At 66.0% G+C, this 115343-nt stretch carries 92 protein-coding genes and 6 pseudogenes (1 of these 98 cut by a window edge); 48 read left to right on the forward strand and 50 right to left on the reverse strand.

Annotated elements, in window-relative coordinates:
- Positions 1–96: 96 nt before the first annotated feature.
- Complete coding sequence (locus tag MVF96_RS22830; RefSeq protein ID WP_247450604.1) at positions 97–3540, reverse strand: serine/threonine-protein kinase; 3444 nt, start codon at positions 3538–3540, stop codon at positions 97–99.
- Positions 3541–3757: 217 nt separating this feature from the next.
- Between MVF96_RS22830 and MVF96_RS22835 the strand changes: the two genes are divergently transcribed.
- From MVF96_RS22835 to MVF96_RS22880, 10 genes and pseudogenes are all read left to right on the forward strand, one after another.
- A complete protein-coding gene (locus MVF96_RS22835) occupies positions 3758–3961 on the forward strand; it encodes a cold-shock protein (protein ID WP_058252822.1) in 204 nt (67 codons plus the stop codon).
- A 136-nt stretch (positions 3962–4097) separates the two neighbouring features.
- Positions 4098–6443, forward strand: a complete 2346-nt coding sequence (locus tag MVF96_RS22840; RefSeq protein WP_137810259.1) for a glycerol-3-phosphate 1-O-acyltransferase — start codon at positions 4098–4100, stop codon at positions 6441–6443.
- Positions 6440–7921, forward strand: a pseudogene (locus tag MVF96_RS22845) (HAD-IB family hydrolase); the annotation flags it as partial. The gene MVF96_RS22840 and the pseudogene MVF96_RS22845, both read left to right, overlap by 4 nt.
- 6 nt (positions 7922–7927) lie before the next feature.
- Entirely contained in the window at positions 7928–9382 is a 1455-nt protein-coding gene (locus MVF96_RS22850; protein ID WP_065629467.1) for a wax ester/triacylglycerol synthase domain-containing protein, read from the forward strand.
- A gap of 69 nt (positions 9383–9451) precedes the next feature.
- Complete coding sequence (locus tag MVF96_RS22855) at positions 9452–9685, forward strand: type II toxin-antitoxin system Phd/YefM family antitoxin (protein WP_065629468.1); 234 nt, start codon at positions 9452–9454, stop codon at positions 9683–9685.
- Positions 9682–10080 (forward strand): type II toxin-antitoxin system VapC family toxin, encoded by a 399-nt coding sequence (locus MVF96_RS22860; protein ID WP_065629469.1) that lies wholly within the window; start codon positions 9682–9684, stop codon positions 10078–10080. The genes MVF96_RS22855 and MVF96_RS22860 overlap by 4 nt, the downstream gene beginning before the upstream one ends.
- A 37-nt stretch (positions 10081–10117) precedes the next feature.
- On the forward strand, positions 10118–11560 hold the full coding sequence (locus MVF96_RS22865) for a DUF3375 domain-containing protein (RefSeq protein WP_247452162.1): 1443 nt from the start codon (positions 10118–10120) through the stop codon (positions 11558–11560).
- Positions 11557–12135 (forward strand): DUF4194 domain-containing protein, encoded by a 579-nt coding sequence (locus MVF96_RS22870; RefSeq protein ID WP_065629471.1) that lies wholly within the window; start codon positions 11557–11559, stop codon positions 12133–12135. Before MVF96_RS22865 ends, MVF96_RS22870 begins: the two co-directional genes overlap by 4 nt.
- Positions 12128–15524, forward strand: a pseudogene (locus MVF96_RS22875) (ATP-binding protein). Before MVF96_RS22870 ends, MVF96_RS22875 begins: the two are co-directional and overlap by 8 nt.
- Positions 15521–16666 carry a Wadjet anti-phage system protein JetD domain-containing protein gene (locus MVF96_RS22880; protein ID WP_247450606.1) on the forward strand — a complete coding sequence of 382 codons (1146 nt, stop codon included), beginning with the start codon at positions 15521–15523 and terminating at the stop codon, positions 16664–16666. Before MVF96_RS22875 ends, MVF96_RS22880 begins: the two are co-directional and overlap by 4 nt.
- A 14-nt stretch (positions 16667–16680) precedes the next feature.
- Here MVF96_RS22880 and MVF96_RS22885 read toward each other — a convergent pair whose 3' ends face one another.
- Entirely contained in the window at positions 16681–17430 is a 750-nt protein-coding gene (locus MVF96_RS22885; RefSeq protein WP_226511876.1) for a FadR/GntR family transcriptional regulator, read from the reverse strand.
- 236 nt (positions 17431–17666) lie between these two features.
- On the opposite strand from MVF96_RS22885, the gene MVF96_RS22890 reads away from it, so the two are divergent.
- On the forward strand, positions 17667–18440 hold the full coding sequence (locus MVF96_RS22890; RefSeq protein WP_154885525.1) for an enoyl-CoA hydratase-related protein: 774 nt from the start codon (positions 17667–17669) through the stop codon (positions 18438–18440).
- A 45-nt stretch (positions 18441–18485) separates the two neighbouring features.
- Here the strand turns inward: MVF96_RS22890 and MVF96_RS24735 are convergent, their stop codons facing one another.
- Both MVF96_RS24735 and MVF96_RS22895 read right to left on the reverse strand, forming a co-directional pair.
- On the reverse strand, positions 18486–18809 hold the full coding sequence (locus MVF96_RS24735; protein ID WP_418930452.1) for a biotin/lipoyl-containing protein: 324 nt from the start codon (positions 18807–18809) through the stop codon (positions 18486–18488).
- Positions 18804–21136 (reverse strand): annotated as a pseudogene (locus MVF96_RS22895) (ATP-binding protein); the annotation flags it as partial. The pseudogene MVF96_RS22895 and the gene MVF96_RS24735, both read right to left, overlap by 6 nt.
- A gap of 250 nt (positions 21137–21386) precedes the next feature.
- Here MVF96_RS22895 and MVF96_RS22900 point away from each other — a divergent pair.
- The 5 genes from MVF96_RS22900 to MVF96_RS22920 all read left to right on the forward strand — a co-directional run bounded on the left by MVF96_RS22900 (position 21387) and on the right by MVF96_RS22920 (position 27752).
- Entirely contained in the window at positions 21387–23141 is a 1755-nt protein-coding gene (locus MVF96_RS22900; protein WP_247450607.1) for a PEP-utilizing enzyme, read from the forward strand.
- Positions 23141–24139, forward strand: a complete 999-nt coding sequence (locus tag MVF96_RS22905; RefSeq protein WP_247450608.1) for a TIGR03619 family F420-dependent LLM class oxidoreductase — start codon at positions 23141–23143, stop codon at positions 24137–24139. The genes MVF96_RS22900 and MVF96_RS22905 overlap by 1 nt, the downstream gene beginning before the upstream one ends.
- A gap of 47 nt (positions 24140–24186) precedes the next feature.
- On the forward strand, positions 24187–25239 hold the full coding sequence (locus MVF96_RS22910) for a zinc-binding dehydrogenase (protein ID WP_247452163.1): 1053 nt from the start codon (positions 24187–24189) through the stop codon (positions 25237–25239).
- Entirely contained in the window at positions 25236–25982 is a 747-nt protein-coding gene (locus MVF96_RS22915) for an SDR family NAD(P)-dependent oxidoreductase (RefSeq protein WP_068972147.1), read from the forward strand. Before MVF96_RS22910 ends, MVF96_RS22915 begins: the two co-directional genes overlap by 4 nt.
- Before the next feature lie 165 nt (positions 25983–26147).
- Positions 26148–27752 carry an IS1182 family transposase gene (locus tag MVF96_RS22920; protein ID WP_247452164.1) on the forward strand — a complete coding sequence of 535 codons (1605 nt, stop codon included), beginning with the start codon at positions 26148–26150 and terminating at the stop codon, positions 27750–27752.
- Positions 27753–27989: 237 nt separating this feature from the next.
- On the opposite strand, the gene MVF96_RS22925 is transcribed toward MVF96_RS22920, so the two are convergent.
- From MVF96_RS22925 to MVF96_RS22945, 5 genes and pseudogenes are all read right to left on the reverse strand, one after another.
- Complete coding sequence (locus MVF96_RS22925; protein WP_247450610.1) at positions 27990–28793, reverse strand: ThuA domain-containing protein; 804 nt, start codon at positions 28791–28793, stop codon at positions 27990–27992.
- Between the two features lie 16 nt (positions 28794–28809).
- Positions 28810–30206: pseudogene (gene lpdA, locus MVF96_RS22930) on the reverse strand (dihydrolipoyl dehydrogenase).
- Between the two features lies 1 nt (position 30207).
- Positions 30208–30969 carry an SDR family NAD(P)-dependent oxidoreductase gene (locus MVF96_RS22935; RefSeq protein ID WP_247450612.1) on the reverse strand — a complete coding sequence of 254 codons (762 nt, stop codon included), beginning with the start codon at positions 30967–30969 and terminating at the stop codon, positions 30208–30210.
- Between the two features lie 63 nt (positions 30970–31032).
- Positions 31033–31740 (reverse strand): histidine phosphatase family protein, encoded by a 708-nt coding sequence (locus MVF96_RS22940; RefSeq protein WP_247450614.1) that lies wholly within the window; start codon positions 31738–31740, stop codon positions 31033–31035.
- 104 nt (positions 31741–31844) lie between these two features.
- On the reverse strand, positions 31845–32552 hold the full coding sequence (locus MVF96_RS22945; RefSeq protein WP_247450616.1) for a TetR/AcrR family transcriptional regulator: 708 nt from the start codon (positions 32550–32552) through the stop codon (positions 31845–31847).
- Positions 32553–32642: 90 nt separating this feature from the next.
- Between MVF96_RS22945 and MVF96_RS22950 the strand changes: the two genes are divergently transcribed.
- From MVF96_RS22950 to MVF96_RS22975, 6 genes are all read left to right on the forward strand, one after another.
- Complete coding sequence (locus tag MVF96_RS22950; RefSeq protein WP_083229472.1) at positions 32643–33512, forward strand: TetR/AcrR family transcriptional regulator; 870 nt, start codon at positions 32643–32645, stop codon at positions 33510–33512.
- 67 nt (positions 33513–33579) lie between these two features.
- Positions 33580–34386 carry a ThuA domain-containing protein gene (locus MVF96_RS22955; RefSeq protein ID WP_247450617.1) on the forward strand — a complete coding sequence of 269 codons (807 nt, stop codon included), beginning with the start codon at positions 33580–33582 and terminating at the stop codon, positions 34384–34386.
- Between the two features lie 50 nt (positions 34387–34436).
- Positions 34437–34742 carry a hypothetical protein gene (locus tag MVF96_RS22960; RefSeq protein WP_058252858.1) on the forward strand — a complete coding sequence of 102 codons (306 nt, stop codon included), beginning with the start codon at positions 34437–34439 and terminating at the stop codon, positions 34740–34742.
- Entirely contained in the window at positions 34739–36133 is a 1395-nt protein-coding gene (locus tag MVF96_RS22965; protein ID WP_247450619.1) for an aromatic ring-hydroxylating oxygenase subunit alpha, read from the forward strand. The genes MVF96_RS22960 and MVF96_RS22965 overlap by 4 nt, the downstream gene beginning before the upstream one ends.
- Before the next feature lie 225 nt (positions 36134–36358).
- On the forward strand, positions 36359–36565 hold the full coding sequence (locus tag MVF96_RS22970) for a hypothetical protein (RefSeq protein WP_247450620.1): 207 nt from the start codon (positions 36359–36361) through the stop codon (positions 36563–36565).
- Between the two features lie 127 nt (positions 36566–36692).
- A complete protein-coding gene (locus tag MVF96_RS22975; protein WP_247452165.1) occupies positions 36693–37553 on the forward strand; it encodes an LLM class F420-dependent oxidoreductase in 861 nt (286 codons plus the stop codon).
- Between the two features lie 11 nt (positions 37554–37564).
- Here MVF96_RS22975 and MVF96_RS22980 read toward each other — a convergent pair whose 3' ends face one another.
- A complete protein-coding gene (locus MVF96_RS22980; RefSeq protein ID WP_247450622.1) occupies positions 37565–38845 on the reverse strand; it encodes an MFS transporter in 1281 nt (426 codons plus the stop codon).
- 104 nt (positions 38846–38949) lie between these two features.
- Positions 38950–40266, reverse strand: coding sequence for a helicase-associated domain-containing protein (locus MVF96_RS22985; protein WP_247450623.1), 1317 nt, complete (start codon positions 40264–40266; stop codon positions 38950–38952).
- Positions 40267–40581: 315 nt separating this feature from the next.
- Here MVF96_RS22985 and MVF96_RS22990 point away from each other — a divergent pair, with 315 nt between their 5' ends.
- Positions 40582–41688 (forward strand): HNH endonuclease signature motif containing protein, encoded by a 1107-nt coding sequence (locus tag MVF96_RS22990; RefSeq protein ID WP_247450625.1) that lies wholly within the window; start codon positions 40582–40584, stop codon positions 41686–41688.
- Between the two features lie 178 nt (positions 41689–41866).
- On the opposite strand, the gene MVF96_RS22995 is transcribed toward MVF96_RS22990, so the two are convergent.
- From MVF96_RS22995 to MVF96_RS23010, 4 genes are all read right to left on the reverse strand, one after another.
- Positions 41867–44959, reverse strand: a complete 3093-nt coding sequence (locus MVF96_RS22995; protein ID WP_247450627.1) for a hypothetical protein — start codon at positions 44957–44959, stop codon at positions 41867–41869.
- A 4-nt stretch (positions 44960–44963) separates the two neighbouring features.
- A complete protein-coding gene (locus MVF96_RS23000; protein WP_247450629.1) occupies positions 44964–48311 on the reverse strand; it encodes a DUF499 domain-containing protein in 3348 nt (1115 codons plus the stop codon).
- Between the two features lies 1 nt (position 48312).
- On the reverse strand, positions 48313–51078 hold the full coding sequence (locus MVF96_RS23005; protein WP_247450630.1) for a DUF1156 domain-containing protein: 2766 nt from the start codon (positions 51076–51078) through the stop codon (positions 48313–48315).
- 238 nt (positions 51079–51316) lie between these two features.
- On the reverse strand, positions 51317–54727 hold the full coding sequence (locus MVF96_RS23010) for a helicase-related protein (RefSeq protein WP_247450632.1): 3411 nt from the start codon (positions 54725–54727) through the stop codon (positions 51317–51319).
- Between the two features lie 196 nt (positions 54728–54923).
- Between MVF96_RS23010 and MVF96_RS23015 the strand changes: the two genes are divergently transcribed.
- From MVF96_RS23015 to MVF96_RS23030, 4 genes are all read left to right on the forward strand, one after another.
- Positions 54924–56255, forward strand: a complete 1332-nt coding sequence (locus MVF96_RS23015) for a hypothetical protein (RefSeq protein WP_247450633.1) — start codon at positions 54924–54926, stop codon at positions 56253–56255.
- A gap of 113 nt (positions 56256–56368) precedes the next feature.
- On the forward strand, positions 56369–57385 hold the full coding sequence (locus MVF96_RS23020; protein WP_247450635.1) for an ATP synthase subunit B family protein: 1017 nt from the start codon (positions 56369–56371) through the stop codon (positions 57383–57385).
- Positions 57382–59148: an Hsp70 family protein gene (locus MVF96_RS23025; protein ID WP_272498656.1), complete on the forward strand. Its 1767-nt coding sequence runs from the start codon at positions 57382–57384 to the stop codon at positions 59146–59148. The genes MVF96_RS23020 and MVF96_RS23025 overlap by 4 nt, the downstream gene beginning before the upstream one ends.
- A gap of 2 nt (positions 59149–59150) precedes the next feature.
- Positions 59151–60506: a hypothetical protein gene (locus MVF96_RS23030; RefSeq protein ID WP_247450638.1), complete on the forward strand. Its 1356-nt coding sequence runs from the start codon at positions 59151–59153 to the stop codon at positions 60504–60506.
- 103 nt (positions 60507–60609) lie between these two features.
- Here the strand turns inward: MVF96_RS23030 and dnaB are convergent, their stop codons facing one another.
- Complete coding sequence (gene dnaB, locus MVF96_RS23035; RefSeq protein ID WP_065629486.1) at positions 60610–62838, reverse strand: replicative DNA helicase; 2229 nt, start codon at positions 62836–62838, stop codon at positions 60610–60612.
- Between the two features lie 570 nt (positions 62839–63408).
- Here dnaB and MVF96_RS23040 point away from each other — a divergent pair.
- On the forward strand, positions 63409–64071 hold the full coding sequence (locus MVF96_RS23040) for a hypothetical protein (RefSeq protein ID WP_247450640.1): 663 nt from the start codon (positions 63409–63411) through the stop codon (positions 64069–64071).
- 82 nt (positions 64072–64153) lie between these two features.
- Here the strand turns inward: MVF96_RS23040 and rplI are convergent, their stop codons facing one another.
- From rplI to rpsF, 4 genes are all read right to left on the reverse strand, one after another.
- Entirely contained in the window at positions 64154–64609 is a 456-nt protein-coding gene (gene rplI, locus MVF96_RS23045; protein WP_058252880.1) for a 50S ribosomal protein L9, read from the reverse strand.
- A gap of 19 nt (positions 64610–64628) precedes the next feature.
- Positions 64629–64886, reverse strand: coding sequence for a 30S ribosomal protein S18 (gene rpsR / locus MVF96_RS23050; RefSeq protein ID WP_004020662.1), 258 nt, complete (start codon positions 64884–64886; stop codon positions 64629–64631).
- 86 nt (positions 64887–64972) lie between these two features.
- Positions 64973–65494, reverse strand: a complete 522-nt coding sequence (locus tag MVF96_RS23055; protein ID WP_058252881.1) for a single-stranded DNA-binding protein — start codon at positions 65492–65494, stop codon at positions 64973–64975.
- Between the two features lie 114 nt (positions 65495–65608).
- Entirely contained in the window at positions 65609–65890 is a 282-nt protein-coding gene (gene rpsF, locus MVF96_RS23060) for a 30S ribosomal protein S6 (RefSeq protein WP_058252882.1), read from the reverse strand.
- A 167-nt stretch (positions 65891–66057) separates the two neighbouring features.
- Between rpsF and MVF96_RS23065 the strand changes: the two genes are divergently transcribed.
- Together MVF96_RS23065 and MVF96_RS23070 are read left to right on the forward strand one after the other, a co-directional pair.
- Positions 66058–67542: a hypothetical protein gene (locus MVF96_RS23065; protein ID WP_247450641.1), complete on the forward strand. Its 1485-nt coding sequence runs from the start codon at positions 66058–66060 to the stop codon at positions 67540–67542.
- On the forward strand, positions 67539–68111 hold the full coding sequence (locus MVF96_RS23070; RefSeq protein ID WP_226511917.1) for a GNAT family N-acetyltransferase: 573 nt from the start codon (positions 67539–67541) through the stop codon (positions 68109–68111). The genes MVF96_RS23065 and MVF96_RS23070 overlap by 4 nt, the downstream gene beginning before the upstream one ends.
- 4 nt (positions 68112–68115) lie before the next feature.
- Here MVF96_RS23070 and MVF96_RS23075 read toward each other — a convergent pair whose 3' ends face one another.
- The 5 genes from MVF96_RS23075 to MVF96_RS23095 all read right to left on the reverse strand — a co-directional run bounded on the left by MVF96_RS23075 (position 68116) and on the right by MVF96_RS23095 (position 74013).
- Positions 68116–68523, reverse strand: a complete 408-nt coding sequence (locus MVF96_RS23075) for a hypothetical protein (RefSeq protein WP_058252885.1) — start codon at positions 68521–68523, stop codon at positions 68116–68118.
- A 36-nt stretch (positions 68524–68559) separates the two neighbouring features.
- Complete coding sequence (locus MVF96_RS23080; RefSeq protein ID WP_247450642.1) at positions 68560–69498, reverse strand: 8-oxoguanine DNA glycosylase OGG fold protein; 939 nt, start codon at positions 69496–69498, stop codon at positions 68560–68562.
- A gap of 52 nt (positions 69499–69550) precedes the next feature.
- The gene (locus MVF96_RS23085; RefSeq protein ID WP_374193956.1) at positions 69551–71227 is read right to left on the reverse strand and encodes a glycosyltransferase family 87 protein; all 1677 of its coding nucleotides are present in this window, start codon (positions 71225–71227) and stop codon (positions 69551–69553) included.
- The gene (locus MVF96_RS23090; RefSeq protein WP_247450644.1) at positions 71154–73493 is read right to left on the reverse strand and encodes a transglycosylase domain-containing protein; all 2340 of its coding nucleotides are present in this window, start codon (positions 73491–73493) and stop codon (positions 71154–71156) included. Before MVF96_RS23090 ends, MVF96_RS23085 begins: the two co-directional genes overlap by 74 nt.
- A 127-nt stretch (positions 73494–73620) precedes the next feature.
- Positions 73621–74013 (reverse strand): DUF5318 family protein, encoded by a 393-nt coding sequence (locus MVF96_RS23095; RefSeq protein WP_065629491.1) that lies wholly within the window; start codon positions 74011–74013, stop codon positions 73621–73623.
- Between the two features lie 273 nt (positions 74014–74286).
- On the opposite strand from MVF96_RS23095, the gene MVF96_RS23100 reads away from it, so the two are divergent.
- The 4 genes from MVF96_RS23100 (at position 74287) to MVF96_RS23115 (ending at position 78301) form a co-directional block, all read left to right on the forward strand.
- On the forward strand, positions 74287–75048 hold the full coding sequence (locus MVF96_RS23100) for a PadR family transcriptional regulator (RefSeq protein WP_226511919.1): 762 nt from the start codon (positions 74287–74289) through the stop codon (positions 75046–75048).
- Positions 75041–76132: an inositol-3-phosphate synthase gene (locus MVF96_RS23105; RefSeq protein ID WP_247450646.1), complete on the forward strand. Its 1092-nt coding sequence runs from the start codon at positions 75041–75043 to the stop codon at positions 76130–76132. The genes MVF96_RS23100 and MVF96_RS23105 overlap by 8 nt, the downstream gene beginning before the upstream one ends.
- A gap of 293 nt (positions 76133–76425) precedes the next feature.
- Positions 76426–77001: a TerD family protein gene (locus MVF96_RS23110; protein ID WP_058252891.1), complete on the forward strand. Its 576-nt coding sequence runs from the start codon at positions 76426–76428 to the stop codon at positions 76999–77001.
- A 145-nt stretch (positions 77002–77146) separates the two neighbouring features.
- Positions 77147–78301: a DUF475 domain-containing protein gene (locus MVF96_RS23115; protein WP_078112510.1), complete on the forward strand. Its 1155-nt coding sequence runs from the start codon at positions 77147–77149 to the stop codon at positions 78299–78301.
- Between the two features lie 140 nt (positions 78302–78441).
- On the opposite strand, the gene MVF96_RS23120 is transcribed toward MVF96_RS23115, so the two are convergent.
- Genes MVF96_RS23120 through MVF96_RS23130 form a run of 3 tightly spaced genes read right to left on the reverse strand, consistent with a single transcriptional unit; the run spans position 78442 to position 80556 of the window.
- The gene (locus MVF96_RS23120; RefSeq protein WP_058252893.1) at positions 78442–79206 is read right to left on the reverse strand and encodes an AIM24 family protein; all 765 of its coding nucleotides are present in this window, start codon (positions 79204–79206) and stop codon (positions 78442–78444) included.
- Entirely contained in the window at positions 79203–79919 is a 717-nt protein-coding gene (locus tag MVF96_RS23125; RefSeq protein ID WP_058252894.1) for an AIM24 family protein, read from the reverse strand. The genes MVF96_RS23120 and MVF96_RS23125 overlap by 4 nt, the downstream gene beginning before the upstream one ends.
- Positions 79920–79935: 16 nt before the next feature.
- Complete coding sequence (locus MVF96_RS23130; protein ID WP_137810167.1) at positions 79936–80556, reverse strand: AIM24 family protein; 621 nt, start codon at positions 80554–80556, stop codon at positions 79936–79938.
- Positions 80557–80804: 248 nt separating this feature from the next.
- Between MVF96_RS23130 and MVF96_RS23135 the strand changes: the two genes are divergently transcribed.
- From MVF96_RS23135 to MVF96_RS23155, 5 genes are read left to right on the forward strand one after another with little or no spacing between them, the layout of a single operon-like run.
- Positions 80805–81917, forward strand: a complete 1113-nt coding sequence (locus MVF96_RS23135; protein ID WP_137810168.1) for a hypothetical protein — start codon at positions 80805–80807, stop codon at positions 81915–81917.
- The gene (locus tag MVF96_RS23140) at positions 81914–83131 is read left to right on the forward strand and encodes an HpcH/HpaI aldolase/citrate lyase family protein (RefSeq protein WP_137810169.1); all 1218 of its coding nucleotides are present in this window, start codon (positions 81914–81916) and stop codon (positions 83129–83131) included. Before MVF96_RS23135 ends, MVF96_RS23140 begins: the two co-directional genes overlap by 4 nt.
- Positions 83128–84423, forward strand: a complete 1296-nt coding sequence (locus MVF96_RS23145; RefSeq protein ID WP_137810170.1) for a phosphoribosyltransferase family protein — start codon at positions 83128–83130, stop codon at positions 84421–84423. The genes MVF96_RS23140 and MVF96_RS23145 overlap by 4 nt, the downstream gene beginning before the upstream one ends.
- A complete protein-coding gene (locus MVF96_RS23150) occupies positions 84423–85547 on the forward strand; it encodes a cysteine protease StiP family protein (RefSeq protein WP_058252898.1) in 1125 nt (374 codons plus the stop codon). Before MVF96_RS23145 ends, MVF96_RS23150 begins: the two co-directional genes overlap by 1 nt.
- On the forward strand, positions 85544–86425 hold the full coding sequence (locus tag MVF96_RS23155) for an HAD family hydrolase (RefSeq protein ID WP_247450648.1): 882 nt from the start codon (positions 85544–85546) through the stop codon (positions 86423–86425). The genes MVF96_RS23150 and MVF96_RS23155 overlap by 4 nt, the downstream gene beginning before the upstream one ends.
- Positions 86426–86438: 13 nt before the next feature.
- On the opposite strand, the gene MVF96_RS23160 is transcribed toward MVF96_RS23155, so the two are convergent.
- Complete coding sequence (locus MVF96_RS23160) at positions 86439–87179, reverse strand: MSMEG_1198 family transcriptional regulator (RefSeq protein WP_137810171.1); 741 nt, start codon at positions 87177–87179, stop codon at positions 86439–86441.
- Between the two features lie 260 nt (positions 87180–87439).
- Between MVF96_RS23160 and MVF96_RS23165 the strand changes: the two genes are divergently transcribed.
- Both MVF96_RS23165 and MVF96_RS23170 read left to right on the forward strand, forming a co-directional pair.
- A complete protein-coding gene (locus MVF96_RS23165) occupies positions 87440–88072 on the forward strand; it encodes a helix-turn-helix transcriptional regulator (protein ID WP_242697025.1) in 633 nt (210 codons plus the stop codon).
- An 83-nt stretch (positions 88073–88155) separates the two neighbouring features.
- A complete protein-coding gene (locus MVF96_RS23170) occupies positions 88156–88623 on the forward strand; it encodes a hypothetical protein (protein ID WP_137810172.1) in 468 nt (155 codons plus the stop codon).
- On the opposite strand, the gene MVF96_RS23175 is transcribed toward MVF96_RS23170, so the two are convergent.
- From MVF96_RS23175 to MVF96_RS23195, 5 genes are all read right to left on the reverse strand, one after another.
- Positions 88620–88871 carry a DUF6480 family protein gene (locus MVF96_RS23175; RefSeq protein ID WP_058252901.1) on the reverse strand — a complete coding sequence of 84 codons (252 nt, stop codon included), beginning with the start codon at positions 88869–88871 and terminating at the stop codon, positions 88620–88622. The two genes, MVF96_RS23170 and MVF96_RS23175, sit on opposite strands and share 4 nt — an antisense overlap.
- Positions 88872–88914: 43 nt before the next feature.
- Positions 88915–89904, reverse strand: coding sequence for an alpha/beta hydrolase (locus tag MVF96_RS23180; RefSeq protein ID WP_165629367.1), 990 nt, complete (start codon positions 89902–89904; stop codon positions 88915–88917).
- Complete coding sequence (locus tag MVF96_RS23185; RefSeq protein WP_137810173.1) at positions 89901–90311, reverse strand: ester cyclase; 411 nt, start codon at positions 90309–90311, stop codon at positions 89901–89903. Before MVF96_RS23185 ends, MVF96_RS23180 begins: the two co-directional genes overlap by 4 nt.
- Before the next feature lie 78 nt (positions 90312–90389).
- Positions 90390–90923, reverse strand: coding sequence for a glycosyltransferase (locus MVF96_RS23190; RefSeq protein WP_247450650.1), 534 nt, complete (start codon positions 90921–90923; stop codon positions 90390–90392).
- Entirely contained in the window at positions 90851–91678 is an 828-nt protein-coding gene (locus MVF96_RS23195; RefSeq protein ID WP_247450651.1) for a glycosyltransferase family protein, read from the reverse strand. Before MVF96_RS23195 ends, MVF96_RS23190 begins: the two co-directional genes overlap by 73 nt.
- 189 nt (positions 91679–91867) lie before the next feature.
- Here MVF96_RS23195 and MVF96_RS23200 point away from each other — a divergent pair, with 189 nt between their 5' ends.
- A complete protein-coding gene (locus MVF96_RS23200; protein WP_068972316.1) occupies positions 91868–92491 on the forward strand; it encodes a TetR/AcrR family transcriptional regulator in 624 nt (207 codons plus the stop codon).
- On the opposite strand, the gene MVF96_RS23205 is transcribed toward MVF96_RS23200, so the two are convergent.
- Positions 92492–93661: a low temperature requirement protein A gene (locus tag MVF96_RS23205; RefSeq protein ID WP_137810175.1), complete on the reverse strand. Its 1170-nt coding sequence runs from the start codon at positions 93659–93661 to the stop codon at positions 92492–92494.
- Between the two features lie 186 nt (positions 93662–93847).
- Between MVF96_RS23205 and MVF96_RS23210 the strand changes: the two are divergent.
- From MVF96_RS23210 to MVF96_RS23220, 3 genes and pseudogenes are all read left to right on the forward strand, one after another.
- Positions 93848–95239 (forward strand): annotated as a pseudogene (locus MVF96_RS23210) (acyl-CoA synthetase).
- A 151-nt stretch (positions 95240–95390) separates the two neighbouring features.
- Complete coding sequence (locus MVF96_RS23215; protein ID WP_247450652.1) at positions 95391–95702, forward strand: hypothetical protein; 312 nt, start codon at positions 95391–95393, stop codon at positions 95700–95702.
- On the forward strand, positions 95690–96244 hold the full coding sequence (locus MVF96_RS23220) for an endonuclease domain-containing protein (protein ID WP_247450654.1): 555 nt from the start codon (positions 95690–95692) through the stop codon (positions 96242–96244). The genes MVF96_RS23215 and MVF96_RS23220 overlap by 13 nt, the downstream gene beginning before the upstream one ends.
- An 80-nt stretch (positions 96245–96324) precedes the next feature.
- Here MVF96_RS23220 and MVF96_RS23225 read toward each other — a convergent pair whose 3' ends face one another.
- Both MVF96_RS23225 and MVF96_RS23230 read right to left on the reverse strand, forming a co-directional pair.
- Complete coding sequence (locus MVF96_RS23225) at positions 96325–97512, reverse strand: alpha/beta fold hydrolase (protein WP_247450655.1); 1188 nt, start codon at positions 97510–97512, stop codon at positions 96325–96327.
- Positions 97509–98627 (reverse strand): homogentisate 1,2-dioxygenase, encoded by a 1119-nt coding sequence (locus tag MVF96_RS23230; protein WP_137810177.1) that lies wholly within the window; start codon positions 98625–98627, stop codon positions 97509–97511. The genes MVF96_RS23225 and MVF96_RS23230 overlap by 4 nt, the downstream gene beginning before the upstream one ends.
- 141 nt (positions 98628–98768) lie before the next feature.
- Here MVF96_RS23230 and MVF96_RS23235 point away from each other — a divergent pair, with 141 nt between their 5' ends.
- Positions 98769–99386 carry a TetR/AcrR family transcriptional regulator gene (locus MVF96_RS23235; RefSeq protein ID WP_211540118.1) on the forward strand — a complete coding sequence of 206 codons (618 nt, stop codon included), beginning with the start codon at positions 98769–98771 and terminating at the stop codon, positions 99384–99386.
- 151 nt (positions 99387–99537) lie between these two features.
- Entirely contained in the window at positions 99538–100113 is a 576-nt protein-coding gene (locus MVF96_RS23240; RefSeq protein WP_205333610.1) for a GNAT family N-acetyltransferase, read from the forward strand.
- A 13-nt stretch (positions 100114–100126) separates the two neighbouring features.
- On the opposite strand, the gene MVF96_RS23245 is transcribed toward MVF96_RS23240, so the two are convergent.
- The 7 genes and pseudogenes from MVF96_RS23245 to MVF96_RS23275 form a co-directional block, all read right to left on the reverse strand.
- The gene (locus MVF96_RS23245; RefSeq protein WP_247452167.1) at positions 100127–100855 is read right to left on the reverse strand and encodes a DUF429 domain-containing protein; all 729 of its coding nucleotides are present in this window, start codon (positions 100853–100855) and stop codon (positions 100127–100129) included.
- A 26-nt stretch (positions 100856–100881) separates the two neighbouring features.
- Positions 100882–102183 (reverse strand): TrpB-like pyridoxal phosphate-dependent enzyme, encoded by a 1302-nt coding sequence (locus MVF96_RS23250; protein WP_068971355.1) that lies wholly within the window; start codon positions 102181–102183, stop codon positions 100882–100884.
- Between the two features lie 58 nt (positions 102184–102241).
- Positions 102242–102907 (reverse strand): response regulator, encoded by a 666-nt coding sequence (locus tag MVF96_RS23255; RefSeq protein WP_226511936.1) that lies wholly within the window; start codon positions 102905–102907, stop codon positions 102242–102244.
- Positions 102904–104595: a sensor histidine kinase gene (locus MVF96_RS23260; RefSeq protein ID WP_247450656.1), complete on the reverse strand. Its 1692-nt coding sequence runs from the start codon at positions 104593–104595 to the stop codon at positions 102904–102906. Before MVF96_RS23260 ends, MVF96_RS23255 begins: the two co-directional genes overlap by 4 nt.
- A gap of 105 nt (positions 104596–104700) precedes the next feature.
- Positions 104701–106212 carry a CitMHS family transporter gene (locus tag MVF96_RS23265; RefSeq protein WP_264186651.1) on the reverse strand — a complete coding sequence of 504 codons (1512 nt, stop codon included), beginning with the start codon at positions 106210–106212 and terminating at the stop codon, positions 104701–104703.
- 85 nt (positions 106213–106297) lie between these two features.
- The gene (dinB, locus tag MVF96_RS23270) at positions 106298–107506 is read right to left on the reverse strand and encodes a DNA polymerase IV (RefSeq protein WP_247450658.1); all 1209 of its coding nucleotides are present in this window, start codon (positions 107504–107506) and stop codon (positions 106298–106300) included.
- Between the two features lie 95 nt (positions 107507–107601).
- Positions 107602–107919: pseudogene (locus tag MVF96_RS23275) on the reverse strand (YkvA family protein); the annotation flags it as partial.
- 83 nt (positions 107920–108002) lie between these two features.
- On the opposite strand from MVF96_RS23275, the gene MVF96_RS23280 reads away from it, so the two are divergent.
- Positions 108003–108839: a class I SAM-dependent methyltransferase gene (locus MVF96_RS23280; RefSeq protein WP_247450660.1), complete on the forward strand. Its 837-nt coding sequence runs from the start codon at positions 108003–108005 to the stop codon at positions 108837–108839.
- 113 nt (positions 108840–108952) lie between these two features.
- Here MVF96_RS23280 and MVF96_RS23285 read toward each other — a convergent pair whose 3' ends face one another.
- The 6 genes from MVF96_RS23285 to MVF96_RS23310 all read right to left on the reverse strand — a co-directional run.
- Positions 108953–110293, reverse strand: a complete 1341-nt coding sequence (locus MVF96_RS23285; protein WP_226511941.1) for a carboxylesterase family protein — start codon at positions 110291–110293, stop codon at positions 108953–108955.
- Positions 110290–112431 carry a heavy metal translocating P-type ATPase gene (locus MVF96_RS23290; RefSeq protein WP_247452168.1) on the reverse strand — a complete coding sequence of 714 codons (2142 nt, stop codon included), beginning with the start codon at positions 112429–112431 and terminating at the stop codon, positions 110290–110292. Before MVF96_RS23290 ends, MVF96_RS23285 begins: the two co-directional genes overlap by 4 nt.
- An 87-nt stretch (positions 112432–112518) precedes the next feature.
- A complete protein-coding gene (locus tag MVF96_RS23295) occupies positions 112519–112806 on the reverse strand; it encodes a DUF1490 family protein (protein ID WP_058252919.1) in 288 nt (95 codons plus the stop codon).
- A gap of 115 nt (positions 112807–112921) precedes the next feature.
- Positions 112922–113950, reverse strand: a complete 1029-nt coding sequence (locus MVF96_RS23300) for an alpha/beta hydrolase (protein ID WP_247450661.1) — start codon at positions 113948–113950, stop codon at positions 112922–112924.
- Positions 113951–113984: 34 nt separating this feature from the next.
- Positions 113985–114821 carry an alpha/beta fold hydrolase gene (locus MVF96_RS23305; RefSeq protein ID WP_247450662.1) on the reverse strand — a complete coding sequence of 279 codons (837 nt, stop codon included), beginning with the start codon at positions 114819–114821 and terminating at the stop codon, positions 113985–113987.
- A gap of 155 nt (positions 114822–114976) precedes the next feature.
- Positions 114977–115343, reverse strand: the 3' portion of a protein-coding gene (locus MVF96_RS23310; protein WP_247450663.1) for a fumarate reductase/succinate dehydrogenase flavoprotein subunit. 2351 nt of this gene lie beyond the right edge of the window; the window shows 367 of its 2718 coding nt (coding positions 2352–2718); the start codon falls outside the window, past its right edge; it ends in the stop codon at positions 114977–114979.

Here is a 115343-nt window from a genome sequence, read left to right on the forward strand (position 1 = left end):
AGGGGTCGTCTATCTCTGCCCCGCACCCGCGCGGCGGGCGGTCTGGGGCCACGTTGTGGTTCAAGGCCACCGGCCCATCCGGGTATTCCCGGCCGGTCACGAACGGGTGCCGCCGGCGCCGAGCAACCGCTCGAGGAAATCCGGCGACAACGCTGCCGGCGCGGGACGGTCACCGGCACGAACACCGCGGGCGACGTCGTCGACGAGCCGGGTGAAGTCGTCGCCGCCATCCAGCGGGAACCGAACCATGCCCGACGCTGCGCACTGCGCCAGGACAGCCAGGGTCTGTGCACGTGCCTCGTCCGGCCGCCCGGCCGCGTCGAGACACATCGCCAGGAGTCGTCGCGCCCGCAGAATCGCTCGGTGGCGGCCGCTGCCGACCAACCTGTTCACCCACTCCTGCGCCCATCGACAGGCGACGTCAGGGGCTTCGGCGGACTCGCCGGCGTCGAGCATCAACCGGATCGCGGTCTCGGCATGGAGTTGCGCGACGATCGCCGCGATGCCGCGTGTCGGCACCTCGGCGTCGGCGTCGACACGCGCAGACACCCCTCGACGAGCCGGCAGGTGCCTCACCACCTGCTCGTTCTCGGCGACGGCACGCAGCCGCGGGGTGTCGAGCCGCTCGGCGATGTCCACGGCTTCGTCGAGGTAGGACCCCGCGACCGCCCGGTCACCGTGGCACAACGCCACGCGCGCCCCGACGAGATGCCGAGCCTCGATCATGTCGACGACGCCTTCGGCGGCCCCGATGAAGAAGCTCTCGTCGAGCAGCCGTTCGGCTTCGTACAGATCACCGCGCTCGTACCGGACCGCCGCGAGAAGGGCGCTGGCGAGTTGCGCACCCTGCGACTGGGTCGACGAACCCTGTTCGCGCGACAACCGCAGTCCCGTACGGAAGCATGCTTCGGCACGATCGAGGTCGAGCTGTTCGACGTAGGCGAGCCCGTCGAGTCCGTAGCCGTACATGACCGCGTACGGACCGGTGTTGCGTCGGTGTGCCGGGATCGCGCGTTGTTGCCAGCGGTGAGCCTCGTCGAAGTCGAATCGCAAGGTGGCGCCGAGGGTCCCGACATTGTGGATGGCCGACACGAGGAACGGCGGCAACCCGTCGAGGTCGTCGTCCAGGCGCGCCACCAGTTCGTCGAGCCCGTCGAGCCGGTCGGAGATGGCGCGCACGCACGCCTCGGCGATGTCGGCCTCACGGCGAATTCCCAGGGCAGCATCTGACCTCGCCAGTCGCTCGAGTGCGACCCGCGCCCGTTCGAGGGAGGCTTCGGCGAGCGCGGCGCGGTGCAGGAGGAGGTTCGCCCACGCGAGTTGCATCTGCAGGATCGGGTTGGCCGCCACCGTCACAGGCGGCAACTTCTCCATCAATGTGATCAGGGTGGTCATTCGCGAGTGTTCGATGAGTGACCGGCCGTAGGTCTCGACGAGTTCGATGGCACGGTCCGCATCACCGGCGGCGAGCGCATGGTCGACCGCCTCGGTCAGCATTCCGTGCCCCGCGAACCACTCCGACGCCCTGCGGTGCAGTTGCGGAATGAGTTGCGGTTCATCGCGTTCCAGCCTGCGCTGGAGAAACTCGGCGAACAGGGAGTGGAATCGGAACCACTGTCCGGCCTGATCGACCCGGGTGAGGAACAGGTCACGGAGCTCGATCTCCTCGAGCATGGCCTGTCCTCGCTCCTCGCCGCTCAGCGTGGTCGCGAGATCGGCGCAGATCCGTTCCGGCAGCGAGACGGTGAGCAGGAAGTGCAGGACCTCCGGTTCCAGCACGCCCAGGACGTTCTCGGCGAGGAAGTCACCGATGGCATGGTGCCGGCCGGAGATGTCACCGATCAGCTCGCCGGGACGCCCGGATCGGCGCAGCGACACACACGCCAGTTGCAGCGCCGCGACCCAACCGTCGGTCGATGACCACAGATCGGCGACCTCGTCGCCCCGCAGGTCCAGACCGGCGACATCAAGGAGGAACCGCCCGGCTTCCGCCTCGTCGAAACACAGTGCTTCCATGTCGATCTCGATGATCTCGTCGTGGACGTGCAGGCGACTGACCGGGAGGCCCCTCCGGGTGCGGCTGGTCACGATCACCTGCAGGTGATGACAACCGTGTTCGAGTAGATAGTCCATCACTCCGATGACCGCCGGGTCCGTCACCCGGTGCCAGTCGTCGACGATGAGCGCGATGCGCCGGCCGTGCTCGTGAACCTCGTTGATCAGCGATGTCAGCACGTACTCCTCGGCACGATCGCCGTGTTCCTCGACCGCCGCCGCGAGGTCGCCGACGGCGTCCGGGGCCGCCCGGCGCAGTGCCTCGACGAGGTCGGCGAGAAACCGTGCGACGTCGTTGTCGGTGTCGTCGACCGTTAGCCACGCCACCGGCACGCCGTCGACGGCGAGTTCCTCGGCCCACTGCGCCGCGACCGTGGTCTTTCCGTAGCCGGTGGGTGCGTGGATGAGCGTGAGACGGCGCAGCTTCCCGTCGCGCAGTGTCTTCAGGAGTCGGGCCCTGGTGACCTGTGCCCGAGGCCGGACGGGTGGGCGGAATTTCGTCGACGGCATGGGCAGCGTCATCGTCGTCCGCCGCCGCGGCGTCGTCGTCGTCGTCGTCGTCGAGGTAGCAGGTACCGTGGCCCCGTCTGGCAGCGCCATCCCGTCGAGTGGCACCCCGAGCCGCCGCTGCGCGTTCCGCAGTTCCTCGCCCAGCTCTGCCGCCGACCCGGGGCGGTCGGCGGGTTCGCGCGCCATCGCATGTTCGATGCAGCCGGACACCTCCGCGGGGAATCCGGCCGACGTGAGATCGGGGACTCCTTCGCTCGCGACGCGGAGGAAGTGCGCGACCACTTGCTCCCCGCTGCGCCTCTCGAACGCCGCGTGGCCGGTCAGCGCACAGAACAGGGTCGCGCCCAGCCCATAGACGTCGGAGGTCACTGATGGCGTCGCACCGGCGAGGAGTTCGGGCGCGGTGGAGGCGGGCGAACCGGTGACCAGATCGGCGTCGGTCTCGAAGCCGCCGGAGATACGGGCGATGCCGAAGTCGGTCAACTGGGGTTCGCCGTATTCGGTGAGCAGGATGTTCCCCGGCTTGATGTCGCGGTGCAGGGTGCCCGCCCGGTGGGCCGTCTCGAGCGCACCGGCCACCTTGATGCCGAGCCGGAGCACGTCGCGCCAGTCGAGCGGACCGTCCCTGCGGATGCGCAGATCCAACGATGCGTGGGGGTGGTATTGCATCACGATGAACGGAAAGCCCTCGGGCGTGGACCCGACCTCGAGGATGTTGACGATGTTCGGGTGCCCGGAGAGTCGTCCCATCGCACGCTGCTCACGCACGAACCGCTCGAGGTTCTGCGCGTCGAGGTGGTCGGTCAGCACCTTGACCGCGACATCGCGGTCCAATGCGGGCTGGCGGCAGCGATATACGGCACCGTAGCCACCACGACCGATCTCGACCGGATCGGCGAAACCTGCTTCCACCAGTTCACCGGCGACGTCGCGGACGGCATCGCGTTGTGTGGTCAGCGGATCGTTCTCGGCCATGACGTGCCTCGATCGCAGGTCGATCGCGTGGTGCCCTGTCCAGCCTACTCACGCAGACCCCGAACACCCGGGTTTCTTTCTCGAACGGGGTACCCGCGCAGCGGACCGCCCACAACGATTGCGCCCTGCGTTTCCCAACGGTCCTCATCTGTGACAGAGTTGACGGGCGGCCATCGGTCTTGGTGGTTGCGCACACTGAAGAAAGAAGTACAGCAGTATGGCACAGGGAACCGTCAAGTGGTTCAACGGCGAAAAGGGCTTCGGCTTCATCGCTCCCGACGACCAGGGCGCAGATGTCTTCGTCCACTACTCCTCGATCCAAGGTAGCGGCTTCCGCAACCTCGAAGAGAACCAGCGCGTCGAATTCGACGTCGAGCAGGGTGCCAAGGGCCCCCAGGCTACCAACGTCAGCGCGCTCTGAGCTCCTGACTTGCGCGAAACGCCCCGGACGGCCACTCGGTCGGATGGGGCGTTTCGTCATCCTGACGAAAACCACCCCCCTCGGCGTAGTCCACGTCACAATTAGGCGGGGCCGGACCCCAGGAGACGTGAGGGTGATGCAGGTGACCGATCCGGTGGTGGTGCTGACCAAAGCCCGTACGTCGTGCGAGATGCGGGCGGTACGCGAGTGGACGGCGGCGAACTATCCGGACGCGACGATCTCCCGATCGGCGGAGATCGACTTCGACGGCATGGCGCCGGAGACGTTGCTCGTGCCTGTCCGGGCGGTCTGGCTCCCGGCGGTCCGGCAGGGTGAGCGGCGGGTCACGCTGGGCGACGTCCTGGTGCTGTCCAATCCCCGGCGGCCGCTCGGAGCGGTCCAGCCGCTGATCCGGAAGAGACGTCCGGACAGTCTCCGCGTCGTTGCCGGTGCACCCGCCACGATCGAGGAACTACGCACCCGGTATGCCCATCACCAGGCGCAGGGTGAGCCGTTCGCCCAGTTCGTCCTGTTCCAGGCGTCGGTGTCGGCCGAGCGAGCCGAACGCCAGATCGTCGGTGATCGCTACAAGGTCCCCCGGCTGGTCGCCGAGCAGATCAGCAGTTCGTCGCGATTCCAGACGTCCGCGGCCAAACTCGCAGCCGAGCTGGGTCGGCCCACCGATGCGGTGGTCGCCGAGGCCACCGACAAACTCTCGACCTTCGTCGCCACCCAGAGCCGGCTCATGGACGACGTGTTCTCGGCGACCTTCAACCGACTGCACGAGCGGGCCTGGAACGTCACCGTCGACGTCGAGAACCTCAACACCCTGCGCACCCTCAACAAGTCCACCGGCCTGATCTTCCTGCCCTCCCACCGGTCCTATGTCGATCCGCTGGTCCTGGCGAAAGTGCTGCGCAACAACGACTTCCCACCCAACCTCGTGCTCGGCGGGAACAATCTCTCGTTCTGGCCGGTGGGCCCGGTGGCCCGCCGCGCCGGCATGATCTTCATCCGGCGCAAGTTCGGCGCGGACCCGGTCTACAAGTTCGCGATGCGCTCCTACCTCGCCTACATCGTCGAGAAGCGCTTCAACCTGGAGTGGTACATCGAGGGCGGTCGCAGCCGGACCGGCAAGCTCCGGAAGCCCAAACTGGGACTGCTCACCTACGTCGTCGACGCGGTGGGGCAGCTCGACGAGGCCGACGTGACGATCGTGCCGACCTCGATCGTGTACGACCAGCTCCAGGAGATCGGCGCGATGGCGGCCGAGGACGCCGGTGGCACGAAGAAGCCCGAGGGCGTCGGGTGGTTGTTGCGCTATGCGAAGGCGCAGCGCGCGTACCTGGGCGAGGCCCGGGTGCGATTCGGGACCCCCATCTCGCTGCGGACCGCTCTCGCCGACGCCGGCGAGGGCCGCGCGCGACTGGAGAAGGTCGCGTTCCGGGTGATGGACGAGATCAATTCCGCCACCCCGATCTCGGCGACCTCGCTGGCCGGTTTCGCCCTCCTCGGCGCGCACGACAGGGCGTACACGCTCGCGGAGATCGAGGCCATCCTGGCTCCCCTGCTCGACTACATCCGCCGGCGCGAGCTACCCGGCCCGGACCCGGCCCTGTGCCGCGGGGTCGGGCTGACCCAGACCCTCCGGGTCCTCGCCGGCAACGGCGTGGTGAGCTGCTTCGACGGCGGTTCCGAACCGGTGTGGTCCATCGTGCCGGACAATCACGCGGTCGCGGCCTACTACCGCAACGGGGCGCTCCATCACTTCGTCGACCGCGCGATCGTCGAGGTCGCCATGATCGCCGTGGCCGACGGTGACGTCCGGGCCGACGACATCCCGCCGGACGAACACCCCGTCGGATACGACGAGACGGCCGACGGTCCGCTCGCCGACGAGGGGCTGCTCGCGGCGTCGCAACGGGAGGCCCTGCGAATCCGCGATCTGCTCAAGTTCGAGTTCTTCTTCCCGGCCAAGACCGAGTTCCTGCACCGACTCGGTCTCGAACTCGATCTGCTGGCCCCGGGCTGGCGTGCCGTGACGCCGACGCAGGAGTGGACCTACGAGGTACTGCACGGCCACACCGGCGGACTCCTCGCCCGACGCACCCTGCAGCCGTTCTTCGACGCCCAACTGGTCTTCGCGACCAAACTCGTGGAACTCGGCACCGCATCGCGCGACAAGGAGGACCTGATCGTCGAATGCCTCGGTCTGGGACGCCAGCTGTCCCTGCAAGGTGTTGTGCGCAGCAAGGATTCGGTTTCCAAGGACCTCTACGACGGCTGTTATCAGCTCGCCGACAACCGCCACCTGATCCACGGCGAGGAGGTCGCGGACCTCGCGACCGCCCGCCGGGACTGGCTCGACGAGGTCGAATCGATGCGCGAGCGGCTGGCCCGGATCGCGTCGATCGAGGATCTCCAGCGTGCCGTGGGCGGAGCCGACACCATGGACACGGTCTGGTCGGAGGGGACACCGTGAGTGCCTTCACCGACCGGATGCGGGCCATCCGGTCGGCACCCACCGGTAAGAAGGTCGCCGCGCTGTTCGACTACGACGGCACCCTGATCGAGGGCTTCTCCGCCGCCGCCATCATGCGAGCACGCTTGCGCAGCATGGAATTCGGTTTCGGCGAACTCGCCGACTTCCTGCTCATCGGATTGCGCGGCGTCGTGTCCGAACAGGACTACGCAGAAGTGCTCGACGCCACGCGTCCCACGTTCGCCGGCAAGACCTACGCCGAGCTGATCGAGTTCGGCGAACACCTCTTCAAATACGAGACGGCGGCCAAGCTGCGGCCGCAGATGTGGCAGATCCTGCGCGCGCATCGGGAGATGGGACACACCATCGTCATCGCGTCGTCGGCGACCCGATTCCAGATCGAACCCATCGCGCGGGAGATCGAGGCCGACTTCGCACTCGCCACCGATGTCGAGGTCGTCGACGGGGTGGTCACCGGCAACATCCGGGGACGCCCGCTCTGGGGTCCGGGAAAAGCCGCTGCGGTACGCACCCTCGCCCGTGAGCACGGCATCGACCTCGACGCCTCCTTCGCCTACAGCGACGGCAACGAGGACATCCCGTACCTGGAGTCGGTGGGCAACCCGGCGGCGGTCTCCCCGCGCCGAATACTGCGGGCGGAGGCCGAATCCCGCGGCTGGCCGATCATCGACCTGAAGAACCCCACGTACAACCGGCTCGGGATGCTGGCCCGAACCGGCGCCTTCTACGGTTCGTTTCTCGCCTCCGCCGCGGTGGGCGTCACCACCGGGCTCGTTCGACGCGATCCCGCCGCACTCGTCGAGGCCCTGCCGACCGGTACCGACGTCGGGCTGTCACTCGCCGGGATCCACGTGCAGGTCCTCGACGGAGGCGAGTACCTCACGTCGGCGCGGCCGTGCGTGTTCCTGTTCAACCACCAGTCGAAACTCGACCTGCCGGTGATGATCAACCTCGTGCGGTCCGAGGCCACGGGGGTGGCCAAGAAGGAGGTGCAACGGGTTCCGGTGGTCGGGCCGATCCTGCAGCAGGCCGGGTTGGTGTTCATCGATCGCGCCGACCCGGGCCGCGCGATCGAACAGCTGGCGCCGGCCGTCACAGCTCTGCGGGACGAGGGAATGTCGCTCGTGGTCGCGCCCGAGGGCACCCGGTCGCCCACACCACGTGTGGGCAGGTTCAAGAAGGGTCCGTTCCACATCGCGATGCAGGCGGGTGTCCCCGTCGTACCGGTGGTCCTGCGTAACACCGGCGAGTTGATGTGGCGCGGTGCGCAACTCATCCGACCGGGGACCGTCGAGGTGATGGTGCTGCCGCCGGTGGACACCAGCGACTGGTCGCCCGACGAGATCGGCGACCGCGCCGAGGAGGTCCGGCAGATGTACATCAGCGCCCTGGCCGACTGGCCGCTGGACTTCTTCGCCGACGACGACGCCCGGCCACCCGTCGAGGTACCGGAAGAGGCAAGTGTGAGCGAGGAACCGGACCTGACCGACGGGGTGGACCGACCGCTCGACTGGGCCAACGAGCCCCACATGAGCTCGGTGGACACCATCATGTGGCGAGGCGACACCGATCGCCGGATGCGCGGGACCATCTGCATGCTCGAGGTGTACGACTGCGCCCCGGACTGGGACCGGCTCGTGGCTGCCCACGAATGGGGAAGCCGAATGGCCCCGCGATTCCGGCAGCGCGTCGTCGACTCCCCGTTCGGCATGGGAACGCCCAGCTGGGCAGTCGACCCGGACTTCGACCTGCACTACCATCTGCGCCGAATCCGTCTGGGCGGCAACGGCAGCATGCGTGAGCTGCTCGTCACGTGCGAGCAGCTCGCGATGACCGCGCTCGATGCCGCACGGCCGCCGTGGGAGGGCACGCTGATCGAAGGGCTGCCGGACGGCAAGGCCGCATACTTCCTCAAAGCCCACCATGCGCTCACCGACGGCCTGGGCGCGATCATCGGACTCGCCCAGCTGCATTCGCCCACACGCGAACACAATCCGGGCAAACCCCAGCCGCCGAGTCCCGACCCGGTGAACATCACGCCCGTCGACCTGCTCCGCCGGCAGGTGGGCGAGGAGATCCGGCGGATCCCGCATCGTGTCGACACGACCTTCCGCGGCGTCCGCGCCCTGGCACATCCCCGCCAGGCACTGAGTTCCGTTCTCCGCTATGGTCGCTCGGTTCCACGCGTGGCGGGACTGGTCAGTCCCCCGGGTTCCCCGTTGCTCGCGCACCGGAGCCTGTCGTGGCGTTTCAGTGCGTTCGAGGTCCCGTTCACCGACCTCAAGGCGACCGCGACGGCGACTCGTGCGTCGATCAACGACGTCTACCTCGCCGGGCTCATCGGCGGCTTCCGCCTCTATCACGAGAAGATGGGCACCCCGATCGAGACGATGCCGGTCGCGATCCCGATCTCGGTGCGGCGTCCGGAGGATCCGGCGGGTGGCAACCGGATCGCGGTGGGACGGCTCGCCGGACCGGTCGGGATCGCCGACCCCTTCGAGCGGGTCCTCACCATCCGCGAACAGGTCCGCGTCGCCCGGCACGAACCGGCCGTCGACATCTTCAACACGCTGGGCTCGGTGATGGCCTGGTTGCCCGGATCGGTGCTCATGCAGTTCAGCGGCACGACCAGCCAGAACGATCTGCAGGCCAGCAACGTGCCGGGCATCCCGTGGGACACCTACGTGGCCGGCGCCAAGGTCGAGCGGATGTTCCCGTTCGGCCCGCTGCCCGGTTGCGCGATGATGGCGACGATGATCACCCACAACGGAACGGCCTGTCTCGGAATCAATTCCGACGGCGCCGCGGTCACCGACCTCGAGTTGTTCGCCGACTGCCTCGTCGCCGGTTTCGGTGAGGTGCTGGCTCTCGCCGCCGATGACGACGTCGTGCCGGGGGTTCTGCGACGGGTGGTGTGAGGGAACTCGTGGCCCACGTTCTGTGCATTCGAACCAGTCCGAATGGTCAGAACCGAGTAGAATCGGCTCATGAGAACCCTGAGCAGCACAGAAGCCAAGGCGCGCCTCAACGCCGTGCTGGCTGAGATCGAGAGAACCGGGGAAGAGATCACTATCACCACGCATGGCCGACCCGTCGCAGTACTCAGGCCCGTGGCACCACCTCCGCGTCGATTCGGGCAGTTCCCGGCCATGGTTGTTCCCGACGACTTCGACGCACCGCTGTCCGCCGACGACCTCGAGCGCTGGGAGTCGGGTTCGTGACCGATGTCCTGCTGGACACCAACGCGGTCCTGTGGCTGGTCAGCGAACCGGACCGGCTGTCACCCACCACCTTGGACATCCTCGCGAATCCCGGCAACGCTCTCTACGTGTCGGCTGCGTCGGCCTGGGAAATCGCCATCAAGACGCGGCTGGGCAGACTCGACGGAGCGCCGCTCCTCGCCGCGTGGGAAGAAACCCTCTCGTCCATGTCAGCGACCGACCTCGCCATCGATTCCAGCGACGCGGTGACAGCAGGACAGCTCGCCTGGGAACATCGCGATCCCTTCGATCGCATGATCGTCGCTCAGGCCACCCGCCGAGGTCTGACCATCGCGACGAGCGATCAGGTCATCCAGACCGGCACGCTGACACCTGTCATCGACACTCGCCGGTGAGTCCTCGGTGTCAGTCCCCTCCCCTAGAGAGGAACTCATGGACTTTGATGCGTTCACCACTCTGTGGGAACGCCATCCCGCGTGGCGGCTCCTGCGCGCCCACCACTCCCCGCTCATCCTGACGTTTCTCGGGACATTCTTCGTCGAGGGCAACCGTGGTGCGAGTTCAGCTGGAGAACTGGCCACCGCTCTGGATGATCTGCTCTACGACCTGAACACCTCGCTACCCACCAACGACGGTTCGGTTCGATTTCCCAAAGAACCCCGCGCCTACCTCGAGGATTGGGCCGGCACCGAGGCTGGGTTCCTACGACGCTTCTGCCCCTCCGGCGACGACGAGATCTATTACGAGGTGACGCCGGCTTTCGAGAAGGCGTACGCCTGGATCGTCTCTCTACAGGGCAGAGCGTTCGTCGGTACCGAGTCGCGACTGCACACCGTCGTCGAGCTTCTTCGGCAGATCGTGGACGGCACCGAGGTAGACCCCGAGGTTCGACTGGCAGAGCTGCGGCGGCGTCGCGCCGAGATCGATGCAGAAATCGCCGCGGCCGAGTGCGGCGAACTGACGTATCTGGATCAGACCGGGGTTCGAGACCGCTATCAGCAGGTGGCGTCGACCGCACGTGAACTGCTCGCCGACTTCCGAGAGGTAGAAGACAACTTCCGCCTTCTTGATCGCTCGGCCCGCGAGAAGATCGCGTCCTGGACCGGGCCCAAGGGCGAACTCCTCGCCGACCTGGTGGGCAGCCGATCCGAGATCGCCTCGTCCGATCAAGGTCGTAGCTTCGGGTCGTTCTACGAATTCTTGCTGTCCGATTCGCGCCAGACGGAACTGGCAGACTTGCTTGCGAAGGTGTCGTCGCTGGAGATGATCGACGTCGACGAGCGCATCCGCAGCATCCATCACGACTGGTCCGAGGCTGCCGACCGAACCCAGCGCATGGTCCGACAGATCTCTGAACAGCTACGCCGATTCCTCGACGATCAGGTCTGGCTGGAGAATCGCCGCGTACTCGACCTGGTCCGGTCCGTAGAGGCTAGCGCCCTCGAGATTCGTGGCAGGACACCAGATTTCGGGCTCACTGTGGATCAGACCGGTATCGAGATCGCGCTGCCGTTCGACAGGCCACTCTATCAACAACCCGCCTCTGCGACCGTCGAGAGTCGGGTCGAGGACGCGACCGAGAACCTGGACGCAGACCTGTTGTTCGCCCAGACGTTCGTCGACCAAGCCCGCCTGGCAGCCAACATCCGCAGCATCCTCCCGGAGAGATCGTCGGCACTGCTATCCGATGTGGTCACCATGTATCCGATAGAACAGGGTGCGGCCGAGATCGTCGGTTACCTCGCCCTCGACGATGACGATGTCAGCGTCGACATCGACGACACCGACGAGACCCTGCTCGAGTACGCCGACCCGAGTGACCCGAGCACGGTCAAACGTGCCCGGCTGCCGAGTGTCACTGTGAGGCGACGATGACCGACGACCACGCAATTTCGAGTGCCATAATCCGATTGATGCGGGGCGTGGTGTACCGCGAATCGGACGAGGACATCTGGGCCACACTCGAACGCTCGGGAGCCGGCGTACGCGATCACTTCACCACGATCGGCGTCGATGTCATAGTCGACGAGTCCGAGGGCTACGCCTATCTGCGCTCACACCCGGAAGAGGAAGGCGAAGAGCCACTTCCGCGGTTGGTCCGCAGGCGGGCGCTGACCTACAACGTGAGCCTGCTGCTCGTGCTGCTACGCAAACGCCTGCTGGAGTTCGAGATCACCGGCGGTGAAGGACGACTCGTCCTGTCAACGGATCAGATCGTGGAGATGCTACAACTCTTCCAAGCCGAATCGACGAATGAGGCGCGCCTGGTCGAACAGGCCGATAACACCATCAAGAAGGCCGTCGAACTGGGCTTCCTGCGCCAGTTACGTGGGCAGACCGACCAGTGGGAGGTGCGTCGCATCATCAAGGCGTACGTGGATGCGCAAACACTGTCGGATTTCGCGGGCAAACTGCGCCAATACGCAGGAACCGCGGGCCCCGATGACTGACGGTCTGTTCTCAGCGGTCGAACTCGGGGGTGCCGGAGGCGCCGGGTTCCGATTGCAGCACGTCGAGGTGTTGAACTGGGGCACCTTCCACCGACAGGTGTGGCGGCTCACCCCCGACACAGACACCGCACTACTCACCGGCGACATCGGGTCGGGCAAGTCGACGCTGGTGGATGCGGTGACCACACTGCTGATGCCCGCACACAAGATCGCTTACAACAGGGCCGCGGGAGCTGAGGCCAAGGAACGCACGCTTCGCTCCTACGTCGAAGGCCACTACAAGTCCGAACGACAGGAAGCAACCGGCCGCTCTCGCGCCAAAGGCCTTCGGCAGGAGCGCAATACATACTCGGTCATCCTGGGCGTCTTCAGCAATCGGGGATATGACGAGACGGTCACCCTGGCGCAGGTTTTCCAGCAGCGCGACACCGCCGGACAGCCCTACCGGTTCTACGTCACCGCAACCAAACAACTCGCCATCACGACGGACTTCGCCGATTTCGGTTCAGATTTGCGCGACCTTCGTAAACGCCTACGGTCCGGCGGGGCCGAGGTGGTCGACGAGTTCCCGAAGTACTCCACTTCGCTGCGCCGATTGCTAGGCATCCGATCAGAGCAGGCGTTGGAGCTACTACATCAGACCGTGTCGATGAAGTCCGTGGGCAATCTGAACGATTTCGTGCGCAACCACATGCTCGAGCCGAGCGACGCCGGCGAACGTGTCCGCGACATCATCGACCATTTCGACAATCTCACGAAGTCGTACGACGCGGTCAAACGCGCCCGCGAACTGCTCGAGGCGCTGGATCCCATCGTGGTCGCCACAGAGAAGTACGATGCCGCACTTGCCGAGCGCGAGGCTCTCGACGTACAGCGTGCGGCCATACGCCTGTTCATAGCCGAGAATCGCTCGCGCCTGCTGGCAGACGACATCGCCACCTATACGAGCCAGGGCGAGCAGCTCCTCCGCAACCAGGATGCGGCCAGAGGACGGCTACGCGAGTTGGCCCGCGAACGCGAGTCTCTGATCGAGGAGCGGGCAAGAGCCGGCGGCGATCGAGTCGGCGAACTCGAGCGACTCGCCGCCGTTGCCCGTGACGACGTGGAGAAGCGCCGTCACGGACGATCCCTCTTCGACGCCACCGTCACGGCTGCAGGCTTCGCCCCCGTCACAACGGTTGAGCAGTTCACTGATCTTCACGGCTTCATCACCCGCGAGACCACTACTCGTCGAGGCGAAGAGATCGCTCGATGCTGCGAGCGCCGACGCCATCGGCCGAGAGAAAGAAGCGGCCCGACGTCAGGAGACCATCCGGACCGAGCTCGACGATCTGCAGAAACGCACCAGCAACCTGCCACCCGACCAGGTCCAGATACGCGAACAGCTGGCCACCGACACCGGCCTGACACCTGCCGACCTGCCCTACGCGGGTGAACTGATCGACGTCGTCGAAGAACACAGCGAGTGGCGTGGCGCTGCCGAACGTGTCTTGCGTGGCTTCGCACTGTCGCTACTGGTACCGCAGCAGCACTACGATGCCGTGACGAACTGGGTCAACTCCCGCCGACTCACGTTCCACAATCACGGCGGCCGGACTGTCGGTGCCCGGCTCGTGTACGAACGAGTGCCGATCCGTCGAGTTCCCCTGCAGAGAAATGGCTCTGATCTACCGATTCTCGCTGACTGCCTCGAGATCAAGAGCGGGCCGTTCGAGGGCTATCTGCGCGACGAACTCCTCCGGCGCGCCGAACATCAGCGGGCCGCCACCATCGAGGAGTTCCGCGCTGCCAAGCGCGCCGTCACCCGCGAAGGTCAGGTGCGGTCCGGTGGCCGTCACGAGAAGGACGACCGACACCGGGTCGACGACCCACGCCGATGGGTGCTCGGATGGGCCAATGAGCGCAAGATCGCGGTCCTACGAGAGGATCTCGACGAGTCCGACCGCGAGCGCGTGGCTGCTTCGGCGGAGGTGGTGGCGCTGTCGGAGGAACGCGACGCCACCCAGAATCGCAGCGAGTCCCTGGCGCGGCTGGAAGGATTCCATTCCTGGGCCGAGCTCGACATCGAGGAAGCACAACGACGCGTCGCCACCCACGAGGCCGAGCGCGCCCGGCTCGAATCGGGGTCCTCACGCCTTCGCGAGATCACCACGGCGCTGGAGCAGAACGCCGCGCTCGCGGATTCCACGGCTGCCGCGATCGACGACCTCACCGGCAAGCTCGCAACCACCGCCGCCGCGAGTCATCGGGCCGAGCAGGACAAGAAGAGCGACGACGAGTTCGTCGCGGACCACCCGGAGGCTGAACTCGACGCCGCACGAGCATGCTACGACGCTCTGGAACGTCGGCTGGACGGCGGTGTTCCGGCAAGGGCAGCAGACTGCACCACAGCTCAAACGACACTGACCGCGACGCTTCATCAACGGATCGAGCGCCTCACCCGCGAGCTCGGCGGCTTCGGACAGCGCCTAACGCAGCACATGACCGAGGTTCTCCGCCGGTGGCCGGACCTGCGATCGGACATGGATGCCGACGTCGATGCCAGGGCGGATTTCGTCGCCCTCCGCGAACGGGTCGCGACCGACGATCTGCCGCGCTTCGAGTTCGAGTTCAAAGAACAGCTGAACAAGAACGCCATTCAAGAACTCGCCGGCTTCAACAACTGGCTCAACCGGCAGGCCGCATCCATCGACGAACGCGTGCGGCGGATCAACGAAGCGCTGGGCGCCGTGCCCTACAACCCCGGTCGGTATATCCGGTTGGAGCGCGAGTCAACCACGAATCAGGATGTGGCACAGTTCCGCTCCGACCTGCGGAATCTGACGAGCGACAGTCTCGCAGTAGACGGCGATCAGTATTCGGAGCAGCGTTTCCTCGACGTCAAACGCATCATCGAGCGTTTCCGCGGACGGGACAATCACGCCGACCTCGACAAGAATTGGACGCGGCGTGTCACCGATGTGCGCAACTGGTTCGTGTTCTCCGCATCCGAACGCGATGTCGAGACGGACGTGGAGTGGGAACACTACAGCGATTCCGACGGCAAGTCAGGTGGGCAAAAAGAAAAGCTCGCCTATACGATCCTGGCCGCGTCCCTTGCCTACCAGTTCGGACTCGAGTGGGGTGTGAAGAAGTCGCGCGACTTCCGGTTCGCCGTCATCGATGAGGCATTCGGGCGCGGCTCTGACCTGTCGACCCGTTATGCGCTGGACCTGTTCGCCAAATTGGGTCTGCAGCTCCTGATCGTCACCCCTTTGCAGAAGGTGCACGTCATCGAGCCCTACGTGAAGGCGATCGGATTCGTCGACAATCCGACGGGCACTTTTTCACGCCTGCAGACGATGACGATCGAGGAATACCGGTCACGCCGTGACGGGCGTCTGCGGTGACCGATCGTTGGACCACCCCGGCCGACATCGCCATCAAAGCCAGACGCCGCTGGGACGACGGGACGCTGCTCCGGACGTTTGCGAACCGAGAACCATTCGAGCCCATCGAGATTCCGCTGCGCGGGCCCACCGCGTCGCAGATAGGAGCAGATCTCGGCGCCGCTCGCGACTGGGTCACGGCGTTGGACGGCGGACGTCGTGGCGACACCAGGTACTCCCTGGTCTGGCAAACAATCGGCGGCCGGCACGTCGGGCGTAACACGCTTCCACGACGGGCGATCATCTCCACCTATGAGCAGGCGTGGGCACTTCTGAACGTGAAGGCAGCGGTACAGCCGTTCGAGAGGTTGCTCGAGCTCGCCGCCGACGATCCCGCGGTCCACGCGTGGCTGTTCCAGAACCCGTTTCGCGCAATAGATCTGGCATCGGAGTTTCCTCGACTGATCGACGCGCACCGATGGCTCGACACGCATCGGGACTCCCGACGCTTCCTGCGTCAGATCAGCGCACCTGGGGTCGACACCAAGTTCACCGAAAGGCACCGGGGAGTCTTGGCGTCGATACTCGGAGTGTCGTCGACGGCGTCCGGTTTCGTGACCGGGCTGGGTTTGCAGACGAAACCAGAGTTCGTGAGACTGCGACCGTCACCGTCGCTGGGACTTCTCGAGCACGTTTCGGAGGTGAGCCTCCGAGCTGACGAGCTCACCCGGATCGACTTGCGTCCCTCGCGCGTCCTGGTCATCGAGAACGAGATCACCTATCTCAGCGTCGATGTTCCAGCCCACGGAGCCGTGTTCTGGGGCAAGGGATTCGAGATCGACAGAATCGGGCGCCTTCCCTGGCTGACCGACGTGCCTGTTCGGTACTGGGGTGACCTCGACACACACGGCTTCGCGATTCTCGACCGGCTACGTGCCTGGCTTCCGCAGACCGAATCGATCTTGATGGATCGCGAAACATTGTTCGCGCATCGCGATCGATGGGTTACCGAGCCGAGCCCCACCACAGCCGCACTCCGCCACCTCTCACCCGCAGAACACGACCTGTACGCCGACCTCGCGGACGACTCGCTCGGTGAGCGGGTTCGGCTCGAGCAAGAACGCATCGACTGGGCGTGGGCTCTGGAGCACCTCGAAAGGTAGACGTGTGCCGACGATCAGATCTGCCACTGCACCGGCTGGGAGATGATGTCGCGGAGCCGTCGGCGGTAGTACCGGGCGGACTCCTGGTTGAAGACGTCCATCGCGGCCGCGGTGGCCTCGACATCGCGAGCGCGCATGGCGTCGAGGATGTCCTGCTGGAGTTCGAAGGCCGCGAGCCGCGTCGCGATGGGATGCTCGACGGGTTCGGCGTCGCGAACGAGCAGCCACAGCGTCTCCATGACCACCCGCAGTGCGGGATTGCCCGCCGCCTCGTACACCCCGCGCTGGAATGCGGCGTTGTTCTCCTGGAAGTTGGCGTGGTCCTCGGGATGGTCGCGCATCCGGTCCAGTGCCCGCTGCATCGACTCGATCTGCTCGTCGGTGACGTTCTGCGCCGCGGCCCGCGCGACCATCGGTTCGAGCATCAACCGGACGTCGATGACATCACTGATGTTCGCGCCGTTGATCTGGAGGAACAGCTTCATGATGTTGCCGAGCGAATCGAGTTCGGGCCGTTTGGCTATGGGCCCGCCGCCGATTCCCGCCTTGATCGTCACGAGGTCTCGGCTCTCGAGGAGCCGCAGTGCCTCACGCACCGTCGTGCGTGCCACGCCGAACTCGCTGACCATCTCCTTCTCGGTCGGCAGGCGCTGACCCTCGACGATGCCACCGCTGAGGATCTGATCGGCCACCATGTTGGCCACCCGCGCGGACATCTTCTGCCCGCGCGGCTGCCGGGTGGCGGGCTCGTCGGCGACGGTCATGCGGCTCCCGTGTCTCGGCTGATCGGTCGGTGCCGACACCTTACCCGCCCGCACCTGCTCTCTAGTTCGGATCGGGGCGGCAATGGTCGCCCTCGAACGATCGGTGCGGTGGCGAGACGACCCGTCGTCGTAACTGTGTACATATTTTGCTCGCTCGATTACCGTGAGTCCCGTTCCGTTCGTTCGCGCCGGGGCCCCGACCGCCCGTCGGCGCAGTCCACGACAGATAGGCACCCATGCAGACCACCTCCCCGGCCTCCGGGAACCTCTCCGTCACCGTGCACCAGCCCGGTATCGCACTCGTCGAGCTCTCGCGGGGCAAGGTCAACGCCATCGACGGGCAGATGTACGAGGACATCGCGGCGACGTTCGACGCGCTGTCCGACGACCAGGACGTGCGCGTGATCGTGCTGACCGGTCAGGGCCGCATCTTCAGCGCGGGCAACGACATCAACGAGTTCCGGACGATGTCCACTGTCAGCGGCGACATCGCGATGCGGCGGGCCCGGCGGGCGCTGTTCAGCGTGCGCGAGTGTCACCTCCCCGTGGTGTCCGCGGTGAACGGCCCGGCCCTGGGAAGCGGGTTCGGACTCGTCGCGCTCTCCGACCTCGTGGTCGCGTCCGAACGCGCCACCTTCGGACTGCCCGAGATGAACGTCGGGGTCCTCGGCGGTGGTCGCTTCACCGCCCGCATGTTGCCCCAGCAGGCGATGCGCCGCATGTTCCTCACCGCCGAACCGGTCGACGCGTCGACCCTGGAGCGGTGGGGAGCACCGCTCGAGGTCGTCGCCCACGACGATCTCCTGGAGATCGCGACCGCCCGCGCGCGCTCCATCGCGGAGAAGAGCAGGCACGCCATCGTGCTCGCCAAACAATCCCTGAACGGCTGCGAAGATCTCGACATCCGTCGCGGTTACGAGCTCGAGCAGTCCTTCACCGTGCGACTGTCCGAACACCCCGACTCCAAGACCGCGGTGGAGGCCCAGGTCGCCGACCTCGCACGCAAGTGACGACGTCGGGTCCGCGCCATCGGGACGCGGACCCGACGCACCGCGTCAGTCCGTCGCGATGGTCAGCAGGAGATCCCCGCCGTCGACCTCGGTCGATCCCGACACCGTGACACGCTGCACGATCCCGGTGACCGGCGCGGAGATCGAGGCCTCCATCTTCATCGCCTCGATCGTGCCGATCGGTTCACCCCGGCGGAGTTCGTCGCCCTCCTTCACCGACAGCGTCACCACACCGGCGAAGGGTGCGGCGAGTTGCCCCGGGAGGGCGGGGTCGGCCTCCTCCGCGGTGCGTGTCGTCGACTCGACCGAGCGGTCGCGCACCCGAACCGGCCGCAGTTGCCCGTTGAGGATGCAGAGCACGTTGCGCATCCCGGACTCGTCCGGGTCGGAGATCGCCTCGAGCCCGATGAGCAGTTCGACGCCCTTCTCCAGCTCCACGCGATGTTCCTCGTCCTGGCGCAGGCCGTAGAAGAACTGGTTGGTGGACAGCCGAGACGTGCCGCCATAGGTCTCGCGGTGCTCGCGGAACTCACGATTCGGTCCGGGGAACAGCAACCGGTTGAGCGCATCACAACGCTCCGCCGACGTACCGGCGAGCGCCGCGAGGTCGCTCTCGGTCAGGGCGGTCACCGGGCGAGGGTCGGTGCGGCCCTCGAGGGCGCGCGTGCGGAGCGGCTCCGGCCACCCGCCCGCGGGCTCGCCCAGATCGCCCCGCAGGAAATCCACCACCGAGTCCGGGATGTCGTAGGCCGTCGGATCGTCCGCGAACTCGGCGGCGCTCGCGCCGGCGCCGACGAGTGCCAGCGCGAGATCGCCGACGACCTTCGACGACGGTGTCACCTTGATCAGTCGCCCGAGCACGGTGTCGGCGCCCGCGTAGGCCGCCTCGATGTCCTCGAACCGGTCCGCCAGCCCCAATGCCAGGGCCTGCTGCCGCAGGTTGGACAGCTGGCCGCCGGGGATCTCGTGGGCATAGACCCGGCCGGTGGGTGCCGGCAAGCCCGTGTCGAACGGCGAGTACGCCGCCCGGACCGCCTCCCAATATGGCTCGAGAGCGCAGCAGGCCGCGAGGTCGATCCCGGTGTCGCGGTCGGTGTTCGCCGTCGCGACGACGATCGCCGACAACGGTGGCTGACTCGTCGTGCCGGCCAGCGGTGCGCTCGCCCCATCCACCGCGTCCACCCCGGCCTCCCAGGCGGCGAGGTAGGTCGCCAGCTGCCCGCCGGCGGTGTCGTGGCTGTGCAGATGGACGGGCAGGTCGAACCGCCGTGCGGTCGGTTCACGGTGACGTCGGCGAGATACCGCAGAATCCGGGTACCGCGGTCGGCGGAGGCGTGCTGCTCGAGCAGGTCCGGTCGGGATTCGATGAACGAGGTGGTGACCCGCCACGCGCCGAAGTCGTCGTCGGCGAGAACCGCCTGCAGGAACGGGATGTTGGTGGCGACGCCCCGGACCCGGAACTCGGCGATCGCACGACGTGCGCGCGCCCGCGCGGTCTCCAGGTCCCGGCCGCGACAGGTCAGTTTCACGAGCATCGAGTCGAAGTGGGAGCCGATCTCGGACCCCAGGCCGACGCTCCCGTCCAGACGGACACCCGAGCCACCGGGCGTGCGGTAGGCGGTGATCCGCCCGGTGTCGGGCCGGAAGCCGTCGGTCACGTCCTCGGTCGTGATGCGGCATTGCACTGCCGCGCCGCGGATCTCGATCGAATCCTGGGTCAGTCCCAGCTCCCGCAGCGTCGCACCGGATGCGATCTGCATCTGGGTGGCGACGAGGTCGACGTCGGTGATCTCCTCGGTGATCGTGTGTTCCACCTGAATGCGCGGGTTCATCTCGATGAACACGTGCCGACCGTCGGAACCGAGCAGGAACTCTACGGTCCCGGCGCAGGTGTACCCGATGTGCCTGGCGAAAGCCACTGCATCCGAACAGATCCGATCACGGACAGCCGGGTCGAGCGCGGGTGCGGGGGCCACCTCGACGACCTTCTGGTGGCGGCGCTGGAGCGAACAGTCGCGTTCGTAGAGATGGATGACCTCGCCGGTGGCGTCCCCGAGGATCTGCACCTCGATGTGCCGGGCGTCGACCACCGCCCGCTCCAGGAAGACCGTGCCGTCACCGAAGGCCGTCGTGGCCTCGCGCGAGGCCGCCTCGATCGCCCCGCGAAGCCGCGACGGCTCATCGACGCGACGCATGCCGCGCCCGCCACCACCGGCGACCGCCTTGACGAACAAGGGCAAACCGACCGCATCAGCCGCGGCCACGAGCTCGTCCACATCACTCGACGGGGTCGACGAGGTCAGCACCGGGAGACCGGCCTCGGCGGCGGCCGCCACGGCCCGGGACTTGTCGCCGGCGAGTTCGAGCACCTCGGCGGACGGGCCGATGAAGGTGATCTGCCGGGTCGCACACGCACGGGCCAACTCGGCGTTCTCGGAGAGGAAGCCGTACCCGGGGTACACCGCATCGGCTCCGGACGTCGCCGCGACGCGGACCATCTCGTCGACCGAGAGGTACGCGCGGACCGGATGCCCGCGTTCGCCGATCTCGTAGGCTTCGAACGCCTTGGCCCGATGAACGGAGTTGCGGTCCTCGTGGGGGTACACGGCCACCGTGCTCGCGCCGAGCTCGACCGCGGCACGAAAAGCCCGTACCGCGATCTCGCCTCTGTTCGCGACCAGCACCTTCTCGAACATGGGTTTCCTTTCGTCACCGGATGCGCCGGAAGTAGCCACGCGAGAAGCGGGCGGCGCGGGAAGGATGTGACCCACATCCCTGGGCCTAAACGTCAGGTTACTCTACTCTAAGTAAAGTTACTTAGCGCCGCGACTGGCGGAGTCTTTACCCTCAAACTGCTGAGAAATATCTATGTACATGTTTCCATCTGTCGCAGGTTTCTATAGTGTGACTTGACATACAGCCTGTCACCTCGATGAGGAGGAACACATGAGTGACGAGCAGTCCGCGGGGGCGGTCGACATCGATCGCTGGATCACCGACTGGGAGTTCAGCAGCCGATACCCGGTGTACACACGCGCCAACGCCGGCGAAGTGCTGCCCGACCCGTCGAGTCCGCTGAACGTCACGATGGTCTGGAACAAGGGCCTCAACATCGGCTGGCGCCAGGGCTACGTCGACAACCTCGGCACTCACCTTGCCGAGGAGATCGACGAGGTGATGCCCGAGATCATCGGCAACTTCGGCGGCTACCACTACACGAACTTCTCGATGACCGAGCTCAACGGCGCCCGGCTCCCGGGGCTGACCGTGCCGGTGTGGAACAGCCTGTGGGTGGGCGACCATCCCGACATCCCCGAGTACGTACCCAAGCCGGGCGACGAGAACGCCGAACTGACGGCCGGTCTCGCCGAGAAGACCGCCTGGGCTCTCACGACCGATGAGTTCCCCGAAGCCGAGGAGGCCAAGCGCCGCGCCGACCGGGCACGCGACCAGCGTCCCGATCTCGCCGCGATGAGCGATGCCGAACTCGTCGAGCACGCTCGTTCGCTGCTCCCCGACCTCATCTACTGCTACGCCTATCACCCGGTCACCACGACGCTGTCGACGATGGGTCCGGCCGTGGCCGGTCAACTCCTCGAAACCATCGGCGAGGCAGACAAACTCGGCGATCTGCTCAGCGGACTGGGCGGCGTGGACTCGGCCGCCCCGTCGTATGCGATGTGGAAGCTCGGGCGCCTCGTCGCCGGTTCGTCCGAACTGACCGGGATATTCGACGACGGGCTCGCCTCCGCCCTCGACGCGATCACCGCGAGTGACTCCGCCGACGCCGCGAGGTTCCGGGAGGAGTTCGACGACTTCCTCTACCGCTACGGCTCGCGCGCACCGAACGAATGGGACATCCGATCGGACAGCTGGGAGACCAAACCCGTGCTGGCGCTGATGGCCATCAACGGGATGCGCAGCAGCCCGGCGGAGGCCGATCCCGAAGCGATCCTGCGCCGCAATCAGGACAAGCGTCTCGCACTCACCGAAGAGCTCGCCGCCAAGATGCCCGACGCGGAGTCGGCCACCGCGTTCCGCAACGCGGCGAAGTCGATCACCAAGTTCATGCCGTGGCGGGAGCGCACGAAGACCGCATGCGTGAAGATCATGGGTGAGATGCGGGCCGCCCTCTACGAACTCGGACACCGGATGGTCGGACGCGGGATCATGGACGACCATCACGACATCACGATGCTCGTCGACGACGAGCTCGATCGTTTTGTCGCCGAACCCGAGTCGTTCGCGGACACCATCAAGGAGCGACGCGAGCAGTATCTCGCCCTGTTCGATCTGCAACCGCCGTTCTTCCTGTTCGAACCGCTCCCCCTCTCGCAGTGGCCCCGGCGCACCGGGCAGCGGGTGGACCCCGCGGTGCCCGGTGACGTCCTCTCCGGAGTCGGCGGCGCCCCGGGCGTCGCCCGGGGACGTGCGCGAATCCTGCACGACCCGTACGAGGCCGAGCAGCTGGAGGAAGGCGACATCCTCGTCGCGCCGCAGACCGATCCCGCCTGGACGCCGTTGTTCGTCTTCGCGGGCGGTGTCGTCGTGAATGTCGGCGCGACGATCACCCACTCGTCCATCGTGTGTCGTGAGCTCGGAATCCCCTGCGCCGTATCGGTTCAGGACGCGACGGCCCGCATCCCGGACGGCGCGATGATCGAGGTCGACGGCAATACCGGGTCGGTGACGATCCTCTGATGGCGATGACTGACGGCGCCCGCGGCACGACGATCGGGCTCGCCCTCCCCCAGCTCGGCGAGCACGTCGATGCCGCGGCCGTCCGCGACTTCGCGGTGGCCGCCGAGCAACTCGGATTCACCGGACTGTGGGCGCAGGAACACCTCTTCTACTCCGAGCAGAACGCGTCGGTCTACGGTGGCCGGCACACCACGGCGGTGCACCCCGCCTACCGTTCGGTGCTCGGGGCCACCGAGCTCATGGCATTCGTCGCGTCGTGCACCCGGCGGGCGCTGATCGGGAGCAGCATCCTGGTTGCCGGGTACCACCGCCCGGTAGAGCTCGCTCAGCGTCTGGCCACTCTCGACGTGCTCTCCGGCGGACGTCTCGTCGCCGGGCTGGGCGTCGGCTGGTCCGACGAAGAACATCGACTCATGGACGTCGACCCCCGGACGCGCGGGCGCCGGATGGACGAACTCGTCCGCGCCGTCCAGGCGTGCTGGGGACCGGATCCCGTCGAGTTCGACGGGGAGTTCTTCACCATCCCGACCTCCACCGTGCGGCCGAAGCCGGTCCAGACACCACATCCGCCGCTGCTGTCCGGGCTGCGGTCGGAACGCGGTCTCGCCCGCACCGCGGCACTGTTCGACATCTGGAATCCCAGCAGCGGCACAGCCGAGGCCCTGCAAGCCCAGCTCGACGGGATGGCCGCGCAGCGTCCCGCCGGACGGGCCCCGGTCCGGCTGTTCCTGCGGTCCTACCTCCAGCGCCCCACCGACCCGGTGGGATCCGGCGGACAGGGCATCGACGGTGTGGCCGCCGATATCGCCACCGCGAAGGCGGTCGGTGCGGAACACTTCATCATCGAATGCAATTTCTCCGACGACATCCGGTCGCCGGAGGACTGGGCCACCATGCCCGAGCGGCTGGCGCCGCTGATCCAACTCGTGCGCGACGACAGCTCCGCGGTGCCCGACTCGTCGGGCGCCGCCCGGCCCCAGAAGGAGAACGCATCATGAAAGCTGCTGTCTGAGAGGGCAGTACACCGACACTCACCGTCGAGGAGATCCCGCGCCCGACGCCCCGTCGTGGCGAGATCCTGCTCAAGGTCACCGCGTGCGGGGTCTGTCACACCGACCTGCACGTACTGAAGTCCGAGGTGAACTTCCCCGCTCCCGCGGTCCTCGGCCACGAGGTCTCCGGCGTGGTCGAGGAACTCGGCGACGGCGTCGACACCCTCGCGGTGGGCGATCGGGTCGTGTGCAGCTTCATCATGCCGTGCGGCGAGTGTCGCCACTGCGCGCGCGGACTGGACGACCTGTGCGAGAAGTTCTTCGCCCACAACCGGCTCAAGGGCACGCTCTACGACGGCGAGACCCGGTTGGCCCGCGCCGACGGCACCCCGCTGGCGATGTACTCGATGGGCGGACTCGCCGAGTACTGCGTCGTCCCCGCGTCGGACGCCTTCGTCGTCCCCGACGGGGTCGGACTGGGTGAGGTCTCCATCCTCGGCTGCAGTTCGTTCACCGCGCTCGGTGCCGTGACCAACGCCGAGCTGCGGCTGGCCGACCGCATCGCCGTCGTGGCGGCCGGCGGCGTGGGATCGTCGATCGTCCAGTTCGCGGCGGCGGCCGGAGTCGCCCAGATCATCGCGATCGACGTCAACGACGACAAGCTCAAGGCGGTGGCCGAGCTCGGTGCGACCCACACCGTGAACTCGCGCGACACCGACGTCGTCGCCGAGGTACGGGCACTGACCGACGGCCACGGCGTCGACGTCGCCTTCGAGGCCCTCGGGCACCCGAGCACCTTCGCGACCGCGCTGGACATCCTCGACGACGGGGGCCGCGCCGTGGTCGTCGGGATCGCGCCGGCCGGGACGCCCGGTGAGCTCGATCTGGCTCGTCTCGTGCGCCGCAGCCTGCAGATCCGCGGTTCCTATGGCGCGAAGGCACGACGTGACATGCCGGCGCTGCTGCGCATGGTCGCCGGCGGGATCGTGGAGCCGGAACGTGTGATCACCCGCCGCTACCGCCTCGACGAGGTCGACGAGGCCTACCAGGCCCTCGCCCGCGGCGAGATCGTCGGCCGGGCGATCATCGAGATGGACTCCGAATGACCGACACCGTGTCCGGCACCGTCGCCATCGTGACCGGTGCCGGCTCGGGCATCGGCCGTGCGGTGACCGAGCTCTTGGTCGGTCGCGGGAGTTCGGTTGTCGCGGTCGACAACTCGCCTGCGGTTCTGGACGAGCTCGCGGACCGGCCGCGGATCGTCCCGCTCGTGGGGGATGTGACGTCGGCCGACGACAACCGGCGCGCGGTCGAGACGGCGGAACAGCGCTTCGGCCGGCTCGACGCGTTGATCCTCAATGCCGGGGTGCCCGCTTCCGGGTCCATCGAGACCCTGGACCTCGACGTCTTCGACCGATCCCTCGATGTCAACCTCCGGTCGGTGGTTCTCGGTGTGCGCGAGGCGATCCCCGCCTTCCGGCGATCCGGGGGCGGTGCGGTGGTGGTGACGGCGTCGGCGACGGCCCTGGGCGGCGAACCCAACCGCTGGCCGTACGCCGCGGCGAAGGCCGGCGCGGTCAACCTCGCCCGGTCACTGGCCCTCGACCTCGCCGTCGACGGCATCCGGGTCAACTCAGTCTGTCCCGGCCCCATCGAGACCGGGATGACTCGACGCATCGCGGTCAACACCCCCGAACGCTACGAGTCCCTGCGTCGGATGGTTCCACTGCAACGCTGGGGCACGGCCGACGAGGTCGCCGAGGTGATCGCGTTCCTCGCCTCGCCGCTGGCCTCGTTCGTCATCACCGGTGCCATCCTCAGCGTCGACGGTGGGACCGCGTCCTACTGAGTTACGCCCCTCTGCAACCTGGCGACAGCCCGTCTGCCACCGCTCCTCGCACCTCAGGGAGCAAGGGTTGTGGCGTTCTCTCGGATTAGGAGACTGCTGAAATAGTCGGTGTCGTTTCGGTGTGGGGTGAGCGGGTTTGCCTGGTGGGCTGGGATCCTGGTGGGTATGCAGGGTGAGCCGGATCGTCAGGGTGAGTTTCTGGATGTGAACTCGGTCGTCGGGCATTTGCTGGCCGAGGGCAGTGTGTTCGCGTTTTTGGCTGCTCATCGCGAGCAGTTGTTTCCTGCGGAGATGTTCGCGGACCTGTTTCCCAGCGGCCGGGGCCGTCCGTCGATCCCGCCGGCCACGATGGCGTCGGTGATCGTGCTGCAAACGCTGCAGGGTTTGTCCGATCGCGAAGCCGCTGATGCGGTCACTTTCGATCTGCGGTGGAAAGCGGCGTGTGGATTCGTGTTGGGTAACAAAGGTTTTCATCCGTCGACTCTGACGTACTGGCGTCGGCGACTGGCAGCCAGCGATCGGCCGTACCGCATTTTCGAGGTGGTACGCGAGGTCATCACCACCACCGGGGTGCTCGCGGGTAAGAGTCGTCGAGCGCTGGATTCGACGATCTTCGATGACGCGGTGGCCCGCCAGGACGCCGTCACCCAGGTGATCGCGGCGATCCGGCGGGTCGCCCGAGAGGTCGACGGTGGTGCGGTGGTGGTCGAGCAGCGTGCGACTCGTCTGGCCGCGTTGACCGGCGGCGGCTATGACCGGCCCGGCAAGCCGCGGATCGCCTGGGATGATGAGTGTGCTCAACAGGACCTGATCAGCGCCCTTGTCGAAGATGGGTTGGCCGTGCTCGACGGTCTGGACCTCGAGGCCATCGAGAAGGAGCCGAGTAACGAGGCCCAGGCGCAGGCGGTGGCATTGCTGGCATTGGTGACCGGCCAGGATGTGGAACCGGCACCAGGTTCTGATGGCACCGACGGACGCTGGCGCATCGCGCCCCGGACCGCCCCGGACCGGGTGATCTCTACCGTCGATACCGACACCCGCCACGCCCACAAAACCCGGGCACGCCAGCAGGACGGGTTCAAGGGCCACATCGTCAATGAACCGGAGACCGGGTTGGTCACCGCGATCGAGATGACCAAAGCCGCTGGTCCGGACACTTCCGACGGAGCAGTCGGGGCACGGTTGTTGCTGAGCGATCCGACCGTCGCCGACGACGCCGACGATCGTGAGGTGCTGGGTGATTCAGCGTATGCCTCCGGTGACATGCTGGCCACGCTGGCGCGGACACGATGGAACGCGGTGATCAAACCCAAGCCACACATGCCGGCGGTTGCTGGTGGTTTCGTCATCGACGATTTCACCTTCGACGCCGACTCGAACACATTGACCTGCCCCAACAACCTGACCCGACCGGTCAGCGCGAAAGGCCACGTCACCTACGGTGCGGCCTGCCAAGACTGCCCACTTCGGGCACGGTGCACCACCGCGGTTCGTGGACGCAAAATCAGTTTCGGCGAACACCACCAACTCCAGCGCGAACACCGACAACACTTCTCTGACAACACTATTGCCGACACCTACCGCCAGCATCGACCCATGGTCGAACGGACGATTGCCTGGCTCACCCGCGGTAACCGGCGGGTGCCCTACCGTGGAATCGAACGCAACAACAACTGGCTGCACCACCGCGCCGCCGCGATCAACCTACGCCGCCTGATCACCCTCGGACTGACTACCACCAACGGCACCTGGACACTGGCCACCGCCTGAACCGCGGCACCGCCGCCCCACCTAGATCGATCACCACGACCACACCCCGGAACCGACACATCCCCGCAGCAGGAACCTCAACCCAGGCTGGACCCTAATTCAGCAGGCTCTTAGGGCGCATGGGGCCTCTGTTCGCTGAATCGATAGAAACACAGGAGGTCGGGCCCGCGACCGGCAGACTTCAACTCGACCGATGGACTCCGATCGAGGTCCAGGAGTCGAGTTGAAGTCTGCCGGTCACGAAACGGGGCATCGGGGAACGCTCTGACCCTCAGAACGTCCCGCGAACCGCCCAGTCCACGCACCGGCCGAGGATGGTCCGGTACTCCGGCACCTCCCAGCTCCCCCGGTCGACCCGTCCGAGATCGTCGATACCCAGGTCTTGGACATCGAACCGGCCGCGGCAGTGCCCGAGCGTGAAGTAGCAGACGGTTCCGGCGTCATGCTGCTTGAGGTAGAGGACCGGCAACGGATCGTCGGAGGTGTTGTGCCCTCGGCGAAACCGGTCGACTCGCCGACGAACCGCGTGTGGGCGAGAACCTCTATCGGCTCGAACAATTCGCTCACGTAGAGCTCGTCGACGGCGTAGAAGGCCTCGACACCTGCCACGAGCGGATGATCGGGCGCGGCGATCTCGACCCGGTACGGCGCGATCGGCGGATGCCCGAGGAACTGACTGCCGACGAGCTGCGGCAGCACGCCCATGGTGCGTGGGGTGACGTACTTGCTCGGCGACCCCGGTGGCGTCGGCTCGATCGCGGAGTTGGTGGCGTGCAACGCCAGCCATCGACCGCCGCGTGCGAGGAACTCCGTGAGCGACCGCTGCGCGGCCTCGTCCGGAATCCGGTTGCACGTGTAGGTGATCAGCAGATCCGCGTCGTCGATGGCCGGGATCGCACCCGCGTAGTCGTCGAAGACTCGCGTTCGCACCACTTCGTGATCGGCCAGCAGCGTGAGGATCTGCAGTCTCGCGTAGTCGAAGTCGTGCCATTGCCCACCGCAGATGACGACCGCGTCGAGGCGGCCGGCGGGTCCGGACATGTCGCTCCTCGAGATCTCAGGCGTGTGCGTGCAGGGGTTTGCCCGCCAGCGCGAGGTGGGCTTCGCCGAGCGCCTCGGCCTGGGTCGGATGCGCGTGCACCAGGTTCGCGACGTCGTCGGCGGTCGCCTCCCAGTTGTAGATCAGCTGTGCCTCACCGATGAGCTCACCGACCCGATCACCGACGAGATGGATTCCCACGACGGGTCCGTCGGACCCGGCGCGGACGAGCTTCACCCCACCCGACGTCTGGAGGATGCGGCTCTTGCCGTTACCACCCAGGTCGTAGATGGCGGTGGTGACGTCACCGTGCCGTTCGACGGCTTCGGCCTCGGTCAGCCCGATCGAAGCAACCTCGGGGTGGGAGTAGGTGACGCGGGGAATCCCACTGTCCGCGACCGGCACACAATCGAGGCCGGCCAGTTGCTCCGCCACGAAGATCCCGTTCGCGAACCCGCGATGGGCGAGCTGCGGTCCCGGCACGATGTCGCCGACCGCGTAAACGCCCGGCACAGTGGTCTGCAGCGCATCGTCGACCTCGACGAACCCGCGGTCGAGTCGGATGCCCGCCTCCTCGAGCCCGAGACCGGACGCCCGCGGACCACGCCCTACCGCCACCAGCAGGATGTCGGCGTTCAGCGACTCGGAGTCGCCGAGATCGGCGGTGACCCCGGCATCGGTCACGCGCGCGGCGGACAGCATGGCCGCGGTCCGAATGGTGATGCCGCGCTTGCGGAACGCTCGGGTCAACTGCTTCGACGACCACTCGTCCTCGGTCGGGACCAGTCGTGGTGCCGCCTCCACGATGGTGACCTCGACGCCGAGCGACGCCCACAGACTGGCGAACTCGCAACCGATCACGCCGCCGCCCAGGACGATCGCCGACCTCGGGATCGAATCCAGCTCCAGCGCACGGTCGCTGGTCATGATCGGACCGCCGATGTCGATGCCCGGAAGGGTCCGCGACTGCGATCCGGTGGCGAGGACAAGGGCCTCACCCCGGTGTCGCGAAGTCCCCCGTCCGCGAGATCGACTGCGACCGTTCGGTCCCCGACGACGCGGCCGTGACCACGCACCACGCGGATCGCCCGCGATGCGATCAGTCCCTCGAGGCCGCGGTACAGACCGTCGACGACCTTCTGCTTGTACGCATGCACCGCGGTGATGTCGACACCGTCGAGCGAGGCCTTGATTCCGAAATCGGCCGCAGAGCGCACGGAGTCGACGATCTCCGCGGCATGCAGCAGCGCCTTGGTGGGGATACAACCGTTGTGCAGGCAGGTACCGCCGAGCTTGCCGGACTCCACCAGGACGACCGACATGCCGAGCTGCGCGGCGCGCAGGGCACACGAGTATCCGCCCGAACCGCCGCCGAGGACGACGACGTCGGCGGTCTCGGTGGAGTCCGCGCTCATCTCAGAAGTCGAATCGGTTGGTGAAGCCGCCGTCGACGACCAGGTTGGTGCCCGTGATGTGACCGGCGGCGGGCGACGCCAGGAAGGTCACCGCGTTGGCGACATCTTGGGCGGCGGCCAGCTTGCCCAGTGCGGCGGACGACAGCGCCGCGTCATAGAGTTGCGGGCGCTGCTCCTTGATGGTGTCCCAGGGTCCGCCTTCGAAGTAGACCGGACCGGGCGACACCGCGTTGACGCGAATCCCCTTGGCTCCCAGGACACGTGCCTGCGCCGAGGAGTGCTGCAACACGGCGGCTTTGAGCGCGCCATAGCTGTTGGCGGTGGTGATCGGGCCGGCCTCGATGGCCGATGTCGTACTGATAGTGACGACCGACGCGGCCGAGCTCTTCTCCAGATGCGGTGTCGCCGCCTCGATGAAGCCGACCAGGCTCATCAGATCGACGTTGAAGCTGTTCTCCCAGGCCTCGCGCCCCTTACCGGTCATCGCCGATGCGTTCACGATGACGATGTCGACCCCGCCGAGCGCCTCGGCCGCGTCGTCGACGAAGGACGTGACCGCGGTGGAGTCGCCGACGTCGACGGACTTCCAGAACACCGTGCCGGACTCCGACAGTTCGTCGGCGACGGTCTTGAGTTGGGCTTCGCCACGGGCGCAGATGCCCACGGACGCCCCCTCGGCAAGGAGGGTCTTGGCGATGGCGAGGCCGATGCCCTTGCTCGCACCGCTGATGAGGGCGCGCTTTCCGGTGAGGTCGAGATCCATGTCTGGTCCTTCTTCTTTCGGTCGTGCTGGCGGTTCGGGGCTGGTTGTTTCGGCGGGGTCGGACTAGAGGTTCATCGCGCCGACGGAGGTCTGGAAGTCGAGCACGTGTGTGAAGTCGTTGACGGACTGCACCGCACGGCGGGTGTCCGCGCCGCGCAACACGTTGACCGACGTGTGGTGAACGCGGACCGGCATGTCGAAACCGCTTCCGAGCGCGTCGGCGAGCACGGCATTGATCACCCCGCTGTGGCAGGTGACCACCACGCGCTCGCCGAGGTGCGCGTCGACGATCCGGCCGATCTCGCCGAGCACTCGCGCGCGGAAGGCCCCCGGGTCCTCCGCGTACGGGAACGGTTCGTAGCTGCGGGTCCTGATGTGTTCGCGGAAGATCCGGGATATCTCGTCGTGCGGAAGGGTCTCGAACGGCGATTCGTCGGCAGGGAAGGACTGCCACGGCTCGTACTCGGTCAGGGTGTCGCGGACGATCGGTTCCAGACCGTGATGGGCGGCAATGGCCCGGCCGGTGTCGAGGGCCCGGCGCAGCGGCGAACTGTAGACGGCATCGACGGTGTGGGTGGCGAGCCGGTCGGCCACGGCGCGCACCTGTCGCTGCCCGAGGTCGGACAGAGGCGGATCGACGGTCTCGGCTGCGCTGAGCTCTTTGCTCAGCGCCTGCTCGCCGTGGCGGATGAGCACGAGTTCGCACAGTCCGGCCAGTGGCGCGAACGGGTTGTCGAGGTCGATCGAGCGCGCGCGGGTCTGGTTGGGCACGGCTCCAGTGAACCACAAACTAGGTTCTTTATAAAGATACTATCGCGAACCTCCTGCTCAGGTGAGTGATCAGACGCCGAAGCTATAGGTTCAGAGGTGTCACATCACACGCTGGCGATGTCGGCGGCGAGCTCACGCACCTCGTCGGAGAAGCGCCGGCGCCCCAGGTTCGCGAGGACGACGTCCTCGGTGAGCCACGACGACGCGGACACCTCGAGGAGGCTGGACAGTGCCGTCGCCGCAGCGGCCTGCTTGGCCTTGGACGTGATGCGGTTGCGCACCCGCAACTCGGCGGAGAAGATCGCGAGCATCTCCAGACGCACCTCCCGGCGCAGCGCCTCGATCGACAGACTCCATCCGGGCGACCGCACGAAGTAGACCAGCGACGCCGCCCGGTGGGCGTCGGTCCACTCGAGAACCGAGATGATCACGTCGCCGAGCGAGGCGTCGGGATCGGCGTCGATCTCCGTGCGCAGTTGGGTGAGCATCTGCTCGGCGAAGATCCGCAGTCCGCCGAGGAGTACCTCCTCCTTGGAGGGATAGTGGTAATACACTGCCGCCGAGGTCATCTGCGCCTCGGCGGCGATGTCTGCGACGGTGACGTCCTCGATCGACCGCATGGAGTAGAGGTGCATCGCCGCCTCGACGACGACGTCGCGTCGAGACGGCCGGTGCGCGGCCCGCTTCGCGCCGCTGCCGCCACTCGGAGCGCTCGCCGACGCGCGCCCGGCGTTGCGTCGGCCGGAAGTGCTTCGTCCTGAGGGATTCTTGCCCGCCATGCGATAGATCATGACAGCATCGGGGGCTGTCACGGGCTGTGCCATCCTGATGGCACGCCGTGAACGGAACCGGGAGGTCTGCGCCACGGCGGATCGGGACGGGGAGCACGGCGAGGAGGACGTATGGCGAGATCGAGGCGAGACAACGCCCGGCCGGCCGACGGCATGTCGGAGTCGGACGCCGACTGGCTCGGCTGGGATTCGACCCCGGCTGCCGACGACATCGCACTGGCGGCCGCGGATCCGGGGGCGGGCACCGGCCCACAGGAGGACGTCGATCCTGACGCCGCACCCGACATCTCGCCGGTGGAACACGAGGCCGGCGCCGAGGGCGCACCGCCGGACTCACCGGTCCAGAACGGATCGGGCGCCGGCAACGGCACGACCGCGCACCGTCCGTCGCGGCGGCATCTCATCGTGAAGGCCGCGGTTCGGGTGTTCTCGCGAAAGGGGTTCGCGGAGGCCTCCATTCAGGAGATCGCCACCGAGGCGGGAATGGTCCCGACCGCGGTCTACTATCACTTCGCCAGCAAAGAGGAGCTCTTCGAGAGCGCACTCGGCTATGCGATGGACGCGAGTTCGGCCGCGGCGCAGTCGGCTCGACCGGACGATGTGTCCGCGAGCGCGGACTCGTTCAAGGACGTCGTCGCCGCGGTCTGGGACTGGACCGCCGAGCACCCCAATTCCGCCCGCATGCTGTTCCTGCAGATGGCCGGCGGCGCGACCCCCGGGACCCGGCTGCTGACGAAGGAGTACGAGGAACGGCACATCCGGCGTGCGTTCGACTACTTCCCGGCCGGTGAGGACCCGCCCAACCGGCGTGCGGCCACCGCACAGCACGCGGCGCGCACCCTCCGGGTCCGGACGATGATCGCGATGACCATCGCCATCCAACCCCTGCGTATCGAGGGTGGGCCGCTGTCGGACATCCCGGTCCCCAGTCTGCGCACCGCGACGACCGACGTCTGCACCAAGATGATCGAAGGCCGCTGACCCGAGCCGAGCCCGTCGAGTAACTTTAATTCCGAAACAGTTACTCCGATGCAGGTTGGACTCGAACATGCGCATCCTCGCGATCACCGGCGGCCACTCCTTCGACCGAGCCGCCTTCGCCGATCTCCTCGACGCCCTTCCCGGTGAGGTCACCTGGCGCGAACATCCCGACGCCGCGATCGGGCCCGACGACCTCGCCGACCACGACGTGTCCCTTCACTACGACATGCCGGGCACCCTGCCCGAACCGTACGACCCGCCGGAGTCGTTGCGGGACTGTCTGCGCGCGGCCCGCGAGACGGGGCACGGATACGTCGTCCTGCATCATGCGATCGCGAGTTGGGCCAACTGGGACGAGTGGTCGGAGTTCGTCGGCGGCCGCTACCTGTACCAGCCCGGAACCGTGCGCGGGGCACCGCGCCCCGACTCCGGCTATCGGCATGCGGTGGAGCAGCGGATCACCATCGAGGACAGCACCCACCCGGTGACCGCGGACCTGCCGGCACATCTCGACCTCGTCGACGAGACCTATCTCTGCGAGGTGTTCGAGGACTCCGTGACGCCGTTGCTGCGGACGAACGCACCGATGACCGACGACGTGCACTTCTCCACCGCACTGGCCATGTCCGGGCGGCGGGGTGAACGGGAGGGGTGGCAGCACGCCGAGGGATCGTCGCTGGTCGGCTGGTGTCGCACCAACGGCGCATCCCGCCTGGTCTACCTCCAGCCCGGCGACACCGCGGCCACTCTCGCCCACCCGGACTATCGGTCCCTGATCGCCAACTCGCTCCGGTGGGCAGCCCGTTCCATCTGGACTTTTTTTACAGCGAATACAGTTCGATGTGTTGCCGCTCACTCTCGGTGCTACAGTTAGTGAATACGCTGCCAAGTAAGAGGCGCGCCAGCCCCACCGAGGAGAACCCGATGCGTCAGATCCAGCATCCGATGAGTCGAGCCATCTACGAATTCGACGAGGACTTCAACGTCCTCGTGACCACCAAGGACGGCAAGACCGGCACCTTCGACCCCGAAGGCCGGTATCTGCACGGCGAAGTGAAATCCGTTGACCCGGAGATGGCCCGCTGGGTCGGTCTCGGTCCGCGCGAGCCCGTCCCCATCACCCAGAACCGTCGCTTCATGGGCGCTGCCAAGCTCCTGGAGAAGATGCAGGCGGACCGACTCGCCGACGAAGCCCGCAGCAATCGCCTGGCCGAAGGAGGCAAATTGTGACCGAGATCGACACACGCACCCCCGGATCGTCGGCATCCGACGACGAGCAGGCCGACTACGTCGCCAGCTACCATCGACTGCTCGACACCGACACCCACCCGGTCCCGCAGGTCCTGCGGGAGGAGACCCACGACCTCTACGAGGATCAGAACTTCATCCCGGTCTCGCGGTACATCAGCCGCAAGTATCACGAGCTCGAGCGAGATCGTATGTGGTACAAGGTCTGGCAGATGGCGTGTCGTGAAGAGGAGATCCCCGAGCCCGGGGACACGCACATCTACGAGATCTGCGACAAGTCGATCCTCGTCGTGCGCGGCAAGGACATGTCCATCCGCGCGTTCTACAACTCGTGCCTGCACCGCGGCCGGATGCTCCGCGAGGAGAGCGGTCCCGCGGGCAACGACCTGCGTTGTCCGTTCCACGGCTTCTGCTGGAACCTGGACGGATCGCTGAAATCCATGACGTGCGAATGGGATTTCCCCCACGTCGACAAGGATGCAATGAACCTTCCGCAGGTCAAGGTGGACACCTGGGGCGGCTTCGTCTTCATCAACATGGACCCGCAGTCGGAGTCGCTTGCCAGCTTCCTCGGCGACCTGGGCAAGCACTTCGAGGCCTGGCCGCTGGAGGATCGCTACATCCAGGCGCACGTCGCGAAGGTCATCGACGCGAACTGGAAGATCGCCCAGGAGGCGTTCTCGGAGGCCTTCCACGTCATCACCACCCACCCGCAACGTGTTGTGGGGACCGGGGATTCGAACAGCCAGTACGACTCGTGGGGCAACTTCAACCGCGGGATCACCGCCAACGGCGTGCCCAGCCCGCACATCAAGTTCACCCCGAGCGAGCAGGAGATGTTCGACTCGATGGTGGACGCGCGCATCGACGAGGACCCGATGGTCACCCTGCCCGACGGTGTCACCGCGCGCGAGATGTCCGGCCTGCTCGCCCGCGAGGGGCTCCGCGACGTCATCGGTGATGTCAAGGCGGACAACATGTCCGACGCCGAGTCGCTCGACAGCATCTACTACACGGTGTTCCCGAACTTCCATCCGTGGGGCGCCTACCAGCGCATCGTCTACCGGTTCCGGCCGAACGGCGACGACCACAACACGTCGATCATGGACGTCTACCTGCTGGCGCCGTTCACCGGGCCGCGCCCGCCGGCCGCGAAGGTGCAGTGGCTGACGCCCGAGCAGACCTGGATCGACGCCACGGTCCTCGGCAGCTCGGCCCGTGTGTTCGACCAGGACGCGTACAACATGCCGAAGGTGCACCGCGGCCTGAAGACCACCACCCAGAAGTACCTGCCGATGGCGGCGTACCAGGAACTCAAGATCCGCCACATGCACCACCTGCTCGCGAAGTGGGTGGGCGAGGAAGTCGACTGATCCCCCCGTCGTCAATGATCTCGACTCGGCGCTGCGACTTCGGATGAAGCCGCAGCGCCGACTTCGTCTGTACTCGCCGACTGTGCACTCGCCGCCGGTTGAGCTGCCTCCGCTGGTTGAGCTGCCCCCGCTGGTTGAGCCGCCCCTCGCTGGTTGAGCTCCCCCCGCTGGTTGAGCTGCCCCCCCGCTGGTTGAGCTTGTCGAAACCACTCCCTGCTGATCGGCATGATGGTGGGTGTGTTGATGCTGACGCTGATGCTCGTCGCCGGGGCCGCTGCTGCCGGGTGCGCGATGACGGCGGCGTACGTCTACCTGCGGCCCGGTGACGACCATGTGCGCGCCGAACGGCTCGCCCGGCGGTGGCTGATCGTGACGGCGGTCCTCGGTGTCACCGCGCTCTGCCTGCGATTCGGGTGGCTGTTGCTGAGTTGAGATCCAGTACGTAGGCCACGCAGCGCAAAATGCGGGATCCGTGTCGGAAACCGTTACGTATCCCTCACTCTGTTCTGCTGAGGCATACGATGCCGAGCAGTACCCGACCCACGGATTCGGAGTCATGATGCGACTCGGACTACACGCGCTGGGCATCGGGACCGGGGCACGCCGCGACATCATCGACGCCGTGGCCCGCGAAGCCGAGGCACGTGGTTTCCGCACACTGTGGTGCGGCGAGCATGTCGTGATGGTCGACGACCCGGCGTCGCCGTACCCGTACACCCCCGACAAGAAGATCGCGGTTCCCGCCGAAGCGGACTGGCTCGACCCGACGATCGCCCTCTCCTTCGCCGCCGCGGCCACCACCACGATCCGGCTTGCCACCGGGGTGCTGCTGCTCCCCGAACACAACCCGGTCATCATGGCCAAACAGGCCGCGTCGCTCGACCTTCTCAGCGGGGGACGACTGACCCTTGGCGTGGGAATCGGTTGGTCCCGTGAGGAATTCGAAGCACTGGGGGTACCGTTCGCTCGACGAGGTGCCCGGACCGATGCCTACGTCGAGGCGATGTGCGCGCTCTGGCGGGACGAGATCGTCACACATCACTCGGAATTCGTTGCCTTCGAAAGCATTCGGGTCAATCCGAAACCGGCGGCGGGCCGGATTCCGTTCGTCGTGGGCGGCAACAGTGATCAGGCGTTGCGCCGGGTCGTCGGCTGGGGTGATGGCTGGTACGGATTCAACCTCGACGACGTCGACGCGGTGGCTGATCGGATCCGCACGATCGACCGGTTCTGCCAGGAGAGCGGACGGGACCGTTCTGATCTCGATATCGCGGTCGCGCTGCGGAATCCGGTTCCCGCTGACCGCGCCGGTCTCGACGCTCTCGGCGTCGACGAACTGGTGCTGGTGGAATCACCGCCCGCGGATTCCGATGCGGTGCCGGGATGGTTGGACAAGCTGGCGGGGCGCTGGGCGGTCTGAGGCGGACGGAACTAGCGCGACCACAGTTCCGGCTCCTCACGCAACAGACGCGCACGCCCCTTGCGACGGTAGCGGTAGATCTGGATGGCGCCCAGCCCCCAGAGCATGAACTGCGCCGACATCGCGCAGGTGAACGCCTCCGGCGGATATCCCTGGACCCCGTCCGGGGTTCGCCAGTCGAGGATGAGACCGATGAGCCCCGCGAGGATCAAGCTGGCAATGAACCCCGCCTGATTGATGATCCCGGTGGCCGTGCCCGCCCGCGATGCCGGATTGGAGGTGCGGCCGACATCGAAACCGATCATCGACGCCGGACCGCCCATTCCACAGACCACCACCAAGAGCACGAGGAGCGCGAACGGCGCGCCGCCGGGCCACGCCAGTACCACCGTCCAGGTGGCCGCGATTCCGGCGAGCACCGCCAACACCAGCGTCGACCTGTGCCACGGCCACCGGGTGATCAGCCACGCGAAGATCGGGCCGAACGCCATGATGGCGAACACCATGATCGTCAGGAGCAGACCCGCCGCACCGGCGCTCATCCCCTCGCCCTCGACGAAGAAGGGGTAGCCCCACAACAAGCCCAGGACGGTGGCGCTGAAGTGGGTCGAGAAGTGCATCCAGAAACCCAGTCGGGTGCCGGGGTGATCCCACGACTCGCGAAGGTTTCGCCGGATACCGGCCAACCCGAGCATCGGTCCCGACACCGACCGCACCGCCGCGGAATCGCGCACGACGACCAGTGCGACCACGAGCAGAACGGCGCCGATCCCAGCGGTGGCCAGGTACGCGCGACTCCATCCGAAGGTGGACAGTGCCCAGGTCATCGGTATGGCGGCCGTGACCGCGCCGAGTTGGCCGAGCACGCCGGTGAGCTGCGTGATCAGCGGGATCCGCCGCGCCGGGAACCAGCTCGTCACCAGTCGCAGGACACACACGAAGGTCATGGCGTCGCCCACCCCGACGAAGAACCGCGACGACAGCGCCCACGTGTAGTTGTCCGCGAACGCGAAGCTGATCTGGGCAAGCGTGAGGATCAGCGTTCCGCTGAGGAGTACCCGACGCGGACCGAACCGGTCGACGACGAGCCCGACCGGCACCTGCATCAGCGCGTACACCAGCAGCTGGAGCACGACGAAGGTCGACAACTGCGAAGCGCTGATCTCGAAACGCTCGGCAGCCAGCAGGCCGGCAACGGCCAATGAGGAGCGCTGCAGCACCGCAACGAAGTAGACCGCGACCCCGACGACCCAGATGGTCATCGCCTGCCGCGAACTGACCGGCGAGGTCACCTGCGGACCTCGCCGTCGGGCCGAACCCGGGAAACTCTTTCGATCACCTAACTATTGTCGGGCACGGCGCGAACGGATCGCGGGCGCCCTCGGAACTGCCGCCATCACTCCGCGGGTAGGCCGAACCCGAGCTTGAGCAGAGCGGTCCGGAACTTCGACTCATGCTCGGGTTGGACACCCAAGAATCGGTCTCCGAGCAGATGGCACAGCGGGCGGAGCCTGCGGTCATGGGCGATGAGCATCGCGGTGGCCGGATCGACGCACTCGATCACGCGAAGAGGTCCGCGGTCGATGAGTTGCGCTCCCCGCCGGCGGACATCTTCTATCAGAGTGGTGAGCGTCGAAGGCAGTTCGTGTTCAGCGCGACGGTGTAGGTAGTCGGTGAACTCGGTGAGGTCGCGCCCTGCCCCGAGGGCTGCGGTCAGGGTGGTCGGCGACACGTTCCAGGTGTGGTCGGCGGTTTGGGTGGCGAAGGCGGCGAGGGTGAGTCTCTCGGTGTGGGTGATGCCGCGGGCAACCACGATGTCGAGGTTCGGCAACGCCGTCAACGGTGAGATCTCGTCGAGATCCTCAGTCGGCGTGAAGGTGTCGGTGAGGCCCAACGCATAGGCGCCGAGCGGTGTCAGCCGGATTCGTCGAAGACCGTCGTATCGGCTGAGGGTCTCGAGGAAGTCGCTCCCCCAATTGCTGTGATAGTCCGTACGGGCGCCGACTGGATCTCGGTAGTCGAGATCGAACAGGCCCAGCGTGCCGGCGTATTCGAAAGTCACCGCCATCGTGTACCGGCCCTCGAGCAATGACCAACCATGATGTCCGTCGTATCCGAAGCTCCCGTACTCGGGATCGAGAATATGGAGCCGCCACAATGCCCGTTCACTTCTGGCGATGGTCGGGCTGAGGCGCTTCCGACGCATGGTGGCGAAGAGGTCGTCGATCTCGATCCACTCGCCCAGAGGACAGGTGGCCAGTCCATCGGCGACGGTTGAACGGCGCCGCTTCACCGCGCTGAGCACGTTGGCGCCGCGCTGCCCCTTGATCGCCTCGATTCGGCCGAACTCATCGATCGCCCCGTGCGTGAGCCATCTGCGCCACACGGCGAGGATGACCTCCTCCGGCCGGTTGCGTAGAGCAGCATGACCTTTCGGTGTCAACGTGAGGCGAGTGCCGTCTAACTTGGCCAGCCCGGCGGACTGGACGAGTAGTGGCCAGGCGAACGCGGCGATCGCCTCGTCGACATAGAAGTCGCCGTTGACAAGATGGCTGGCGACAGTCTTCACCGTGGCCGCCGATGGGCGCGCGGTCTTCGCACTGCATTTGAGTTGCCCAGATGCGCACAGTTCCAGGACCGCCCGCACATTGGCCAGCGCTTCCTGTTCGGTCGATCGAACCTGGGCGCCGTCATCAATACCTACGTCCGCCACTCTCACACCTCTCCGGGTCGGGTCGACGGACTCTCATCGACGCGCCATAGGCGTTGCGCCTCTGCGGAGATCGGTCTGACTCCCAAACAACTGGGCGGTTCGCACCCTCAGTGGGAACGGCGTCGTCGCGGTCCGTGACTCTTGTCGAGATGCAGCGAAGGTTAGCCGGACGCGCCGGGCAACTTTGACGGATCTCGGGTGAGCCGGCACGGCCCGTCAATCTACCCTGCGCCGGCTGGCTAACCTATGGCATCATGCCTCAGCTCCCCGCAGACTGACCTCGGTTTGATTGTGATCCGTTGGTAGTTTCGGCCTATGACGCGCACCCCGAAAGCCACGGCTAAGGCGCCCACCCTAGTTCGGTACAAGGATGGGAACAGCTCTGAAAACCGTTTGCTGCGGCTAGCACTGTTGAAGGCATGGGGAGAGCTATGCTACCTCTGCTCGACGCCAGTCACGTTCGTCGGAGCTGAGATCGACCATATCCTCCCCAAAACCATCACTGATGAGGACCTCGACAAGGCCAAGCACGAGTGGCTCGAACCCGCACGGGCAACGGCCTTCGATCTGAACTCGGCGCACAATCTCGCACCTATATGCCGCAAGTGCAACTCGGACAAGTCCGATACCAGATTCACTGGAGTTCGGGCCATCGCAATGTGGCTAGACGAGGCGCACAAGAAGCAAGCTTCAGTCGAGAGGTACGTCAAGGGCTTTCGCAACGCATCTGGCGTACAAGGAGCCCTGGTCAGACTCCTCGAAGCCGACTTCTCGTCAGCGGCGGCGAAGGACTGCCTGCTCGAACTGGGACCAGCTCTCTTGGACCGACTCCGAGCAGAGTCCCCTAGTGTCCTGGAAGCTCCTTCAACTCATGAGTACAGGGGCAAATACAGCAGCTACGGATGGCATGAGTTGGAGCCTCGCACGTTCGCGGACGGCCCACTGGTTGCCTCGGTGGTCCTGGACGAGGGTTCAAGGCGAGCGAAGGTCGTCTTAGAGGACGTGTTCGGATGGGACTTCGATCGATCGCTAGACGTTGCACTTGAGGCCACCGCGTCGGCCGTAAGAAGCGATCTAGCCGACCAGATTGCGGGCAAAGTCAGAGCAGCTGGCCACGACGACCCGGACCTCGGTTCTGTGGAAGGGTTCATGCAGCTCGCGGTCGTCGAAGTCCGATTTGATGCCGACGATCGTTGCATCCTCGTGAAGGGCCACTTTGACGCGGACGGTTCGGCGGAGGTTGCGATCGCTGACTACCAAAACGATTCAGGGACCGTGTGGGGGCAATGGGACGCTGGAGCTACGAGCGGGTCCTTCGCAGTGTCCCTGCTGGACGCGACCGCTGATGACGTCGCGGAGGTAAGTTCCGGCGATGTCGTGGCAGTGGTAGGGGATGTAGAACTGACCGTCTCAACCGACTGAGGATGGGTGAACTGTCGTGAGCCCCGCACGACGCGACGTGTCAGATATGCGTCAAGGTCCAGGTTCTCGTGGATCGGTCACCGACCATGTCAACGCCGATACTAAGTTGCCTGTTTCGTGGGACTCACCGATTTTGGTTCGAAGTCAGCAACTTTCGGCATCGATCCACCGACCGAGGCTAGGCATTCGCATCCTGCACGAGGACCCGTACTGACCAACGAGGATCCCGTCGTAGCGCAGCAACGGTATTGTCGAGTTGATCTCGACCGCCAATCTCCCTAGCGAGTACTCGCCGGACAATTGGTTCTTCATCAGCTGCGAGCCGTTCGGCAGTAACGCCGTCGGAGTTTCGAACGCAGATGACCGCGGCCGCGCAGCGTAGTTCTTTTTGTGGTGCGGCAGCAAGGACGCCCAAGAAGGGCTCCACTACGTGCCCGTCGAGAACGATTAGTGCTTGAGCGAGGTCTCGGTGACCGGCGAGTACATTTGTTGCAAGCTGAATGCCCTGGTCTCGGATTGCTTTCTGCTCAGCATCCGTCTTGGCCAACCGGGCAGCGAGGAGCAGCGCAGAGGGTCGGCTATCCGCGACACCGTTCCATCGCATAAAGCCGAGCGGATCTCCAAGTGATGTGTGAAAGCCGTCAGGCTCTGACATCGGCGCAGTCCGGGCGAGATCGAATGCCCTGTCGAAGAAGTCGGCACGTTGGCGCTCAGGCAAGTCGTCGACCAGGTTCGATGAGGCGTGGTGGTAGTCACGGCGGTTCTCCGCCCCCTCATAGGGCGATTTTGCTTTGGTGAGCAGAGCTTCGATGCATCGAATGCGATCCTCAACCGGGAGATGGAGCGCGACCAGGGACTGCTCGACCACCCGGGTACCGACTCCATACCTCCCCGGACCGTTCTTGGTGTCTTTCTGTAGGTACTCGGCCGCTGCATCGAGCCGAGCTTGGGAGGGCTTCTGGTCATCGTGTAGCGCCAGAAGTGCAGCCGCGTCGTGGTGCGGTTGCTGCACACGGTCGGCAAACAGCCGAAGTCTTGACCCTGTGAGGTCAAGGTTGTCGACCAACACTTGCGATTCGGTGGTGCCGAACCAGTGCGACTCACGCTCGAACAGGCCCAGCAGCTGGTCTATTGCGGTCTCGCGCAGCGACGTGTGGGTGCGCGTGATGCCGGACATGATCTGAACGTGACTCTTGTCAGTGTGCCAACCTGCATTGGGCGGCGCGGCTACTCGTTCATCAAGTAGAGCAATTACTTTCAGTGCTTGAGATTCCGTCAGGCGGTCAGCGACGGAGGCGATGAAGGTGTAGGCAGCGAGTTGAAGAGACGGGTCAAAGAACGACTCAGCCCGAGTTTCGTCCAGTACTTCATCAATTGCACATAGGGCACTGTCTACGACCGTTGGTACTTGGCTGTCGGGGATCAAGTCGGCCTGCGCCGCGGCGAATCGTAGGGCAGTCGCAGCGATCCATTGATGCGGACTCTCCACGAGTTCGGCGACGTTGTAGTACTTGTCACCGAGGGCACGGGCTGCCTGCTCCGCTTCCTTGGGCCGGCCGGCGTAGACGTATTGGTGGGCGGCCAGATCGGGGTGTCCTGACTTCATGAAGACACTGCCTAACAGACTTCGTGCATCTCGTTCGTCGGCGAGGGCACCGCTGATTATCGAGTCACGGAGGTATCGCCTGAGGGAGATCGCCGCTACGCGGTCGCGTCCAGCGTTCAGCGCTGCCAAACCACTCTCTCGGCTGCGCTGAGCGGCTGTTGCTAACCTCGGCTGCCCCGGGAGGTTCGCTATCTCGCGGGCAAGTGGGTGCCATCTGTCGGTCAGGATTCCGGAATATCTGGTCGCGATCTCACGCTGGCTGTACAGCCATTTAGCCGCGTCGCTGTGTCGCTGCGTCAGACAAGCGTTGTCGATCGCCTCGCTCCACTCGTCTTGTGCAGTCGTGTAGTCGCCCTTCCCGGCAAGGTGGCGGGCGTAGCGCGCGTGAACCAGCGCGGCTGCCTCCTTCGGTAGGGAGATCCGTGCTGCGCGTACCAGCTGCTTCCAGTCGCCATCGGTATCGGCGACTGCGATGAGTATGCGTGACTGGAGGATTGGGTCGTCGCATACTTCTGCTGCGGATTGCCGCAAATTATCGGCGAGCTCAAGAACTCTGTCGGTGCGGTCGTCACCGAGATCGGATTCGGTAATCAGCAGCAGTAGGCGCGCTCGATCGGTTGGGTCGAGGTCGGCGAGTGCTGTGAGGTCGCCGCCAACCCTGTGCGGTACAGGCGAGGCTAGGGAATCCGCAACGAGAGAAGCGGCCCACCGCGCTGCTTTCCACGCGGGGTTGTCTCTCAGATCGTCGTGACCCTCGAGTAGGCGTTCGATATCTCGTTGACATCGATCAGCGACAGCGCTGTCGCCTGCTCGTTCCGATTGCCAGAGCATGCGCATTATCAGTTTGAGGGCATCGCCGGTTCGGCCAACCCGCACGAGCAGTGGGACACGGTTCTTGTCGAATTCAGCAGCGTGACCGGGAAATCCGCGTTCCTGGAGCTTCTCCTGAACTTCTCCGTACAGTTCAAGCGCCTCATTAGGGTGGGTCTCAGACTTCACTCGCGCTTGCTCGAGTTGCAGCTCGACGTGCGCTGATCGAAGGGGGCCCCGCACTATGGCATCAGCTGTATCGACAGCATCTTTCGAAGGCACGGCGATCGGGGTGACGATGTGAGGAAGGCAGAACCTCTCTGCGGTCGCTGGACCGAAGAACTCGATCACGATCGAAGGCTGGTCTCGCAGCAGTTCGCTAATGCGCTCCTGGTCCCAGATCTCGATATGTAGCGGATCATGAGTGGTATTCAGTTCGGTCACTCGCTCAATGATCGACCTCTCTGTGACCGTGCAGGCGACACCAATGATTAGGCGGTTCACCGTAAACGGAAAGCTTGAGTCGAGGAACTTGTCGACGGCCTTGTCGAGGTCTGCCCTTGTGAAGGTCTGGTATCGCTTCGACTGGATGGCCACAGCGTTCAGGTCAGCGTCCAAACCAACTACATCGATACCCTTCTGGGCTTGTCCCGCGCTTCCGAACCGCTTGACATCGCGTAGTCCGAGTACATCGTGCCCGATCCGAAGGAGTAGGCGTTCGAAGTTCTCCCATTTCACAGCCGTTGTCGGGAGCGCCTCGCTCAAAGGATCGACGCCCTGCAGGGCAACATCTGAAGCAGACGCCAGCACTGGGTCCAACGGGTCGATTACGGACAGTTCGACCGCTTCAGTCATTGGTCTAGATCTCCTCAAAACCCGACTGGTCAAACTTCAGGGTCCTCGCGTTCTCAGAAACGGTTCGAACCCGGTTCTCGTTGAAGCCGTCAGAGTCAGTCGCTTCAATCTCAATCCGTACTCTCACGTTTGTGTTTTCCCCCGAACGGAGGTGGGCGAGCACCTCGTCAGCAACATTCTTGAACTCCAGCGCGATCTTGTCGGAGTTGAGTGTCTTCACCCCGAAAAAGCGTGTGGGCCATTCAATATCCTGCCTTGGTCCGGGGCCGGGCGGTGGGGTTGGTCCTGGTCCGGGGCCCGGCGGTATGGGGCCAGGTCCCGGTTTCGGCTCGGGGCCGGGTTCGGCCGAGCGCTGCTGCTCTGCGATGTCGGGCCGTACGAGCAGCAAGGTGTCGGTGGCAACGGGCGCAGCGCCCTTGTCCTCGGGCGTCCACAGGCCGATATAGCGGCCGACAGTCTGGTCGTAATCGGTGGCGAGCGCGAACGCATCAGTCGACCAGATCATCGGCAGGTCGACGATGCCTTCGTCGAGTACCTTCCGATCTCGGAGCCGAGGCATATACGGGTACTGCGAATAGAGACCCCACAGAGCGCCCAGCGAGACGTGCCCGTCCTTCCAGATCTGCGGCACCTTGTTGATCGCCAGCCGGATGGTCGCAGCCGCCTGTCGAGTTGAAAGATCGCCGTCATTGCCAAGTCGACGCGAAACACGCTCAGCCAACGACTCAGATTGACCCTCGACTCTGGTCTCACGGATCAAGAACGGTGAGCTGGGCTCCGGCTGCGTCGGCACTAGCGCCCAGGTGAATGTTTGCAACAGCCGCGCGGTCACGGTCTGGTCGGCCTGGTCGCGACGTTGTGCAGCTTGGTTCTTCTGGTTCTGTGTCAGGTCGAGGTCGGCCTCGTTGTCGAGGACATGCTTCCAACCGAGGAAGTCCCTTGTCGCCGAGTCGAGTTCTTCGAGACGCGCCTCATCCGCGGCCAGGTAGACGATCATGTTTCGATTGGTCCGGTTGGCGCTGCCCCGCTGCTCAGTGGCATTCTGCGCGAAAGCCTTAGCGTCAGACTCCGCCTTGCCCTTGTGCGCAACCTTCGGGTGAAGGATGACCAGCCGCGCCTCGTCGGTGTCGGGTATGTCAGCGTTGCTTTCGGGGCAGACGTGGACGCCAGCGAACTCGCCGCGCGTTCGACCCTGACTCTGTAGGCGGCGAACAATCTCAGCCCAAACGTCCTCCTTGTGCAGGCGCTCCGCTTGATCCTTCGCTGTACGGGTGATGTTGGGCTGCAGGTCGTACCAGTACTTGCCGGACCCTGAGTAGAAGTACGTTGCGCGGTCACCGAGCTGTGTCAGCGCGGCGTGGAAGTTGCCCGGAACATCCCCGGGCACGGCGGTACCGAGGAAGACGCGCTGGGTGCCGATGCCCTTGTGGGTCGAACCGGGCGCGATGGTTGGCGCCGCACCGAAGAACACTGTGCGCGCGAGTCGCTTCGTGAGGGCACGCTGCCCGAACAGCGGCTTCTCCTTGTCGATACGTCCTGGCTCGGAGTTGGGGCCGTCGACGTCGGCGTCGATGATCGTCTTCCAGGAGTCCTGAAGGTACTGTGTCAGTTCGGCATTCACATTTGCGGTGGCGAGCGGAATCGAGCCGGGCATGATCAAGGGCGATGCATCCTCGCCCGTCCAGAGGGCGTGGATGACCGTGCTCATCAGGCGCAGGACACCACGTGTTCGCTGGAAGCGTTCGAGGGATGACCACTCCTCGTAGAGGGTGTCGAACATCTCCGGGTGGATCGGGTAAGTCCGCTTGATGCGGTCTTCGTATGCCGTATCGCGTGCTTCGCGGGGGAAGTCGTCGGTGTACTTGCGGTACATCTCACCGTAGGTCCGCGCAGTCGCGCCGATCGAAGCCAACGCCGCGGCATCGGCATCCTTGAACAGCCGCTGCTTAACGATGCGATACGCCTCGTCGGACGACGCCGGCCGCCACTGATCGGCCACTCGACGCACTACGTTCTGGAGACGTTTCAACGCCTCCAAGCCATGGGCGCCACCGACCTCCTCCGCGTTTCCAGCGACGATCTTGTCTCCGCTGTCGCCACTTTCGGAGGCCGGTATCGAAATCGCGAGCAGGACACCCGAAGTGCCCTTGGCTGCCTCTGTCAGCGACTGGGCGAAGGTGAACTGGTCGTCGAACGTGCCACCAGCGAGGTCGTCACGGCCAACGAGTGATCGGGCGTATGCCACCCACTCGTCGATCAGAATGACAGCGGGTGCATAAATGCTGAGCAACTCGTGGAGTTTCTCGCCGGGGTGTGTGCGGTCAGCGTCGGACCGGGAGATGAGAGCGAACGCCTCGGCACCACCGAGCTGCCACGCAAGCTCACCCCAGATCGTGTTGACCTGAGTTCCGTCGTCCTTGGTCACACCCGACGGGCTGAAGTGATTCCCGACGATGGCGACGCGATTGACCTTGTCGCCCTGGTAGCCGCTGGCGAGGAGCAGCTCCTGGGTTGCCTGCGGGAACTCGCCCACCGGTAGCCCGGCGGCAATATGCCACAGAGACAGCATCGAGTGTGTCTTGCCGCCACCAAAGTTGGTCTGAAGGTTGATGACCGGAGAGACATTGTCATCTCCGGCGAGACGCCGCACCGCTCGACCGATCAGGTCGCTCAATCCATCGGTTAGGTATGTGCGCCGGAAGAACTCGACGGGATCGGAGTAGTCCGAGTCGACCTCGCCTCCTGTCGCAACCTTGTACAGGTCAGCCGCGAACTCCGACGCGTGGAAGTTGCCTGTCGCGACATCATCGTGGGGCTGAAGTACTTCTCGCCAAGGTTTCAGTCCCCCGATGGCCTCGGGGTTGTCGACCGCTGCCTTCAAGGCTCGCTTGTCGTCACGGTCGGCGGTCACGCGCCGCAGGTTCAGGCGAATGGCCTTGATGCTGTCGGCTTCACCGGGCTTGGCAAGCAGACGCATCAACCGTTCTGCGGTGTCGAGAACGCGGTAGGCATCGTCATCGGTGAAGGAACCGTTGTGGGCCCAGGTGTTTCGGGCATTCTTGAGCTCCGTCGCGAATGCCTCACCAACACGACCCAGGGTGTCGGAGAACGGATACCAGCGAGGCTTGACGTTGGTTGTGATCGCCGACTCCGTGAGTATCCGCAGCTGCACCTGGGGATCGAGGGGGTCGTATACCTTCCCAGCGTGTTTGTCTTTGGCCGCAACGAGCTGGACCCAGTTCGCGCCAGCCCCCGGGTCTACTGCGCCGATCACAGACGAAATGTAGTCATCCAGTGCTGGGGCGATGGCCTCGAACATTTTGCCGATTCGGTCGCGGTTACTCAGTGCCATGTCAGTCGTCCTCGTCGAAGTCGAACGCACCTTGCGTTTGAGTGGATTTCTTGGCTGCGAGGGCAACTTCGAGGATCTCGGGCCAGCTCGTCACGAGCGCGTTGAAGGAGAGGGCGTCCTTCGTCCAACCGTTATTCTCGGCGACCCTGAAGAGCAGGTGAGCCAGCTCCTTCACGAGGTCGGCGTCAATCGCACCATCAGGACGGCGCAGAGCTGACTTGAAGAAGTCGCCCGCCGGTGCGATACCGTCCCTCTCAAGCACCTTGATCAGGTGATGAAGTGCTTCCCAGTTGCTCGTATGAAGGTCCTCAATCGGGTCGTAGTCCCAACTCAGATCAGCGGACTTAATCAGCTGCACCTTGCCGCCCCTGCTGGATAGGACTCCATTGCGGTCCATCGCGTCGACCGTGATATTACGAGCGTTCGCGAGGTTGTTAGCGTCACCAAAACTGCCGACGTCGTAACCGTGCTGGCGATACCACGCAATGGCGAATCGGGAGGGCGCATCGAAATCGCCTTCCTGCTCATTGAGCACTTGGTCCAAGATCTCGTTGATACGCGCGAGTGCAGAGCGGACAGTCATCTTCTTGCCGTCGGGCTCCAGCACAGCTCTATACCGGCTGAAAACAGCCATACCCGGCCCGATCGCGGCCTGCGGAAGGTCCACTGGTGCGATCTGTCCCTGCTGCAACTTCCTTAGCGCGTCGGGAAGTTCGGCCTCGAGCGCAGCAATGAAGCCGCGGCGATCGGTGCTCGGGGTCGCTTCAGGCCGTGGACGAAGCGACAGGATAATGGATGAGGCAAGCGCGTTCGTCCCGATGCTGATCATCCGACCCCCACGTTCGCTACGCAGCGGCCACGTTGAGGTGATCTCCCAGCCGCTTCGAATCATCCCTTCAAGTAGCTTCTCCCAACCCGTGGATGCTTCGCCACGATCGTCAGCATCACTCTGCTTGAAGGCGTAGTACACGGCGATCGGAAACTCGTCGGAGGCAGAGGAACGCGCGTGCGCAAAGACGCTTCGAAAGCCCTCCTCGAAGAATTTTTCGGCCCCAGCCTTTCCGCCGTGTCGGAACTGATTTGCGACCAATTCCGCAGTCTTGGGCACCAACATCGTTGAAAGTAGCTCAGAATGGACAGACCGCAGCGACCGCCGAAGCCAAACATAGAAGAAGTCCGACAGGTCGGAGTAGCCGATGTTGTCGTAGTACGGAGGATCGGTTGCTATTACTGCCTGGTCGTAACTCCGTGCAGCTGCATCTTCTTGAGTGACGATTCCTTGAGGTCCGCTGACGGGAAGCGACTCAATCGCCGCCGCAATCCATTCAAAGTGTCCGGAAGCATTGCCTACAGAGTTTGAGAACGGGTTGATCTCAACGAAGTCCCACACCATGGGAAGCGCTTGTCGGGCGAACGTGTCCCGTACGCCTTCGATCTGCGGAATCCAACTACAAAGGGAAGATAGCCAATCAGCGAGCTTTGACCCCAGGAACGCCAGGTAAGTCGCGACAGCGTCACTGTAGGCACGATCTCCCGAATCTGCGATCACACGCTCTCGTGCTTCGCCGACAAGATCGCTAAAGGTCGTTAAAACTGCCAACTGTCGGTTGGTGTAGAGATCTACCCACTTCGTCATTCCGTAGGCCTGCACACGAAAGCTGGGCGCTTGGGACGGGATGGGGGCGTCAGGCAGGTCGATAGGCCGATCAACATCGGCGGCCGCCACGTGCTCTTGGGTCGGCGCGATATACACCCGCCGGCGGTTGCCCTCGGCGACTGTCGCGATGAGTTGCTGTCCGATTCTTCCTGCCTGGCCTTCCGCACGGATGTATTTGAGATCAACACCCGCAGAGCACGAGATACAAGTGGCACCGGTACGACCCACGGTCCCGTCGTTGCTCGCAGTCGGCGCATCAGACCGATCGTGTACAATTGCGTACTTGACCCTAAACCCTGACGAATGCGTCGAGTCATCGATAACGGACGGGCGAATGTAAGCTTCGCGTCCCTTCTTTTTGCCTAACCACCACGTTCGAACAAGCGGCATATCTATGCCGCAGCCCGGATTCGGACAAACCACGGTCCGCGCCCAGATCCATGCGATGACAACTGCGCTCGAACCATCCTCAAGCTCCGCCTTCGGAAAGTGTGAACCGACCCGCCTATATGCTTCTTCGCGCATCCAAGCCCCGTAGGCCCTGACGTCAGCTGCCAAGCCTTGTGTGCCTGACCAGGCGCGGATCTCCGAGTCCGCCAAGCCAGGGAACGCGGGCTTCCGGCCTCTGAACTGGACTGGCAGGTCGATCAGGGACTTGTTGATCAGACCCGCGACTGGGTTCAGATCTGAAGCCCGAGCCTGCAGACCGAGACGTTGAGCTTCGAGCGGGATGGTGCCACCGCCAGCGAATGGATCGATGATGTCCGGGATTGAGCCGCCGGTCGATCTCACGATCTCGTCGTGTGCCTGGGCCAGTAAGCGGCTGTCGTTCGTGCTCTCCCACTTCGAAAGTTGAACGATGATCTCATGCAGTCGCTCGCGCTCGGCCCGCTGCTCACCTTCCGTCGGGAACAGATCGAGACGCGAGCTTGGGTCGTCCACAAGTTGTGCGAAGAGCAGGGCGCGCGCTGCGGCGAGCGGACGGCGCGCCCACCACAGGTGGAGTGTGGCCGGGTGCCCTTTCCGCGGCACGGACTTCTCGTGTGCGGACTCGCTGTTGATTGATTCCAGCGGCAACGCCACTTCGATCAACTTGCGCTTCTGAACCACATCGACCCCTCTGCCCAGCGTTCCAGCACTTCTGAGCGACGCCGAGGCGCCGCAACTTGAAGATCTAAGTTACCGGTGACCCCGACGGATACTGCAGGGACCGGACACGCGACGCCTAGAGGGCCTTCATGTCGATGATCGCGCGAAGTGGCCGAGCTGTACGTATCCGCTCGACGGCGGTCGCGGTGATGCCAAGACTGGAAGCCAGCACCGAACTGCGGCTCGCCAAACCCTGATCTCAAAACGGCGCCTTCCCCTTGGTCCACTGCTTCGCCCAGTCGCCGCGGACACCAGTCGCGTCGAAGTCTCCAAGGTCGGTGGTGGCGAACGGGTTGTCGAGGTAACGGACCTCGTCGTGCTGGGCGCCGCGTGGGTCGACGCGGACGAGCGCGAGTCGGTAGCGCGGGACGGCATTCTTGCCGACCATCACCTCGTTGTGGGTGACGAAGAAGTCAGTGGCTCCATCGATACGGGCTTTGACCTCGATGCGGTGGGTGTCTCCCTTGGCGTCGGTGGAGAGGATGTCGAAACCGGGATTGTTGAACGCCTGCTCGACGGGCTTCCGACCGAGTTCACGTTCACGGGCCATCACCAAGTCGACACCGCGGCGTTCGACCTCTTTAGTCTCCTTCGCGTGGATGGGCGCGGTCGCGGGTAGGTCGGCCTCCAGTATCCCGACGGGGAGCACTAAAGCTGCGGTGACGATGCGTGGTGGCTTGGTCGACATGAGCTGCTGCTGGTCAAGCAGTGCGAGCCTCTTGCGTAAACGGGCGTCGAGTTCGACGGCCTTACGATTCAGGCTCTCCGATGATTCTCTCGGTTTCTCACCAGCGCGTTCCTTCTCCGCCGCGACGGCGGCATCGAGGATGAGGCGGTCGCGTTCACCTTCGAGCCGCTTAATGACCAGATCCCGTGCCTTATTCAGCTCGGCAAGGCGCCTCGGCTGAACGTCGGCGAGGTAGTCGGGAAGTTGGTTGGCGATGATCCAGCTGGTTGCTTTGTCTTCGGCGTCGGCCAGCCACGGAAGGATGCGAGCGGCCTCGGTGACGGCGTTCTTGGGTGCTGCCACGCAGTCCAGGTAGGGGGCGGGGCCAGCTGGGGTCACGGTGCCGAAGCTGTCGACGTAGGCATAGCCGAAGCGGCGTGCGACGGACCCTCCCGTCGCGTCGGCGACCTCTTCGATCACGCCGACGAGCAGGTGTGTCTCCTCCAGCGTCGAGGAAACTAAAACCGTTCCTCGGTTGAGGGAGCCGCCGAACTGGCGCACGGACTCGTCCATGACCGTGTCGTGCAGCGGATGACCTGGTGCGAGAAGGTCGGCGCGGCTGCGTTCGTCCGCGTGCACCTTCCCAAGATTGAACGTCACGCGGTCGTACTTGGTGGCGATCGGCCCTGTGCCTGCGGCGCGGATCTGCTGGGGCACGTTCGCGATCTCGTAGCGGCCCTGTTCACGCTTCACAATGCGGCCGCCTAAGCGGGTGAACGCTGCCTTGAACGCCATCTCGATGTAGTGCGGTTGGAGCCTGCGGGCGCGGGCCTCGTCCATTGCCGCGCGCAGTGCATGCAGGTCGGCCTCGGCCAGGTTCTCCGACGCTAATGCCCGTTCGTCGAGGAGATCTTTGAGTCCATCCCCGACCGAGGCGTCGATGACCTCGTGCATCTTGGCCTTGACGTCGGGGCGCTCACCATACTGGATGGCGTCGAGCAGGAGGTTGCGCAGCGGGGTCTCGGTGAACGCCTCGCCGAGGACGTCGAAGACTTTGCCACCGTATGTCTGACGCATCTGGTCGAGCTTCTCCAGCAGGCGGGTGAAGACTTCACCCTCGCGGGTGTTGGAGGCTACGAGGTTCCAGAGTCGGCAGACCTCTTCCTGGCCGATGCGGTGGATGCGGCCGAAGCGTTGCTCGATGCGGTTGGGGTTCCACGGCAGGTCGTAGTTGACCATCAGGTGCGCGGCCTGAAGGTTAAGCCCCTCTCCAGCGGCGTCGGTTGCGATGAGGATTTGGACGTCGCGGTTCTTGGTGAACTCCTCGGTGATCACGCGCCGCTCACCTCGGCGGACGCCACCGTGGATCGCCTTGACCGAGTCGGGCTTGCCGAGCAAAGAGCCGATCTTGGACTGAAGGTAGTCAAGGGTGTCGCGGTGCTCGGTGAAGATGATGAACTTCCGTGGCCAACCGTTCGAATCGGTGACCAGCGCATTGTCCTGAAGGATCGTGGAGAGTTCGGTCCACTTGCGATCGGTGCCAGCCTCGCGGACCTTCTTGGCGGTCGCAATCAGATCGGCGAGTTCGACAAGTTCTGCGTTGAGCTCCTCGACGGTCTGGGCGGCGGTGGCCGCGTCCATCACGTCTTCCTCAAGCTGCTCCAGTTCTTCGGCGTTGTATTCATCTTCGTCGAAGTCGCCCGAGCCGATGACGTCGTCGGGTTCCTTGTAGGTGCCGTTGAGGATCTCGGTCTTCTTGCGCTCCAGCCGTTCGGTGCGGCGGACGAGGCTCTTGTAGATCGCCTCAGGGCTGGAGGCGAGTCTGCGCTGAAGTACAGTCAGGGCGAATCCGACAGTGTTCTTACGCTTGCCGCCGAGCCTGTCGGCACGGTTCATGCCCTCGCGGACGTAGCGAGTGACGTCCTCGTAGAGGTCCTTCTCCCGCTCGGTCAACTCGTAGGGCACAGTTTCGGCGATGCGTTCAGGGAAGAGCTTCTTACCTTCGAACGTCAGCAGGTCTTCCTTGACCATGCGCCGCATGATTCCGGTGACGTCGACAGACTTCTTCTGCTTGCCCTCGAACCGGTCGCGGTCGAGCAGGGTGAGGAAGAGTTGGAAGTCTTCTTCCTTGCCCGAGTGTGGGGTCGCGGTCATTAGCAGTAGGTGGCGGGTAATTTGGCCGAGCAGCTCCCCCAGCAGGAAGCGTTTGGTCTTCTCCAGCTTCCCGCCGAAGTAGTGCGCTCCCATTCTGTGTGCCTCGTCGACGATGATCAGATCCCACTCCGTCTCCTTCAGTTGGGCCTGGAGTGCCTCGTTGCGGGAGAGCTGATCCATGCGTGCGATCACGAGTGGGTTCGTTTCGAAGACGTTGAGGTTGATGTTGGCATCGATGAGCTGGTTGGTCAGCAGGTCGAACCGCAGCCCAAACTTGAAGAACAGTTCGTCCTGCCACTGCTCGACCAGTCCACCGGGAGCGATGATCAGGCACTGCTTGACGTCGTCGCGGAGCAGCAACTCCTTGACGTAGAGGCCGGCCATGATCGTCTTGCCGGCCCCTGGGTCGTCGGCAAGGAGGAACCGCAGCGGAGTCCGCGGCAAGAGCTCCCCGTATACCGCACGAATCTGGTGCGGCAACGGCTGCACGTCACTCGTAGCGACAGCCAACATCGGATCGAACAGCCCAGCTAGCGAGATGCGCTGGGCCTCGGCGACGAGCTTGAAGTCACTGGCGGTTGCGTCGAACGCGCGGCTCCCGCTGGCGGCGACGCTGAGGTTGTCTTGGTCGTTGCGGAACACAACCTGTTGGCCGAGGCCACCTGAGGCGTTCTGGTAGGTGAGTGCAAGTGCGTCCGTGCCATGCCACTGGGCAGCGATGACGGTGATCACCTCTGCGGGAATGAGACCCTCGATTCGCAGACCGGGCTTCAACTCTTCAAGCTGCACGTTTGGACCTCCTGTTGACAGCCCTTGAACGCTACCCGCTCCCACTGACACTTCTTCGTGGAAATTTCATTGGCCCGCCCAGCCCTTCAACGCGGTAGCGCCCCAAATCGCGGCCGAGTCGACGGAGGCTACGTTGACCTCCGTCACGCTGCAGACTGCAACGCCCGGGTGAACAGCCTTAGGGTGAGCGTGCTTCGTGAACATTCTGAACGCCGTCTCCGTGCCGCGGGTGATCAAATTGCGAGTGCAACGGGCAAGCGCCGTTGCCCTTCTAGCTCCATCCCTGCAGGTGGGGCCTTCGGCGTCGTACCGCTGTTGTACCCTTCAGCCGTGCGAAGCGAGCCTGATCAGCATCAGTGGGCGTCGCACGACCGCAGCGAAAAACAGGACCGAGGAGATGCTAGTCAACATGGGGTTCTGGCACACCGGCTACATAGATTTCCATACTTCGACAGAGGATCACCACGGCCCGTTCGCGGAAAAGCCTGCTACGTTCACGTGCCAAACGTGCGATGCTCATTTCGCCACGCGCCGTGATCTCGATGTCCATCTCTTCGAGGGCCACGCAACGTCGCGACCGTTGCTTATCCTACGCGGCCGCGAATGCGGTCGAAGCCGGCTCACTATAACCACGGAAACGTCACCCAGCGACTGGGCGATACGGTCATCGGACCGAGTAACCGTGAACAATGCGAGGGTCGCGATCGACGAGGCGATCCGGCTACTGTCGGCGCAGCGGCGTGGTGTCGTCGACATCGGTTTACATAACTCCGGGGTGGAACAGAAGTTTGAGTTTGAGTTCGCACTCGCCGACAACGACGATCTCGAAGGGGTCGACTCTGCTCTGCAGCACTTCATCGAGGGCGGCGAACTCAGTCGCCGGTCCATTGACGATTTCATTATGCGGTCACATCATTTCGCGACAGCTTCAACGTACCGAAGCGGTATCGCCAGCTACCTTTACGGAGTTCTCACCCGCGAACGGGAGTCAGAAGCGGGCGTAAACAGCGCAGGCTCGGGTGCGTATGAAGCAAAGTACGACCAAGCCGTAGCTAGGCTAGGCGCCTTCGACCGTCCACCCGCCGAAGCTATTTGTGGGATTGTCGCATTTCACTACAACCAGTTCCGCCGCGCTATGACCAAGACACGAAGCAGACGAGTTGCGGAAGTCGCCCTGCGTTTCGAGTCGATGTTGAACGGCACGTCGTGGAATACATCAGATCTCACGGTATCGCCGAACGCGAGCCTCGACCACATGCTCAGCGATTCCGTGATCGAGCAGATAGTCACTTGGAGCGCAATCCCACTCGACGGCTCCGCGACCGAAGCCACCGAACTCATCAGCAGCATTCATTCTCAACGGTCCTCCGACGCCTTCAAGCTTCACCTTATCGCCGCTGAACACCTTCGAGCGGCCGGTGACACCGCCGCAGCAAGGCACGAAGCGGATCAGATTCGTCACGCAAGAGCCGCCGAAGGTTGGTACAGGAACTTCCGACTTCGCACCCAAGGAGAACATTCACTGTGACGACAGGATCTGAGATTCCAGCGGACACTCCGCGCCCCGAGTCGACTGTGAACAGCAGTTCACCGACACAGACTTCGCGGAAAAAGGTGCGCTCGAACGCTAACAAGCGCCCGTTGACGATTGCAGCCCTCCTTGACTATGCCTACCAGCAAGGCGAAAAGAAACTGGACCTAACACAGACATCGATGCACGCCATCAAATTGGAGCCGGACGCTGAGGCTGCAGAGATTGACCAGGTCACCCAGCTCGCTTCCAACGATCCACTAGTCGACGTTCCACCAAAGCTGTTGTCCAGCCTAGCCGCGCTCGGTGCACAACCTGTCGTACGTAAGCGGCTCATCCAATTGGTGACTGTGGCCCTCGCGCACCACCCGCTCTTCGAGGGACGTCAAGACGTCCTAATTGGCACCTATGCGGCAAATACCCCTTTGGCTGCTGAACTAGCGGCGAGAGTAAACGAACTCGAACCTCAGATCGTCGGCGTGGCTGGCGAGGAGGAATTCACGGCCGCGAAGAAGGAGCGTCTCAAGGTAAATGTGATCTCGGCTTATGCATTGCTTTGCGTTCTCCGAGGAGAGTGGACATCCGCGCAGTTCATCGAAGCGATGTCCTCGGCTGTGTGGGTGCGCCCCACTCAACCCAGTGTCCAGAAGACTGCCGCACTCCTCGCATCATCAAAGGCAATCGACGAACTCAGCCAACTTACAGCCCACCACTCATCAGTCCTCCGCCGAGCGCACCACGAACTGGATTTCAGCACTGCAGAAGCATCTGAACTCCGGAGACAATCCGCAGAAGCCAAAACAAAGGCCGATTCATTGGCCTTAGAGCTCGAGCACCAGAGTGCCAAGTTGGCTGAGTCCACGTCACAAGTTGCCCAGCTCAAGCAGCAACTCGCAGACGAGCGAAGTGGTCGAAGCGTCGACCACAGTCATGCTGTCGACGACTTCGAGCACCTACGCAGCCGAGTACTGCGTCGACTGTCATCTCAAGTCGGCATGCTCACCGACGGACTCCACGCCGTGCGAAACGGCCGCACTTCAGTAGCGGAGGAGTTTGTAGAACGTGCGCTGGACGCCATCAAAGGCGAAGTCGACGCATTGAAAGATCTTGACGAAGGAGCGCTGTGATAGTCGGATTCGATTTTGGCACGACCAATAGCTTGATTTCTGTCGTCTCGGGCGACAGAGTGATCGACTCCCTTGATGAATCTGGACTCCCGTACCCATCCGTAGTCCGTTATGAAGGCGAGGACGTGGTTGTAGGCCGCGGAGCACGGGAGGCGCTTGAGGAGGTCGGCTTGGGCGTTCACGGCAATACGGTGCGCTCCCCAAAGTTCCTGCTGGGGCAGGAAGCCGTGACCGTGGGTGGCGTGGAGCGCAGCCCAATCGATATCGTTGCAGATGTCATTCGTCATGTGCGCTCTGAATCTTTGACGCGTAGTCGCAGGAAAGCGTTGGGTGCAGCGAACCGCGCAGTGGTCACTATCCCCGTGAACATGAACGGGCCACGTCGCGCAGCACTTCGCGAGGCTTTTGCTCAGGCTGACATCTCAATCGCACAGTTTGTCCATGAACCATTTGCCGCACTGTACGGATACATCCGCGGATCGGACGACCCGCAAAGTCTCGTCCGAAAACTCAGAGGCCGCAACGTGCTTGTCGTCGACTGGGGTGGCGGCACTCTCGACTTGACGCTGTGCAGGGTTGAGCCTGGAAGAATAGTTCAGTTACGCAACGGCGCAACAGAGGACGTCGGGGGAGATCAGTTCGACCAGGTGATTCGCGATGAAGTAGTGGGCCGCTTCGCTATTCGCCACGGCATCGAAGACACCGACGTGCCCACCCCAGAAGCTCGCTTACGACTGCTTCAGAGCGCCGAACGGAACAAGATCGATCTTTCCGAGAGGCCAGTCGTCACGTTCTACACTCCTGGCTACTTTCCACAATCTGACACGGCACTTGAGTACTCACTGAGCCGGACAGAGCTCGATGAGATTACAAGGCGTCTAGTCGTGTCCGGGATAGGAAAGATCGATTCACTGCTTGAGAGCGTCGGCGTGGCACCCGGCCAGATCTCGCTATGCCTCGTGGCGGGCGGGATGGCCGCAATGCCAAGCATTCGCAGCAGTCTTCACGAGATGTTTGGACCTGAACGAGTTGTAATCCCAAAGAACAGCGCGACCATAGTGTCGCAGGGAGCCGCATGGATCGCCCACGATTCGCAGACTCTGGTGCTAGCCAAGCAGATCGAGCTCGAGATGGCACGCGGGTCCAGGCTCCCACTGTTACGCGCTGGCACACCGATGCCCAGCGACGGGGACGTCCGGCACGAGCGATTTGATCTTTACTGCACTGATCCAACCGACGGGACCGCCAAATTCTCGATAGTCACTCCCACAGCGATCGCTGATCAACCGCAAGCCAGCGATCCCCGAACATTCCTGGGCACAACAACTGTGAAGGTGGACACGACAGCACCACCACTTGTCGAACGACTCAACCTCAACGTCGAAATCGACGATGACCTGATCCTGCATGTCAATGCATTCTCGACGCAACGCGCAGATCGCTCGAAGGCATCATATTTCGACCTTGAGTTTGGGATCGCCCTTCCGAACGACGACAACACAGACCCGGCAAGCAAAACGGATCAGCCTGCAGACCCGCCCAAAGGAGGACTTGTCGTCCGAGCGAATGTCGCTGCCGAGAAGGACGACGACCTGATCCCGGGAGACGTTCTTTACAAGAGCAAGCCTCATGCATTTGCCCGCATGCCGGGACGCTACCAAGCGACCGAGGACCAGAGGCTCGAGCACCTCTATTACAAACCGTGCGCAGTCTGTAAGAGGCACTGGGGCGACCCCGCGTGCAGGTGCGCTACCGCGAGCTGAGGATGGGAGCGCAGCAGGTTGTCGCGAGAGTCACCCATGCCGATGAGGAATTAGAGGCAGCGATACGAAGGCCAGTTCGGCTGACACCCAACGGATATGCCGGCGTTGTTTACGGCGGCGCCGTCTACCTTCTCCGGGAGGGAAACAGAGTCGATATCGCAGAATCGTCGTGGGAGATAGAGGATTGCAATCGCTTCCTTATGCCCAACTCTGCGATTCCATACGCTCCGACTTCAGTCGGGTCACCATCCGTACCTGATTTTCCGGGCATTCGGGGTGACTGGTCCGTCGAATCGACCGACTTTGGCCACTACCTTCTATTCAACTCGTCCGAAGCCGAAGCGAGCAAGATCGTTGTAGGGCTCGAATCGAAGGGCATCACGGTCCAAAGGTGGGACGTCAGCCACCGACCCGCATTAGACGGCCAGTTCTACGACTGGTTCGCGCGTCTGCGATTCGTCGGATCCCACGACAGGGCGCTTGAGCTCGTAGCAGACGCCCTCACTCCACCTGAACCTTTTATCGCAACCGAGTCTCCGACCACAGTCACCGCCAACCCGACGCATCCCGCTGAGTCTCTCGATACACGGATCGAAGACCTCGTGAACGCGAACGCCGCACTCAGCCAGCGACTCGAGTCTTCTATCAACGAGATTCAGAGTCTTCACCGCCGGCTTACCTCCACCGAGGACCGTGAATCGTCCCTGCTCGCAGCATTCGAGCGGATGCGCGAGCATCAGAAGTCCATCCAGGCCGAAGTCACCGAACTGAGCCAATCTCCGGCGCTCGGGCTGGATGCACGTGAGTTACTCACCAAGCGATCTGACGCCGAAGAACTCCTCGAAATTGCTCTGGCGGAAAACACTGAACTGAACCAGGAAGTTTCCTCGCTTCGCGGACAACTTCTCACCACAGCAGACCAGAGTCGTGTCCTGACCGAGACTGTCCAAGAACTTCAACAACGACTCGCCGAGGTGACGACACTCGAACGCGAGCGCCGCAAGGTAAGTGCAGCGAGGAACACTCGACGTCGCGGAGTAGCCGGATTTCTTGACTCTACGTTTGCCCGAATCGATTTCGTACTCGATAGCCAGGAGGTGTTAGCCGCCCTGGACTCACCGGCGGCCATAATGCGTTGCCTTGTCCAGGTCGATATGGGCGTAAACATCGGCAGCGGACTGGCTGGTCTGCCCGGATGGCGCGAGGTGACCAGGCTCGCCACCGGACTTTCTGGGAGTGAGGATATGGGGCGCGTGTACTACAAACCGGACGGAGGCCGCGTTCTCGTGAGCGTGCACATCAAACGCGATGAGAAGGAACAGCGTCGTCACATAGAACTGCTGCGGAGCCTCGGCTGAACAGCCGCCTCAACCGGCGGGGCCGATGAGACAAAGCGTTCGTTAGGCTCAAATCTCACGCTACCGGTCAGTCGTCTCAAGTTTCCCCTGCCAGGGCACTTCCCTACCCCCGCGCCATGTCCACGAACCGGGACAGGTGCAACTGGTGGGCCACGGTGATCGTGGCGGTCGGGCCGTTACGGTGCTTGCCAACGATGATGTCGGCCTCGCCTGCTCGCGGGTCGTCACGCTCGATGGAGTCGGGGCGGTGCAGCAGGATGACCATGTCGGCATCCTGCTCCAGCGAGCCGGACTCACGAAGATCCGACACCTGGGGCTTCTTGTCGGTACGTTGTTCCGGACCACGGTTCAGCTGACTGATCGCGATCACCGGGACCTCGAGTTCCTTGGCCAGCAGCTTGAGCTGACGGGAGAACTCCGAGACCTCCTGCTGGCGGGACTCTACCTTCTTGCCCGACGTCATCAGCTGCATGTAGTCCACCGCAACGACTTTCAGGTCGTGCCGCTGCTTGAGACGGCGCGCCTTGGCGCGGATCTCCATCATCGTGAGGTTGGGTGAGTCGTCGATGAAGAACGGCGCCTCGGAGATCTCCCCCATTCGACGTGCGAGCCGTGTCCAGTCGTCGTCGCTCATGGTGCCGGCACGCATGTCGGCGAGCTTGATCTTCGCCTCCGCCGACAGCAGGCGCATGACGATCTCAGTCTTGCTCATCTCCAGCGAGAACATGGCGGCGGTCAGACCGTGTCCGATGGCCGCGGAGCGCAGGAAGTCCATCGCCAGGGTCGAATTGTGCGTCGGGACCATCGCTTCACCCGCGAGATACAGGTGGTCGGCGTTGTCGACCTGCACGCAGCGCACCGGGACCGGATCGACGGGACGAACGGCGACGACGCGTCGGACACCGGCCCGACGACGCAGCTCCTTGTGCCGAATCGCCTTGTGGTGCACGGTGAACACATCTTCGTCGGCGTCGACGCGCAACCACCCCGTGGCCGACCGCTTGTAGTTGAAACCGAGGCCGGCCACGAGGTCGGCGACGACCGCCGTCATGTGCCGCGTCGCGGCGGGCACGGTGATCCAGCCGTCGTCGTCCACCGACGCGCGGGCATCCAGCAACCCCGCGAGCAGGGCACGACGCTGCGCGATCGAACCACGGAGATACTCGTACGGAATCCGGCCACCGAGGTCCGCCATCAGCGTCATGACGTCGACCGGGCCCTCCGCGTCGATGCGCATGCTGATCTCGGGATCGTCGAAGGCCATCCCGGCCAGCGCCGCCACCGTGTACGGGCCGTACGCGAACCGCTTGCGCGGCAACTCGAGCGGCGCGGTGTTGCGCACGACCGCGCAGCCGACGTGCGCCCGCAGGCCGGCGGTCGTGATGACCCGCCGCTCGCCGTCGATCTCGGCCGCCCACTGGTGTTGCTCGTCGGCGACGATCGTCGCGCCGTCGTTGAATTCGATTTCGTAGCAGGGCCGTTCGGTCATCACCTCGGTGGCGGCGACGACCCGGGTGGGCCGGCCGTGGGCGTCGAGCAGGAGATCGCCGACCCCGACCTTGCCCATCGTGGTCCAGCCCGTGGGCGTCGGCAGCGGGGTGTCGAGCGCGAGCGCCTTGCCGACACCAGGACGTGCGGCGACGATGATCATCTGACCGGGGTGGAGCCCGTTGGTGAGCTTGTCGAAATCGGCGAAGCCGGTCGGGACACCGAGCGAGATGCCGCCTCGCGACGCGATGGAGTCGATCTCGTCCATCGTCGGCTGCAAGAGATCCTCGAGCGGGACATAGTCCTCGGCGGTGCGCTTCTCGGTGACCTCGTACACCTCGGCCTGGGCGCGGTCGACCACCTCGGCGACATCCTGCCCGTCGGCGCCCGCGTAGCCGTACTGGACGATGCGTGTGCCGGCCTCCACGAGTCGACGCAGCAATGCCTTCTCGGCGACGATCTCGGCGTAGTAGCCGGCGTTCGCCGCGGTGGGCACAGTGGAGATCAGCGTGTGCAGGTACGGCGCACCACCGATGCGCTTGAGCTCGCCCGCCCGCTCGAGTTCCGCGGCGACCGTCACCGCGTCGGCGGGCTCGCCTTTCGAGTACAGGGTGAGGATCGCCTCGAAGACCGCCTGATGGGCCGGACGGTAGAAGTCGCCGGTGCGGATCTTCTCGACGACGTCGGCGACCGCGTCCTTGGACAGCAACATGCCACCGAGCACCGACTGCTCGGCGGCGAGGTCCTGCGGAGGCTGCCTACCGAAGTCCTCGGCGGGGATCTCGTCTTCCCGGCCTCGCCCTCCGGCGGCGGGGCCGCGCCCGCGGTCATCCACAACAGCCACGCGTGTCAAACCTCTCGCAACGTTCGATCCCACCCGACATCGAATGAGTACGACCCTGAGTCTGGTGTCGGCCCCGGTAGACCACGTCGCGAGTCCCCGGTGTCGACGTCGTGTTCTGGTCAGTCTCTTCCTATCGGGTGGCACCGACAGCGAAGTGTCGTGTGCGCCGAGACGGACGGAGACGCTGAGGCGTGACACTAGGACGTCTGCGACCGCTACTCAAACCGACCTGTTGACGGATCTGGGGAACACTTGTGGACGGTGTGTGAGTTGCGCGGGGACGAGTTGTGCAGCCTTTGTGGACAACCTGAGGAATCAGGGTGTGAACAACACAGTTTTCGCAGGTCAGCGCCCTGACTGATTTCCACAATCAAGTAATTGGAAATCCTTTGTACTTCTTCGGCGCGTCGTCTTGCGGGCGTGTTGCGGACACCTGTTCAACTCCCCGTGGCGAATATTCGGGTGAACATCCGGTGTGGTCTGCGTTACACCTGGCCAGACGGGCCGGGCGACGCCGGTTCGCACGATTCTGCGGCGATCGCCGAACGACTCCCCTTCGGGTGTGATGCAATGTCGATCGTGTCGAGGTTGGGGTTGAGGTCCGTCGTCGTCCGTCGTGCGGTCACCGTGCTGGCGGCCGTGACCGCTGCCGCCGGGCTGGCGGTGGCCCCGCCGACGTCCGCCGCGCCAGGCCCCTCGATGCCCCTCGAGTTCGATCTGTCGCGCTATCAGCCGGTCGCCCCGACGACGTTCCGATCGCTGGCCTATGTCGACAACGGACGGTCCTTCTTCACCACCGGCAGGTGGGTGTGCGAGATCGGTCCCGGCTACCGCTACGTCGGCTGCGCGGGCCGTCCCGCGACCGCCCCGCCGAACGCGACCGGTGCGGTGATCTCCGACGATCAGCAGGGCCCGTGGTGGGCGCGTGCCGATCAGACCTACCGGTTCGGCCCGGAGAGCGGCTTCCGGCCACCGGTCCTCGGTGTCGGCAAACGGGTCACCATCGAAGGCGTCACGTGCACCGTGCCCCGTCGCGACACCGTCGCCTGCCGCACCGGCGACCGCGCTCTCATCTTCACGCCCGCCTGGCACAAGTTCTTCTTCCCGTCCTGGGATACCCTCCGACCGGGCAACAATGCGGTCGACCACAGCGCCAACCCGGCACCGCAGTACCTTCCGCCGCGACTGCAGTACTGGAACCAGCTGCCGGCCAGTCCGCCTGCGCCGAAATAGGGGCCCAGCGGAGGCGCTCAACAGACACGACAAGGCCGGGTGGAGGATCTCCACCCGGCCTTGTGTATGTAGAACGCTGAGGTCAGCTCGCGGCGACGACGGCGAGCTGGACGGTCGCCGAGACCTGCGGGTGCAGGTTGACGACGACCGGGTAGCTACCGGTGGCCTTGATGTGCCCCTTGGGCAGCTCGACGCTGCGCTTGTCGAGGGTCGGACCGCCCGCGGTCTTGATGGCACCGGCGACGTCTGCCGCGGTAACCGAACCGAAGAGCTTGCCCGAGTCGTGGGTCTTGACGTCCAGCGAGACGTCGGCGAGACCCTCGAGGGCCTGCTTCAGCTCGTTGGCGTGCTCGAGACCGCGGACCTCGCGGGCCTCCTGTGCCCGACGGATGCCTTCGACCTGCTTCTCGGCGCCGCGGGTGGCCTTGATGGCCAGGCCGCGGGGCAGCAGGTAGTTGCGGCCGTAGCCGTCCTTGACCACGACGATGTCGCCGGCTTCGCCGAGGTTCTCCACGGCGGCGGTGAGGATGAGCTTCATGTCAACTGATCCTTTCCGCTTATCGGCTGGTCGAGGTGAAGGGCAGCAGGGCCACCTCACGCGAGTTCTTCACTGCCACAGCGACGTCGCGCTGATGCTGCACGCAGTTACCGGTCACGCGACGCGACCGGATCTTGCCCCGGTCGGACAGGAAACGACGCAGCAGCGCGGTGTCCTTGTAGTCGATGACGGCCTTCTTGTCCTTGCAGAAGCTGCACGCCTTGGTCTTGGTGACCTTCTCGACGCGAGGCTTCCGGCTCGGCTTTGCCTTTGCCATGTGTGTGTTGCTCCAGTCAATGCTGTCGGGAACGGTCGCTGCCGTTCCCGGGCTGTTCGGGGCGGATCATCGTGCCCCGACCGATATCAGAAAGGTGGTTCGTCGTCCCCGCCGCCGAACGATCCCCCGCTGTTGCTGGCAGGCGCGCTGCCCCAGGGATCGTCGGCAACCTGCTGGTTCGAACCGCCGCCGCGGCCACCGCCGCCGCCCGATCCGAATCCACCGCCGCCACCGCCACCGCCGCGCGAGGCCCGATTGACCTTGGCGGTGGCGTAGCGCAGCGAGGGGCCGATCTCGTCGACCTCGAGTTCCACGACCGTGCGTCGTTCACCCTCTTTGGTTTCGTAGGACCGCTGCTTGAGCCGTCCCTGCACGATCACCCGGGAGCCCTTGGTCAGGCTTTCGGTCACGTTCTCCGCGGCGTCGCGCCAGATGTTGCAGCGGAGGAACAGCGCTTCGCCGTCCTTCCACTCGTTGGTCTGGCGGTCGAAGGTGCGCGGGGTGGAAGCCACCGTGAAGTTGGCAACCGCTGCGCCGGACGGCGTGAACCGCAGTTCCGGGTCGGCGGTCAGATTGCCGATGACGGTGATGACCGTGTCGCCTGCCATGTGTGTTTCCCCTCGGGTCGTTGGTGGGCACTCGATGATCGACATGCACCGGATTCTGGGCTCAACCCTAGAACCCGGTACCGACGTCTTCAGACGATCAAGAAACCCTGTGGATTACTTCCGCAGGACCTTGGTGCGCAGAACCGACTCGTTCAGCTTCAGCTGACGATCGAGCTCGGAGACCGTGGCGGGCTCGGCATTGAGATCGATGACGGCGTAGATGCCCTCGTTGTGCTTGAGGATCTCGTAGGCGAGTCGGCGCTTGCCCCAGATGTCGACGCCGTCCACCGAACCGCCGTCCTTACGGACAACGTTGAGGAAAGTATCGAGTGAGGGTGCGACGGTGCGCTCGTCCAGATTCGGATCGAGGATGACCATCAATTCGTAGTGACGCATAAGACCACATCACCTCCTATGGGCTAGGTCGGCCACGGACTGTCCGTGGCAGGAGGGTCGCCTGCGTCGGCAACCGGTCCAAGATACATGACCTGCCCGTTCGCAGAGAAATCCGTGGTCGCGGGCCGCCTCGGCGACACATCATGGGACCACCTACGCTGTTGCCCATGTCGGAGCGGCGGACAACCCCGGGCCGGTGGTCGGCGCGGCTCTCCGGCCGTGGTGAGACGGCCGTGATCGTCCTCGTCTCGGTGTTGGCGACAGCCGCGACGATGTTCTGGAGTTTCCAGGCGAAGCTGCGGTGCGGCGGCGCCCCGTTCGATGCACTCGGACGTAGCGACAACTGGCCGACCGGCGATCCGGACGCGGTGATCCCCTGCTATTCGGACCTGATGTATCTCTGGCTCGGTCGCGACATCAACACCCACGTCTTTCCCTATATCCACGGTGGGATCACATCGGACGGCACCCTGTTCGGTGGCGTCGTCGAATATCCGGTGCTCTCCGGCGTGCTCATGTTCGTCGGTGCGGTCGGCGCCGACACCGACACCGAGTTCTTCACCCAGTCGGCGCTCCTGTTGGCGCCTTTCGGTTTCGCGATCACCGTGCTGCTCGCATCGATGGTGCGCTGGTGGGCGTTGCTCTGGGCCGCAACACCTCCGCTGGTGCTGTACTCCTTCCACAACTGGGAGCTCCCGGTCGTCGCCACCGCCGTCGGGGCCGTCGCCGTGATGGCATGGGGCGCGTCGGTCCACCCCGTAACTCGTCGACGACGACTGCCGCTTCGTACTAGCGCGGTGATCGCGGCGGTTCTGCTCGCGATCGGATTCTGCCTCAAGCTCTACCCGGGGATCTTCGTATTGCCGTTGGCGGCATACGTTCTCACGCGCGGAGCCGGCGGAGCGCGCATGGTCGAACGACGACGAGACGCCCGCGGCGGTCTCGACTGGACGGGCGCCTGTTGGGTGGCGGGCGCTGCCGTCGTCACCGTGGTCGCGATCCAGTTGCCGTTCATGGTGCTCGGATTCGACGGGTGGAAGGCGGCGCTGTCGTTCCAGAGTCGACGACGAGCCGACGTCGACACCAATTCCATCTGGTACTGGGGGCTGCGATATGTCACCGGGACCGGTGACACCTACCAGTCGCTGGTCAGTGTGCTGTCGCCGCTGTTGATCCTCACGTCGTTCGGGGTCGCGATGTACCTCGGGTGGCGCCGCTTCGACCGCGTCGGCACCTTCCCCTGGATCGGCGTGAGCGGCGCGATGCTCGCGGGTTTCATGCTGTTCCACAAGGTCCACTCCCCGCAGTACACGCTCTGGATCCTGCCGTTCTTCGTTCTGATGAAGGTCCGGTGGCCGGTGATCCTGACGTATCTGCTCACCGACCTCGCCCTCGACCTGACGATTTTCCGGCTGTTCCCGATCCGCGATGCCGGCGATCCGCTGCCGTGGTGGATCGTCACCGGCGTCGCCGGTTCGGTGTGGGTGCACGCCGCCCTGCTGGCCTACCTGATCGTGACCCTCCCGCGGACCCCGCTCCGAGAACCGTTGGCCTCCCGGGTGGCCGCACGCGTGCACGCGGCCGCCGATCGGGAGTCCGCTGACGCACCCCGGCACCCGCCGCGCAACGCGATGGCGAAAGGCTCGTCATGACTTCCTGGTTGGCGACCGGCCCCCTGGTGCACGGACGAGTCACGTTGCGACCGATCAGCATCGAGGACATCGGACCGTTGGCGCGCGTGGTCGACGACCCGACCCGATTCCGGTGGGTCCCCGGAGTGCCGACGGACGAGGACAGTGCCCGCCGGTTCGTCGACTCGGCGCTCCGTTCCCGGGTGGCGTTCGCCGTGGTCGACAACACCGACGGCAGTGTCGTCGGGTCGACGAGTTTCTACGACATCGACGAGGCCAACCGGGCAGCTTGCATCGGGTACACCTTCTACAGCGAACGCGTCCAGGGAACCGCGGTGAACCCCACCGCCAAGTTCCTGCTGATGCGCCATGCGTTCGAGGAGCGCGGCGCCGTCCGCCTCACCTGGCACACCCACGAGAACAACACTCAGTCCCGCGCCGCGATCACCAAACTGGGTGCCAACTTCGAGGGTCTGCTGCGCAAGCACCGCCGATTCGGCGACGGCTGGCGCACGACCGCCTTGTACGCGATGACCGACGACGAGTGGCCGTCGGCGAGAGATCGCCTGTTACAACGAATCTCTCCCTGACGACCTAGGGATTCGCGGTGTGCTCGGGATGGCCCTGGGTGCGCCGGTCTTCTTTCATCCGCGCCTCGTGCACGTGTCGCTGACCGTCGGTCAGGTCGGCTCGAACCCGGTTGACGTACTCGCGCAACGGGCCCCAGTAGGTGTCGTCGAATTCCTCGACGACCTGGAATGTCCAGCGCCCCTCGAGAACGTTGCGACCCACCAACTCGGTGGACAGCTCGTCGGCGAACTCCCCGTGTCCGGCCTTTCGTAGTTCGTCCACTGCTTCCCCGAGCAGCAGATCGCCGCGTCCGATGAGTTGGTGGAACGAATAGAGGTGGCCGCGGGCGCGCTCGATGTACTCGAGCGCCTCCCCCACCTTGCCGACCGCTTCCGCGGTGTCGTCCGAGATGTGTGGTGCGGTATCCGACATGATCCGTCATTACCCACCGGAGCGGTCACCCAACCGTCAGTACTCCCCGTGGTAGGAGTGCCGGTAGCGATCGCCCTCGAGCGACGCCCTGATCTCACCGACCTCACCTCCTAGTGCGGTGTTGATCTTGTGCCCCAGCCGCTCGAACTCCTCGTGTGCGGCAGCCGATCTGGAGGTGAGCGCGGCGAGCGTGGACAGCCAGCGGTGTACGGCGCGCAGGTCGTCCGTCGTCAACGGTCCCCTCACCCAGTTCTCGCGTTCCCACGTCTGTCGTTCCCATGCCTGCCACGGATGATCCCAGCCGCTCGGCGGCGAGATGGCGAAGAGGCCCCGCACGATGACGTCGTTGCGGTCGATGCCCGCATCCGCACGCCACCCGTCGACGACCTTCGAGTAGGCGACGTAGTCGGCCGCGGTCCACGTCGACTCGCGAAGGTCCCGCCAGCCGGCACGGCGCAGCGACCTGGCCACTTTGCTCTCGAGGACCGGACTCGGATGTTTCGGCTCCCCGGCGCCCGCGAAGTAGAGAAACCAGGTGAAACCGGCCGGACCCAGACGCTCGATCATGTTGCCGCCCTTGTCGGGCCGAAGCATTGCATACGCCGCGCCGGGCTCCTCGCGGCCCGTCTCGGCCGCGTCTCTCAGCAGCCCGCCGAGGTACTTCCGGTCGGCGGACACCGCGGCGATCCGCTTCTTGCCGTCGGAGGTGCGGCGGCCGAGACAGAACGCGACGACGTTCCACAGCAACGCAATCGCGTCGTCGGGCGAGTCGGTGGCCCGAGACCCCAGCGCGAACAGGTCTGCTCTGTTGATCTCGTTGCTGAGCAACGAATCCGGGAGTCCGTGTTCGGCGAGCGCGTCCGTCCACCACTGCCGGTCGACGGCGACGGTGTCGGAGTGCAGTTCGGCGGCCCGGTCGCTCGCCGAGAGCCAGTCGGTGAGATCGTCGGGGAGTGCGAGTGTGGTGTGCTTCATGGTCGTTTGGACGCAGCGGGGTCCGGTTCGGTTCCGTCGCGTTCGGTGACCGTCATCCGCCCACCGGGGCCGGTTCCCGAGGACCATCCGCGGTGCCGAGCGTCCTCGCCCGGCGGCCGATCCGGTCGGGAGCACCGTCGAGGACACCACCGGCCGGGTCGTCGTACCATCGGCCGTCGTTCCCGCGGCGGACGAGGTCGTCGCGCGGATGCCAGATCTGCCAGAGGACGACGGCACAGAGGACCAGCACCATCAGTCCGCGGAGCACGACGGCGGCGGTGAACCACTGGTCGGGAAGCCAGCGACGTTCGGCCTCCAGGAACAGACTCATCCGCGGCACCCAGATCAGGGCGTCGAGCGTCATCCAGGCCAGCAGCAGTCGAGTATGTGGAATGGCAAGCACGGCAAGCGGAACCAGCCACAGCGAGTACTGGGGACTCCACACCTTGTTCACCAGCAGGAACCCCGCCACCGCGAGAAAGGTCATCTGGGCCACGCGGGGTCGGTGCGGCGCGAGGATTCCGATCGCGGCCACCGCCGCGATCACGGCGACCGTCAACCCCACCGACAACGCGTTCAGATAACCGATGTTCCATGTGAAACCAGCCGAGTCGGCCACGATCCGGTAGATGGTGTCGGGGTCCGCCGACCGATCGCCGTTGAATCGGAAGAACTCCCACCACCCCGTCGGGAACGGGATCAGGATCGGCAGGTTGACCGCCAGCCAGGCGCCGATCGCCGTCGCAGCCGTGATCCCGAACTCGCGGACTCTCCCGCTGCGCAGACAGAGCGCACCCAGCACCACCAACAGGAGTGCGGGATACAGCTTCGCGGCCGCGCCGAGCCCGATGAACAGGCCGGCCACCCAGAATTTCTCCCGCGACCAGGCCAGCAGGGCCACCGCGACGGCCGCGGTGGCGATGGCGTCGAAGTTGGTGAACGCGTGGACGACGACGAGGGGGGACAGCGCCACCAGCCATACCGTCCACATGCGGGTTCGCGCGGTGAGGGCCGTCGCCCAGACGGTCACGAGCCAGAACGCCGCCAACGCCAGGGCGGCGATGGTGAAGAACAGCACGACGTCGAGCGCGCCGGGGACACCCCAGTTGGCCTCGGCCCAGACCCAGCCCTGCGTCAGCTGCGCCGCGCCGTACATGAACATCCCGGTGACGACCGGATACTCCATGTACCGCTTGATGGTCTCGCCTTCGGAGCCCTCCTGGAACCAGAAGTCGCGGTAGGGCAGCGCTCCCCGGTTGAGGCGTTCCGCCCCGAACAGGCTGATCACGTCGGAGTAGCAGAGGTTGGTGAACTGGCGCTGATCGTCCCAGTCGAGTCGCATCTCGGCGCTCGCGCCGTTGGCCCCGGAGTCGGCCGGCGCCTGCTGCAGACACCCGGCCTTGCCGAACCAGCCGAGCGCGAGTCCGCACAACGCGAGCGCGAACAACACTCGCAGCGGTGTCAGACGCCGACCCCGCCCGATGACGGCGTGTGCCCCGACCGGCCCACCGACGAGCGAACTCGCCTCTCGCACCAGACCGTCCGTGCGCGTCGGGAGGACGCGCGCGTCATCGACGCGCTGATCGATCGCCAGTGGTGCAGGGCTGTCCCAGACGGGTTCGGAGCCGCTCGCCGCGGAGTCGGCCGGGTCCGGGTCAGCCGATGGGCGGTTCAGGGACTCCTCCGCCACCGTCTCCACCGCCGCCGGGTATGCCGCCGAGGTCGCCACCGTCGCCACCGCCGGCGTCGCCACCACCGGGGCTGTTCCCGCCGCCGGCGCCACCACCGCCGCCGTTGCGCGGAGCGCCCGGGATCGGGATCGTCACGCCTGGTGCGAGGGTGAGGTTGCCGTCACCGCCCTGGTCGGGGATGTCGAAGTTCGGTATGGAAGGCCCACGTCGGGGCTGCGACGGCGCGTACGTGGTGGCCGGCGCCTCGTACGGCACGCCCGCCACGCCGCCGACCGATTCCGGCTCGGGGAACTGCTTGATCTCCTTGCCCTCGAGCGCGGCATCCATCGCCGACTTCCAGATCGACGACGGCAGGCCGCTGCCGTAGATCGACGCGCCGTTGTAGTTCGTCAGGGCGGTGCCGTCGCTGGTGCCGACCCACACCGCGGTCGACAGCTGCGGGGTGTACCCGACCATCCACGCGTCCTTGTTCTGCCCGGTGTCGCCGAGCTGGACGGTGCCGGTCTTGGCCGCCGACGGCCGCGAACCGAGCGAGGAGTCGTAGAGCGAGTTGCCGTTGGAGTACGCCGCCACCGGTTCGAGCGCCGCGCTGACGTTGTCGGCGACCTTCGCGGGGAAGACGCGCTTGCCCTCGGTCTTGCGCTCGTAGAGGACCTGCCCCTTGGCGTCGACGACCTTCTGGACGAAGTGCGGCTCGTGGTAGACACCCGAGGCCGCGAGCGTGGCGTAGGCCGAGGCCATGTCGATGACCCGGGACTGATACTGGCCCAGGACCACACCGCCCTCGGGCTCGCCGTTGGCCTCCTGCAGGGTGTGCTCGATGTTGCCGAAGGACTCGGCCACACCCGCGCGGTGCGCGGCGTCGGCGACCGCCCGGGCACCGCCGTCGAGGTCCATCATCAGGCGGTAGTACACCGTGTTGAGGGACATCTTCATCGCCGTCGCGAGGTTGCAGGTACCGCAGCTCTCACCGTCGGAGTTCTCGACGGTGAGTTCGCCGCTGGCCTGGAACGGCGCGGAGCTGTAGGTCTTCGACAACGGGATGTCCTGTTCGAGCGCCGCGACGAGCGCGAACACCTTGAACGACGACCCGGTCTGCAGGCCCGCCTGGGCGAGGTCCCAGCCGCCCGGGTTGTCGCCGCCGTAGTAACCGCGCACCCCGCCGGTCTGCGGATCGATGGATACCACCGACGCGAGCAGATCATCCGGTTCGCCGTTCAGCTCACCTTCGGGGCACTTGTAGATCCGGTTCTTGCGGCAGGCCGCCTGGACGACGCCGTTCTGGACCTGCGGGTCGATCGTGGTGCTGATCTTGAGACCGCCGGTCCGCAGTTGCTTGTCGGTGATGCCGATGCGGTTCAGCTCGGCGAGGACCTGTCGCTTGATGAGGCCGTTGGGCCCGGGGGTCTCGTCGGAGTCGCTGATACGCGCCTTGACGGTCTTGGGGAAGACCGCGTTGTCGGCCTGCGCGCGGGTGATCGCACCGGTCGCGACCATGCCGTCGAGGACGTAACGCCAGCGCGCCTCGGTGACCTCGCGGTTGGTGTCCGGGTCGTAGTAGGACGGCGCGCGGATGACCGCCGACAACAGCGCGGCCTCTTCGAAGGTGAGCGGGTTGCGCTCGGCGCGACGCTTGTCGGTGATCGACTTGTTGAAGAACTTCTGCGCGGCCACCGCGACGCCGTAGGCGCCCCGGCCGAAGTAGATCGTGTTGAGGTAGGCCTCGAGGATCTTCTCCTTCGACCAGCCGTGCCGGTCGTTCATCTTCGCGGCGATCGCGAGCTCTTTGAACTTCCGGGAGTAGCTGACCTCGTCACCGACGATCGCGTTCTTGACGTACTGCTGCGTGATGGTCGAGCCACCGCCGGCGGTCTGGTTGCCGGTGATCTGACCGATGGCAGCGCGGGACAGGCCGCGGGGCGAGAAGCCGTTGTTGGTCCAGAACTCCCGGTCCTCGGCGGCGACGATCGCCTGCTTCATCGTCTCGGGGATCTCGTCGAACGGGACGACCGTGCGGTTGCCGTCGGGCGAGGTGACGTCTGCGAGGGTCCGCCCGGACGTGTCGACGATGGTGGCCTTCTGGCTCACCTCCGGTTCGGGGATCTCGGCGGTGAAGTAGATGGCCGCGAACGCGATGATGAGCACCAGCACGATCGCCGGCACGATGGCGCCCACGATCCCCAGCGCCCACGCGAACCGTCGGTGTCGTGTCGCTGTCTGACTCCTGTTCTGACCGCCGCCGCCCGGACCGGGTCGGACTCCGGTGCGTCGCGGCGTGGGCGAAGAACCACTTGCCTCGCTCATCGTCCACCTTCCTACCGGGTCGCACGGACATTCGTCATCCGGCGAGCACGGTCAACTTCTCTGGCCTCGTGCCGCTCCACTGTGACAGCAGGCCACCACCCCGGGCAAAAAACCGCAGGCCGACGCGCTACTTGGCCACGCGTCGGGAGCGACGCGTGGTCTGCGGCGGCAGCCCGGCAACGTACGACTGGACCAGATGGTTCCAACTGCAGGTCCGGCACACCTCGACCACGTGCACCGAGAACTCCTCGGCGGTCGTCGCGAGCCGGGCGATCTCCTCGTTGCTGCGCGCCGACCCACTCACCTGACCGAGGCGGTCGCCGAACACCCAGGACACCAGCGTGACCTGCTCTTTTCGGCAGATCGGGCACATCGTGGTGCTGGGCCGACCATGGAATTTCGCGGCGCGCAGGAGATACGGGCTCGCATCGCAGACCTCGGCAACGGCGGTCCGGCCCGCGTGGACCGAGGACAGCCGAGCGCGCCGCTGCAGGGCGTAGTCGACGATCTGGCGTTGCACGGTTCTCAGGGTACGTGGTCTCCGCCGGGGCGTCGGGCCGACGGGGTCCGGCACGCGGGTCCGACGGACCCACACCCGGGATGGTCGATCGCCGCGTGGCGGCGTCGTCGGGTGTCCGTCCTCCCGCCGACCGACCGCTCGTGGACACAGTTATATCGGTGCGATACATTGGCAAACACATCGGAGCGAGGTGTCGGCTCGTCAGAGCGTGCCGGCACATCGATCCGAGGAAGTAGCGACAGTCATCGGCAGGACCGCGAAGGGGGTGGCGAAGTGCTCGAGTTGGCCATTCTCGGACTGCTTCTCGAATCCCCCATGCACGGCTATGAGCTGCGCAAGCGGCTCACCGGCCTGCTCGGCGCCTTCCGTGCGTTCTCGTACGGATCGCTCTACCCGACGCTGCGTCGCATGCAGGCCGACGGCCTCATCGACGAACCGGAGACGCCCCTGGGCGTGAAGGTGCGGCGAGGCCGGCGCGTCTACCAGCTCACCGACGCGGGCCGGGAACGGTTCGCGGAGCTGGTCGCCGACACCGGACCCCAGAACTACACCGACGACGGTTTCGGTGTGCATCTGGCGTTCTTCAGCCGCACCCCGGCGGTCGCGCGCATGCGCATCCTCGAGGGACGCCGGCGGCAGGTCGAGGAGCGTCGAGAAGGGTTGCGGGAGATCGTCGGGCGGTCCAACCGGGCCGTCGACCGGTACACCCGTCAGCTGCATCAGCTCAGCCTCGAATCCAGCGAACGCGAGGTCCGCTGGCTCAACGAGCTGATCGCGGCCGAGAGCTCCCAGCATGACGGGTCGCCAGACCCGTTCGACGGACAGTTCGACGACGACCTCGCCGACGGCGAACGGTCACCGTTCGATCCGGGGCGGCCCACGGCCTCCACCGGACGAGCCGATGACGAACATCAAGACCCGGACTCGACGCCGAGCCGGGACGAACAGCTCGACGAACCCGAGCAACGGAAAACACCGGTTGCGCAGCGAACGACTGCGATGCCGCGAGAAGAAGGAGAACCCGACCATGGGTGAGCCCAATAAGGTGCGCGTTGCCATTGTGGGCGTAGGAAACTGCGCTTCATCCCTGGTGCAGGGCGTGCAGTACTACAAGGACGCCGACGAGAGCTCCACCGTTCCCGGCCTCATGCACGTGAAGTTCGGCCCCTACCACGTCCGCGACGTCGAGTTCGTCGCCGCGTTCGACGTCGACGCCAAGAAGGTCGGCTTCGACCTGTCCGACGCGATCTTCGCGAGCGAGAACAACACCATCAAGATCGCCGACGTGCCGCCGACCGGCGTCACCGTCCAGCGCGGCCACACTCTCGACGGCCTCGGCAAGTACTACCTCGAGACCATCACCGAGGCCGACGGCTCCGGTGTCGACATCGTCCAGGCCCTCAAGGACAACGAGGTCGACGTCCTCGTCAGCTACCTCCCGGTCGGGTCCGAGCAGGCCGACAAGTTCTACGCCCAGTGCTGCATCGACGCGGGCGTCGCGTTCGTCAACGCCCTGCCGGTGTTCATCGCCTCGGACCCCGAGTGGGCCCAGAAGTTCGCCGACGCCGGTGTCCCGATCGTCGGCGACGACATCAAGAGCCAGGTCGGCGCCACCATCACCCACCGTGTGATGGCGAAGCTGTTCGAGGATCGCGGCGTCACCCTCGACCGCACCTACCAGCTCAACGTCGGCGGCAACATGGACTTCAAGAACATGCTCGAGCGTGAGCGTCTGGAGTCGAAGAAGGTCTCCAAGACCCAGGCCGTCACCTCCAACCTGAACGGTCCGCTGGCCGGCAAGATCGCCGACAAGAACGTCCACATCGGCCCGTCGGACCACGTCGAGTGGCTCGACGACCGCAAGTGGGCCTACGTCCGCCTCGAGGGTCGCGCCTTCGGCGACGTGCCTTTGAACCTGGAGTACAAGCTCGAGGTCTGGGACTCCCCCAACTCGGCCGGCATCATCATCGACGCCGTACGCGCCGCCAAGATCGCCAAGGACCGCGGTATCGGCGGACCGGTCATCCCGGCCTCGGCCTATCTGATGAAGTCCCCGCCGAAGCAGCTCGCCGACGACGTCGCGCGTCAGCAGCTCGAGGAGTTCATCATCGAGGCCTGAGCCTCGGCGAATCCCTGTCACGACAGATCCGACGAAGACCGCCCATCGGAGGCGGCCGACGACTTCGAGTCGACGGCCATGCCGCCGGTGGGCGGTATTCGTCGTGAACACATGGAGCATCGGGGTGAACTGCTGCCGCCGCGAGCCTCACGGCGAGGCGAACGCGCAGGTCATCCATCCAAATCAGTGACCGCGCCAGACCCTTCACATAGAGTGTTGTCGATTGCTCCGAGTGGCCCGTATCGGGCACATCGGACATCACGAGACCCTGTACCAACAGAAAGGCGCAAACCATGGGCGTGAGCCTGAGCAAGGGCGGAAACGTTTCGCTGAGCAAGGAGGCTCCGGGCCTGACTGCGGTCTCCGTCGGCCTCGGCTGGGACATCCGAAGCACCACCGGTACCGACTTCGACCTCGACGCCAGCGCCATCGCGCTCGGCGCGGACAAGAAAGTCCTCTCCGACCAGCACTTCATCTTCTTCAACAACCTGCGTTCGCCCGACGGCTCGATCGAGCACACCGGCGACAACCTGACCGGTGAGGGCGAGGGCGACGACGAGGTCATCAAGGTCGACCTCGCGGGCGTTCCGCCGAACGTCGACTCCATCGTCTTCCCCGTCTCGATCTACGACGCGGATGCACGGTCGCAGTCGTTCGGCCAGGTCCGCAACGCGTTCATCCGCGTCGTCAACCAGGCCGGCGGCGCCGAGATCGCCCGCTACGACCTCAGCGAGGATGCCTCCACCGAGACCGCGATGGTTTTCGGTGAGCTGTACCGTCATGGGTCGGAGTGGAAGTTCCGCGCGGTCGGCCAGGGCTACGCCTCGGGTCTCGCGGGCATCGCCCGCGACTTCGGTGTGAACGTCTGAGTCTCTCGTAGACTCCGGCTGTCCGCCTGAACGTGCTTGTGGATGCCGCACCCGTTGTCGAACGGGTGCGGCATCCGCGCGTCACCACTCCTCTCCGACAATGCGGTCGGCTGGTTTCCACGCACCCTAGAAAGGCCACAAGCCAGTGGTAGTAAGAATTTTCGGCCTCTCGGTCGTCGTGACGATCGTGTCGCTGATCATCGCTTTCCTCTATGGCGGCGTCGAAGCGCTGATCCTGACCGCCATCCTCGGCGTCTTCGAGATCTCGCTCTCCTTCGACAACGCGGTCATCAATGCCACGATCCTCCGCCGGATGAGCGAGTTCTGGCAGAAGATCTTCCTCACCATCGGCATCCTGATTGCCGTCTTCGGTATGCGACTGGTGTTCCCGCTGGTCATCGTGTGGCTCGCGTCGGGTCTCAACCCGGTTGAGGCGCTCGACCTCGCACTGAACCCGCCGCCCAACGATGCGGCCTACTTCCCCAACGGCGATCCCAGCTACGAGACGATCATCACCGACGCCCACCCGCAGATCGCGGCCTTCGGCGGCATGTTCCTGCTGATGCTGTTCCTCGGCTTCGTCTTCGAGCAGAAGGAGCTCACGTGGCTGACCTGGATCGAGCGGCCGCTCGAGAAGATCGGCAAGCTGGAGATGCTCGAGGTCGTCATCGCCATGACGCTTCTCGTCCTCACTGCGACCTACATCGCCGCGCCCGACGAGCGGTCGACGGTCATGATCGCCGGCTCACTCGGCATGATCACCTACATCCTGGTCAACGGCCTCGGCGAGTACTTCAACGTCGAGACCGCGGAAGATGACGAAGCGGCCGAGCCCGGCACCGACGCCGCGGAGAAAGCGGCAATCGAGAAGACCAACGGAAAGTCGGGACCGTCGGACCTGGCCAAGGCGACAGGCAAGGCCGGCTTCTTCCTGTTCCTCTACCTCGAGGTGCTCGATGCGTCGTTTTCCTTCGACGGCGTCATCGGCGCGTTCGCCATCACGGCGGATCCGATCATCATCGCCCTCGGCCTCGGCCTCATCGGTGCGATGTTCGTCCGTTCGCTCACCGTCTACTTGGTGCGCAAGGGCACGCTGTCGGAGTATGTGTACCTCGAGCACGGAGCGCACTGGGCGATCGGCGCGCTGGCGTTCATCCTGCTGTACTCCATCGGCACCCACGTCCCCGAGATCATCACCGGCCTGATCGGTGTCGCGCTGATCATCGCCGCACTGATCTCCAGCATCGTGCGTCGAAACCGCCTCGCGGCGAAGGGCGAAGAGGAGAAGGTCAACATCTGACCCTTCGCCCTCTGAGGAGCACCCGGAGCTTGCGCAAGCTCGCTCCTCAGGGAGCAGAGGCCGGAGCCGGGTACCACCTACGAACGACTGCGCCGCAGGACCCCGAAGGTCCTGCGGCGCAGTGGTTTCGAGAGCCCGACTCAGCCCTGCTGCTGCCCTAGTTGCTGGGTGATCTGCTGGTTGATCTGGTGCAGGCTGGGCACCGACATGCCCGGGAGATGGCCCTGGATGGTGCGCAGGACCGACGAGTCGTCGCGCACCTTCTCGCTCGACTGCACGAGAACCGTTCCCGCGCCGGTGAAGTCGAACTGGCGCTCCTCGCCCGAGTTCAACCCCATCCGCCGGCCCGCGGCCGCGATGAAACCGTTGACCCACGCCTCGTCGTAATGGTGACTGGGCGACGGGCAATCCGACCATCCGACAAGCGCTTCGGGATCGACGCGCACCGGCGGTTCGACGAACATCACCGGGCCGTTCGACGACGCGAGGAACTTACCGGTGCCGATGAGCGTCAGGAACCCCGGCACGATCGACTGGTTGAGCGACAGGTTCGGCTGGAAGGCAAGAAGATTGGCCGCCCGGATGGTGAGGTTGCCGTCTTCGAGGTCGTAGGCGTTGATGTCGTATCCGCGGTCGCCGATGATCAGCTTGCCGTGGCCCTCGGCGACGACGTAGTCACCGAGGTACAGCGGGGCGGAGAACTGCTGCGCCACCATCTGCAGCATGTTCCCCTGCAGACCCTGGGTCAGCGCGGTGAACTGCATCTGCCCGTAGTAGGCGATCATCGCGCCCTTGGACATGAACCACGGCTGGTTGAGGTCGATGCAGAAGGAGTAGTTGTTGTCCGGCACGTTGTCGTCCGACGGCAAGTTCATCGGACTCCACACGGTGTTGAGTTGGCTCATAGTTTCTCCTCCGATGCCTGCACGTACACGATGCCCTGTCCGGAGCACTCCAATTGCATTGCCTCACCGCCGGTTCGGCCTACGTTGCGCCAGCTCATCGCCGACCGCAGGCTGGTGTTGACCTGACCGGCCGACCCGACGAACGCCTGCGGGTCGACGGTCACCGGCGGCTTGGCCGGGGACACCTCGAGCTCGAAGACCCCGCCGTGCCCGAGCAGCACCGCCGAACCCGGACCCGACAGCTGCGTCGTGAACATGCCCTGACCGGTGACGGCTCCGGCAGCAGCGGACCGCAATGCACCGAACAGGCCGCCACCACCGCCGCCACCGCCGCCCTGTGAGGCGACCGAGACGACGGAGGCCTGCAGGTTGGCCGCGTAGGCGAGCAGCCGCGACGCCTCGACCCGGATCGTGCCGCCGACCGCTGCGAGATCCACGACGTGCACCTCGATGCCGAGGAAGCCGTAGTGCACCTCGCCGTGCCCCTGCGCGATCATCGTCGACTCGTGCTCGCCGGCGAGCATCCGGCCGGCCATCCCGCCCATGCCGCCCAGTCCCGGCATCCCGCCGCCCATACCGCCGGCCCCCGCGATCTGGTGGGGCTGGAAATGCACGTTGCCCTTGTAGAAGAGCATCGCCCCGCGTCGCGCGACGACCGGCCCGGTACCGCCGATGTCGACGGAGACGACCTTGCTGTTGACCTTGGTGAACATTCTCGCTACCTCACCCTCACCGCTCGGCCGGCTGGATCGACACGACGCCGCTGCCATCCCAGCGCAACGAGAACGCCTCTCCGCCACCCTGTCCCAGCGCCGACCGCCAGGAGACATCGGTGACGAAGGACTGACTCAACTGGCCGCGGGCGCAGACGAACGCGTCCGGGTCGACCACGAGCGGATACTGCGGTGACACCTCGAGGTGGATGAGCGGGCCGCCGTTGGACAACAGTGCGATCTGCCCGTGGCCGCTCACCGTCGTGGTGAACAGACCCTGACCCGACGACGCTCCGCGCAGGCCGGCGAAGGTGACGTTGGTCTGCAGGTTGCCGTTGAGCACCATCAGTTGCTCGGATTCCACCTGCAGGGTCTCGTTGTTGAGCTCGATGACGGTCGTCTCGGCGGCGTTGTGCGCGAAGTACACGATGCCGTTGCCGGAGGCCTCCATGAGCGACAGCGCCTCCCCGGTGGCCCGCTGCTTCAGGCCCGCGAGCACGCCGTCGCCGCCGCCGAAGCCCGCCGATTTGAAGGTGACCTGTCCCTCGTAGGCGACCATCGACCCGCTGATCGCGCGGACCGAGGAGTTGTTCAGCCTGGCTTCCACCACGCGTTTGGACCGTTGTACCAACTGCATTCGACGTGCCTCTCTCGCGCCGTGGGGAGGCCGCCGTTCGACCATCCCTCGTTCGTCTCCCGACGCCATCCCCGCACCGCGGCACCTGCCGGCATCTCGGCATCCCAGCTCGCCGTGAGCCGGGGAATCCGGCCTCATACCGAGATGAAAATAGCCGATAGCATCGAGTGGTGCCCGGAAACTTCGTACGTCGTTGGTTCGGGAACGATTCACGCACGAATTCCGCGCCACCTGCATCATCGGAACAAATGACGGCGGCGTTCCTGGAGTCCGAATCCGTCCTGGCCGAGATCGATCCGGCCGTCGCGGTGACCGCCGCCCTCGACCCGCGCTCTCGCCTGCGCGCCTCGTGGTCGGATATCCGCGAGCAGCACGCCCAGGCAACGTCGGACTACCTCCGGCTGGTGTCCCCGCCGGCCGGCACACGCGTCGACCCCCGGGATCTCGACCGGTCGACGCAGACGCTGCGGTCGATCACCGCCTCCATGCGCGACTTCGCCCAGACCAACGCCGAGACCCTCGAGCGGGCGCGGGCCACGGCGCGGGCCGCCGACGCCCAGGACCACGAGGCCCGGGTGGCCGCCAACCGGGCGATGACCGCCCTGGAGAACACCGCACCGGCAGTGGCACGACTGCAGTCGGTGTCGGACGCCACCGACGACCTCGCGCGTGCGCTCACGGCTTTCGACCAGGGCGCGGGGCTGCGTGACCGGCAGACCGCCGCGGCAGCCGTGCTGAGCTCGGCGCGCCGCCTCGAGCAACTTCTCGCCGATGCCCCCGCCTTCGCCGACCGCGCGCAGCAGGTCATCCGTTCGGTGGAAACGCGCCGGAGCGCGGTGTCCACCCGGAGCGCGCAACTCCCCGACACCCTCTCGGCGCTGCGCCGGGAGTTCAGTGCCGATTGCTCCCTCGATCTACAGCGCAACGGCTCGGTCGTCGACGAACGGCTCGAACACGCCGACGCCGAGCTCGCGGCCGCCCGCGCGATGGTCGATGCTGCCCCCGACCAGGCCATCGGCCGCGCCGACGCCGCCCGCGACGACCTGGCCGTCGCGGAGAAGGCCGTCGACGCCGTGCTCGACCGGTTGCGACTCCTGCGGGAGGTGCGCGCCGACCCGCGGGGCGCGGAGCAGCGCGTGCGCTTCCGCCTGCGCGACGCCCAGCTCTTTGCGGTCAATCACCGTCTGGTTGACGAATGGGGCTCGGTCCTCGATGCTCAGGCCGACCGGATCGAGCGCGCCAAAGGGGTTCTGGATCGCATCCACCCCGACTACTGGAGCTACCTGACGCAGCTGCGTGCGGTGGACGACCGGATCACCGAGATCGTTTCGCGGATGAGAGGACAGGTGGCCGCAGGATGACCACCACTGCACGACACGACGACACCGGTCTCGAGCCCGGGACGATCCGGCACTTCGACCACCTGGAGCCGTCGGTCTCGAACTCCCTCTTCCACCGGCAGCCCGAGCCGATCGAGCCGACCTGGCCGGCGCAGCGGCTCGCCGTCGCGCTGGGCGCCACCCTGTACGTCCCGGCAACCCGGCCCGATCTTGCCGAGGTCATCCGCCGACGCCGGGCCGAGGGTGTGATCTCGATGGTCATCGACCTCGAGGACGCGGTCGCCGACGACGAGGAGGCCGAGGCGATCGAGCACGCCGTGGCCGCGTTGCGCGCTATCGCCGCGAACCCGTGCCGGCCGATGTTGCTGTTCGTCCGTCCGCGGTCGGCCGACCGGATAGTGCCGATCGCCACCACGCTCGACACCCCGTCGGTGCTGACCGGGTTCGTCATCCCGAAGTTCTCGTCGGAGAATGCACCCGAGGCGTTCGACGCCGTTGCCACTGCCGGACAGATCCTCGACAAGCACCTCTGGGTCATGCCGGTTCTCGAGTCGGCCGCGGTCGTGCACCGCGAGACCCGCGACGACGAGTTGACCGCCCTCGCGTCGCTCCTGAGCGCGCACCGCGACCACGTGCTCGCCGTGCGCATCGGTGCCACCGACATCTGTAGTCACTTCGGCATCCGCCGGGATCGTGACCTGACCATCTACGACGTCCGGGTCGCGGCCGATGTGATCGCCGGCATCGTCAACCATCTCGGCCGCAGCGACGAGAGCGGCTTCGTCGTGACGGGGCCGGTGTGGGAGTACTTCGCCGACCACGAGCGCATGTTCCAGCCCATGTTGCGTCACACGCCGTTCCGCGAGAACGACGCCGTCTACTTCCGGCAGCAGCTCGTCAGCCGCGACATGGACGGTCTCCTCCGCGAGATCACCCTCGATCGCGCCAACGGCCTGCACGGCAAGACCGTCATCCACCCCGCGCATGTCGCCGCGGTGCACGCGTTGTCGGCGGTCACCCACGAGGAGTATCACGATGCACTCGACATCCTGGCCGGTGAGTCCGGCGGGGTACGGGCGTCGTCGTACCGCAACAAGATGAACGAGCTGAAGCCCCACCGCAACTGGGCCTTGCGGGTCATCGATCGCGCTGCCGCCTTCGGCGTGACCCGCCAGGGGGTCTCGTTCGTCGACCTGCTCACCGCGCTCGCCTCGCCCGGGTCGGCCACCTCGTGAACGATCCGGACACCGTCGGCATCGACTGGGTGACCGAACGTTTCGGCGTCGAGATCGCCGACGTCGGCGACACTCCGGGTCACACGGTCCGCGACCTCGTCTCACTCGGCTTGCGCCACAACCGACGCCGTGCTCATCTGCTGGTCTCGACCGTGCTGGGCAAGCACATCCCGACCTCGCCCGCGATTGTGCGTGGCGCCGCCGACGACCTCGGCGCCGCGATCGTCGCCGAGATCGGCGCGAATGCGGCGCGCGACGCCGTCGTCTTCGGTTTCGCCGAAACCGCGACCGGGCTCGGACACTGTGTCGCCGAACGCATCTCCGCATCCCGGTATCTGCACTCGACGCGGCGCAGACGCCCGGATGTGGTGGTGACGGGCACCTTCGAGGAAGGGCATTCACATGCGACGACGCATTTGCTGCAGCCCAGCGATTCCGCATTTCTCGACCCCGTGACGCCGGACGAGGTATTGATCCTGGTCGACGACGAGATCTCCACCGGCAAGACCGCGCTCGGCGCCATCGAGGCCATCGTCGCGGACCGTCCCCGTAAGCGGTTCGTCGTGGCGTCCCTGGTCGACATGCGTACACCCGCGCAGAAGTCCGAATGCGATGATCTCGCAGCTAAACTCGGCGTCGATGTCGCCTACGTGGCGCTCGCGCACGGCTCGATCACCCTTCCCCCGGACCTCCTCGATGAGGTGTGGCAGCTCCGGTCCGACGAGCTCAACCCGGTGGCAGCCCGGCGCGGCGGCCAAGTCGCGGTGGCCCTCGACTGGCCGGCGGCAGTTCCCGACGGCGGCAGGCACGGAATTCTCCGCACCGACTCGACGGGCTTCCGGCGAGCGGCGACCGCGGCCGCCGACACCGTGGCGGCACAACTCGATCCGCGGCGCCCGGTGGTCGTGATCGGGCACGAGGAACTGATGTACGCACCCTTGTGCATCGCCGAGTCGCTGGAGCGTCGTGGCTTCGCCACCGGATACCAGACCACCACGAGGTCGCCGGCCCAGGTGCACGACGTCCCGGGGTATCCGCTCCGGCGCGGATTCCGGTTCACCGCACCGGAACCCGATCCGGAGACGCCGCGCTATGTCTACAACGTGTCCTCCGTCGACCATCCGGACCCGCAGGTCGTCCTGATCGTCGACTCGCCGGCGGACACCGATGAGTTACGCGCGCCCGGTGGACTCGTCGACGTCCTCACCGCCGCCGGGCACCCGGTGGTGCTGGCCGTCTTGCCCGCCACCGACCAGCCTGCCCTGGCACGAACCCGAGAGGCGGTGCGCTGATGGACATCGCCACCACCACACCACCGCTGTGCGGACCGGAGTTCGGTTCGTACGCGGCCGACGAAGTCACCTGGCTGCTCAAAGACCTGTCCGACGTGGCGCTGGAAGGTGAACTGCGCGAACGGGAACGTCGAATCCAGTCCGGTCAGGCCCACTATGCGGAGTCGCTGCCGATCGAGTATCAACCCGGCCGCGAGTACCAGGAACTCTTCCATGCGACGCTACGGTCTTCCGCCCAGCGGCTCGCGGAAGCCGTCGGAGTGGTGTCCGAACTCATTCTGGCCGAGCGGCATTCCACGCCGACGCTGGTGTCGCTGGCGCGGGCCGGCACCCCGGTCGGCATCCTGATCCGACGGTGGATGGCGGCCGTCCACGGCATCGAACCCCAGCACTACACGATCTCGATCGTGCGCGCCCGCGGGATCGACACCGTCGCACTCGATCACATCGTGGCGCGGCACCCGGCGGAGTCGGTCGTCTTCGTCGACGGCTGGACCGGCAAGGGTGCCATCCAGCGCGAACTCACCGCCGCTGTCGACGGGTACGCGCGCGCCGGCCGGCCGCAATTGCACGACGAACTCGCGGTGCTGGCCGACCCCGGCTCCTGCACGACCCTGTTCGGCACCAGGGACGACTTCCTCATCGCCTCCGCCTGCCTGAATTCCACTGTCTCCGGCCTGGTCTCGCGCACCGTCCTGAATGCCGACCACATCGGTCCGGGCGAGTTCCACGGAGCGAAGTTCTACCGCCATCTCGCCGACTTCGATGTCTCGGGACTGTTCCTGGACACCGTCAGCGCCGAGTTCGATGCAGTCGCCGACCGAGTTCGGGCGACGGTGTCGGCGATGACGCCGGAGTCACGCCGGCCCGACTGGTCCGGTTGGCGCTCCGTGGAGCAGATCCAGACCGAGTACGGCCTGTCGTCGATCAACCTGGTCAAGCCCGGCGTCGGCGAGACGACGCGGGTGCTGCTGCGTCGCGTACCGTGGCGCATCCTGGTGCGCGCCGACGATCTGCCCGAACATCGCCACATCCGGTTGCTCGCCGCCGAACGAGATGTGCCCGTGGAGGTCTCGCCCGATCTCGCGTACTCGTGTGTCGGGCTCATCAAGGAGGACTCGTGAACGCGCTGGTCGCCACCGATCTCGATCGGACCATGATCTACTCACGCGCCGCCATGGGCGACGAGCAGTTCGCGGCCCTGGAGACCGTGTGCGTCGAGATCTACCGCGACGCGCCGCTGTCGTACATGACCACGACCGCCGTCGAACTGATGACCCGTCTGGCACGTGAGGTCGTCGTCGTACCGACGACCACTCGCACCCCGGCACAGTTTGCCCGGATCGAGCTGCCGGGCAGCCCATTTCGCCACGCCGTGGTCAGCAACGGTGGCCGGATCCTCGTCGACGGCGCCGACGATCCGGAATGGCGTGCGCACATCGACCGCGAGGTGACCCGCGCGGGCGCCACCCTCGACGAGGTCCGCGACGAACTCCGAACACGCATCGACGACTCCTGGGTCACCGCTCTGCGGACCGCCGACGACCTCTTCTGTTACCTGGTCGTCGACCCCGCGGTCCAACCGCCGGAGTTCCTCGAACAGTGGCAGCAGTGGTGCGACGCACGGGGCTGGACGGCATCCCAGCAGGGTCGCAAGATCTACGCGGCCCCGCAGCCGGTGACCAAGTCGGCGGCCATCGCTGAAGTCCGGCGACGGCTCGTCGCAGACGGCACCCTCGACGACTCGGCAGTGCTCTGCGCGGCCGGCGACGGCTGGCTCGACACCGACCTGTTGCTCGCCGCCGATCACGCGATCCGCCCGCGGCACGGTGAGCTGGAAGCACTCGGCTGGTCGGCGCCCGGGCTCGCGATCACCGCCGGCACCGGGGCCCTCGCCGGTGTCGAGATCCTGCGGTGGTTCGGCGAGCGGAGCGGGATCAGCGTGCCGGAATCCGCGACGCCTCCAGCGCGAGACCGGACCGTCGGGGTTCACGCGAACTGATCAACCGAACTGATCACGTGGGCATCGATCCGAGGACGTCGGAGTGCCCGTGGCGTCGGCACCAGCTGATCAGGTATCGCGCGTGTAGGCCGCACCACCGGTAGACGGCGGCCTGGGTCATCGGCAGCGATGCGTCGTGCTCACCGCGCTCGACGATGATGGGCCCGAGGTAGTGGCTCGTCACCTTGTTCGCCGTGTTCGGCGACACCTTGGCGGCGCGGGCCAATGAGGCGTTGTCCGAGGCGCTGCCCGACGCAATCGCCCCCGCGAGACGGCCCGCGGTATGGCCGCGCCGACCATCGAACAACTCGTAGAGCGGTGGACGGCGCGCCGACGCGGCCCTGGGCAGGGCCTGGCCGAGCGCCACCGAGCGCACAACACCGACCAGCGTCGCGAAACCGTCCGATTTGGCGATGACCCCCGCGACCTCGTCGCGCAACCGCGCCTCGTCGAGATGGTCCTGTTCCAGCCCGTGTCCCTGGGTCGCCAGGACAACCGGCGCGTGCCGGTCATGGTGGTCGAGGGTGTCGATGACGTCGAGTCCGTCGAAGGTCCATTCCAGGTCGGGTCGGTTCCAGATCAGATCCGCCACCACGACGTCGAATCGCACGTTGCCGGCGATGCACTGGACGAACTCGTCGCGGCCGGTGGCAACGGTGACCGTGGCCTGGTCGAGCGCCTTGGTCAGCGGCACCGCGACCACGTGTCCCAGCGGGGAGGCGACGAGGACCCGCATGTCGGTCGGCACAGGCATGATCATGCCCGATATGTCCGCGGTGTGCGCGATCACGCATCCGATCGGACGACAGGGTGATTATTTACCCTGCAATCACCACATCAGGTCCGAGATACCGCTGACAAACCGTCTCACGTTCGTAAGGCTGAAGAAGTTGGCGTTCGTGAAATAAATTCTCGATGCCCGATCGCGAGTCATGTCGATCATCCGAGAGAGTCCCGCCGTTTGTTCGGCTCACAGCTCCCGGCCGAATCGAAGTCGACAGGAGATCCCGGCACGTGTCCGTACCCCTCAACGACGCCCCCCGGTCGGCGACCCCCGGCACCGGGCCCACTGCCGCGCCGAGTCCGGAGCGGCGGATCACGGCCGTCGTTGCCGAGCACGACATCTTCGACGCCGCCCTGGCCGCTCTCGTGGAGAGCGCCGGCTACGACGCGACGGTCGTCGAACCCGCACAGCTCGCTGCCCTACGGAACCCGAGCGCGATTCTGGTGCGGTCGGCCGCGATGCTCGGATTCGTCCGGCGGGTGGCATCGCTGCGCACCGTCAACGTCATCTTCGTGGGCAACGGGGTCGCGGGCTTCGATCACATCCGTGTCTCACCGCGGGCCCCGGCCGCCGAGGACGAGCTGCAGCGGGCGCTCGAGACTGCGGTGGGGCCGCCGACCCCGCCGTCCGCACCCACACTTGCGAACCGGGTACGCATCACCCAGCGGGAGCTGGAGATCCTCCAGACCTACACATTGGGTGCGACGCTGCGTCAGACGTCGCGTGTCCACGAGATCGCCGAGAGCACGGTGCGCGAGCACTATCGGCGTGTCGCCCGACGCTACGAGGAAGCCGGCCGGCCGATCGGGAACAAGGCCCAGTTGCTGGTCGAGCTCATCGCCGACGGCTGGGTGCGCCCCTGACACCGCCGCCGTGGCCGACGTGCGGCTCAGTTGGTGTCCTTTGCCTCACGGCAGAGGCTCTCGGACGGTGCAGACTTCCGACCATGACCGCGCCTGCCGACTCCCTCGACGAACGGGGGATCGGGAACCGACGGACCGGCACGGCGTGGACGCTCGCCGGGATGGAGCTGTTCGTGTCGTTGTCGGCACTCGCCGGCGGCTCGGCTATCATGACCGATCAGTGGTCGATGCCGCGGGAGTGGCTCACCCACACGCCGTTCGAGACCTGGACCGCTCCCGGTGTCGCACTGATCGCCGTAGTCGCGTTACCCCACCTGGTGGCTGCCGTGGTCGCCGCCGTCCCGTCCGTGCCCGCGCGGTTGGGCATAATCGGCGGCCTGCTCGCCGGGTCGTCGCTGATGGTCTGGATCATCATCCAGATCGCGCTGCTGCACGTGTTCTTCTTCCTACAACCCGTGCTCTTCGTCGTCGGCATCGGTGAAATCGCGCTGGCGATCCGCTGGCGGCGTGTCCGCTGCCCGTCGACGCCGGGTGACGGCGCTGAACCCTAGAAGAGCCCCACGGCGCGGCCGATCAGACCGAGCGCGACGATGAGAAAGATGATCGCCGCGACGGCGATGACGATCACGCCGCCGGCACGCCTGCGTTGCGGCGGTTCGTGCTCCTCTCCACCGACCGCGGATTCCGCCGGCGGTGTGTCACCGGGCGCCACCCCGCCGCCGGGTTCGAGTCCCGCCGTGCTGGACGGGTCGGGGTTCTGCGGGTTGAACGGTTTGCGGGCGGGGTCGTTGTCAGCCATACGGGCGGTGTACCCGGAATGGCGCGAAGTCACTCGTGGGCTGTCAGAGACCGGGTGCGAGTGCGGCGAACATCACGGGCAGATCGTCGGCCCAGTAGGGCCATGCGTGCGTTCCGATCGCACGGAAATGGACGACCGGCTGCAGTCCCTCGGACCTCATCCGGCGAGCGAACTCGTTCGAGCACGCGTTGACCGAGTTCTCGAGCACCGCTCCCGTCGCGATCTTCTCCCCACGGTGCCGGCCCGGGTCGAGCCGGGTGCGTTGATCGAGGGGGCCGGGCGCGCCGGTCCCGGACGCGATGAAGACGCGCTTCCCGACGAGGGCCGGCAGGCGGCGACCCGGGTCGTGGTCGGCCCATCCCGGCGCGTTCCATGGACCCCACATGTTGGTGGGATCCCCACCGTCCCGGATGATCGCGGCTCGGATCTGCCCTTCGTGCACCGGGCCGGTCGTGAACGGGCAACCGCTGATGGAGCCGACGCCCGTGTACAGGCCCGGCCGGCGCGTCGCGAGTGTGAACGCGGCCTGTCCGCCCACGGACAGGCCCGCGATCGCGTTCCGCCCGTTGCCGTGGAACCGGCCGTCGATCAGCGACGGCAGTTCGACGGTCAGGAACGTCTCCCACTGCGGACGCCCGAACGTCGCGTCGTCGTGCTGCCAGTTCGTGTAGAACGCCCCCTGGCCGCCGGGCAGCACTGCATTGACGTCCTTGTCGCGGAAATACCTGTCCGCGCCGGCTTCCCGAATCCAGTCGCTGATCGCCGTCTTGTGGCCGCCCCCGTCGAGTAGATACAGCGTCCCGCGCGACCGGGAGTGCGCCGGGTGCAGCACGCTCACCGGCACGTCCCGGCCCATCGCGGCCGAACGGATCACCAGATCGTGCCGCTGCGGCCCGACCGCCACACTGCTGATCACCGACGCCGGCGCGGATACCGGTGCCGCCGAGACGATTCCCTGCGTACCCGAGACGATCGGTCCGGCGACGAGCGCGGCCGCGAAGACCCTGATCAACCGGCGCCGAGCACGACTCATCCGGGGAGCACACCCAGCTGCCCGAGGAAGTCGAGCTGATCGAAGTACAGGTGCTCGGACATCAGCTCCGAGCCGTCGATGCGGTAGGTCGCACTCCATCGGAACGAGACAGGCCGTCCGGTGGGTTCGACCGGACCCGACGGACTCTGCAACACACCGTCGTGGACACCGTCGAACGTGCCCTCCACCGAGGCGTTGTCGTCGTCGACGACATACGAACCGACGGTGAGGCGACCGTCGGAGAAGGCGCCCTGGAAGACGGACAGGAAACCCAGTACGCCCTCCCGTCCCGTGAACACCCCACCCGGCGAGACCAATTCCGCATCGGCGGACCATGGTTCGTTCTCCGGTGCGCGGTCGTTGAAGGCATCGATGTGCGCGTCGATGACTGCTCGTGCATCACTCATGTCGGGCTCTCTTTCTCGGTTGTCGTCGGCAGGTGCGCCGACATTCGGCTATCCGGATGACACCGACCGCGCGGCGGGTCAGGATGAGCGGGTCGATCGACGAACCGCCCGATCGACTTCGGTCACGATCGTCTGGGTCGAGTCGTAACCGGCGATCGCATGCGCCATCTGCCGACACCGAACGGCAACGCCGTCGTCGGCCAGGATGCGGCGTACCGTCGCGGCGAGGTCCGCAGGAGCGGGTCGCCGGGTCCCCAGATCTGCGCCGACCCCGAAGTACGCCACCCGAGCCGCGACTTCGGGCTTGTCCTCACCCCCTGGTGCGACGACGACGGGCACGCCGTGGCGCAGTGCCTGCAGCACTCCGCCGTAGCCGCCGTTGGTGATCAGCACCGATGTGCGCGGCAACAGGGCGTCGTAGTCGAGGAACCGCGCGACCCGCGTGTTGTCGTTCCGCGGCACGGGATCCGGGTCCGCACCGCCGGTTGTCACGACGACCTGGACGTCCATCTCGGCCAGCCCGGCGACGGCGGGTTCGATCAGTTGGGAGAAGTCGTCGTTGTCGAGCGTGCCCTGGGTGACGTGAACGATCGGGCGGTCGTCGTCGACCATCTCCGACCACCACGGCGGCGGGGAACAGCACCGCCAGGGAACACCGGCCCCGCGAACACCGTGTTCGGCGCGAGATCTGATCTCGGATACTCGAATTCGGCCGGGCCCAACTGAACGAAACGGTCGAACGCCCTGGACAGGTCGAGGACGAAATGATCAAGCGAGCCCCCGGCCCGTCGGACCAGGTCACGCACCGAGGACTGCGTGGACGCGAACAACACCCGCCGTACTGCCATGTGAGCCAACCGGTTACGGAGCCGACCCAGTGGACCGGACATCGGCGGCAAGCCACTGTTGAAGGGGGCGACGTCGGGACTGGACTGAGCGAGCGGCATGGTGCCGACACCGATCACCGGAGGCCGCCGGCCCGGTGGTCGAGACAGCAGGGGGATGATCCCGGCGAAGGTGCCGTCGCACAGGATCACGTCGACGCCCCGGCGGCCGACGACCGACGCCACCGCCGTCGCCTGCTCCGGCAGCGGCGCGATGAACGTCCGCTCGACCTGATAGCGCGACAGCGCCAATCCGCGGTACCGATGCCGATCGGGGGTGAAGCTGTCGGGGTCACGTTCGTCCAGATCGGCGACTCCGGTCAGCGATTCGACGGTCAACCCGGCGTCGCCAACCCGCTCGGCGAAACGCGAGCCGGTCAGCATGATCACCTCGTGACCCCGATCCGCGAGCACACGTCCGACAGCGGTGAGCGGACCGACGTGTCCTGCCAGCGGGGTGGCGCACACCAGAATGGTCGACATCAATCCTCCATTTGGGTAGAGCTTGACTCTAACCAAATTAGACGTCGGATGAGCGCTCTCACGCGATCGGTCCCATCTTTGCACTTCAGCGGGCTAAGTGAATTCGGGGACCGTGATCGACCTTTGGGCGAAGCCCAGCAATGCCACTACTATCGTTGTCGTTGGAGTCCGACCCGACCGGAGGCCGGCGTGAGCAAACGCCCCTACACACCGCGTAAGCGCGCGATCAGCGCCGCGCAGACGCGGACACGCATCCTCGACGCCGCCCAGGCTCTATTCGTCCAGCAGGGATATTCGCGGACCACCGTGCAGCAGATCGCGCAGCAGGCCGGGGTGTCCGTCGGCACCGTGCATCAGGCGGGGTCGAAAGCGTCCCTCATGACGGCCGTCCTCGAACGCGCCTTCACCGGTGACGAGAAGTTCGTCTCGCTGCTCGAGCGACCCGAGTTCATCGCGATCATGAACGACACCGACACCGATCGCGCCATCGGGCGGTACGTCGACCACGTCGTCGCCGCGAACAGCCGGATCGCCGATCTATGGCATGCCGCGACGCTGGCGGCCGACACCGACCCGGCCATCGGCGAACAACTCGAGCGGTCTGAGCTCCGCCGGCTCGACGACGTGCACACCGGCTGCCACTGGTTCGTCCACCGGGGCCTGATCTCCGACACCCGGGTCGACGAATTCGCCGACATTCTGAGCTATCTCACCGGCCCGGCGACCCATCGCTACTTCACCGTCGAACGGAACTGGAGCACCGCGCGATTACGCAGTTGGCTGCTCACCGGCATCATGGCGGCGATGCGGTAGTCACGCGTACGGGTCACCGGTTGTGGTGAGTGGTGGTCGAAGGACCAGGACGACGACAATCGCGACGAGGAAGACGGCGGTCAAGGCGAACGGGACCGGGATGACCGGGTCGAGCAGGACCAGCACGGCACCGACCGGTACCACGGTGTTCACCACGCGATCAGCGTTGGCGCGCAGAGCAATCCACCAGATGCCCAGGATGAAGACGGCAATGGGGATCGTGACCGTGAACGACGCCTGGGTTTCCGTCAGCTCGCTGTGGTGGGTCAGGACGTCGATCTCGACCTCGATACCGGCCGAGAAGGCACCGGCAGCGGCGAAGACGAAGTAGTGGACGTATCCGTATCGAAGGGAGTCGGCGAGCGATCCGATGGCCCGGTGGTGCGGCGGCCAGAAGTAGATCCACCACAGCGCGGCGGTCGCGATGAACGTGAGGATCGCGATCGAGATCAGCGGGGCGAGCTCCTGTTCGTTGTGCAGGGCCTCGATGATGGCGTTCGACGACGCCAACAGGCTCTCGCCGAGCAGGATCAGCGTGAACAGTCCGTACCGTTCGGTGATGTGATGCGGATGCCACGGAGTGTTTCCCTGCTTCTCGGCGACCACCGGCACCGCGAGCTCGGCACCGACGAGCATCACGAACCCGATGGTTGCGGCTGCTCCCGACGGTACGAACAGCCATAGCAGCCACAAGATCTGGACGACGGCGATCCCGGCGGCATAGAGCCGGGTCGTCCGGCGGCGGTCTCCGGCAGAGCCGGAAGCGCGCAACCACTGCGCGACCATCGCGACGCGCATGACCACGTAGCCGAACACGACCAGGGTGAACTCGTGGTCGACGAAGGCGGGCTCGATCCCGGCGGCCAGCACCAGCACACCCGCCATCTGGACGAAGGTGAGCACCCGGTAGAGCCAGTCGTCGGTGCCGAACGATGTCGCGAACCAGGTGAAGTTCATCCACGCCCACCAGATGGCGAAGAAGATGAAGGCGTACGACACGACCCCGTCGACGATGTGGTTCTCGGTGAGTGCGTGATGGAGCTGGACGGCTGCGATGCTGACCGCGACCACGAAGACCAGATCGAAGAAGAGCTCGAGCGTGCTGGCCGTCCGGCCCGGTTCGGCCGGGTCTCGTAGGCGCATGGTGCTCAGGTGAAAGCGCTCAGACATCGTTGCCCCCGATCGGTCGCTGCGTGTGCACGAGATCATGCCATCGGCGCCGAGGGCATGCGCTCAGGAGTGCGGGTCGGGGTGTCCCACCGCCGACGGCGGTCGGCGTGAGGGGCGCACGCCGTGTGACCTCGGCGATCTGCGCAGGTGACGGGCGGGATGGACCCGTCGTGGCACAGTGAACACGTGCTGCTGCCCACCCTGACCCCCACCGCACCGGACGACCCCGCCGTGATCCGGGTCGGCGACGACAAGCTGTCGCGCGAGGACCTCGTCGGGGCCGCGACGGCGGTCGCCGAACGGATCGCCGGTGCCCGAACCGTCGCGGTACTGGCCACGCCGACGGTGGAGACGGTGCTGGCGGTGGTGGGCGCGCTGATCGCCGGGGTGCCGGTCGTCCCCGTTCCGCCCGACTCCGGGCCGCGCGAGTTCGAGCACATCCTCGCGGACTCGGGGGCACAGGCGTGGCTCGGACAGGCCCCCACCGCGCCGACCCTGCCCGTCATCCCGGTCCGCCGCTACGCGAAATCGTGGCACCGTCACCCGGAACCGCACGCCGATTCGACCGCACTGATCCTCTATACCTCCGGCACGACCGGCCTCCCCAAAGGTGTTCCGATCACCAGGCAGAGCATCGCCGAGGGCCTCGACGCACTCGCCGATGCGTGGCTGTGGACCGCCGACGACACTCTGGCGCATGGCCTTCCGCTGTTCCACGTCCACGGGTTGATCCTGGGGGTCCTGGGTCCCCTGCGACGGGGCGGGCGACTGATCCACACCGTCACCCCGACCGCGGACACCTAAGCCGGTGCCGCCGGATCCGGCGCGACCATGTTCTTCGGCGTGCCGACGGTGTGGAGCCGCGTCGCCGCCGATCCGACTGCGGCACAGACGCTGTCGTCGGCGCGCGTCCTGGTGTCGGGCAGCGCCCCGCTTCCCGTGCCGGTCTTCGAGCGGATCCACGAGCTCACCGGCCACGAGATCGTCGAGCGTTACGGCATGACCGAGACACTGATCACCGTCAGCACGCGCGTCGACGGACAGCGCCGGCCCGGATGGGTGGGTCTCCCGCTCGCCCACGTGGAGACCAGGCTGGTGGAGAACGGTGAGCCGCTGCCCCACGACGGCGAGAGCGTGGGCGATCTCCACGTCCGCGGCCCGATGATGGCGTCCGGGTATCTGAATCGTCCGGATGCGACTGCCGAATCCTGGCTTTCCGACGGCTTTTTCGCGACCGGTGACGTCGCGGTCATCGACGGGGACGGGATGCACCGCATCGTCGGCCGACGAGCGACCGACCTCATCAAGTCCGGCGGGTTCCGCATCGGGGCCGGCGAGATCGAGACCGTCCTGCTCGCCCACCCGGCGGTCCGCGAGGTGGCGGTGATCGGCGTCCCCGACGACTACCTGGGCCAACGCATCGTCGCCTACGTCGTCGGCGACCAGGTCGCCGACACCGAGCTCATCGAGTTCGTCGCCGGCGAGCTGTCGAATCACAAGCGGCCGCGCGAGATCCGGTTCGTCGAGTCCCTCCCGCGCAATGCGATGGGCAAGGTGCAGAAGAAGCTGCTGGAATGACCGTCGTCTGAAAACCGCCCGGTGGAGCGGACCCGACGACGGTCTGTCGGCTGTCCGTTTTCCACGGGCGGTTTTCAGATGGCTGACGTAGTTATCCACAGACGTCTCGGACGCCGGGTTCTGCCCGCCGCCACGACCGACACTGTCCCGCATGACCTTCGACGAGCTCACCGAGGGGTTCGGCGGCGTCGTCGCCACCCATCAACTCCTGGCCGCCGGCGAGACCGCCGCATCGATCCGGGATGCGTGCCGTTCCGGCACGCTCTCGTCGATACGCCATGGGTGGTATCGGACCGAGTCCGCCGATCCAGAAGTGGTCGGGGCCGTCGCCGATCACGGCGTCGTCTCCTGTGCGACCGCGCTACGACGCCACGGACTCTGGATACCTGAACATCCCGAACAAGTGCATTCGCGGGTGACGCGCCACGAGCGTCGCCGATCCCACGACAGGTGCCGACGGTAGGCCGGCCGACCCCGGCCGACGGCGCCGTCGACGATGTCGCGACAGCATTGCAGTACGCCGCCCGGTGCTTCGACGTCGAGGGATTCGTCATCCTGTGCGACTCCGCACTCAACACCGGCAAGATCACGCCCGCACGACTCCGCACCGAGTTCGATGACGCGCCGATGTTCATCAAGCGCGCCATCGAGAAGACTCACCGACTCGCCGCGTCGGGAACCGAGACAGCAGCCCGCCTGCGTCTCAGAAGCGCCGGCTTGCGAGTCACGGTCCAGCACCACGTACCCAGTGTCGGATGGGTCGATCTGCTCGTCGGAGAACGGCTCGCGCTCGAGCTGGACAGCGTCGAACACCACTCCGGAATCGAGAAGTACGAGGAGGATCGCACTCGAGACCGAAAGCTGATCTCACGCGGTTACTTTCCGTTGCGGGTCACCTATGCACAGGTGTTCGGCGACTGGGCCGACACCTATGCGGACATCGCCGAGATCATCGCTCGGGGGTACCACCGCACCCGGTCGCCTGCCTGGAGAAAGCCAAGCTGATAACCGCCCATCAGAAACGGACACCGGGCGCTACGTCCCCGAGCACTTTCCACCGGGCGGTTTTCAGCGAACCCAGGCCGTCAGTTGGCCCACGACCGCTCGGCCAGCCACTCGGTGATGGTCCCGACCGCCTCTTTCAGGTGTGGGATCTGGTCTCGGCCCGAGTAGTAGTGCGTCGCACCGACAATGGTGTGCAGGGTCTTGTCGGGATGACCGACCGCGTCGAAGAGGCGGTGCGTATGACTGGGCGTGCACGCGTTGTCGGCGGAGTTGCCGATGACCAGTGTCGGGACCGCGAGATCGGCCGCACACCGGGGACCGTCGCCGTTGGCGTCGTCGAAGCTCCACTGCGACAGCCAACTTCGCAGCGTGGTGAACCGGGCGAGTCCGACCGGGCCCATGTTGACGATCCGCGGATCACCCAGATAGCAACCGAGCTTGCGATCGCTCGGGTCGACGGTCAGGTCGAGCCAGCGCGGATCGGCCATCGTTCCGTGCACGATGAAACCGCGCTCCATCAGCGGTTCGCCCCGCCCGCGCAGATCGACGAGTCGCTCTTTCACCCAGGCGGTGATCCGCCGGTTGCGGTCGATCTGCGCCGCGCGGTAACGGTCGAGGAACTCCGCCGAGTACGGCGGATGGTTCGGGTTCGAGGGATTGTAGAGGTCCAGCTCCGGATCGCGGTTGTCGGGATCCGACTCGTCGAGGATCGACGGGTCCATCCACTCGGTCAGGGTCCCGTGCCGCGAGACGTGCGCCGCGAGCAGCATCATGCCGTCGGCGGCGGGGAGGTCGAGGGCGGTCAGGTCCGGCGGTTCCCCGGCAGGTGTGGCGGCGACCGTCGCGTGCTGTGCCTGCTGCTGGTAGTACAGCGACAGTGCGCCGCCGCCGCTCCACCCGGCCAGGATGACCTTCTCGTAACCGAGGCGTTCGCGCGCATCCTTCACGCACGCACCGAGATCCTGCACCACCTTCTCCATGATCAACGCACTGTCGACGCCGCGATACCGGCTGTTGCAGTAGATGACATGGTGGCCGGCGCGGGCGAGCGCATTGGTCATCGGCAAGTAGGCGCCGCCCCCGATCGGGTGCATGAAGACGATGACGTTCTTCGACGGCACGCCACAGGGGCGGAGCAGGTAGCTCTCGAGCACCACACTCTCGGTCACCCCGCCGTAGGTGTCCTGGTACGCCGAGAGATCATCGAAGACAACGAGATAGGGAATGCGGTCGTAGTCGTGACGAGGCACGTCCCCCCGGTCGCTCATACTCGTGACCCGGCGCCGGCCTGTGCGGAGTCCGCGACCCCGGATTCGAAAAGTGCGGGTGCGGCGATCAACCGTCGACGGGTGTCGATCGAGATCACCTGCCATTCCACGCGGTCGAACTCGTCGAACTTGCGCCGGGAACGCTCTCGCGCCCGCTCCGGGATGCCGTGATGCATCCCCTGGGGTGCGTGGGAGATCAGGCCCGGCGGCATGCCGACTCCGAACATGCTGCCGCCGTGGAAGAACGCGATCTCGTCGAAGTCGGTGTTCCGGTGGTACCACGGCAGCCGTTCGGCACCTCTGCGCGCCTCGGCGGGGCGCGGCAGGAAGTTCATCACGTACACCCCGGTCGCCTGCATGAACAGATGCACCGTGGGCGGCAGATGCACCGTCTCGGAGGTGATGACGTCGTAGTCCTCGATGTTGAACGTGAACGGGAAATTGTCTCCACGCCAGCCCTCTACGTCGAGCGGGTGGAACGGGTAGAACAGCGATGTCTGCCCCTCTCGCTGCCGGAACCGCACCTCGTACTCGTCTCGGCCGTCACCGTCGAACGCCTCCGCCTCGGGAACGACGACGAGCGAGGAGTCGAAGGGGAAGAACCTGCCCAGTACGCCCGGTTCGGGCACCCGGAACTCGTCGACCGCCTCGATGACGAGCAGCAACGACGCACCGTCGGGCACCTGACGATAGGTGCACCCCTTGGGGAGATATACGTAATCGCCGGGCCGGTAGGGCAATCGACCGAACTCGGTCTCGAAATACCCGGTGCCCTCGTGGACGAAGACGAGTTCGTCGCCGTCGACCGGGCGAAACCAGAACGGAGCGGCCTCTTTCCGACGACTCAAAGAAATCCGGCAGTCCTCGTTATGGAACATCAGCAGCGGCTCACCCGCGGGGTCGTTCTGGTCGGTGGGCGCGAGGTCGGTGACGATTCGATCGACGCCGGTGTGGGTGCCCACCGCCCGGAACTGCGTCGGGTCGTTGCGTCGATACAGATGTGCCGTGCGGCCGGTGAAACCGTATCGTCCGAGCTCATCGTCTTTCAGATCGGCGACATCTCGGTGCACCTGCCGAGGCGTGCGCCCCTTGCGGTGCTGGACGAACGATTCCATGCCGAACTCCTGTCTCTGCGTTTTTCTGATGCTAGATTCAGGTTCAGAAGATGACAAGGGTCACACTTTCCGTCGATCCGAGTGCGGTCATCGACCGTCCCCATGGTTCGATGGAGAATCGGTCCGCGGAAGGAGCTCACGGTGCCGCCGACGAACAAAGGTCGCCAGACCGAGGCCGCGTTTCTCGACGCCGCGCGCCGGACGTTCGCCGAAAAGGGCTACCTGAACACCAAGATCTCGGACATCTCCGCCGCTGCCGGCCGGTCGACCGGTTCGTTCTATAACTACTACGACAGCAAGGACCGACTGCTCGAAGCCCTGCTGGATCAATTCTCGGACGAAGTGGTGGAGCAGTCGCTCGCGACCCGGCACACCGAGCCGGAGGCGAGCGTCCGCGCGGCCGTGACCGCGTACTGGACGACATACAAGAAGTACCTGCCCGAGATCATCGGCCTGTTCCAGATGTCGATGACCGACGACGATTTCCGCAACCGCTGGCTGGCCAACCGGGTGTCCGGTGTGAAGCAGGTGTTGTCCGGTCTGCACGGTGCCGAGCGCGCGGGTTACTCCATCGGGCTGCCGCTCGAGCCGCTGGCGTCCGCGCTGGTCGCGACCCTCGAATCCACGTGCTGGACCTGGCTTGCGGTCCGCGGTGACGCCGCCGGACCCATCCCCGACGACGACACGGCCATCGAGATCCTCACCGCGATCTGGTACCGGACCGTCTTCGGGGCCGGACCGGCACAGTCGGCTCCCTGACCCTTCGTGGCTCGTCGCTGGCGCTCCTCGCACCTCAGGGAGCAATGGTTATGTCGTTCTTTCGGATGAGGGAGCAGGGGCGTGAGCGACAGCCACCGGGCTGACACCGGCCCGCTTGCCGTCCCGGACCGAGCCGACGACGATGGGCCGCATGCCCATCGAGGTCCGGCCCGCGACGATCTTCGACGACATCGCCACGATGGTCGGTCCGAAGAAACCGACGTCGAACGTCTGCTGGTGCCTGAGCTACCGCATCCCGAGCAAGCAGAACCAGGAGCTGGTCCGCGAGCAGCGCGGAGAGTTCGTGAAAGAGCTGTGCGACAGCGGCATTCCGCTGGGTGTGCTCGCCTACGACGACGCGGGCGAGGTCGTCGGTTGGGCGGCCGTCTCGCCGCGCGCGGACACGACCTTCGCCCGGAACCGGAAGATCCCCCACGTGGACGACCTGCCGGTGTGGTCGGTGTGGTGCATCCGGGTCCGCCCCGGTCATCGCAAGCAGGGGATCTCGCACGCACTGCTGGCCGGGGCCGTCGACTACGCGCGGTCGAACGGTGCGCCGGCGATCGAGGGCTACCCCGTCGACAATCAGGGCGCCAGAGTAGATCTGACGATGGCCTATGTCGGAACCCGCGGCCTGTTCGAGAAGGCCGGTTTCACCAAGGCGGCAGACACCTCGTCGGTCCTCGCCGGTTTCCCGCGCGTGCTCATGCGGTTGTCGCTGGACTGATCGAGACCACGATTCAGATCAGTTCCGCCAGTTCGGCGGTGGGTACGTGGATCCAACCCTCCCGCGCGGCGACCGGCCGGTCGGTGGCATCGGGCAAGATGGTCCGGCCGAGCTCGGCGGCACGCGCGATCAATGCGGTGATCACGGCGTCGAACGCGTCGTCGTCACGGGCCATGGTCTCGGCATGATCGCCGAGATCCAACCATGGCGCAGCTTCTTCGAATGCCACGACGAGTCCGGCGAGCACCGAAACGTTGGCGGCACGTTTGTATCCGCGCGAGGTCAGTCCCCATCGTTTGAGTGCCCCCGCGGGGTACGCCTCGACCGCCCACCCGTCGACGCGGTCGTCGACTCCCAGGTCCGAGAGCAGGCCGGCGCATCGGAACGCGACGTGCGCGATCTGGTCCGCCGACACGCTGAGCGGGCGACCGACGCCGGCGTCGACGATCCGCAGATCGGTGCGACGTAATGCAAGTGGTCGTCGACGGGCGATGTCGTCGAGTTCTCGCCCCTTCGGCAAGTCGTTGCGATGATGCGCGACGACGAAGTCGACGAACTCGTCAGGCCAGCCGAATGGGGAATCGATCCCGATGCGGGTCGCCCCCTCGACGAGGCGCCGGACGGCGGTGTCGTCCGCGCCCACGACGAGATCGGTGAGCACGGCCTTGCCGGCATCCCAATCGACGCATGCGACAGCAGTTTTCGCCGGCGATGCGGACAGGTCGATGCCGACCGTCCGCATCGCCGGGATCACGGTTCCGGGTCGAGTCAGAAGTTGCCCTCGAGGAACTCGGCATACGCGGGCAGATCGAGTTGCCCGTGGCCCGACAGTCCGATCACGACGACCTCGTCCTTGTCGCTGTCGGCGACGTGCGCGGCGCAGGCCGCGATCGCGTGTGTCGACTCGGGAGCCGGGACGATGCCCTGGGTCCGGGCGAACTGCACGCCCGCGGAGAACGCGTCGTGCTGGGAGATGGCAACGCCCTGCACCAGACCGAGCTCCACCGTGTGGCTCAGCGCGGGCGCCATGCCGTGGTAGCGCAGACCACCGGCATGGATCGGGTCGGGCACGAAATCCATACCGAGCGTGTGCATCTTGAGCAACGGGGTGAGTCCGGCGACGTCACCGTGGTCGTACCGATACTCCCCCTGCGTGATCGACGGGCACGCGGCGGGCTCGGCGGCGATGACGCGCGGATCCGAGCGGCCGTGCAGCTTCTCCCGCAGGAACGGGAACGACAACCCCGCGAGGTTCGAACCGCCTCCGGCACAACCGAACACGACGTCGGCACCACCCGGCTCCACCGCGTTGAGCTGGTCGACGGCCTCCTGCCCGATGACACTCTGGTGCAGCACCACGTGATTGAGCACGCTGCCCAGCGCGTAACGGGTGTCGGGGTTCGAGGCGGCGACCTCGACGGCCTCGCTGACGGCCATCCCCAGGCTGCCCGTGGTGTTCGGGTCCTTGGCGAGCATCGCGCGACCCGACTCGGTCAGCTCGGACGGACTGGGGTGGATGGTCCCGCCGTAGGTGCGGATGAGGAACCCCCGGTAGGGCTTCGAGCTGTACGACGCACGGACCTGCCACACTTCGACGTCGATGCCGAACTGCGCACCCGCGAACGCCAGTGCGCTCCCCCACTGACCGGCTCCGGTCTCCGTCGTCAGTTTGGTGACACCGTCGAGGCTGTTGTAGTACGCCTGCGCGACAGCCGAATTCGTCTTGTGGCTGCCGACCGGACTGACGCCCTCGTACTTCACGTAGATCCGCGCCCTGGTGTTGAGCGCCTCCTCGAAACGACGCGCGCGGATCAGCGGCGACGGCCGCCACATCCGGTAGATCTCGCGCACCGGTTCGGGGATCTCGATGTAGGGCTCGGTGGACACCTCTTGCGCGATGAGGCCGCTCGGGAACAACGCGGCGAGATCGCTCGGACCGACCGGTTCCTTGGTGCCCGGATGCAGGTGCGGCGGGATCGGCGTGTCGAGTTCGGCCGCGAGGTTGTACCAATGGGTCGGGACATCCACTGTGATCAGATCCGGATTACCGGTCTCGACATGCATCGTCATGGATCACCACTCTAATCCTCGGGCCGGTCCCCGCGTCCCGCGCCGACCGATCCCGTTGTCACGCCCCGGGCAGCCGGTACTCCTGCCGGGGCCGGCCGGTGGTGCCGTACTGGAGCGACATCGTCAACCGCCCGGCCGCCACGAGGTTCGCGAGGTGCCGCCGCGCGGTCGGTGCCGCGATGCCGATCTCCCGCGACACATCGTCGGCGAACAGCGGAGCGCCCTCGGCGAACAACGCCAGGATGCGCTGTTCGGTCGGCGAGCCACCCTCGGCCCGGTCCGCGGCGCGGGTGCCGAACCGCAGTGCCGACAGCGCTGCGTCGACGGCGTGCTGGTCGACGTTCTCGCCCGCCAGCATCCGCCGGTACTGGGCATAGCCGGCCAACCGACGGGCGAGGTCGGCGTCGTCGAAGGGTTTGATCAGGTAGGCGAGCGCACCGGCACGCATCGCGCTTCGTACCGCCGAGGCGTCGGTCTCGGCGCCGACGATGAAGCAGTCGCAGTCGAGTTCGGCGACCAGTTCGATGCCCGAGCCGTCCGGCAGGTAGACGTCGAGGAGTGCGAGATCGATGTCGGGGTGCTCGGCCATCGCCTGACGTGCCGCACCGATGCTGCCCGCCCGGGCTCGCACCGAGAAGCCCCGGACGGCGTCGACGATCGCGGAGTGCAGCGCCGCGACCCGGAAGTCGTCGTCGACGATCAGGACGCCGAGGTCGTCGGTCATGGGGTCACTCCCGGTTCGTCGGTCTGGCTGTACGAGTCGTCTTCGGCCTCGTCCGTCGGCGCGAGCACGCCGGGCAGGCGGGCGACGAACACGGCCCCGCCCGGTTCGTCATCATCCGCGGAGCCGCGACCCCCCGCATCGGCGACCCACACGGCGCCGCCGACCCGGCGCGCGATCTGCCGGGCCAGGGCGAGTCCCATACCGCGGCCGCCGGGTACGTGCGCGCCCGATTTGGTCGTGGCGCCCTCGGCGAAGACGTCGTAGGGGTCCTCGAAGGCGATGCCGGGTCCAGAATCCCCGACGGTGACCAGGACCGTGTCGCCGTCGGCGATGACCTCGACCTCGACCTCACCGGGCTGTCCACCGTCCGGTCCGGTCGCGGCATCGATCCCGTTGTCGACGAGGTTGCCGACCACGGTGGTGACGACGACGGGTTCGGTGAGCACGCCCTGAATCCAGGTCTGGTCGCCGAGTCGCAGCACCACCCGGCGCTCGCGCGCCTGAGCCGCCTTCGCGTCGAGAAACGCGTGGAGGTGTGGTTCGCGCACATTGTCGAGTCCGCCGAGGAGCGCCCCTCCCGGTCCGGTTCCGGTGACCTCGTCCAGGTAGGCGAGCGCTTCGTCGGCGTGCCCGTGCCGGAGTAGGCCGGCGAGTACGTGCATCCGGTTGGCGGTTTCGTGGCGCTGTGCGCGAAGGGCGGTGCTCATCGACCTGATCGAATCCACCTCGCGGCTGAGTGCTTCGACGTCGGTGCGATCGATCACCGACAGGACCATGCCGAGGTCGCGACCGTCGGCCCGCACCCGATGGGAACTCACCAGGACCACCCGTTCGCCGACACCGGCGGCGAGGGGTTCGTCGGTCGGCGTCGCCAGGACGGTCGCCACCCGCGGGGTCAGGCCGAGGTCGCCGGCGGGGGTGCCGACCGGGGCGTCGATGTCGAGCAGCGCACGCGCCCGGTCGTTGACGACGCGCACGATGCCGTCGGCGTCGACGGCGAGCACGCCGTCGGCCATCGAGTGCAGCACCGCCCCCTGTTCCCGGACGAGCTCGGCCAGTTCGTCGGGCTCCAAACCCAGGGTGAGCCGGCGCCACCGACGGGCCAGCAGCACCGAACCCACCGCGCCGATACCCAGTGCCGCAAGCGCGAGGAGCGCGATCGCGACGATGTCGGTGCGGGTCTCGGAGCCCAGGCGTTCGGTGGAGACACCGACGCTCACGAACCCGACGACCACGCCGTCGGTGTTCAGGACCGGGACCTTCGCGCGGACCGACTCGCCGAGGGTGCCCCGGTCGGTGTTCACCTCGTTCGATCCGGACAGCACCTTCGACGGGTCCGTGGAGACCGTCCTGGCCAGCTCCGTCACCTCGGGATGTGCCAGACGGATGCCGCGGTCGTTGCCGATGACGACGAACAGGGCTCCGGTCCGGGCTCGTACTGCCGCCGCCTGACGTTGCAGCGGGCCGTCGACCAGGTCCGCCGCGTCCACCCGGTCACCGGGATGGGCGGCGACCTCGCTGCGGACCTCGGCGTCGGCGGCGACCGACTGCGCGATGGCGAGCGCGCGCTGTGCGTACTCGTCGCGCACCCGGTCGTCGGCTCCGGCGATGACCAGACCGAACCCGACCGCGAGGCTGACCGCTATCACCGCCAGCTGCAGGAGCAGCACCTGCGTCCGCAAACGCATGGTGTCAGCCTAATGCTCGCTGTGGGGCAGGCACGCCGACGCGGCGATCCGTGGGGAACGGATCGCCGCGTGGAGTGTGGATCGGCATGCACCGGTTGGGCCGTATCAGAACGGGATGGCCCCGACCAGGACCCCGACGGCGAGCATCACCAGCGAGACGACCGTGGCGCGCCACAGGACCTTCTTGTGGTGGTCGGCCAGGGTGATCCCGGCCAGTGCGACCAGCAGCAGGATCGCCGGGACGAGTGGGCTCTGCATGTGCACGGTCTGGCCGGTGATCGATGCCCGCGCCATCTCGGTGGGGTCGATGCCGTAGCGGGTCGCGGTCTCGGACAGGACCGGTAGCACCCCGTAGTAGAAGGCGTCGTTGCTCATCAGGAAGGTGAGCGGGATCGAGAGCACGCCGATCACGATGGCCATGTGGGGGCCCATCCAGTCGGGGATGCCATCGGCCAGCCAGTGCGCGATGGCGTCGACCATCCCGGTGCCGTTGAACACGCCGGTGAGGACGGCGGCGGCGAGGACCATGGCGACCACCGACACGATGCTCGAGCTGTGCCGGGTGATGGCCTCCTGCTGCTGCTTGATGTGCGGGAAGTTGATGGCCAGGGCGATGCCGGCGAAGATCATGAACAGCACCGGGATGGCGACGATGTCGGCACCGAGGATGGCCAGCAGGGCCACGGTGAGTCCGGCGTTCACCCAGAAGAGCTTGGGCCGCAGGGTTTCCCGATTGGGGTCGAGGACGCCCGAGAAAGATGCGTCGCGGTCGTCGTCGGCGGCGCCCGCCACGGGGCGGCTGAGATCGTGATCGCCGGTGGGAGCGTCGTCGTAGGCGCCCGAGCCTGTTCCCGTCGAACCCGAACCGCGCGCCCGACGACCCTTGGGCGGCAACCCGGTTCCGCCGCCGGCGCCGACCAGTACCTCTTCCTTCGGGGCGAGGATCGAATCCCGGATCTCCAGCTTGCCGATGCGCCGGCGTTCGAGCACACCGAGGTGATAGGCGAAGAGCAGTACGACGATCAGCGCCGCCACCAGTGCGGGGACCATCGGGACGAAGACGTCGTTGGTGTCGATGTTCAGCGCACTTGCGGCGCGGGCGGTGGGGCCACCCCACGGCAAAATGTTCATCGTGCCGTTGGTGAGTCCGGCGACGACCGTGAGGACGACCGGGCTGACGCCGAGCTTCAGGTACAGCGGCAGCAGTGCGGCCGTCGTGATGATGAAGGTCGTCGAACCGTCGCCGTCGAGGGAGACGACACCGGCGAGCACCGCGGTTCCGACCACCAGGCGGGCCGGGTCGTCGTGCACCGCGCGGACGACCGCCCGGACCACCGGGTCGAAGAGTCCGACGTCGATCATGATGCCGAAGAAGATGATCGCGAAGAACAGCATCGCCGCGGTGGGGGCGAGGTCTTTGATGCCGTCGGTGATCATGTCGCTGATGCCGAGGCCGGCACCGGCGAAGAGGCCGAAGGCGACGGGGACGAGGATCAGCGCGACCACGGGCGTCGCCCGCTTGGTGATGATCAGCACCATGAAGGTGGCGACCATCCCGAGGCCGAGGGCTACCAACATTGTCTTACTCGATTCTGCAGCGGATGTGAGGGCGACCACATCGGGTGGTCACATCAGAAGTGTTGGGGGTCACCGGCATCACAGTCACGCTTGGGCGCATAAGTAGCGTTTCGCGCTTTTCGCGCTAGTCGGGCAGCATCGGTGCGTCGTCGCCGTGGTTGCGTCCGATGAGGACCGCGCGGGTGACCGAGTCGCGGCCGAACCGGTCCCGCAGCAGATCCATCGTCGCGTCGAGTTCGTGGGCATGGTCGGTGTCGAAGGGAAGCGTCAGCTGGATGCTGTCGTGGTCGTCGAGGTTGGTCAGCGACAACCCGACCAGGGTGCATCCCCGTTCGCGGATGATCGGCATCGCGTCGGCGAGGAGGCCGCGCGCCGACGCCATGATGAGGTCGGTGCGGTCGGTGGACTCCAGCAGCGTGCGGGACCGGGTGGCGCGGGTGAAGTCGTCGAAGCGCAACCGCAGAACGATTGTCCGACAGACCCGTTCGGCCGTTCGGAGCCGTTTGCCCAGTCGTTCGACGATCGCGGTGATGGTCGCCTCGAGGTCGGCCTCGGACTTCGGACGTCGGCCGAGCGCGCGTTGTGAACCGATTGAGCTGCGTCGTTTGCCGGTCTCCACCCGACGCGGGTCCTGGGCGAGTGACAGCGCGAGGAGGTGCCGTCCGGCACCCGACCCGACGATGCCGCGCAACGACCGCTCCCCGAGGGCCGCCAGCTGGCCGACGGTCTCGACTCCTGCGTCGTGCAGCTTGGCCTCGGTGACCGGACCGACCCCCCAGAGTCGACGGACCGGGAGCGGATGCAGGAAGTCGAGTTCGGTTCCCGGCTCGACGATGAGCAGGCCGTCCGGCTTGCCGACGGCGCTGGCGACCTTGGCGAGGAACTTGCTGCGTGCTCCGCCGACCGTGATGGGGAGACCGACCTCCTCGCGGACGCGGCGTCGAATCGTCGATGCGACGTCGTGCGACGTACCGCTGATCCGGCCGAGCCCCCCAACGTCGAGGAAGGCCTCGTCGACCGAGATCCCCTCGACCACGGGAGTGGTGTCGTGGAAGATGTCGAAGACCTCCCGACTCGCCTCCATGTAGGCCTCGAACCGCGGCCGGACGACGATCGCGTCGGGACAGAGTGCCCGCGCCTCGTGGCCCGGCATTGGCGATCGCACCCCGCGGGCCTTGGCCTCATAGCTCGCCGCGAGGACGACGCCGCCGCCGACGAGAACCGGACGGCCGCGAAGCGAGGGGTCGTCCCGCTGCTCGACCGAGGCGTAGAACGAGTCGAGATCGGCATGCAGGATCGACGGATCCCGCCGTTCCCGCCGCTCGATGCGCATAGAACACATGTTCGCATGACGCTCGGACATGCACCAGCACGTCCGAGGCAGCCGACGCGGGCTATGGGCCCATCGGCTTGGTGGGATCGCCGATGGCGGACGACCGAGCGCAGCGCCAACACCACGATGATCGCGTCGTCGGCGTAGCCGAGGACCGGGATGAAGTCGGGAATCAGGTCGATGGGAAGGACCAAGTAGATCAAGAGCAGCATTAGCCGGACGCGGACACCGCGGGGGAGTTCTCGGTCAGCGGCCAGCCGTCGCAGCAGTACGACGGTGTCGGGCAGTAGCCGAAGGAGGTCTTTGGCCCGCAAACCGGGTGGGCGAGCGACGAGGAGAGCGATCACCAGGATCACCCACAGCAACAGCACCCCACCTGCGACGGAGATCGCGATGGCGACGAGGCGTTCCATCAGGACGGCTCCGTTCTGTCGGCGAAGGGTGAGACGTCCGCCACTTTATCGGGAACCGTTGTCAACACGTCTACGCTGAATCCATGCCAGGCCCGAGCATCGCCGAGATCTTCAATTCGACCAGTCCCGATTTCGACCTGGTGACTCCCCTCGTCTGGGGTCCGGCGGGCGAGACCCTCGTTGCTCGGGCACGGGTCGCGCTGGGCGATGAGGTTCTCGACATCTGTTCCGGCACCGGTGCCAGCGCGCTGGCCGCCGCGCGGGTCGTCGGACCCGACGGGCACGTCACGGCAGTCGACTTCGCCGCCGATCTGGTGGAGCGTGGCCGAACCAGCGCCTATGCGGCCGGTCTGCGCAACATCGACTTCCGGGTCGACGACGTGACCGCGCTGCCCGGTCGGGAGCGCGGCGAATACGACGTGATCACATGCGGTTTCGGCGTGTTCTTCCTTCCGGACATGGACGACTCGGTGCGCAATCTGCTGCCGCTCCTGCACCCGGGAGGTCGTCTCGCCGTCGCGGTGTGGCACGACGATGCACTCCACGACTTCACCGGCGCCTACTTCGCCGAGGTCGCCCGCGTGACGAACACGCCGCCGCCACCCGGTCCGCGTGCCCCGTCCGACGGACCGCCCCACCCCATCACGCGGATCGACACCGAGGAGAAGATCGTCAGGTGGCTCGAATCGCTTGGCGCAGAAGAGGTGTCCGCGTCAGTTCTCGACCTGCGCGTACCACGGACCGACGAGTTCTCCTGGTCGATGGTCCTCGGCAGCGGGTTGCGCGGCGCACTCGCCGACCTGGACGCCGACGCCGTCGAGGACGTGCGAGTCGGGTTCCTGCAGCGGCTGGCAGACGAGGGAATCACCGAAGTCGACTGTGACACACTGATTGCCGTTGGCGACCGACCCGCCGACTGACCTCGCGGCGCTTCCACCGCCGGGCGTCGACGGCTTCGCGCGATTCGGCTGCAGACGCCCAATCCGTGGTGAGACCGCGGGTACAGTCGCATTCGCGCTACGCGATGCCGCGGTCAACGGAAGCGGATCAGGCCTGGCTCATCATCCGGCGCGGTCCATCCGTCTCGCGCGAAGTCCGCCCAGATCCGTCGCAACGTGCGGCCGTCCTCGGCAGCCCGATCGGCGTCGTGTCCGGCCAGGATCGGGGCACCGGCCCAGATCTCCGGGGTCCCGAACAGCAACGGGATGTCGACGGTGTGCACGGCGTGCAGCGGGTGATCTGCTGCGCCCCAGTCGATGACGTATTGCGCGGCCTTGCCGCCGGCGTGTCGGTGGCGCCGGGCGAAGCGGTCGGCCGCCGACGTGTAGATGGCACGGGTGAGTTGCTGGACAAGGCATTCGTACAGGCGGTTGCCGACCAACGGAACCGCGGGGAGCGACGACACCCCGTCGATCGCCGCGGTGAAGAACGCGGCCTCGCGGCTGCACCAGCCGATGAGGACCTCGACGTCCCGCGCTCGACTCTCCCAGACCGCGTCCACCTCGTCCTCGGGTGGCAGCGGATGGTGGCCGTACTGGGGACCGAAGGACATGAACGCCGGAAGTCCATGTTGCAGAATCGCTTTGAGTCCCATCATCGACTCCTGGACGGCCAGGACCTCGTCGACGGTCGCCGACGCCGACACCTGGTGCGACGCAGCGAACATGTCCGCATGCAACCGCTCGCGACGTCGGGTGATGCCGAGGGGCGCACTCTGGATGATGGCGCGGCGGAACAGGCCCGTCACGCCGTCGGCCGCCATCAATTGTGCAACCGCGTCGCCGCCGGCTGATTCGCCGAAGACGGTGACGGCGTTGGGATCGCCGCCGAAGGACGCGATGTTCCGCTGAACCCAGCGCAGCGCTTCGATCATGTCGAGCAGGCCCAGGTTCGCCGGCCGGTTGATGCCGTCGCCGAGGAACCCGAACAATCCCAGTCGGTAGGTCACTGACACGACGACCACCCGCTGTTCGGCGACCAGCGCCGCCGGATCGTGGCAGGGCGCGTCGGCGGCGCCGATGATGTACGACCCGCCGTGAATCCAGACCATCACCGGGAGAGCCTCGTCGGGTCGACGGTCGACCGGCACCGTGACCGACACGTACTGGGCGTGCTCGTCGCCGACCATCTCGCCCAGCGCGGCATCGCCGAAGGTGTCGTGGACGATCCCCTCGCCGTTGCGCTGAGGACAGGCGGGCGACCACGAGGTCGCATCGATCGGCTCGTCGGCCGGCGGCTGCGGGGACGGAACCTCGAAGCGCGCCGCCTGCGCATAGCGGATCCCGGTGGCGCGCACGACCTGTCCGTCGGTGCGAGCGATGATCGTCCCGGCCGGACACTCGAAGGTCGCGGTCGTCGTGGGTACCTCGGTCATGCGCGGACTTCCTCCGCCGACGCCGACGGAGCCGGTTCGACCTGATACCGGATGAGCCGAGAACTGTTGAGCACCACGGCAACCGATGATGCGTTGTGCAGCACGGCGGCGAGGACCGGCGAGAGCGCACCGCCCGCGCCGATCACCAGCCCCAGGGCGTTGACGGCGATCGACATACCGTAGTTCTGTCGTATCACCTCGACGGTGTGCGAACCCAAATCGCGGATGTCGAGCAGCTTGCGCAGGTCGTCCCCGGCTAGCGCGACGTCCGCGGTCTCGACCGCGACATCCGTTCCGGCCAACCCCATCGCGATGCCGATGTCCGCGGCGGCCAACGCGGGGGCGTCGTTCACACCGTCACCCACCACCGCGACCACGTGGCCGAGGGCCTGCAGCTCACGAACCACCGCGAGCTTGTCGTCAGGGGTAACCTCGGCGGCCCACCGCTCGATGCCGAGTTCGGCGGCGATGGTCGCCGCGGTGACCGGGTGATCGCCGGTGAGCATGGCGATCTCGGTGACCCCGTCGGCACGCAGCGCGTCGAGCACCTCACGCGCCTCGGGACGCAGCTCGTCGGACAGACTCACCAGACCGACGAGCGTGCCGTCGACGGCCAGCAGCAGCGGTGTCTCGCTCGCCTGCCGTAAGCGGTCCACCCAGCCGATGGCGTCGTCGGAGATCGCGACGCCGTGCCGGTCGAGGAGCGACGGATTACCCAGCAGGAGCACGCGCCCGTCTTCGGCGCGGGTGCGCATGCCGAGTCCGACGATGACCTCGCATTCCGCATGCGTCGGGATCTCGATGCGACGTTCCTCCGTGGACCGGATGACCGCTTCGGCGAGCGGATGACGCGAATGGATCTCGGAGCTGGCCGCGTAGGCGAGGATCTGTTCGGGCTGCCACTCGTCGGAGAAGGACACGACGTTGGTCACGACCGGGCGCCCGACGGTCAGCGTGCCGGTCTTGTCGAACACCACCGCCGAGATCCGTCCCGAAGCCTCGAGGTGCGATCCGCCCTTGATGAGGATTCCGCGCCGCGCGCCGTTCCCGATGGCGCCGCTGATCGCGGTCGGGGTGGACAGCCCCACCGCACACGGGCACGCGATCAGCAGCATCGTCATCGCACGACGGAGATCGCGCGTCACCAGCAGCGTCAGCGCCGACAACGCGAACGACGCGGGTACGAACCGCCGGGAGAAGTTCTCCCCGACCGTCTGGATGGGAGCGCGGTCGCGCTGGGCCTCCTCGACCCGGCCGATGATCCGACCGATCGAGGTGTCGTCGCCGACCGCGTGGGCCTCGATGACGATCCGGCCGGTGAGTACCACCGAGCCGGCCTGCACGCGGTCGCCGACGTGCTTGGTCACCGGGAGGTTCTCGCCGGTCAGCGCGGACTGGTCGACCACCGCCTCCCCGTCGACGACCACCCCGTCGACCGCCACCGCGACCTGCTCGTGCACGATCACCGCGTCCCCGACGTGGAGCGCGTCGATGGCCACCTGCACCTCGGTGCCGTCGGCGAGGCGGACCCACGCCGTGTCCTGGGTGCCGCGGAGGAGGTCGGCGATGGCGCGGCGGGTGCGTCGCAGGGTGAGGTCCTGGAGGAACTCACCGATGTTGAGCAACCACAACACGGTCAGCGCGACCACGTTCTCGCGCAGCAGCAAACTCGCAATCGTGGCAGCGGAGACCAGTGCGTCGGTGCCGGCCCGGCCGCCACGCAGCGAGCGGAGCGCGCCGCGGAGGAACGGGTAGCCGGAGAAGATGGTGACACCGGTGGCGACGGTGCGCGAGGCCGGACCGAGCAGCGGCGGACGGCGGAACCCGTAGCGCCGGAAACCCAGCAGGACCAGGGCTCCCGCGCCGATGCCCATCCGCAACAGGTCGGCATTGGTGACGTCGGCCGAATGCGGTGCGCGGTCAGGAAGATTCGCGGGGTCGGCGTGAGTGGCCGCCGCGATCGCATGATCGATGGCATCCCGGTCGGTGTCCGCCCGGAACCACACGACGACCGAGGCGGTGCGCGGATAGGCGTGCACGGCGCGCACACCCGTCACCCTGGCGACGCTCTCCTCGATGGCCACGGCACGGCGGTCGGCGACAGTGCGATCGGTGACCCGCAGCCACGGAACCGTCATACGCACCCGGCCCGCCGCCGACGACCGGACGACGATCTCGGTCGGTGGCAGCTCGGGAGAGTACGTCGGCGCGGACGTGCTCACGATTCAGTGATCGTGGTCGTGGTCGTGAGCCACCGCTGTTCCCGGCGGTGTCGACTCCTCGCCCAGCCGTTCCTTCGCCTCGGCGACGATGTCGGCGGTGTTGAGCCGCACCGACTCCGCGACCTCCTCGGCCTTGCGGGTTCCACGGATACCCCACGTGGTCGCCACGACGGCTCCCTCACGCAGCGGGGCGCGTCGGGCGACGGTGCGTACGGCGTCGTAGGCGACGGCTCCGACGAAGCCGGTGGCGACCGTCGCGCCGGCCTTGGCGAGCAGTGCATGAAGTGCCATGTGGGGTCCTCGCTATCCGATGTGCTTGCACACGTGGTGACAGGACACCACGCTACAGGCGCACCGCGACCCACATGGTGTGGCCGCGGGTGCGGTTGTCGGACATGCGGACTCGCTAATGTGAGTGGCACCGTTCGGGCGCCCTTCGAACTCGGTCGCCGGACCCTTCGTGACGCGCCCTCCGCAAGCTCCGAGCGCTCCTCAGGGAGCAGGACTGCCGCGCCCTCCGCAAGCTCCGAGCGCTCCTCAGGGAGCAGGACTGCCGCGCCCTCCGCAAGCTCCGAGCGCTCCTCAGGGAGCGGGGATGGCGTTTATGTTCACGCCGGCAACGCTCCCCGCGCGGAGTGCTCCTCCGCCCACCGGAGCGCGTGGTCGGCGACCTTCTCCCACCCCGCTCACCGCAGGTCCAGTGCGACCGCCCGGGGAACTCGTAATACTCGGTCAGCGCCTTGGACCGGCGGTACTTCTTCGCGTTCGACTTGTTCACCGCGGGCGGCATGATGTGGTCGGCCCCGCCGGCGATGAACAGCAGCGGTGCACGGTCGTCGCGCCGGTAATCCACCCAGGTCTCCTGATGTCCCGGGGTGAGGTTTGCGAACACGCCGTACTTCCAGACCCACGATCCGGGCGCGGCGATCGCGTACCGGTCGTACACCGCACGCGAGTCCTCGTCGCTCAGGGTGTTGGTGAAGGCGTAGTGCCACTCCTTCGGTGTGAAACCGGCCGCCTTGTGGCGGTTCGAGAAGCGCTTGAGGATCGGGAACAACGACTTCACCTGCGAAAGCGGCTGCGTCCGAACGCCTTCGGTCGGCGCGGAGTTGATGGCCACCGCAGCCGCACCGAGCCCGCGGTCGACCAGCAACTGCGTGAGCACGCCACCGAAGGAATGCCCCATGATGATCGGCGGCGACGGCAGCGCGCGGATGATCCCGGCAAGGTGGTCGACCGTCGCGGGCACCGTGAGATCCGCGATCACGTCGGAGTTCTCCCTCAGGGACTCGACTTCCACCTCGAAGCCGGGGTAGGCCGGGGCGATGACCCGATACCCCTTGTCTTGGTAGTAGGTGATCCAGTCTTCCCAGGACCGGGGCGTCACCCACAAGCCGTGGACGAGGACGATGGTGTCGGGCGGCGGTGTGGTCATGTGCAGTCTCCGATTGTCAGGGCCCGGCGTGGGCTCAGGGGGCGGTGTAGGTGTCGAGGAAGGCGAGCAGATCGTCGTCGAGCTCGCCCTTGTGCGTGTCGGTGATCCCGTGAGGTGTACCGGGGTAGACCTTCAGCTCGGCGCCGTCGACCAGTTCGGCGGACGCCTTGCCGCCCACCTCGAACGGCACCACCTGGTCGTCGTCGCCGTGGATGACGAGGGTGGGGACGTCCACGCGTGCGAGGTCGCTCCGGAAGTCGGTGGCCGAGAACGCGGCGATGCTCTCGTAGGCGTTGTGTGCGCCCGCCTGCAGGCCCTGTCGCCAGAAGGCATCACGCATGCCCTGCGACGGACTCTGGCCGTCTCGGTTGTTGCCGAAGAAGGGCCCGTCGGCGAGATCGCGATAGGCCTGCGAGCGATCGGCGGTGGATGCCGACCGGATGCCGTCGAACACCTCGATCGGGACCCCACCGGGGTTGTCGTCGGTCTGGAGCATGAACGGGGGCACCGCGGAGACCAGCACCAGTTGCGCCACGCGATCGGTACCGTGCCGCCCGATGTAACGGGTGACCTCACCGCCACCGGTGGAGAACCCGACGAGCGTGAGCTCCTGCAGATCGAGATGCCGGATCAGTTCCGCGAGATCGTCGGCATACGTGTTCATCTCGTTGCCCGACCACGTCTGCGACGAGCGGCCGTGTCCGCGACGGTCGTGCGCGATCGCCCGATACCCGTTCTGCGCCAGAAAGAGCTGTTGAGACTCCCAACTGTCGGCGTTGAGCGGCCACCCGTGGCTGAGCACGACCGGACGTCCGGCACCCCAGTCCTTGTAATAGATCTCGGTTCCGTCGAGCGTGGTGACGTACGGCATGGGTCCTCCGGGATCCTCCGGTGTCGATGTGGGATCACCGTAGGAGGAAACCCGTCAGCCGATCGTGTCGAGACTGCACGGTTCTGTGCTGTCCGTGACGCGGACCGGTTGTGGAGGCGGTCGTGGCTCGGCGCCTCGTGCCCCCGCAACGTTTCTCAGTGTGGGGCGAGCGAGCTCCGCAGACTCCGCCGGACCGCGGCCCGGACGTCGGCGTCCGGGTCGTCGGCGGCCCCTTCGAGAATCCGCCGGACCACCGGATCGTCACTCCACTCCGCGAGGGTGACTGCGGCAGCACGCCGGACGTCGTTGTGGACATCCGCGATGGTCTTTTCCAGCGCCGAGACCGTCGTTTCGTCTCGTGCGATCGCGAGCCCCCGCGCCGCGCCGACGCGCACCTGCCATGCGGTCTCCCGTAACGCACGGACGAGGACCGGGCCGTCGACAGCGCCGTCACCCACGACCGCCATCGCGGAGAACGCCGCGGCCCGGACGAGGGGATCTCGGTCGGCCGCCAGTGTCCGC

Origin of the sequence: Gordonia hongkongensis, assembly GCF_023078355.1 — a bacterium.
In the GTDB taxonomy this organism is placed as follows: Bacteria; Actinomycetota; Actinomycetes; order Mycobacteriales; family Mycobacteriaceae; genus Gordonia; species Gordonia hongkongensis.

Excerpts from the sequence above, each read along its gene's own strand:
- MVF96_RS22830 (WP_247450604.1), bottom strand. The coding sequence starts at position 3,540 with ATGGCCGAGAACGATCCGCTGACCACACAACGCGATGCCGTCCGCGAC.
- MVF96_RS22835 (WP_058252822.1), top strand. The coding sequence starts at position 3,758 with ATGGCACAGGGAACCGTCAAGTGGTTCAACGGCGAAAAGGGCTTCGGC.
- MVF96_RS22840 (WP_137810259.1), top strand. The coding sequence starts at position 4,098 with ATGCAGGTGACCGATCCGGTGGTGGTGCTGACCAAAGCCCGTACGTCG.
- MVF96_RS22855 (WP_065629468.1), top strand. The coding sequence starts at position 9,452 with ATGAGAACCCTGAGCAGCACAGAAGCCAAGGCGCGCCTCAACGCCGTG.
- MVF96_RS22865 (WP_247452162.1), top strand. The coding sequence starts at position 10,118 with ATGGACTTTGATGCGTTCACCACTCTGTGGGAACGCCATCCCGCGTGG.
- MVF96_RS22870 (WP_065629471.1), top strand. The coding sequence starts at position 11,557 with ATGACCGACGACCACGCAATTTCGAGTGCCATAATCCGATTGATGCGG.
- MVF96_RS22885 (WP_226511876.1), bottom strand. The coding sequence starts at position 17,430 with ATGACCGTCGCCGACGAGCCCGCCACCCGGCAGCCGCGCGGGCAGAAG.
- MVF96_RS22890 (WP_154885525.1), top strand. The coding sequence starts at position 17,667 with ATGCAGACCACCTCCCCGGCCTCCGGGAACCTCTCCGTCACCGTGCAC.
- MVF96_RS24735 (WP_418930452.1), bottom strand. The coding sequence starts at position 18,809 with ATGCGCAACGTGCTCTGCATCCTCAACGGGCAACTGCGGCCGGTTCGG.
- MVF96_RS22900 (WP_247450607.1), top strand. The coding sequence starts at position 21,387 with ATGAGTGACGAGCAGTCCGCGGGGGCGGTCGACATCGATCGCTGGATC.
- MVF96_RS22905 (WP_247450608.1), top strand. The coding sequence starts at position 23,141 with ATGGCGATGACTGACGGCGCCCGCGGCACGACGATCGGGCTCGCCCTC.
- MVF96_RS22915 (WP_068972147.1), top strand. The coding sequence starts at position 25,236 with ATGACCGACACCGTGTCCGGCACCGTCGCCATCGTGACCGGTGCCGGC.
- MVF96_RS22920 (WP_247452164.1), top strand. The coding sequence starts at position 26,148 with ATGCAGGGTGAGCCGGATCGTCAGGGTGAGTTTCTGGATGTGAACTCG.
- MVF96_RS22925 (WP_247450610.1), bottom strand. The coding sequence starts at position 28,793 with ATGTCCGGACCCGCCGGCCGCCTCGACGCGGTCGTCATCTGCGGTGGG.
- MVF96_RS22935 (WP_247450612.1), bottom strand. The coding sequence starts at position 30,969 with ATGGATCTCGACCTCACCGGAAAGCGCGCCCTCATCAGCGGTGCGAGC.
- MVF96_RS22950 (WP_083229472.1), top strand. The coding sequence starts at position 32,643 with ATGGCGAGATCGAGGCGAGACAACGCCCGGCCGGCCGACGGCATGTCG.
- MVF96_RS22955 (WP_247450617.1), top strand. The coding sequence starts at position 33,580 with ATGCGCATCCTCGCGATCACCGGCGGCCACTCCTTCGACCGAGCCGCC.
- MVF96_RS22960 (WP_058252858.1), top strand. The coding sequence starts at position 34,437 with ATGCGTCAGATCCAGCATCCGATGAGTCGAGCCATCTACGAATTCGAC.
- MVF96_RS22970 (WP_247450620.1), top strand. The coding sequence starts at position 36,359 with ATGATGGTGGGTGTGTTGATGCTGACGCTGATGCTCGTCGCCGGGGCC.
- MVF96_RS22975 (WP_247452165.1), top strand. The coding sequence starts at position 36,693 with ATGCGACTCGGACTACACGCGCTGGGCATCGGGACCGGGGCACGCCGC.
- MVF96_RS22990 (WP_247450625.1), top strand. The coding sequence starts at position 40,582 with ATGACGCGCACCCCGAAAGCCACGGCTAAGGCGCCCACCCTAGTTCGG.
- MVF96_RS22995 (WP_247450627.1), bottom strand. The coding sequence starts at position 44,959 with ATGACTGAAGCGGTCGAACTGTCCGTAATCGACCCGTTGGACCCAGTG.
- MVF96_RS23000 (WP_247450629.1), bottom strand. The coding sequence starts at position 48,311 with ATGGCACTGAGTAACCGCGACCGAATCGGCAAAATGTTCGAGGCCATC.
- MVF96_RS23030 (WP_247450638.1), top strand. The coding sequence starts at position 59,151 with ATGGGAGCGCAGCAGGTTGTCGCGAGAGTCACCCATGCCGATGAGGAA.
- MVF96_RS23040 (WP_247450640.1), top strand. The coding sequence starts at position 63,409 with ATGTCGATCGTGTCGAGGTTGGGGTTGAGGTCCGTCGTCGTCCGTCGT.
- rplI (WP_058252880.1), bottom strand. The coding sequence starts at position 64,609 with ATGAAGCTCATCCTCACCGCCGCCGTGGAGAACCTCGGCGAAGCCGGC.
- rpsR (WP_004020662.1), bottom strand. The coding sequence starts at position 64,886 with ATGGCAAAGGCAAAGCCGAGCCGGAAGCCTCGCGTCGAGAAGGTCACC.
- MVF96_RS23055 (WP_058252881.1), bottom strand. The coding sequence starts at position 65,494 with ATGGCAGGCGACACGGTCATCACCGTCATCGGCAATCTGACCGCCGAC.
- rpsF (WP_058252882.1), bottom strand. The coding sequence starts at position 65,890 with ATGCGTCACTACGAATTGATGGTCATCCTCGATCCGAATCTGGACGAG.
- MVF96_RS23065 (WP_247450641.1), top strand. The coding sequence starts at position 66,058 with ATGTCGGAGCGGCGGACAACCCCGGGCCGGTGGTCGGCGCGGCTCTCC.
- MVF96_RS23070 (WP_226511917.1), top strand. The coding sequence starts at position 67,539 with ATGACTTCCTGGTTGGCGACCGGCCCCCTGGTGCACGGACGAGTCACG.
- MVF96_RS23075 (WP_058252885.1), bottom strand. The coding sequence starts at position 68,523 with ATGTCGGATACCGCACCACACATCTCGGACGACACCGCGGAAGCGGTC.
- MVF96_RS23080 (WP_247450642.1), bottom strand. The coding sequence starts at position 69,498 with ATGAAGCACACCACACTCGCACTCCCCGACGATCTCACCGACTGGCTC.
- MVF96_RS23090 (WP_247450644.1), bottom strand. The coding sequence starts at position 73,493 with ATGAGCGAGGCAAGTGGTTCTTCGCCCACGCCGCGACGCACCGGAGTC.
- MVF96_RS23105 (WP_247450646.1), top strand. The coding sequence starts at position 75,041 with ATGGGTGAGCCCAATAAGGTGCGCGTTGCCATTGTGGGCGTAGGAAAC.
- MVF96_RS23110 (WP_058252891.1), top strand. The coding sequence starts at position 76,426 with ATGGGCGTGAGCCTGAGCAAGGGCGGAAACGTTTCGCTGAGCAAGGAG.
- MVF96_RS23120 (WP_058252893.1), bottom strand. The coding sequence starts at position 79,206 with ATGAGCCAACTCAACACCGTGTGGAGTCCGATGAACTTGCCGTCGGAC.
- MVF96_RS23125 (WP_058252894.1), bottom strand. The coding sequence starts at position 79,919 with ATGTTCACCAAGGTCAACAGCAAGGTCGTCTCCGTCGACATCGGCGGT.
- MVF96_RS23130 (WP_137810167.1), bottom strand. The coding sequence starts at position 80,556 with ATGCAGTTGGTACAACGGTCCAAACGCGTGGTGGAAGCCAGGCTGAAC.
- MVF96_RS23135 (WP_137810168.1), top strand. The coding sequence starts at position 80,805 with ATGACGGCGGCGTTCCTGGAGTCCGAATCCGTCCTGGCCGAGATCGAT.
- MVF96_RS23140 (WP_137810169.1), top strand. The coding sequence starts at position 81,914 with ATGACCACCACTGCACGACACGACGACACCGGTCTCGAGCCCGGGACG.
- MVF96_RS23150 (WP_058252898.1), top strand. The coding sequence starts at position 84,423 with ATGGACATCGCCACCACCACACCACCGCTGTGCGGACCGGAGTTCGGT.
- MVF96_RS23160 (WP_137810171.1), bottom strand. The coding sequence starts at position 87,179 with ATGCCTGTGCCGACCGACATGCGGGTCCTCGTCGCCTCCCCGCTGGGA.
- MVF96_RS23170 (WP_137810172.1), top strand. The coding sequence starts at position 88,156 with ATGACCGCGCCTGCCGACTCCCTCGACGAACGGGGGATCGGGAACCGA.
- MVF96_RS23175 (WP_058252901.1), bottom strand. The coding sequence starts at position 88,871 with ATGGCTGACAACGACCCCGCCCGCAAACCGTTCAACCCGCAGAACCCC.
- MVF96_RS23180 (WP_165629367.1), bottom strand. The coding sequence starts at position 89,904 with ATGAGTCGTGCTCGGCGCCGGTTGATCAGGGTCTTCGCGGCCGCGCTC.
- MVF96_RS23185 (WP_137810173.1), bottom strand. The coding sequence starts at position 90,311 with ATGAGTGATGCACGAGCAGTCATCGACGCGCACATCGATGCCTTCAAC.
- MVF96_RS23190 (WP_247450650.1), bottom strand. The coding sequence starts at position 90,923 with ATGGTCGACGACGACCGCCCGATCGTTCACGTCACCCAGGGCACGCTC.
- MVF96_RS23195 (WP_247450651.1), bottom strand. The coding sequence starts at position 91,678 with ATGTCGACCATTCTGGTGTGCGCCACCCCGCTGGCAGGACACGTCGGT.
- MVF96_RS23205 (WP_137810175.1), bottom strand. The coding sequence starts at position 93,661 with ATGTCTGAGCGCTTTCACCTGAGCACCATGCGCCTACGAGACCCGGCC.
- MVF96_RS23215 (WP_247450652.1), top strand. The coding sequence starts at position 95,391 with ATGACCTTCGACGAGCTCACCGAGGGGTTCGGCGGCGTCGTCGCCACC.
- MVF96_RS23225 (WP_247450655.1), bottom strand. The coding sequence starts at position 97,512 with ATGAGCGACCGGGGGGACGTGCCTCGTCACGACTACGACCGCATTCCC.
- MVF96_RS23230 (WP_137810177.1), bottom strand. The coding sequence starts at position 98,627 with ATGGAATCGTTCGTCCAGCACCGCAAGGGGCGCACGCCTCGGCAGGTG.
- MVF96_RS23240 (WP_205333610.1), top strand. The coding sequence starts at position 99,538 with ATGCCCATCGAGGTCCGGCCCGCGACGATCTTCGACGACATCGCCACG.
- MVF96_RS23245 (WP_247452167.1), bottom strand. The coding sequence starts at position 100,855 with ATGCGGACGGTCGGCATCGACCTGTCCGCATCGCCGGCGAAAACTGCT.
- MVF96_RS23250 (WP_068971355.1), bottom strand. The coding sequence starts at position 102,183 with ATGACGATGCATGTCGAGACCGGTAATCCGGATCTGATCACAGTGGAT.
- MVF96_RS23255 (WP_226511936.1), bottom strand. The coding sequence starts at position 102,907 with ATGACCGACGACCTCGGCGTCCTGATCGTCGACGACGACTTCCGGGTC.
- MVF96_RS23260 (WP_247450656.1), bottom strand. The coding sequence starts at position 104,595 with ATGCGTTTGCGGACGCAGGTGCTGCTCCTGCAGCTGGCGGTGATAGCG.
- dinB (WP_247450658.1), bottom strand. The coding sequence starts at position 107,506 with ATGCGCATCGAGCGGCGGGAACGGCGGGATCCGTCGATCCTGCATGCC.
- MVF96_RS23280 (WP_247450660.1), top strand. The coding sequence starts at position 108,003 with ATGCCAGGCCCGAGCATCGCCGAGATCTTCAATTCGACCAGTCCCGAT.
- MVF96_RS23285 (WP_226511941.1), bottom strand. The coding sequence starts at position 110,293 with ATGACCGAGGTACCCACGACGACCGCGACCTTCGAGTGTCCGGCCGGG.
- MVF96_RS23290 (WP_247452168.1), bottom strand. The coding sequence starts at position 112,431 with ATGACGGTTCCGTGGCTGCGGGTCACCGATCGCACTGTCGCCGACCGC.
- MVF96_RS23295 (WP_058252919.1), bottom strand. The coding sequence starts at position 112,806 with ATGGCACTTCATGCACTGCTCGCCAAGGCCGGCGCGACGGTCGCCACC.
- MVF96_RS23300 (WP_247450661.1), bottom strand. The coding sequence starts at position 113,950 with ATGACCACACCGCCGCCCGACACCATCGTCCTCGTCCACGGCTTGTGG.
- MVF96_RS23305 (WP_247450662.1), bottom strand. The coding sequence starts at position 114,821 with ATGCCGTACGTCACCACGCTCGACGGAACCGAGATCTATTACAAGGAC.